The sequence below is a fragment of the Paenibacillus kobensis NBRC 15729 genome, assembly GCF_004000825.1.
Lineage (GTDB): Bacteria > Bacillota > Bacilli > Paenibacillales > Paenibacillaceae > Paenibacillus_T > Paenibacillus_T kobensis.
Genome location: NZ_BILZ01000001.1, coordinates 57,672 through 173,014, shown reverse-complemented (window position 1 = coordinate 173,014; position 115,343 = coordinate 57,672). Strand labels below are relative to the sequence as shown.

Genomic DNA, 115,343 nt, shown 5'->3' with positions numbered 1-115,343 from the left:
ACCGACATGAACCCCATCCTAATCAAGCCGACTCGGGATATGACTGCTCAAATCGTCGTGCATGGCAGGCCGCACCAAGAGATGAGCGCTAGGCGGTATCGCGAAGAGTATTTGCCCCTGGCTGCTGACATCGTGAAGGATGCACTCGAACGGCTCCGCGCGCAATTCGATATCGTCGCGATTGAAGGGGCAGGCAGTCCCGCCGAGATCAACCTCAAAGACCGGGATATCGTCAATATGCGCGTAGCCGGATGGGCGGATGCTCCAGTCATTCTCGTCGCCGATATTGACCGGGGCGGAGTCTTTGCATCCATCGTCGGTACATTGGAGCTTCTCGAAGAGCATGAACGAAACCGGGTCAAAGGCTTTATTATCAACAAGTTCCGCGGCGACATCAGTCTGCTTCAGTCCGGTCTCGATTGGCTGGAGCAGCGCACTGGCATTCCAGTTCTTGGAGTCATCCCGCATATGCCCAAGCTTAACATTGAAGCGGAAGATTCGGTCGTGCTGGAACGGCCGCACAATCCTGTTGAGGCCGACGACAAAGACTTAGATGTAGTCGTTATTCGACTCCCGCGCATATCCAACTTCACTGACTTTGATCCGCTGTCTGCCGAGCCGGATGTCTCGCTTCGCTACGCAGAAAGCGCAGATCAGCTTCAGAAGCCTGACATTATCATATTGCCGGGTTCGAAGAATACGCTCGACGATCTGGCCTTCTTGCAGGAGAATGGCATGACGGAAGCGATTGAACAGCTGGTCGCACACGGCAGCAGGCTCGTCGGCATATGCGGCGGGTATCAGATGCTCGGCCGCAAGCTGAATGATCCGTTACAGGTGGAGTCTGAACGCGGGGAGTCGACCGGACTTGGGTATCTTCCGCTGGAGACGACGTTTTATGCCGATAAACGAACGGAGAGAGTCACCGGTATTGTGCAGTGCGAACATCAAAGCTGGTCAACGTTTAAGGGAACCCCTGTGTCAGGCTATGAGATTCATATGGGGCAGACGAAGAAACTCGAACCGGTCCATTCCTTGTTCTTATTAGGTGATCGCGAAGACGGCGCCGTTACGGACGACGGACGGATATGGGGGACGTACGTGCACGGCATTTTTCATAATGATGAATTTCGTAGAAGCTGGCTGGATACCGTCCGCGTTAGTAAAGGACTGCAGCCGATCCATACGGTTTTGCCGTTTAGTGCGCAACAAGCTGAAGCGTTTGATAAGCTGGCAGACCACGTTAGGGCTTATCTGAATATGGAAAGGCTCTACGAGATTATAGGAATTGAAAGGCGGAGTATGGAGTCCGAACGGAACTTTCATCCACCATCTGATTGATCTAGAAGTCTAGGAGGTATCGAATTGAAACACAGAAGGTCTTGGAGCACCGCATTGTTGGTTATAGGTTTAACACTCTATCTGGCCGTTAACGAGCCGCAAACCGCCTATGCGATGCACATCATGGAAGGGTTTCTGCCTTGGGGCTGGGCGCTTTTCTGGTGGATATTATTTGTGCCGTTCTTCATCTTCGGGCTGCGTGCATTAATCCGAATCACCAAGGAAACCCCGGAGCTTAAAATCATGCTGGGCCTAGCCGGCGCCTTCACCTTCGTCTTATCGGCACTGAAGATCCCGTCCGTGACAGGGAGCAGCTCGCATCCGACGGGAACCGGCCTTGGAGCAGTAATGTTCGGTCCGCTGCCCATGAGCGTTCTCGGTTCCATCGTGCTTCTATTCCAAGCAGTGCTGCTCGCTCACGGCGGTCTGACGACTTTGGGCGCCAACGCTTTCTCCATGGCCGTAGCGGGTCCAATTATCGGCTACGCCGTGTATAAAGGGATGATGAAATCGACCAGGAAGCAAAAGCTGTCCATCTTTGCAGCCGCGGCTTTGGCGGATTTGTCCACATACGTCATCACCTCGCTTCAATTAGCATTAGCGTTCCCGGCTGAACATGGCGGAGTCCTCGCTTCTTTCGCCAAATTCGGCGGCATCTTTGCCGTCACGCAAATCCCGTTAGCGATAAGCGAAGGCTTGCTCACGGTTCTGATCTGGAACTGGATGCAAGCCCACAACTCGGAAGAGTTGTCCGTTCTGCAGCGCAGAATGAAAGGAGCGAAACAATCATGACCACCCGGAGCAAAAACCTATTGCTGCTCTTTGCCGTGATCGTGCTGGCCGTTACGCCATTGCTCTTCGTTAATGGCGAATTCGGCGGGGCAGACGACGCGGCGGAACAGGCGATTGCAACGTTGAAACCGTCCTATAAACCTTGGAGTTCTTCGTTATTCGAGCTGCCATCCGAAACCGAAAGCATGTTGTTCGCCCTGCAAGCCGCACTTGGCGCAGGATTTATCGGCTATGCGATTGGATGGTTTAAAGGTAAATCCGTGAAAAACAAAAACAATGATTAAACTTATTGACTCTCTTTCGTATAAGAACAGGCTTAGAACAGTTGCTCCCATGTGGAAATTTTCATTCGCAGCTGCTTTGTTTGCCCTTTCCTATCTGTCGCACGCCTATATTCAGCTTGTCATCATGAGCTGGATGTTCGTATGGACCGTTATTTATGCCCGAATACCCGTGAAATCCTATATCGTATTGCTTGCGGTTCCTTGTTTATTCTATGCGGCAAGCCTTCCGGCAATCGTCCTTGAGATTGAGCCTGCCTATTCCGCCTATGCAACATCAGACTCCGTGCTATTCACGGCATCCCGCTGGGCGGTCACCGTTAGCGATACAAATGTAATTAAAGCCGTTCACTTATTCGTACGGGTAACTGCATGCATGTCTTGCCTGATGTTCATTACGCTGACGATCCCTGTCACGGAACTGCTCCAAGTGTTTAAGAAGCTGCGCATGCCTGCACTCGTGCTTGAACTGATGTTGATCATGTACCGTTTTCTATTCTTGCTGATGGATACCGCGTCGAGGATGTATGCTGCTCAGTTGGCACGCGGGGGACATTCGAGCTTTCGAAGCAAGCTGAAGGACATGTCGGTGCTGATCGTACGGCTGTTCGACAGAACGATGCACCGCTATAGAGGAGTATCTAACGGATTAATCGCCAGAGGATTTACAGATGACATCCTTATGCCTCCTTATACTGCGCTTCCAATGCCTCTTCGGTATAAGCGTGAGGGGTACATAGGCATAGTCATTTTGACCGTTGTTGAAATATGCACTCGATGGAGGGGACTGGCATGAGACCGATTCTGGAGGCGCGGGATGTAAGCTTCAGCTATCCAGGCAGCACGAATGAAGCCCTCCGCGGACTTACCATGAATATACCGGCCGGGAGGAAAACAGCGATATGCGGACATAATGGTTCCGGTAAATCCACGTTTTTTCTCCATGCCGTTGGCATTCACAAACCGGCAAGCGGAGAGATGCGGTGGAACGGCGTTCCTGTTGCTTATCGCTCCAATGATCTGAAGACGCTTCGGCAACGCATCGGCCTGGTGTTTCAAGATCCGGAGCATCAACTCATCTTAACTACGCCGTATGAGGATATCTCGTACGGTCTTCGGAATGCAGGCTTGCAAGAGCAAGAGATTCGCGACCGGACCCAGAACATGCTGCGTGCGATGGATATTGCCCAACTGGCAGACACACCGATTCACCAATTAAGCTTAGGGCAAAAGAAGCGTGTCGCTCTTGCTGGCGTAATGGCCCTTGAGCCTGAACTGCTTCTGCTGGACGAGCCAACCGCATACTTGGACCGGACATCCGAACAGAAGCTGATCGGAGAATTGGACCGAATTCATGCGAACGGCGTAACGGTCGCGATGGCTACGCATGATATGAATCTAGCTTACGCATGGGCGGATTGGATTCTCGTGATGGATCGGGGGCAGTGCGTAATGGAAGGGACGCCAGAAGAGATATTTATAGAGAAAGACCAGCTGATAACATTAGGAATGGAGCTTCCGCTGCTGCTTGAGATTTGGAATTCACTTCCGCAGGTCATTCGAAGAGAAGCTTCTCCTCCTCGAAGCCTTGCGGAATTTAAGGCATATATGAACCAATATCAACCGGCTATTCTGGCCTGAACAGGTATAGTCGATAAGGGGGGGAGACCATGGCGACGTGGGATCTTTCGAGAACCAAGCATCATGTATTGATTTGTAATGGAGGAAGCTGCTTGCGTCAAAATGGGGATGAAGTCACGTTAGCTATACGTGCGGAAATCAAATTACAGGGAGCTGATCATTTCATTCATACGACGAGGACGAAATGTAACGGCCGTTGTGAGGACGCCTGTGTCGTCACCGTCTATCCGGAAGGAATTTGGTATAGGAATATGACACCCGAAAGCGGTAAACGGCTTATAAGGGAACACCTTCTGAAGGATAAACCTCTTCATGAACAAATGACCTATTCCTTTCAACTCAATCGGTTTATCCCCACCGGGAACGGTGCTAAAGGAGTTCTGCGAAGATCAGACGAATGCTGACGCTTTGCTGTGCAATAATAGATGATCCGTCGAGAAAGGCCGTGCGATAGCGGCCTTTTTGTTTTAACGTTATACTTAATTTTAGATTGCGATTTGAAGGGAGTCTTGCCGATTATGGAACTAGGAATCCAAGGGAAACGAGCCATTATTACCGGAGGCAGTAAAGGGATCGGCTTCGCGACGGCCATGCTGCTTGCAGCCGAAGGCGCTCAGGTCGCTCTTATCGCCAGGAATGAGGTTGCGCTGCAGGAAGCTGCGAGACGGATCGCGGAGAAGACGGGCATCGAACCGTTGATCGTTGCAGCAGACGTATCCGTCGAACAAGAAGTGCAGCGTGCTGCTGCGGCAGTTGCCGAGAGATTCGGCGGCATCGATATTCTGGTGAACAATGCAGGCACTTCAGCTGCGAAGCCATTCGATCAGGTGGACACGCCGGCCTGGACTGCGGATTTGGATTTGAAGCTCTACGGCGCGGTACATTTTGCTCGTGCAGCTTTGCCATATATGCGTCAAGCGGGCGGAGGCGCCATCGTCAATGTAACAGCCGTTGGCGGTAAGACGCCATCAGGCTCATCGCTGCCGACCTCGGTCAGCCGTGCAGCCGGGCTTGCATTGACGAAGGCGATGAGCAAGGATCTGGCGTCGGATGGGATCCGGGTTAATGCCGTCTGCATCGGACTGATTAGAAGCGATCAGATCGAGCGGATGTGGCAGGCGACTGCGCCTCATTTGACTTGGGAAGAATTCGCGGCGGACCCAAGACATGATATACCGCTAGGCAGAATAGGACGCGCGGAAGAAGCGGCGAACGTGATCGCGTTCCTCATATCGGAAGCCGCGTCTTATGTGACCGGTACGGCAATTAATATCGATGGCGGCAAAGCGTCTGTTCTATAACCGGGTATGAGTAAACCAATGCTGGCCGATTATGCATTTGAGAACGCGTAATTACGGACGAATGACAGCTTATTCATGCAATTTGGAGGCTCACTCATGATCTTGGAAGTCATTGCTACTTGCATGGACGATGCGTTGACGGCGGAAGCGAATGGAGCGGACCGTCTGGAGCTCATTACGGCCATAACGGAAGGCGGCTTAACACCTGGAATCGGACTAGTCGAACAGGCCGTACGTACTGTCCGGATTCCGGTATTTGTCATGGTGCGTCCGCATAGCCGTTCATTCGTCTATACAGAACAGGATATCGAGACCATGGCTCTGGAAATAAAGACCATTGTGCAAGCGGGAGCAGCTGGCATCGTGCTGGGCGCTTTAACGCCGGCAGGGAAGATTGACGAGGCGGCGCTGGAGCGGCTGCTGCCGCTTACGGGCGGCTTGCAAGTGACGTTCCACCGCGCATTTGATGAGCTCACAGACCAGCGTGAAGGGCTCCGCACCCTGATGAAGTATCCCCAAATTACACGCGTGCTGACTTCTGCCGGTCCACGGCCGGCAATGGAGTCGGCGCTGGAGATGGCAGGACTCGTCGCCGAAGCTAGCCGCAATGGCCAACTGACGATATTGGCGGGCAGCGGCCTGACAACGGAAGGCATCACCGGTTTTATTCGGAAGACCGGAGTACAGGAAGTGCATTTCGGGTCGGCTGTTCGTTATAACCATTCGAATCTGTCGCCGATCGATCCGTCAGCGCTTCGGAAGCTTGCGGACAGCGTCCATCAACTGCGATAGCAGGTGATTGGAATCAACTGTTCCTCATAGGAGAATTGTGTCATGGCCAATATTCAAGATATCGCCAAACGCGCCGGCGTATCGGTATCGACTGTCTCAAGGGTGTTGAATCAGCATCCTTATGTATCTGAACGGAAGCAAGCCGCAGTGCATCAAGCGATTAGCGAATTGGATTATACGCCTAACCGTTCTGCGATCGATCTGATTCGTAAGGAAACGAGAAGTATCGGTGTGATTATACCCTATAATAACAATCAAGCCTTCGATCAATTGCTTCATGGTGTGCTGAACCGCTCAGTAGAACGTGATTACACCGTGACGGTTCTGCCTACGAAGTACGACTCGAACAAAGAGCTCCATTGCCTTACTATGTTGAAGAATAAACAACTGGATGCCCTCATTCTTACCTCTCGTTCGAACAATTGGAATGCGATTATTCCCTATGCCAAATACGGGACAATCGTCGCATGCGAGTTCACCGACCATCCTGAGATCGGCTGTGCTTACATTGACCGATATGGATCATTCGTTGAGACGTTCCAATTGTTAAAGGACAAAGGGCATACACGGGTTGCCTTTACGACAGCAAGAGGAGAAGAGAGCAATAGTACGCAGTTGATTATCCGAGCCTACCAACAACTATTTGGCGATTTGCCTGCGGAATACCCTATTAGGGACTGTTACAGCATGGATGACGGGATTAGAGCAGCACAACAATTGCTTCATGGGGATGAAAAGCCTACGGCCATATATGCGAACGGCGATGAAGTTGCGGCAGGTATCTATCGATATGCGAAGAGAATAGGGCTGAGAGTGCCTGAGGATCTGGCCATTATTGGCCAAGAGAATCAACCCGTTGGAATCGGATTAGGATTATCTACGGTTGATCACCAATTGGTGAAGGTTGGCGAACATGCTTTTGATCTTGCAATCGGGAAGTCAAAAGATAAGGTCGAAATTCCTTATCAAATTATTTTGCGCCAATCTGATTAATTAGCTATTGACCTGAAATGGATTTCATACTTTAGCATTCCATTAGAAGCTTATCTTTAAGGATGCTAAGGGAGGATTTCCATGTATACTTCTTTTATTTTTGATATCGACGGCACGTTAATCAACACAGAGCAAGCGATATTGGAATCATTGCAGCAAATGTTGAAAGCAAATTATGACCGGGAAATGACCCCGCATGATCTCACGTTTGTGCTTGGAATTCCAGGAGCAGTATCTTTGCGCAAGCTCGGTATCGAAGAACACGATATCGATCATGCCATCCATTGCTGGGATGAGCATATGAAGGAGTACCAATCGGCTATCCATGTTTTCGACGGTATTCAGCAGTTGCTTATCGGTTTGAGGAATCCATCGATTATGACAGGTGTCGTGACGTCCAAAACGAAGGAACAATTTCACAATGAATTCGTTCCATTCGGTCTTGCTCAAGATCTGCAATACGTTGTATGCGCGGATGATACGAAGCTGCATAAGCCCAATCCGGAGCCTATGCTCAAGTTCCTTGAGCTTTCAGGCGCACAGACCAGCTCATCTTTATATATTGGCGATTCCATTTATGACTTTGAATGTGCCCGGAGCGCTGGTGTAGATTTTGGATTGGCATTATGGGGGTGCAAGCAGCCTGATGCGATTCCGGCTAAGTATAAATTTGAGCATCCGAAAGATATCCTTAACCTGTTAAATCTCGGTTAGTCCCTACAGGCTAACCAAGTTAAGAAGCAAAAAGCCGCATTCATTGCGGCTTTTTGCATTTAAGCACGCCAGATGTGCTTAAAATCGATCCAGCCGAGAGTATTAATCCGTACGCCTTTCAACGAAGGATGGTAATCGGTATTGAAGCGGGTGTGGAGCATGAATAAGACCTGGTGCTCTGCTCGTAGTTTCGCTTCAATCTCCGTATAGATCGCCATTCGATCCGCCGATTTCGCACAAGCGAGTGCATCATCCAATCTGTTCCGTATCCAGACCACATGCTCCGGCGATACCATGCAACTCAAGAAGCTGTCTTCCTGTTCCAAGCTCTCGATCAGACTCACTTCATCCTCCGGGAATACCAGCGCATGATACACGGCATCAATCTCGCTCTGGATGCGGTACAGTTTATCGGCTGATTCGATTCGAATCTGCAATTGAATGCCATATTCCATACAGCGCCGCTGAATCCATTGGACATCCTCTTGGTGTCCCACAAGCGAACATAACGTAACAGGAGATTGATCGAAACCGTACTGAGTTATCAAATGCCGCAGTTCCTCATCGGAACTTGCTTCATCCACTTCGGCGGAACCAGCCGCAGAAGGAAAAAAGCCGTTAGCCGGCGAATACCGATGGCCTCCCAGCTCCCGAATCATTCGGTTCCGGTCAATCAACCGATCCACAATAGAGCGGAACTGTTCCGACTTATGCAGTCCGTTCCGCTGCATGTTCCAGCTCAGCATACTGGTGCAGACGTTGTTCGACTCGATCTTAATCCAGCCATTGTCTTCCGACAGATCCGGCAGATCCGGTTGATTAGGATCGCTAATCAACTGCTTCCAGCGCGCCGCATCAGCCTTAAGCACATCATGCTGCGGCACTTGAACAATCTCAACACGGTCGAGGAGAGGACGGGTATGATAATAGGCGGCGTTGGCCTCAAGCAGCAATTTGCCCTCAGCCCGTTCTTCAATCTTGAATGGACCCGTGCCGATGGGATGCTTCCAGAACTGTTCCTCGGTTTGCCCGCGCAGTCCGGAAGGCAAGATGGACATCAAGACCGAGCAGGCAAACTTGATAAACAGCCAGTTCGACTTAGCGAAGTGAAACCGCACAACCCGCTCCGACACCGCTTCAATCCTGCTAAGTGACCGCACAATCCAGCTGTTCTGCTTCCCGCTTCGAAGACGTTGGATCGTGTATACCACATCAGCGGCGGTCAGTTCCGTTCCGTCATGGAACAGCACGCTTTTCCTCAGATGAAAAGTCCACATTGTGGCGTCCTCATTACACTCCCACTCATGAGCGATGGCCGGCAGGATTCGGCCTGTATTCTCCTCCAGTACGACCAGCCTGTCCCATACCTGCTGGATCAAGTGAGCATCGAATGAGAAAATCACTTCCGCCGGATCCAAAGTCACCATCGGCTTCTTGATCGGGAGGCGCAGGACATCCGCAAGTGTCCCTTGCTGCTTGTGAAAACCGAAGGTACCGTTCATCCACTCCATAAATTTCTCGCTCGCAGCCGTTCCTTCACCAAAGGTTTGAAGCAGATAGAACGCTTTATTATACTCACCGTCTTCGGCATACGCCCGTGACAGGTCCAGGAGCAAAGCTTCCCGGTCTTCCCGGAATGTAATGCGCGAGCGGTTGCCTCTGCCTCTCCCAGCTTTCCATTCGATGTAGCCTTTCTCCGTTAATTTGCGAAGGATGAGCTTAGCATTTCGTTCCGTGCAGTAAAGCGCATCAGACACTTGTTCCAATGCAGCCTCAACCGTTGCTCCAGCTCCAAGCTCACCCGCAAACCGTTGATAAAGCGTCAAATATCGTTCGACTTCTAACATCTTTTATGGTTCACCTCGCATAAAAGGGGAAATCTGTTGTGACTATTCTACACTTTTTACTCCTTTGTTACACTTGCATAATAGAGTTAACCAATAGGGGAAATCTTCACCTGCAAAGGAGAGGGAACGATGCTCTACCAAGATCATTATACCGCCGAACAACTGCACCGATTGCGCCAAGATGAGCTCAATCGCGCAATCCGCTTAGGATTGTATGTCAAACATGACGATAACTCGGCAAAACCGCACCGTAGAAAATCAATTCTTCATAAGCTGTTACACCTGATGAAGGGTCTGAATAAAGGAAACAGCCGAGGCCCTTACAACTGAACCGTGCACTCAAGCTTAGCCGTGAAGCTGACTGTGAAAGTCCAAGAGGCAGCCGCCTGGCGGGAATGGTATAGGAGTAAACTGGTGGAGGGCCCCGGACGGCTAATGAACCGTTCAATACGCCGTTTCGGGAGAGACTGTGGAGTGAGCACCATCAAAAACAAGAAGAACCTGGACAATTGTCTCAGGTTCTTCTTCGTTGTACTTAGATGGACATCATGATATAATCAGATCGCATCTAAATTTTATGTAAGAATGCATAGTAAGTTCATCATATAATTGAATTGTAACACGCTTAAGAAACGTATGTCAACTGCTTTTTCTTATACTCATAGCGAGGAGAGATATGGAATGAGTACGTTCGTTCTCGGTTTTCAAGATATCAACAAGACACAGCTTCCGCTCATTGGCGGGAAAGGGATCCATTTAGCTGAATTATCGAGCATTCCAGGGATCCAAGTACCCGAGGGATTCGCTGTGACAACTGCAGCGTTTCAAGCAGCGCTCGAACACAACGAATCGTATCATGCTCTATTGGATCAGCTAGCCATTCTGAAAGCAGACGATAGAGAACAAATTGGTGAAATCAGCCGGAAGATTCGACAAGTCATTACGGAGGCGCAAATTCCTTCTGATGTTGTCAATGAAGTGACCCGTTCGATCTTACGGATCGGCGAGGAGCATGCCTATGCGGTGCGTTCCAGCGCGACAGCTGAAGACTTGCCTCACGCTTCTTTTGCCGGCCAACATGACACCTATTTAAATATTAAAGGCACAGCAGCTATCTTACAGCATGTCAGCAAATGTTGGGCCTCGCTATTTACGGACCGCGCGGTAATCTACCGTATACAAAATGGTTTTGACCACCGTCAAGTTTATCTATCCGTCATCATTCAAAGGATGGTATTCCCGCAAGCTTCGGGTATTTTATTTACCGTTGATCCCGTCACCTCCAACCGGAAAGTGCTCTCCATCGATGCCAGTTATGGACTTGGAGAAGCGCTCGTCTCTGGCTTGGTAAACGCAGATCATTATAAAGTTCAAGAAGGAACCGTGGTCGATAAGCGAATTGCAGTCAAACGAATGGCGATCTATGGATTGCCAGAGGGCGGAACTGAGACTCGTCAACTCGATCCGGATCAACAACTGCAACAGACACTTGATGAGCCGCAAATTGTAGAGCTCGCACGAATCGGGAGACAGATTGAAGCCTATTTCGGCTGTCCGCAAGATATTGAATGGTGCCTGGTTGATCATACCTTCTTCATCGTCCAAAGCAGACCGATCACCACGCTATTCCCGATCCCGGAAGCGAATGATCAGCTTAATCACGTCTATTTGTCGGTCGGGCATCAACAGATGATGACCGATCCTATTTCCCCGTTGGGGTTGTCATTCTATCTGTTAGTGACTCCAGCACCGATGAAGAAAGCTGGCGGAAGGTTATTCGCGGATTGCTCGCATCTGCTGTCTTCGCCTTCCCGCAGAGAAATGTTAGTGGGTAGATGGGGCCAATCCGATCTGCTGACAAGAGACGCTCTTCAGACCCTCATTGACAGAGAGTATATTCCGACGGTACCGGATGATACCACAACAGCAAATCCCATCAGGAACAATAGCGATGTGGCACAAGTTGAGGACAATCCGACTATCGTTAAGGATTTGATTAAGAGCAATCAAGCATCGATCGAAGAGTTGAAACGGAACATCCAGACGAAATCCGGAACGGATGTATTTCAATTTATATTAGAAGATATTCAGCGATTGAAACAGCAATTATTTAACCCGCTCAGCTCGAAAGTCATTCAGACGGCGATGAACGCTACATTGTGGATGAATGAGAAAATAAACCAGTTGTTAGGCGAGCCCAACGCAGCCGATACGCTGTCTCTATCCGTACCCCACAATATTACTTCGGAGATGGGTCTGGCGCTTATGGAGGTTGCGGATGTGATTCGACCATATCCAGAGATCATCGATTATTTACAACATGTTCAAGACGATCATTTTATTGATGAACTGGTGAAGTTCGAAGGCGGCGGGGAAGTTCAAGAAGCTATCACGTCTTACCTGAATAAGTATGGAATGCGATGTGCTGGAGAAATCGACATTGCGACCACTCGTTGGAGTGAAAAACCCGATACTCTAATCCCATTAATTATTAATAACATTAAACACTTTGAGCCTCATGCAGGACAACGCAAATTCGAGCAAGCAAAGCAGCAAGCTCGGGACAAAGAACAAGAACTATTGGGACGGTTGAAGCAATTGCCGGACGGAGAAAGCAAAGCACAAGAGACCGAGCGAATGATACGCACCATCCGGGATTTTATCGGTTATCGTGAGTATCCCAAATACGGTATGATGAGCCGTTACTACATCTATAAACAAGCATTGTTGAGAGAAGCTGAAAAATTGGTGCGAGCAGGCATCATTCAGGAGCAAGAAGATATTTTCTATCTCTCATTCGATGAGTTTCACGAAGTCGTTCGCACAGCAAACTTAGATTATCAGATGATCAACGAACGCCGAGAGGCTTACCGACATTATGAAAAATTATCGCCGCCGCGTGTCATGACGTCGGATGGGGAAATCATTACTGGGGCGTACAGACGAGATCATCTGCCCGCTGACGCCATTGTCGGTCTACCTGTGTCTTCCGGTACGGTAGAAGGACGGGCGCGTGTCATCATCAAGATGGAGGATGCCATTCTGGAGGAGGGAGATATCCTCGTCACCACGTTTACGGACCCAGGCTGGACACCGTTGTTCGTCTCCATCAAAGGGCTGGTTACCGAGGTTGGCGGTCTGATGACCCATGGCGCCGTCATTGCACGCGAATATGGATTGCCGGCTGTTGTCGGGGTAGAGAACGCCACCAAGCGGATCCAAGATGGACAGCGAATCCGCGTACACGGAACAGAAGGATACATTGAATTGTTATCCTGACGGAATAAGTTTAATCGTATTAAATACAGCAATAGATATAAAAAATGGTTGAGCAGCAGCAGCACCTCTGTTCAACCATTTTTACTTCAAGCGTTTGGGATAGCCCCTTATTTAATGTGGTAAATGGATTAGTTCATTACAATTGACTTCTTAATCGCTTGCATGGCTGCATCACCCGTAATGCCGAGACGCCAGATGGCGATGCCTTTCAGACCGTACCGTTTGGCAAGTCCAATCTTGTTATTGACCGATTGCGCATTCTCGCTGCCCATCGAAATGCCTAGCACCAGCTTCGATTCCGGCACTTGCTTCAGCGCAAGCTGGATCGCTTCATCGACATATTTCATCGGCTCAGGAGCATCCGTATAAGTCTTGTAATCATAAGCCATAACGATGATTTCGTCCGCATATGAAGCAAGCGTCTTATAATCGTACCCTCGGAAAGAACTGTTCAACGGGTGAAGGGCTAGCGACAGCGTCAGGTTCGCAGCTTCGGCGCGCTGATCCAATTTCTGAACGAATTGATTGAACGACTGCTGAGCTTCTTTATAATCGCCGGTAAGACCTAGCCCTTCAAAGTCGAGTGTTATGCCGGTAAACTGGTTATCGGTCGCGAGCGTAACAAGCTCATCGATGGTATTGTCTTGCATAACCGAATCGTGCAGCATCTTCGTCAATTCGCCGCGTCCGTCCATCGCTGCAGCCATCAAGCTCGCTTGGCCGCCGGATTCCACTTTATTCAGAACGATCGATTCCGGTGTAACGTCGCCGGCCGGCTTCGGCCAGAAGAAGTCTTTGCCGTTCAGGATCAGATAGCCGGTCGAAGGATCGAGTCTCGTCCAGCCGAACGATACGGCATCGAATTTCGACACAAGATCGACCTCGCTGTATGAACTCGTTGCATAGAATGCTTCCGTATACATTGGCTCTATAGGGGATGTAATGGAGACGGTCTGCGTTGTACCGTTCCAGCCGACACCTGCACCGAACTGCGTGCTGAAGAAGCTGAGCGGTACGAAGAGGGTGCCGTTCTTAAGTACGGGTGCAACGTTCAGCAGCGTCGTCTGCCCGTTAACTTTCGCTTTCTTGTCTCCGGTGCGGAGGATAACTTCGGTCGTAGAGTCATCGCGCGTCTTCGTAGCTGTTAACGTCTGGGTGGCATTCGACCAATCGATTTGAATGTTGATCGCCTTGGCAATGGCCCGGAACGGAACCATCGTCGTGCCTTGGGTAACGAATGGCGCTACCGGGAACGGAAGCGGATACCCGTCAAGCATGATAGTGACCGGTTTAGGCAATGCCGCCGCAGAGGATATAGACACTTCATCTGTTAAACCAGACAATAAGATCAGTGCCGTACAGGCTGTGGTCATGATTGATTTGCGTGTAAAAACCAATGTTTCATCTCCTTATGCCATAGAGTTCAAGATTTGAAATAATGGCGTATCTAGTAACTTTTTCATCATAACGAATTTGCAGCACGGAAAGTTGCAGCATTGTAAGAAAGTAGTTAGTCATATCGTAATTTATCAGTGCGATAACGGTGTGATAAACGTTATTTAAGTGATTGGATGATAAATGATTGAGAAAGCGTTATCAATTATCAAATCAGCTAATATGCCCGCGATTCCTGCGAACGGTATTAGTTCAGGACAAAGGATACAACAAATTCGATCCACGTGAGCATACGTGTGTGCAGAAGCGGTATTTATACATGATAAAGTTGATTAGATCGATGAAGCATATATAGTTAAGGTATTGATTGATGTATCAAAGTGTAATAATTTGGGAAACATTTATAATGAGATAATGAATTAACCAGATGATAATAAATGATCTGAATTGTGCCGTAGAATAAATTAAATTTGGGATAAGATAAATATGGTTACCAAACATCAAAGCTCGAATAAAGCTCATATCGTTAAGATCGATTAAATGATCTTGATGGTACGAGCTTTTTAGTTTGAAACATTAGATAAAACAAGACCGAGAAAGACAATGAAGAAGACTAAAAAAGCATGATCAGACTTCTAACTATATAACTATTTCACAAAACCCGTATTTTATACATATGTCTATATAATAGCTTAACCGATATAGCTCTATTTTGGTGTTATTATAATATAAGTTCGTTTTCGGACAAGAACCCTTCAATAAGAAATTGCTCCACTTGCGGCATATTCGCTATATGTTCTAGTGAAATTCCACTCGTTTAGGGATAATCATTAGGCTGCTCATGTGATAGACTCCTCTCCTTAAGGAATTACCATATTTCAATGATGATATTCCGATAAGAGCGATGATTCTGTTATTGACTCCTATTCTGGGCGTACATTGAAAGAACCATTTATATAATCATACACTAATATAACTATTTACTTATATAACTGAGCGTGTATAATACAAAGTGACCAAGAAAAGTCTATTCCATGGAAAGGAGTGTATTGCTATGCCAACCATTGATGAAGTGTCTGATTCCCTGAAGTTGCTCTCTGATAAGACCAGATTAACCATCATGGCCTTATTACGGCATAAAGAAATGTGTGTGTGCGATATCGTCGACTTATTAAATACGACTCAACCGAACATTAGTCAACATCTAAAGAAGTTAAGAACAGGCGGTCTTATCAATGAGACTCGCCGCAGTCAATGGATTTATTATTCGTTGAATGTTGACGACAAGCCCTATTTGAAGCAAGTGATTGACCAACTCCCTTCTATGCAAGATCAAATCAATGAATTGAAGTCTCAAGGCTGTAATTAACTACAGGAGGTTCTATGCTGGCACTAGCATCAATTATCTTTCTTGTCACATTAGTTTTTGTTATCTGGCAGCCAAAAGGACTGAATATCGGGTGGTCCGCAATAGGCGGCGCAATAATCGCTCTAATCTTCGGTGTTGTTGATTTTCAAGACGTTTGGGACGTAACCCAGATTGTATGGAACGCCACACTTGCTTTTGTAGCCGTCATATTAATATCTCTAATCCTCGATGAGATTGGGTTCTTCGAATGGTCGGCGCTTCATATGGCTCGCTTCGCTAAAGGTAACGGAAATCTGATGTTCATTTACGTTATCTTGTTGGGAGCCGCAGTCGCCGCATTCTTCGCGAATGACGGAGCTGCTCTCATACTAACGCCGATCGTTCTCGCAATGGTTCGCGCCCTTAAGTTTGATGAACGCATGATTTTGCCCTTTATTATGGCGAGCGGATTTATCTCTGATACGGCCTCCCTTCCACTGGTCGTAAGTAATCTGGTTAACATTGTGTCCTCAGACTTCTTTGGAGTTGGATTTGCAGAGTACGCTAGTCGCATGCTCGTCCCTACCCTATTTTCGATCGCAGCGAGCCTGCTTGTCCTCTTCCTCTTCTACCGTAGAAGCATCCCGAAGCTGTATGACCTTCAGCAATTGAAGAAGCCGGCCGAAGCAATTAAGGACTCGCGACTATTCAAAATCTCATGGATTATCCTTGCGATCTTGCTGGCAGCATATCTAAGCAGTGAATTCATAGATGTTCCTGTGTCGATCATCGCCGGTGCAGCAGCTATTGTCTTCTTGCTTCTCGCTAGACGCAGCCAGGAAATCCACACCTGGAAGCTGGTTAAAGGTGCTCCATGGGCTGTTGTAGTCTTCTCGATTGGTATGTATGTGGTTGTATACGGACTTCGTAACGTAGGGCTGACGGATGAGCTCGGTGCTGTGTTCGAATGGGTTGGCGATCAAGGTCTGTTCGTAGCGACAGTAGGTACTGGCTTTATTGCTGCAATACTCTCCTCGATCATGAACAACATGCCAACGGTTATGATCAATGCTTTGGCCATTCAAGATACGAACCCGACCGGTATCATTCGGGAAGCGTACATTTATGCTAATGTAATCGGGTCAGATTTAGGTCCGAAAATAACACCGATCGGTTCGTTGGCAACACTGCTCTGGCTTCATGTTTTATCAAGTAAAGGCGTGAAGATCTCTTGGGGCGCCTATTTCAAGACCGGTATTATTTTGACCGTTCCTGTACTCTTCATTACTCTAACTGGGTTGTACCTGTGGCTAAAGGTTGTAGGTTAATTCCGACACTGATCAATTTCATGTAAAGGGGACTTTCAAATGAGTAACAAACCACTTATTTATTTTCTGTGCACGGGCAATTCCTGCCGTAGTCAAATTGCCGATGGTTTTATGAACGAACTCGGTGGAGATCGTTACGAAGTAAAAAGCGCAGGTCTTGAGGCACACGGATTGAATCCGCGCGCTGTTCAAGTAATGAAAGAAGCTGGCGTAGATATTAGCAATAACAGCTCTGACGTCATTGACCCAGAAGTCCTGAACCGTTCGACTTATGTGATTACGCTTTGTGGACATGCCGACGAGCACTGCCCTGTCATAACGAATCCTAATATAATCAAGTGGCACTGGGGATTCGATGATCCAGCAAAAGCAACGGGTACAGAGGAAGAGATTATGGCTCAGTTTAGAAATGTACGTGAAGCTATTAAATCACGTATTGAGCTATTCCTGAAGGATGGCGAATAGATATGGCAACATCGGTTAAGCGGATGCATGTTGCGGTTAACTGTACTGATTTGGACAAGTCACTCTCTTTTTATCGGAGTTTCTTTGGCGAGGAACCAACAAAAGTTAAAGATAATTACGCTAAATTCGAGCTCGATAATCCTGCCCTTCATTTCTCGCTCAATGTTCGGCCATTCGAGAAAAATGGTGTATTAAACCACCTTGGCTTCCAGGTTGATAATACCGAGGACGTACTTGCAATGGGCGAACGCCTTCGCCAGTCTGGCTTGCTGCTTATCGATGAGATGAACACGACTTGTTGTTATGCAGTTCAGGATAAAGTATGGGTGTATGATCCGGACGGCAATGCGTGGGAGATCTTCTTCACCAAAGAAGATTCGGAGTTCGAGTCTGCAGGAGAAACGCGTGATCTCTCCTTATGCTGCGCCCCTCCCTCTGCACCAGTTCAAATTACATTTACGAATTTCAAGAAGAAAATCTAGGAGGAATACTGTTGGAGAAAAACTATCATGACCTTTATGAAGGTAAGATCTTTATGGGTGCAGCTGCTGATGTAGAAGCGATGGAAAAGAACGAAGGTATCGATGTTATCGTAGACTTGCGTGGAGAAGCAGTTGAATGCGCGTATCCAGAGTCCACTGCAAGATGGGTTCAAATCGCTCTTGGAGACAACTCTCCTGAGAACCAGCACCTTTTGTTCAAGCAAGCAATCGATGAGGTTGCAGAAGCCTACAGGAGTGGCAAGAAAGTGGCATTTCATTGCGGCGGCGGAAAAGGCCGTACTGGAACTGTCGCAGCCGGCACTCTTCTAGTCTTAGGGCTTGCACAAGATATTGATGATGCAGAATTAAAGGCGAAACAGATTCGGTCAGTTATTGATATCAAGCCAGTTCAGAAAGAAGCACTGATAAGGATTTTCGAGTAACGAAATCGTGAAAATAGCCCTTGGATTGATTAGTCTTAGATCAATCCAAGGGCTATTGTTCATACTGACTACATCTTCAATTCCTTGATTATAGATGTGTAAGATAGCTTCTAAATCAAAAGAAGATGCGGACCTTAGAGTAACCTCATACACGCATATTACCTCCCTCATGTTGTTTTTATAGAACGCACAATAGTACTTGATGCTTTGTTCAAGCCTAATATAAATCGAAATGTTGGTCCGTGGCTATGTGACGATAACGGTCCAGCAAAATAAAGCCCCCTAATACTGCTCTCGAAATGATGATTGAGTTTCGGGAATTCTGCATGCCCTTCTTCTCTATAGATTTTTTCCTTCAAACTATGATGAAGGAACGACAGCTTCTCGAGATCCAATTTAAAACCTGAGGCTACAATGACATGATCAACTGTGATCTGTTGTCCATCTGATAGCTGGAGCTGTATTTTCTCATCCACAATCGTTAAATGCTTAACGCTCGTGTTATTTATTTGAGGAACCTTACCTTCTACATATGGTCTTAGAAAGCGAGCGATTGGGACGGTCTCCGCAGCGATCTGCCACAGCTTCCTTTTCAATGAACGAGGAAGTTTGTAAAATACATTACCGATACCCCTAAGCACCACTTCCTGAGTCCGGTTTCCGCCATAAACAGGCGCTCTTCTACGATAGATCAGCTTTGTATTCGCATTGGCTTCGTAAAGTAGCGCAGCTGCCTCCCAGGCGCTCTGTCCACTCCCTACGACAATGACATCTTTCCCTCGAAACGCTTCAAAGCTGGTGTGACCTAATGTGTGCGATACCAATGAACGAGGTAAACCTCTAAATATCGATGGCATGTATTGAAAATCTTTTATTCCCGTGGCAATAACGATGTTTTTAGCTTGGAGCCGTTGGCCATTTGAAGTTGCGATCGCGTAATGATCCACATTGAAATTTAGCTCCTCGACAATCTCAGGTGTAAATTCGACCCCGGATTTTTCTGCGAACCAAAACGCATACTGAACAAATACGGTTCTAGGCAGTGGCGATTCAAGTTTGGTACCGGTCTCTTTGGCGTATTGTTGTATCGTCCATTTGTTCTTCGGATCTGAAAAGCTCACTAAATCGTGAGGCGTTCGGATAAACATATTTTGGGGCATCTGATTCCTCCAGAAGTCCATTGGAAAACCCATTAGTTTATAAGAAAGTCCATGTGCCACCGCATGTGCAGCGACGGATATTCCATATGGTCCTGCCCCAATGATGACGACATCCAACATAGGATAACCTCCTAATCAAATAAATGGCTTGGGTCGATTATACAATAACATTTGCAATTTGCAAGTTTTGATGTTATAACTGAATCAGGAGGTCATGACTATGGAGAACGTACGGAACATGTTTCAACTTCTATCACGAAACTTCGGTTTATTGAATGAACAGTGCTGCGACAACTGCTGCGGCCAAGACATTTCACTTGTGCAGAGTCATATCCTATACGAGATCAATCGGCAGCACCACCCTTCTATGCAAGAAATTGCTGGCGCCTTAGGTATGGATATTACGACCTTCAGCAGACAAGTCAAAACCCTTGTAGACAAAGGTCTCGTAAAGAAAACACCACATCCGGCAGACAACCGTATTAATATTTTGTCACTCACTCCGGAAGGCTTAGGGATTGAAAATAACATTAACGTTACTGTAAATGCACAACTTAATGGCGTTCTCTCCACTATGTCTGAGTTCGAAAGAGAAACTGTAATTCGATCGATCAAGTTATTGAACGATTCTATGCAGAAATCGGCATCTTGTTGTATACCTCCAAAATAATGGAGGTTTACCTTTAGATCATTACTTGTAATTTGCAAATTTAAGACTGTCCAAGAAATAGCAATGTATACTAAGGAGGAAAATGATATGTCGAATACATTGCCAACTGCAATCATTGGTGGCGGCCCTGTAGGATTGGCTGCTGCAGCTCAGCTTGTAAAAAGAAACATGCCATTTGTGCTTTTTGAAAGAGGCGCTCATATTGGAGCTTCTGTACTAAGCTGGGAGCATGTACGGATGTTCTCTCCTTGGGAGTTCAATGTCGATTCAGCTGCTAAGGATCTCTTATTGGAAACAGGTTGGATTGCACCAGAGCAAGATCAAATGCCCACAGGTAAAGAACTTGTACAATTATACTTAGAACCATTATCTCAGTTAGAGCAAATCAAGTCATTTATACATCTTGAATCAACCGTTAAAGCCATTTATCGTAAGGGTTTCGATAAAATGAAGACAGCTGGTCGCAATACGGCACCATTCATGATCGAATATGAGACACAAGGACAAAAGCTTCATGTTGAAGCCTCTGCTATTATTGATGCAACTGGAACTTGGTTAACCCCTAACCCGATGAGTGCCAGCGGAAACTTTGCTGATGGTGAAAAAGAACATGCTGATCACATTTTGTATGGTATACCTGATATTTTGGAATCGAATAAAGCTCGTTATGCTGGTAAAAATATTGTAGTGGTGGGCAGCGGACACTCCGCAATCCAATCACTTACACTATTGCATGAACTAAAGCTGCAAGTTCCAGAAACGACCATCCATTGGGTGCTTAGAAAGAAAAACGTATCTGAAGCATTTGGCGGCGGTGAAAACGACGGCTTGCCAGCACGCGGAGTGCTTGGTTCACGGGCCAATCAATTCGTTCAAAATGGGAACGTGTTGGTCCACACACCGTTCCTCATTGCTCAGATTAAGGCAGATGAGGAACGCTCAACGCTTTCTCTTCTAGGTACTAAGGATAGCCAGGACTATTCGATTGATAAGATCGATGAGGTTATTGTAGCAACAGGTGCAAGACCAGATTTCACTTTCCTTCGGGAATTGAGGTATTCAGCGGATTCAGCTATTGAGTCCGTTCCACAATTAGCGGATCTGATTGATCCTAATCTTCATAGTTGCGGTACCGTTCGGCCGCACGGCGAAGCTGAGCTTCGTCAACCGGAAAAGAACTTTTATATCGTCGGATCGAAGAGTTATGGTCGTGCCCCTACCTTCCTGCTTGCGACTGGGTACGAACAGGTAAGAAGTGTCGTTGCTGCTTTAGCAGGTGATTATGAGGCTGCACGCGAAGTGAGACTTAATCTTCCGGAAACCGGTGTGTGTTCGGCTCCCAAATCATTGTTAGGCGAAAATGAAGCTGCTAGTTGCTGTACACCAAAACCAAAGAAACTTACATTCAAACCGATTACAGTAACGACTGCTAGCGACTGTTGTGGTAGCCCCCAGAATGATAAGGAGCCTTCCTGCTGCGACTCTTCTAAATGAATGTACAAATAAAGGACTAAGATTGACACGAACAAGCCTCCGAATCCGTCAAGGCGATTAGGCGTCAATTTTCAAAAATGGATCAAGGCGTATTTAACACCTTGATCCATCCATTCCATCCTTCAACAAGTCGGCTCAAGTTCTTGTCATCGCCAAATGACAAGAACTTGAGCCGATAAATGAAAAAGCCTGCGATTTCCGCGGACTTCATTCGGTCAATGTTCTTGTCACCCGACACTCTTGGTCATTTGTGATTTTTATAATTTAGTCAAACTCTGCAGTATCAATTACATCTGACTGAGTATACTGGAACATATAGTTTTGAATAAGAAGCTCGACTTCACCATCCGTCCCCGGTTGACCAAATTGCATTTTGTCGGATTCCTTATTAAAAACAAGCATCAACTTTCTCTCCGGTCGGACAAGATGATAAGAATCCATTATGTAGTTTCCAGGAAAGTCTTTATCTTGTTCGTAAGTAACCATAATTTCGTTACCGTAGACTTCATCATCGATGGAATAATATATGAATTTTCCACTAAGTTTTAGTTTCCCATTGAACCCTATATATAAGGACATTATCTCGTTATTCTCCGGATAATGGCTAATCTGATAGGTTGTAACTGGCAAATCACCAATTATATCCCCCACCTTAATTAATTCAACCTTCGAAGTACTTGCTGACAGACTTGATCTGCTAATATCCATCGCTTCCAGCAAATCGGGAATGCTTGCCGCTTCGTAGCCCTTCTTCCAAAAAACGAGCATTGCTCTATGAAGCACCGCTTCTTTATCAAACTCTATATAGCGTCCCATGGTTCTCTCTCCGTTTCCGTGGGTACAGTATATACTTTTTTGGAACGAGCCGTAGGGATGCTTTCCCATACGGCTCTCTTGTACGCGCGCTTCACGATTTAACCAAATTATCTGGTGATGATTTAAGGATAATATATCCTTGTACTATCGAAATAATTAAATGAAGTAATAGTCCAATCATTAGCCTTCTTAGTCATCTCAGCTTCAATTCCGTAGCTATAGTTATATTCGCCAACAAGCCCATCTGAATGAAAGACCGCTTTAAATTTAGTAAGACTTTTGTTCCATTGAATATACTCTGACTCTGGAAGACCTAATTCTACGTTATTTTTATGAAATTGAATCCATTGTGTCTTCTTGGACATCGCATTTGTTGCAAGAGTCAATGCTTGATTATCTGTCAATGGACGAGCATAAACCGTAATGTGCTCAGAATTTCCTGTCAATGTAGTTGTATCCCATTTGAGATGATCGTTCGGATAGAAGAAGTTATTTAAAGCTTTAAATTGTACATACACCGCGTCTTTTCTCAACAATACTCCATTACCAACAGTGGCATTAAAAGTCTTCCCGCCTCTAGTTAGTGAAGCAGTTTTTGTCTTCTGATTCCAATTTATTTTCACTTCAAGATATTTATCAAGTTGTTCATCGTAACTGAATAGATTATTGTTCACCATACTACGGAGAGGGGCATATAATCTACCCCCAGAAAGCAAACCATTTACTCCGCCATATGCATCATATTCATCATTTGCTGCATGAGAACTCATTGGACCCAACATTAAAGCGCCACTAATTACACTTAAACATACTAATGCTGCTTTCTTCATTCCTACCTCCATAATTTTACAATTAATTTTGCAGTCACAGCAGATGCGGATAAGCTTACCTCAAGCCAAAAGCCAGACATCTTATTCTTTTAGATAGTCCTTCTCTCAACATGATGAGACTCTCGTCTAATCCATGGGATTCATTATACAGGTTTAAAAAACAGTTAAAAGTGAATAATGCAGTCAATTGGTTTCACCTTTTTTATTGTGCCGACTTTGTTTATAATGATCATCTCTCATTATCACACAATATCAGCTTGCTATTACAAATTGTTTGAAGAGGTTAACTTGTTATGAAGCTACTCGATTATTATGAAAAGCTGCGTGACCGATTCGGCACTATCGCTGATTTTCAAGCCTTCCCGGTATTAATGGAAGAGATTGCGGAAACGCTCGATTGCACCCGCCGAAATACGGCGCTCGTCCTTCAGCGAATGTCGGCCGAGCATCTCATTGAGTGGAGACCCGGTAGAGGCCGCGGGAATCAATCTGAGCTCAAATTTCTCTTGGCAAGACAAGAGCTGACTGAGCGCAAGATTCATGAGTTGATTGGAAACGAAAGCATTCAAGAAGCCTGGCAGTTAATCGCCTCTCTGGATGAGATCCAGCAACAGGAATTTATGAGAGGGATTAACCTCCAATTTGGTATCCAATCCAATGAAGAGGAACTCGATATATTAAGGCTCCCTTACTCTCGACAGGTCTCTGTACTTGATCCTGCACAGGTGTTGCGCAGCTCGGATGTGAACTGGCTCAGGCAACTGATGAACAAGCTTATCGGGTATTCGACCAAGGAGAAAAGATTGGTTCCGAGTCTCGCGCATCATTGGGAGTCTGATGCAACCTTCAAGAAATGGACGTTTCATCTGCGCAAAGGGGTTCGATTTCATGACGGCCATCTCCTCTCCCCCTGCGATGTCATCCATTCGTTTAAGCGTTTGCTCTCCCGCTTTCCCTCTGATTGGATGTATGGCTACTTAGCAAATATTTATGAATCCAGCAAGTACAGCGTCACTTTTGAGCTTACAGAATCGATTGCCGCATTTCCTAATATAGTCAGTACAGATCGCTGTTATATTGTTCCAAACGGCTGGGACGGTGAGCATTCCCACATGCCTAACGGAACTGGACCTTTCCGAATCGTGAAGAACAATTCTTCGATGATAGTCTTAGAAGCCCATGAACATTATTTCGAGGGTCGCCCGCATTTAGATCGTATTGAGATGTGGATATGGCCGAATTATAAAGGATCAACTCTGGAAACGGCTTCGAAGCAGAATGTGGATATGCTGTACTACGATCCGCAAGCGAATGAAGCAACAGTTAACCAAGAATTGACTACACTACAGGAGCTTGAGCAAGGATGTAACTACCTGATCTTCAATCAAATCAAACCGGGGCCTCTGCAGGATATTCGGCTGCGGGAGGCGATTCATTTAAGCCTCGACCGGTGGGGAATGATCGGCAGATGGAATGGAACTCGGCTGATGCCAGCTAAGGGATTTATCTTCACAGAGGAGAATGAGAGCGAAATGCAGCGTGGGAAAGCATCTTACAATCCTACCAAAGCAAAAGAGCTTTTAGCCGCATCCTCTTATAAAGGTGAAGCTTTACAGCTATATACGTATGATAATCCCTATAATAGAGAAAACGCCAAGTGGATACAAAGCTCTTGTGAAGGATTGGGTATTCAAGTCGATATTCAAATCGTTCCTGTAGAGCAATTAGTTGAGACAGCCGTCATGATACAGGCCGACATGATCTCGGTTGGAGAAGTACTTGGCGAGCAGCCTGATATTACGCTGATAGAAACATTTCGTGCTGACAGCAGCTTGATTAGGAATTGTCTCCCGCCCAAGTGGAAACAAACTATAGATACTCGGATAATGGCTTGTTTGCACGCCTCCAGTCAATCGGAACGTCTTTCCATTCTTCGAGAGCTTCAAGATGAGCTTCAAGAGGAGTATTACCTGCTTTTCCTGCATCATCATATGCGAGCGGTCAGCCATCAAAATTCGCTAAACGGCATCAGCATGAATGTCTGGGGCGAAGTAGACTACAAGGAAATATGGCGCCGCCCGAAGGTTTAATTCATGCTTGATTTCCGTCAGCAAGTTCCCAAGCATGACACTTTTTCGGTTCTATGATTGTCATCCTACAGAATTATTCCCTCACCTTTCACTTACAAAAAGCCATCATTCAATTTTTGAATGATGGCTTTTTGTAATATAGCGCGGCTCACAATATACGTTTTCGTCCCTATTCGGCAACCAATATAAGTGCTTGTCTATTGCTTTTTACAAGAACTTACATCGCTTCTTCCTGTTACAAAATTGCACTTCCGCTCAGGCAGTGGTTTGAATCGGTATATATTTATTTTACTCCATTATTTCGTTATTGTTCATCTGAATTCATCCCTTCTCCATTTGGTATTGATGGTTTACTATCCTGCCCGACGCAACCGGCTGCCGAAAGCAATCACCGCAGTATTAACGGGATGGATTCGCAAGTGGCGGAAGTTTGTCCATCCAGTTCTCATAAAGGGCTTCATCCACCATGTCTTTGTCATTATAATAGTCTTTGTAGGTCTGTAAGTACTCATTATCGGCTGAAATATTGTTCAGGCTATAGTCTTCTAGCCATTTCCTTCCATCCTCTATTCGGTTCAATAGCAGGTAAGCAGAAAGAAGCGAATCCAGCCGCCTCTCATTCGGCTCCTGTTTGAAGGCAAGCTGGCGATTATCCAGCTCATCCTCCCAGTACTGTTGCGTCAATACCGTACTCACCTCGTAATGGCCGGACTGCCAGACATACACGGCGTTGAGCGCAGGGAACAAAGGCATTTGACCATAGGACAGGAAGCCGACCAACACGGGATTTCCTTTGGCTTGAGCAAAATTGAGTTCGACATTGTCTTGTACGGTTACTTTCATCTCTCCTTCGACCTCTTCAATAAGGATCGAAGAAGGATCAGGGCGATTGTCTACGAGGTCAAAAAGAAATGTGGCGTGGTCATTGTAAACGATACCTGTTGACCAGGACTCTCCATCAGTTTGCCCGCCAGCCCCACCTTCGAATGTGATCCCTCGCTCCAGACTGTCAAAAACAATATCGTCCTGTTTCATAATGGCAAAACGGGAGTAGTCGAACTCTCCCTCGTTCCAATATAGGACGGAGAAATTTTGACCATCTAGTTCAAAGACATCCTTATGGATTGGCTTCTCTTGGGTTCTTTTAGGTTCTATTTTCGAGTCAATTGTCGTAGTGTTGTTAGATGTGTCCAATAACTTCGGTTCAGAACCAGGACTATTGGTATAAGGCACATTACCGGTTACTTTTTCTGCTTCCGGTTGGACACCCGAATTGGAATCTTCCGTCGCAGGTCCAACGGACGCCTGTATTTCGCTGGTATTGGGGTGACTATTTATCGTATTTTTCACACCTGCTTCATCATTCGAACATGCAGCTAGAATACCAAGCAAAACTAACGAAATAGCAAACCTTAGAATGCGTACTTTCATGAGGGATCCCCTTTTTTTGCTATGTAACATTTTTACAAATACTATAGCACTTCTATTCCAAGAAAGCCGCAATTTATTCGGCTTACAATGTTACTATGTTCTTGTCACCCACATTTAGCGCAATGAAAAAGAAGCAGCAGCCGCGGCAAACTGCTTCCTTGGGCATTCAACTATCGTTCTCCTTTAGCTAGAAATTAGCTTCAACGTCAGGTCGCACAGAATCACCCATTTCCTTAATTGAACAAACGTTCCTCGTTTAGCCTAATCTCCTATGATCGTCCACTTTACCAATTCCAGGTGTACCTCATCTCCCTAAATCCCACATCCCATATTCTCGCATTCCCCTCCAGGGTGATCGTGAGCTCATTGGCCCCTTGAAGATAAATGGAGGACATACCCGGTTCATCGCTCGGATCTTCTGCGGACGTAGACAGATACTCCTGACCATCGGCGGAGATGCTTAGACTCCCATAAGCATCCTCCTGATTGGGAATCCCAAAATTCAAGAAGAGATACAGCTCTTTTTTGCCTAACGTATATGTGTACGTCACCGTATGTTGGCCTTCGGTGCTATATGCATTATACTGGGGCTCTACGTTTTGTCCGCCAATTTGGAAGCTGTCTAGCTTTGTTCCCGCCGATGGATTTATACCACTGTTTTTCAGCTCGTTTAACGCAACGAAGGGGCCTAGTTCTTTAGTGAACGCTTTGTCGATGATCCCGAAGCTTCCCCAAATCCCGATCATCAGGACTATGGCAGAGATGCACGTAGCAACTATGTTTCTCCAGACTTTTTTTGTACGAAATCCGAATCTAAACGCCCCGAATCCGACTGCTGCCCCCAATGAGTTTTGAATAACGTCGTTCATATCGAAGCTACCGAGCAAAGTGAGCGCCTGAACGGTCTCAAGTACAAGGATACACATGATAAAAAGGATCATGTATCGAAAGAAGCTTGTTCGATACAACAACGGGATCATGATGCCGAAAGGGATAAAGGCGGCGATGTTCCCAAGAGCCCAAGCATCCATCAGCGTAGGATGTAGAAGATCCGATAGATCTGGGAGCCTGAAAAAACCATCCGGTAAAAATAGAAAGGTATACCCTGTCATCCGATCTGTGGTTTCTACTCTGCCGAAAGCAAGAAACATAAAATAAAAAATCAAGACCGTATAGCACAGGGTTATAACCAAAATAACTTTGCGGTGCTTGGTATTCATTATATTCTCCTTTATACGCTTTACGGATACGATGAAGTTTTGTACGAGATTCGTTGAGGAGCATTACAAGGTGCATGGCACCTATGCGTTCGTGTGGGGATGGTGGTTTCCAAGACAGCTTTCCCTTCACGAATTCCGAATCGGCGCGCTTGAATACGAAATGATCGTGAAGGAAGACAAGAAGTTAATCAATATCCATATCCCCGCTGATGCGGATATGAGGCGCGAGAGCTTGCGGAAGTCCTATGAAGACGCTAAGGTATTCTTCGCAAAATATTACCCGGAGTACGGACAGTCCGATATGGTGTGCGATTCCTGGTTGCTTTCCCCTGTCCTTGCTGAGCTGCTGTCGGAAAACACGAATATCGTCCGCTTTCAGAAGACGTTCGACTTGATCCGAGTTGATGAAACAAATGACGGCGCAATCAGATGGGTTTATGGAAGAACGGATCTTCCCGTACACGATCTTCCGGAACGTACATCCCTGCAGAAAAAAATCAAAGCCCGCCTGTTGGAAGGCGGTTGCATCGGCGCTGCCTACGGAAAACTTCTGGAAGACCCTTGGAAGAACTCGTCTCATGACCGCAGTTAACGTTATAAGTTCTTGTCAGGTATTCCACGTTACAACTCCAAACTTCGTATCCATTTCCGAACCCGACTTACTTGACCGGCCCCATCCAGGTTGAAATCGTCCTCTGCTGGTGCGGCAACGGCGGTTTCAACTTCCCGTTATCGATCAAATGTTTTAAAATATAAGCGACCAGCCGGCCGCCGCCGGTATTGCCTCTCACCATGTAAGCAAGTTGCGGCTCCAAATGCTTTGGCTGATTTTGCAGGAACAGCTTGAGCATTTTATCGTAGAGCTTGCCGACAGCAGGCGCATACAGAGCGGACAAATCTGGCATTGCCTTGTTCAACCGATCCAACGTTTGCGGAGAGTCGATCCAAACCGCATTGAATTTGTACCCCTCCTCCGTCTTGCGGATGTACCCCTTCTCCAGCAGGAACGAATATTGCTCGCTGTTCTCTTCGTTGTCGGGCAGTTCCCCTTGTTGGAACGCATGACAAATCTCGACATTCCGGTATTCCAGGAAACGCCAATCCCCCTGGCGGTCGCTCCAGTACGTATTGAACTGCCACAAGTACAGGGGAGTGTCTTCGACGTAGCGGAGCGACGGACCGAAGGTGACGTAACTACCCATATCAAATCCCGGATCGGCATTGCGGCTCCGGTTCAACGCCGCATAGGCAATATACTGCCCTCCGTCCTTTCGCATTGGTGCGACCGCATCGAAGTTGTCGCCCGCCGGCATGCTCCGCCAAGATTGCTCCTCGACGTTCTTGGGCAGCAAGGTCCAGAGCAGGAAGTTATAGTCGCCGTCTGGAACGTACACTCCGCTATCTTCGACTTGCCGGCGCACTTTCATTAACGCGTCGAAATGAACATCGGCCACTTCGGCGGCGCAATCTTGCCAGAATCGATGACCGGCTACGACCAACTCGAAGAGGTCCCAGACGATGGTATTGCTTTGATATTTGCCGGGAGAGGTTTCGACGAGAAAATTGTAATCGGCCAGGTGATGGACTTCGCCTTCCAGCAAAGACGGCGGCATTCCAAGCTCCTCCGCGATTTGATGTACGGTACGCGCCTTGTGATAAGCCGCGTAAACGATATTTTGCGCCAAGGCGCGTCCAAGAAAATCGTTGGTTTCGCCCAGTCTGCCGGCCGAACCGGAATGGCCCATTTCCCCCATGCTGACCGGATTAACACTCAAAGTTCCTGTTGCACGCATACGTTTCATCCCTTTCCTTAACTCCTTTTTGGCCTCGCTCAAATGCCACTTCACCGTGTTGACAGGAATGTTCAGAGCAATCGCGACATCGCCGATTTTAAGCTCGTCGTAGTAATGCATGACCACGATCCGGCGATGGATGTCGGACAGAAACGCGACTTCCCGGCGCAGCTCGCGGTAAGCTTCGGTTACCAGCAGTCTGTCAAGCGGCTCCCGGGAAGTGGTGGCCGACAGTTCGGACATGCCGTTGATTTCGATCGCTTGGGGAGCGTGCGCACGCTTTTTCAACCAATTCACCCAAGTGTATCGGGCAACCGTCCAAACATAGGCCTCCAGGTTCCGAATGTCCCGCTTCCCTGAGAAGGATTTCAACAACTGCAGCATAATCTCCTGAGCCAGATCCTCCGCCTCCGCCCGCTGCTTAACCCGGTTCAACGCAAAACCGAAAATCGGTTTGACATAGCTCCGAATCGCTTCGGCCGCTTCTTTTCCGTTCTGCCCTATCGAATCCATCATTCGCCTCCGCAATCGACTCTGTAATTCCTGACAATTATATAGTGTGCCTAGCGGAATAAAGGTTGGGATATTTTCAAAAAAAAATGGACGTCCTACAGTAACCGGTACGAACTTTATCTTGGGTACTAGCTAGGTATCTGTAATCTCTACTGCCGCGTCTATACTTACTTCGAAGCCTGTATTTTCGTCTTACCAATGGCAGGAGGAGTACGAAACCACTTGGCTCTCCTCTTGTGCGAAGTCTTACGGAATCGTCGAAAGTTAGGTAGTCTTGCCATGATGTCTCCTCCTGATGCGCTATCATACCAAACTTGATTTAATGAACAACCTTATCTTGGATTCTTGTACAAGCTCCGCAGCAGCTGAACGGTTTTCAGTAGCCAGTAAATTTAGATATATTGCAAAGACCAATCATTTCGTTTGTTTCTTTTAATACAACCGCCCAAAGTCCGCACAATGCATCACCAACTTAGAGCCGCTATAATCACGTCTTTTAATGAAACAATGTTCTTGTCACCCGATATCGAACCTTACCCCTCTAATTTCCAGGTTCCTCAGCCCCATCATGCTCCTTGCTTCCAAATTGTTTCAGCAATACATGCACTTCACTTTTTGATTTGGCGTTCATTAAGCTGGTTCTGAGTTCATTTGCCCCTCGAAACCCACGGACATAGATTTTGAAGAAACGGGTAAGCGCACTAAACGAACGTGGTTCCTCTGCTGAGTATTGATCATGCAGATCCAGATGGAGCCGCAGCAAATCAAGCAATTCCGCACTGCTGTGCTCCTTCGGCTCTGTCTCAAATGCATATGGATTTTGAAAAATACCGCGTCCAATCATAATACCGTCGACACCGTATTTCTCAGCAAGCTGCTGGCCAGTCTGACGGTCAGGGATATCCCCGTTAATGGTCAGTAGTGTATCTGGTGCCACCTCATCACGAAGCTTCTTAATCTCCGGAATCAGTTCCCAATGAGCTTTTACTTTGCTCATTTCCTCTCTTGTCCGAAGATGAATGGACAGATTAACAATGTCTTGTTTCAAAATATGGGTTAACCAGTCACGCCATTCGTCTAGGTCACTAAAACCGAGCCTTGTTTTTACACTGACAGGTAGTCCTCCTGCTTTGGCAGCTTGGATGATATCCGCTGCGATTTCGGGACGGCAGATCAGGCCGCTGCCCTTTCCATTCTCTGCGACATTCGCCACTGGACAACCCATATTAATATCGATGCCTTTGAATCCTTCTTTCGCCATGCCGATGCTCATTTCACGGAAAAATTCCGGCTTATCTCCCCAGATATGTGCGACAATGGGCTGTTCATCTGGGGTAAAAGTCAAGCGCCCACGTACACTTTTGTTCCCCTCTGGGTGACAATAACTCTCCGTATTCGCAAACTCCGTAAAATACACATCCGGTCTGCCTGCTTCACTTACCACATGGCGAAACACAACATCTGTCACATCTTCCATGGGTGCTAGTACAAAAAAAGGTCGTGGTAACTCGCGCCAAAAGTTTTCTTTCATCATAAAAACCCCTCTATACCTACCAGAACAATCGTTGTCCTTAGAATAGTAAAATACTTGCTGTCAGTGGAACATTGTTCAAACACCATCACAGGTTTACAACATACATTCCATAAAGTAAACGTCTTTATTATAAACTGAATAACGTCATGATGGGTATGTCCCCTTCATAACGTCAACAATGTTTCGTAATTAAACAGGTTTTTATTATTCTTGTCACTGATCGGGAATGTTATCAAGTTCTGGCCATTTGATTTTGACAAGAACTTGATAACATAAAACAAAAAAGCCGCATATTATACGGCTTCATTTGATCGATAACTTTCCGGCGATAAGCTTCCATAAATTCTCGTCGTGCTATTATTGTAGAGACCTCACTATTTTGCAAGGCGATAAACTGCTGCATCTCCCGAATGGGCATCCCCATCGCTCGAAAGTAACTTAAAACTTGAAACCATGCGATATCGGACTCTGAATACAGACGATTAGCTCAACAAATTACAGGTCGGCCCCGGCTACTTGTCGGCAATCGGACAATGTTCTTGTCACCAATCGGGAATCGGCTCAAGTTCTTGTCATCGGAAAATGACAAGAACTTGAGCCGATAAATAAAAAAGATTAATATAGATTCGCATGCTAGGTGAGTACATTTAAGCTGCATTCCAGTAGCGTTTTCACACTATTGCGGAACTGATTTTGTAAATTTTACAATGATCCATACTACTCCACATATCGCTGCGGACATGAATGATGCGACGAATAAAGCACCTCCAGCATGGATAAGCAATAATGGAATCCAAGCGATACTCAGCATGCGGTGAACACTTCGCATCCACACGTTTCGAACCTGTTTAATCAGGATTCCATAGCCCCCGATGGCTAGCAGAACGGCAAATGCCGCAAGTCCGATGAACGTCTCCGGTTTGAGCGCCGAGAACAATAAGAAGTAGGCTCCGTGTACAACAATAGCCGCAACAGTCAGGTACCCTGCAAGCTCGTGAATAGAGCGAACCCATCTGCTAAGCTTCCGAATAAAGAAAGAAGACGACTTTCGTAAATATTTGAAACGAAGCCACAAAAAACTGGCCGCGCCGCAAAAAACAGCAACCCTGCCGAAGTTATTAAACAGCTCCGCTGTCGGAGTACGCCCCGTTCTAACGTGTGGAACAAAATAAGAGTAAATCAATAAGCCTAATGCTATCCCTATAACAAGAACTGCTGGAATCCAAATTAATTTACTTTTGGACATTTTATTGCCTCCTTTTCATAGGCTGATCGTTACGAAAGATCAACTGTACTGATATCATGATAACAATCCACTATAAACTGGAAGGTGAAAAGATCTAAACGATTTCTAAACAAAGAAAAACCATGCCACCGGTAATACAACGGGAGCATGGTTTCGCTTGTTCCAATACGTATGCTTCTACCCCTTTGCTTCTACCCTCTGTCCATTACAGGTTTAGCCGATAGCCAGCACCCCAGACAGTTTCAATCATTCTTGGTTTCGAGGGATCTTCCTCGATTTTCTCCCGAATGCGGTTGATGTGAACAGTCACCGTGGCGCTGTCTCCGCCATAATCATATCCCCAAATCTTTTCAAAAAGATGGTCTTTGGAGAAAACGATGTTCGGGTTCGTGGCAAGGAACTTCAACAGCTCAAACTCCCGGTTTGGAAATTTGATTTCCTGTCCGTCACGATATACCTTCCAGCTCCGGGTCATAATTCTCAGGTTGCCAATATGGATTGCGCTTTCTTCCGAATTTCGAGAGGATGCATGAGTAAGACGGTCATAACGACTCAAATGAGACTTGACCCTGGCCACCAATTCCGCAGGGTCGAAAGGCTTTGCAATATAGTCATCCGCTCCTAAGCCAAGCCCGCGGATTTTATCAATGGATTCCGTTTTGGCCGTCACCATGAGAATCGGAATATCAATCTGATTACGAATTTCACGACAAATATCATAGCCGCTGCTTCCGGGAAGCATAAGGTCTAAAATAATAAGGTCATAGCTTCCCTCTAAGATGGTTTTCACTACCTTGCTGCCGTCTGCCACAATTTCTATTTCAAAGCCGTTAATTTCCAGGTAATCCCTTTCCAGACTGGCGATTTCGGCATCGTCTTCGGCAATCAATATTTTCGTCATGTTCTTCCGCCTTTCACCGAGGGCAAAGTGATCGTAAATTTCAACCCCTGATCGTTCTCGACGACAACAGTTCCGCCCTGCGCCTCAATAATGTATTTCACGATATACAGCCCAAGACCGGTTCCATCGCTGTTTTTGGTGTTTCTTGATTCATCTCCGCGATAAAACTGCTCAAACAAGTGAGGCAGCTTCTCCGGTGATACGCCGTTTCCGTTATCTGCAAAGCGAAGAACTACATTTTCATTTGCCTGTGTAACCGTAAGAGAGAGCTTTAACGATTCTGCACCTGCATATCGCAGTGCGTTCTCAACGAGATTAGCTAGCACCTGTCTCATTTGCTCTGTGTCGATCCGTACCCAATGACTGCCGTCGGATTTCTCAAACATGATTGAAGCATTCTTCTGCTTCAAATCATCCTGAATATCCAAAGCATATTTCTCAGCGAACTTGCCCATGTCTGTATCTATCGGAAAGAAAGGCAGATTACCTGTTTCCAGCTTCGAGAAGTAGAATAATCGTTGCAGCAGCACGTCCATATCGCAGGCCTTATTGTATGCTATCGATAGATATTCTTTTTGCTTTTCTTGTGTGTTTGCGATTCCGTCCTGCAAGCCCTTTATATACCCTTTGACAGAGGTGAGTGGTGTTCTCAAATCGTGAGAAATGCCGGAGATCATATCTGTACGAGCTTTTTCGTATGTGGAGTTTTTACCCTGTTCGTTTCTGAGATGAGCCTGCATCTGATTGAAGGAAGTGCATACGGATTCAAATTCATCTTCTCCCGCATAGACAATGGGGGTTGAGAGATCGCCTTCTTCGATGCGCTTAGCACTTTCGGTCAACTTATTGATCGGCGTCATGATGCGCCTGACGAGTCGCGTGGTAAACAACTGACTGATAAACAAAAGGACAGCAATAGCTGCAAGTCCCACAAGCAGGAAGGTAATCAGGAAACTGTCAAACCGGCTCCGGTCTGCACCAAACCATTGGGTATGAATGCTGCTCGTAGTTGCACTCACAAGATAGGCTTCATCTCCGATAGAAATGAGTGTTCCAATCGCCGTCACGCCATCCTCATAAAACACGCTTGTCTGATCGGCGCTCAATTGGAGCTTTTGCAGATAGGATGCAATTTTGGGGTACTTCACATTGGAGTAAACTAATGTATTACCCTGTTCCACATAAAGTTGATAATCATAGTCTGCCAGAGCGGCACTAAGCGCAGTCCAATCGGGAACGGCGCCTTGTTGTTGCTCCAAAACAGACTTAACCCTGAAGATGTTACCGTCAAGTTGAGTGTTTTTATTGAACTCCACCTGGTTCGCCCAAATCGTTCCACCGCCTATTGCAAGCAACACCAACAAAGTTGACAGCACCATCAGAGTATTAGAAATAAATAGTCGTTTTCCCACTTTCATCGCGGCACCTCAAAAGAATTGCATGAAAAGTCATTTCAACGATTCCCATAGAAAAAATTAGTTTCTTAAGTTAGATAATAATCGTAAATTATAAACTGAAAAGTAGGATTTTCTAAACATATGCTAAACATTCTGCTAACCGAGAGACGGTTACCAAACGCCTCAACGCTGCGGTTAATCAGATTCTCGCCGGGTAGACATTGCAGCCATTGCATTTAAGGCGTTCTCAAAATAGCTAAATACTTCATCTGCAATTCCCAGAAACTCTTCAACAAGTACATTACTATCTAAGTAACAAGCATACAGATAATCAACTAAGGCGGAGTCAATCTCACAATAGTTTAATATGGCATTCTTCATCTTAATAATGTCATCTTGCCATACACCTGTATCTTCTAAAACCAAAGAGTATAATGCACGAATTAATCTCTTAGAGTACCCTTTAATATATCTAGTTTTCATTGTGTTATGACTAGCATTAGAAAGTAAACGATGTATACGATCTACTTCCTCCTTGGTCTCTGTATTTAAGGCTATAATGAACTCTGGAGAAATGATTATGGGTGGTACTTTTTCACCAGCGTCATGACCATATACGCAAACACAAATTATCTTAACCCAAAAACCCCACTCATTTGATTTACTTAATACATCGTCAATCGAGCAAATTATCGTATCAATCTTAGTCACTACCGGATATTCTTCCAAAAGCCTATCTTTAATATTTGTCAATCTTTCGTAATCAATATCTTTGGGATTTACACATACAATAGTAAAGTCTGCATCTGACTTAAAAGGTATAGCAGTTCCTTTTGGAATCGAGCCACACATATAAATGCTATGAATCTTACCTTTAAATTCAGTAAGTATATTATTTATATACTTATCAACAAAATCCTTATATTCACTTTGTATTACAATTCTATTTATAACTTTTTCTAATATCATATAGACTTCTCCTAAATTAAGAACTTCTTTCGGCTTACGTTCTGTTATTCACGAGCCCGAGAGGCTATTTCTCCGATAACCGTCTTATTTACGAATTTCAATAATAATTCCATATTAAGCAAATTGACGACCTTCGTAAATACATAACATTAGGCTTAGAGAACTTAGGTTACACTGAGTTATCCATAAAATAAAAAATCCGCTCAAATGGCGGATTCTCATGGATATATGTTCTTGTCCTCTTACAAATTGTCGGAGGAGTTTTACTCTTGTCGATTGACATTGATTCTAATTTACGGCTTTCAGCTCATTGATTTTTCATTTTATCCAGCGTTTCCAGGTATAGGACTTGAAGAAATTTCTTGATATTGACTTTGCGCTTTTCCTGTGGGCATTTCTCGTCGATTTCTCGCATCTTGAGACGCACGTCTTCGAAGTCGAAATAAAGCGGCGCGTAACGCTCGAACTTCGGGTGACTGTAATCCGTGAGCCCGATGCTCGCCAAGTTGGATAAAGCGGCGATGACGGTCCGTCGAACGCGCTGCTCGAGCGCTTTCCCTTCCTTCTCAATATCGCCGCCTTCTGGCTTGCTCGTCCGGGCTCCGACCTCGTATAACGCTTTCAGTGGTGGAAAGCCCACGCCCTGATGCCGCCCAATCAGCCATGACATCATCTCAATGATGTCATGGCTTCCGCTCTCCCCGATGATGCCCATATCCATTAAGATCATACGCATGATTTCTTTGGCATCGTGCTTCTTTCGCGTGCCCGCGGGCTCCGAGCTCAAGTCATCTAGCTTCGCGATCGACTGTTTGATTTCCTTCAGATAACGGGCCATTCGCCACTGCTCGCTTACTTTACCAAGCACGGCTTTGACTTCCACCCGATTAATCGGCTTCTGGATATAAAATTCAATTCCCGCTTGATACGCTTTGCTGATCATTTCTTTATTCTCGACCTGTGAGATCATGACATACTTGCCCTCGTACCCTTCCTGTTTCAGCCGCGTGATCGTTTTAATTCCGTCCTGGTCCGGCATCAATAGATCAATGAGCACGACATCGGGGTTCTCGTCCAGTACAAGCAGCTTCCCTTCAACGCCGCCCGACGCCATTCCGAGCACCTCGCCGACGCCGCTTTTCTCGATAATCGTCTGCAGCATACGCCTGCTTACCGCATCGTCGTCGACAATACAGAACGATAGCATTGCGCCTACACTCCCTTCTTCAACTTAACGGTCGGAAAAGCCGCGGCAAACGTGGTATCCCGCCCTGGTTCGATCAGGAGGAGTCTGCCGGTGAACGAGCCGACGATATCGCGAACATGCGAGAGGCCGATGCCGGTCGCAGCGACGCCTTCCTGATTGAATTTGGTCGTAAACCCGGGCTCGAACACCATATCCTTATCTTGTTCGTCGATCCCCGTCCCCGTATCGCTGACGATAAACAAGGTTTCTCCTTCTCGTTCGCGTACGTGGATGCGTATTGTTCCAAGCCGCTCGATCGCTTCGACCGAGTTGGCCGCCAAATTGTTAAGCACGGTAATAAGCGGTATGTAGTGGGCGGTCAGGTAATCGATGCCGACGTCCTTCTCGATCAGTACCTCTTTCTTCAGCATCCGGCTGTATTCGCCGTTCGACTTAACCACAAGTTCCACGATCTCCGCTAAGGTCATTTCCGAGGCGCTCTCCAGGTCGACCAGCTTCATCAGTCCAGCCAGGATTCGCTGCGAATCCTTCTTCACCTCGTGAATCTGCTGGGTAATCTCGAGAACGGACCGGCTGTAGTCGTTCAGCCCTTCTTTGCTCAGAAGACCGTACAGATCGTGGCTCTTCGCGGTAATCTGTTCGATTACATCCATCGATTTGCGCAAATAGAAGACCTCGCCATAGAGCCCGCTGCCGACATTGATCATTTGTTCGATCCGTTTTTGCTGTTCGGCGTGAACGCTTCGCATTTGGTGCACGGCAATGCTGCTGTAGATGCCCGTCGTAAAATAGCTGCGCACCACGGCGATGACCGAAATCAGCATCCACTGATTGGTTTGAAAATGCGGCAGTCCGAAAGCGACGCTGCGCATCAGCAGCTCCGCTTCATTGGAGACAACGTCGATCAGCGACACGCACGCGCCGAGAATAAGCGGATTCAATTGATGCAATCTGCGTTGAATGAGGGCCATTCCGGCCCCGAAGACGATGTAATAGAGCATTGCGGAGAAGTGCGTCTTCACGCTGTCGAGAAGATAGAACGTGCCGGCCGAGGCGGCTCCGTCAAAAGATACCCGAAACAGCAGCACCGCCGCGCCTGTGGCGATCCCTGTCCGCCAATAATGCAGATGGCTCATCAACAGAAGCAGGAACAGAAAGGCGCTACTGCCAAGACCGATGCGAAAAACCTCGCCGATGAACGGGTTGATCTTGAATTCCCCGGCAACCGCTACGACGATGGAGACGACGGTTATTTGCATGCTTTCGGATTTGGACCACTTTTGTATGACTATAGGAATGACTCCCATCGGGATCTAAAGTCCGAGGATGCTTAGCCCCATTTATTCTCCAGGCGCCTAGCCGCAAGCGACAGCGCGTAATTGACCGCGAAATACAAGACGGCCACAAGCGCAAGAATCGGAAGGGTATAATTGAAATTTTGCGCGATGACGATCTTCGAATTGTGCATCAGCTCAGGCAGGGATATGACGATGGCTAGCGACGTGTCCTTGAGCAAGGAGATGAATTGGCTCACGATCGGCGGCACCATGCGCCTCAGTCCCTGCGGGAGCACGATATGCCAAACCGTCTGCGTATAAGTGAGACCCGACGAACGGGCGGCTTCCACCTGGCCTCTCGGGATGGAGCTTAGTCCGCTGCGCACGATTTCCGAGATCATGGCGGCTTCGAATACCGCCAGACCGACGATGGCCGAGCTCATGACCCCCAGCTTGAGACCGACGTCCGGCATCGCGAAATAGGTGAAAAACAAGATCAACAGCAGCGGTAAATTGCGGATAAACTCGACGATCACTCCGAGGATGCGGGATACGACCGGAATTCTCATATAACGCAGCGTTCCGGTGATGCTGCCCAGCACGAAACTCAACACGATCGCGACGAAAGCAACCCAGAGCGTGATGCCGAAGCCTTTCATGACGAAGATGAGATTATGGTAAGAGAAAGCGCCAGCGATGTCCATCCGCCGATCCTCCTAATCGTTATTAGCGAATCTTGCGTTTCACGGTGTTCCTGTTGCATAACGGCATTTCTATCCGTTCTTGGCCAACCTTCGTTCGAGCTGCAGCGCCGCAAAGCTTAAAGGAAGGGTCAGAACGAGATACAGCGCCGCGACGAAAATATAGGTGTCAAAGGTGGCGTACGTCTTGCTGGCCACCTGATCGCCATAATACATCAAGTCGAATCCGGCGAAGACGCCGAGAATCGACGAGTTTTTCACGAGGTTTATGAATTGGTTGCTGAGCGGCGGAATGACGATTTTAATCGCCTGTGGAAGCACGACATGCCGCATCGTCTGCATGTACGTCAATCCCGACGCTCTGGCCGCCTCCGTCTGTCCGGACGGAATGCTCATGATGCCCGCCCGAATTGCTTCGGCAACGAAGGAGGCGGTATATACCATAAGTCCGACCGTGCCGCAGACGAATCCGCTTAACGTCACTCCGAGCGAAGGCAACCCGTAATAAAACACAAAAACGACCAGCAGCAGCGGTATATTCCGAACGAACTCGACGTAAGCCGTCCCGATCCACCGCAAAGGCTTGACGGACGAAATACGGAATACGGCGATGATCGTCCCAAGAGCGAAGCTGCCGAGTAAAGCAATGACGCTCGCCCAGATCGTGTTGCTAAACCCTTTCATATAGATTCCGAAATAGTCCATAAAAATCGATATGTCCGGCATGCTGACCCCTCCCGCTATTCCCGATATGCAGAAGATGGGTGGCGCTTGGCCACCCATCCATTGTTCGTAGATCACTATTCCCCTTTGCCGATCCATTTCTCGTAAATCTTGTCGTATTCGCCGCTGTCGTGCAGCTTCTTCAATCCTTCGTTGACGCTGTTCAGAAGATCGGTTGCGCCTTTCTTGATCGCGATGCCGTACGGCTCGTCGGTGAACGGCTCTCCGACAACCTCGTAGTTCGGGTCCTGAACGGCCATGCCGTACAAAATCGCGTTGTCGGTCGTCAGCGTGTCGCCCTGACCGGCTTTGAGCGCGTTAAACGCGTCCTGGTAGTTATCAAACTCTAGGATGGTCGCGTCCGGCACCTTCGCCTTGATGTTGTCGACCGAGGTCGAGCCTTTCACGGCCAATACTTTCGTGCCTTTCTTGATGTCATTAATACTCTTGATCGGACTACCTTTCTTCACCAGAAGGGACTGGCCCGCCTTGAAGTACACGTCGGAGAAATCGACTTCTTTCTTGCGCTCCTCCGTAATCGTCATCGTGGCGACGATCATATCGATATCATTGTTGTTCAACATCGGAATGCGCGTTTTGGATGTGACTTCCTTAAGCTCGATCTTGGTGTCGTCGCCGAGAATCTCCTTGGCGAGTGCCTTGGCGATGTCGACGTCGAAGCCTTCGACGTTGCCGCTTGCCGGATCCTTCAGGCCGAACAACTTCGTGTCGTACTTGACGCCAACGACGAGTTTCCCTCTGCTCTTGATGCCGCTCAGCGCCGAACCGGCTTTGGACGGTGAATCTCCGTTCGCGTCGTTGCCTTCCCCTCCTTCTTTGCTGCTGCATCCAGTCAATAATGCCGTGGCAAGAAACGCAAGTACAATGCCAAGCGTCATCCAACTTCTTTTCTTCATAACTTAAAACCCCTCTCCGTTATGGAATTGCATGATTTTGGCAACATGTTCCGATCGCGCGCAAAGCCGTTAATGGCGCAGAACGCGATTAAGAAACAAACGCGCCCTTTCTTCCCGAGGCTGCTCGAAGAATTCTTCCGGCGGAGAGATTTCGACAATTTGCCCTTTGTCCATAAAGACGACGCGGTTCGCCACTTCCCGCGCGAAACCCATCTCGTGCGTTACGACGACCATCGTCATCCCTTCATGCGCCAAGGTCTTCATGACGTCCAGCACTTCACCTACCATTTCCGGATCAAGTGCGGAGGTCGGCTCATCGAAGAGCATGATCTTCGGCTTCATGGCCAGCGCCCTGGCGATGGCTACGCGCTGTTGTTGTCCGCCGGACAGCTGCGAAGGAAACGAGCCAGCCTTGTCCGCGATGCCGACTTTCTCTAAATACATCCTGGCCGTATCCACCGCCTGCGGCTTCTGCACACCGAGCGCCTTCATTGGAGCGAGCGTAATATTGTCGATCACTTTCATATGGGGATAGAGATTGAAGTGCTGGAACACCATGCCGATTTCCCGCCGCAGCTTGTTGATGTCGGCTTTCTTATCGGTGACGTCGACTTCGTTGACGGTCAGACGGCCGCTCGTAATAGCCTCCAACCGGTTGATGCAGCGGAGGAGGGTACTTTTCCCCGATCCGGAAGGCCCGACCACAACGACGACTTCACCCTGCGCGATTCGAAGACCGATGCCTTTAAGCACATGAAAATCGCCATAATGCTTCTCCACTTGCTGAAATTCAATCAACGCAATCCCCCCTTTCCGTTGCCCTGCACCTCTCTGATGGACAAGATGTGTTAGGTTAGGTTAGATAACATACGTTGTAGACAACTATATTGAAAACTTACGCAATCCTAACGAATCCGACATTAAGTTCATGATTTTTTTTACAAACGAGTGCTCAGTACTCTGGCGATATTGGTTACGAGCGCAGAAGGGTCTGCAACTGTAGCTTCTTCGGATCAAGCATATGCGGAAGGGAATCTCACTGTGGCTTCGTGCTGAAGGCAATTCTAATGTGCATGCAACAGAGCAGACGAATGATTCTGAAGAAGCGTAGCTGGATAAGCGTTTTAGTGGCGGGCGCACTCGCGATTTTCTGGTTGCTTGTCGTCAACGAAGAGACTTCAAGGTGGGAGCTGTTTGACGCTTACTTCTAAATGATGGATTAATGTATCAGGTGAGCTATAAGATAAGAGGTTGTCGCTAAAGAGTTTCCTCAAAAGCTTAGTGGTTCTAGAAACCGAAATGAAAAATATCCGTGCAGGGAGTGGGCCCTCTGCACGGATATGATGAATAGGCAAAATGTTCTTGTGGGGTTTTTGGGGAAATAGATCCCGAATTGGGTTAATTCATTCATCTGTCAAAACGATCTATTCTTTAACACGGAATTTTGTGATCAAATCATCTTTAATTTTATTAGCTTTATCCTTGTAATGTGAATTATCCTTTTCAGAGGGATCATTACCGTCAATACCGAACTCATGCCACTCTCACCCTAATAAGTGAATAGATTTACAAATGTGAACCTCCACTGGCATCAATCAATTGCCCGGTTACCCAACGGCTGTCGGAAGAAGCTAGAAAAACAGCTATATCAGCAACATCCTCTGGTTGCCCCCATCTTCCAAAGATAGAAAAATCAGCACCATATTTTTGTGAGGCAGGATCTTGCAGCATTGTGGCATTCATATCCGTGGCAACGAATCCTGGTAGTATGGCATTAATCGTAATTCCACGTGAGCCGAGTTGGTTGGACAAAGCGAGTGTTAGTGTGTTGATTGCCCCCTTGGTCATACTGTATGCAGGAATAGCGGGCAACGAAATTCTTGTTATAGAGGACGACAAGTTAATAATTCGACCTTCATCTCGTAAACGTGGCAAAGCTTGTTGAGTCAGGAAAAATGGCATTTTTACATTTATTTTCATGATTTCTTCATACGCCTCTTCCGTAGTATCCTCAATTGGGGCTACGAGGGCGATCCCTGCGTTGTTCACTAGTATATCGAAGTGAGTATCACCAGTACGCTCTTTCAACAATTCATCCAATGATCTATAAAGCGTCTGTATGCTTTCTAAAGAACCAAGTTTCGTACCAATCGTGAATGCAGTCCCTCCATTCTGCTCAATATCTTGTACTACGTCTTCTGCAGCTGCTCGATTCGTGCCATAATGAACAGCTACTAATGCTCCTTCTTGCGCTAAACGCGTCGCGATGGCACGTCCAATCCCCCGGCTTGCGCCTGTAACCAAAGCAATTTTACCGTTTAATCTATTCATAATTTTAATCTCCTCCTTTGTTAAATGCGGTACACGATAGTTATAACACAAGGTGAATTTTGAAATGTTGCACTCAAATTCATTGAACCCAAAATACGGACCAATAAAGGAATTATCATCCCATGGAGGGGAGCCAATGTGATCGGGCGGAATAGCAAACCGAACTGCCTTCGGCCAGCACCGTCGCAGACGGCGCATTCTCTCGCGTGTGCTTTCGTACTCGTCTCAAAACCGCGGCTAACAATATTATGTTCTTGTCCCTATTCGGCAAACGATATAAGTTCTTGTCAAATGGCGGCACCACTTCTTTCCCCGCTATGTCGGATGACAAGAGCGGAATAATAAGCAGTTACCTCAATTTTGGTCTAGCCGCCTCCAGTCATTACTGCGTAGAAACAGAGCAAATCAACTTGAAACGCCCTTCCATTGCCGTATGGCATGGAAGGGCGTTTCATTTCGTCTTTATCGGGATCTCCTCTTCCGGCGATGGAACACGAACCATCCTGCAACACCTAACCCAATCGCCAACAACGCGCTGAGCAAGATAATATACGACAGGTGAACTAGTCTTTCACTCAATGTGAGTAACCTCCTTACACCAACTGTTGCCTATAGGATGAATCTATAGAGCAAAATTATACGGCCAGATCGCGCAAGATCAAATAATTCTTGCAACTACTAAACAACAAATCTAATTACCTTGTAATTTCAATGGTAATTGATTTCCGTTATGCAGCGGTGAGAGTCGCCAACTGCAATCGGGTGGATTACGAAAATCGCTAACCTTCGCACAGCTCTTCTGCCAGTGACAGAGTTATTCTTTGAACGCCTCCTTGATTCAATTACTAATCATGTATTTCGGCTAACGCTATAAGTTCTTGTCATTGACTTTGGACAAGAACTTATAGCGTTAAAACAAAAAATGCCGCAACTATGCGGCATTCAATCGATTGTGGTTCTTGACGTAGATCACTAACCCAATGCTATTTCCTTAAAACTCGATTTATACAATAAACCAATAGTAAGAATAACGAATATATTATGATCGTATAAATGGCATTAGTCGTGTTCGTATGTAACTGATCGCCCAGTAAAGTAAATGTCATCATTGTAGGAACTTTGCCCAAGACTGTCGCTAGTGTGAAAGTAATGAATTTGATTTGGCTTATTGCTGAATATATATTTACAACCTGAGCCGGAATAATGGGAATGAGACGAGCGAATAACACTGCCCAAAACGCATTGGCTTCGAACATAGTGGTAAAACGATCAACTTTGTGATTTCGCGTAATCACTCTTCTTGCCGACCCGAATAATGCGTTACGGAATATGATAAACATGATCAGAGCGGCACAAGTTGATGCCAGGATATTGATAACGCCACCAGTAAGATAACCAAACTTCGCCCCAAGAGCTCCAGCAATTAACCCATATGGAACAACAGGGAACAATGCAAGGAACGTTGCAATTAAAAAAATCACCACAATATTAGTGGAGTCTCTTAGTTGAATCCAATTCATTAACTGCTCTTTATTCATAAGAATAAACAAAATAGCTATCCCATAAATGATGATTGGCAACCACTTCTTCACGTCTTCCTCCTTAGATGTCCCTATGCCTAACAAAGCAGCCCATGTAAGAATGAGCTGCTCATTTCCTGTATCTTTAAACAAACGAATGACATCGTAACTTTACTTTGCAGACAGTTCGCTTTCTGTCACCCATTTATGGTTTTTAACCGGAGCTCCCCCCGTTGTCGGCGTGTAATCTATCACGTAAGCGATTGTATGTTGAGCCGTATCAATCGTTGCTTTAGCGCCATTCATGCCCTCCATATGGTCAGCCATTAGAGTCACTTCATAGCCTGTGGCAAAGGGGGTACTACCCGCATCCATAATTTCCTCATGAACAACCCACTTATGATTTGTAACTTTCTCCCCACCAGTTGTCGGAACGTACGAAACGGTATAAACCGTAGTATCATATGCTCCAACGATGGTTGCAATCGCATCTTTCATGCCAGGCATATGATCGTCGAGTATGACTGCCTGACTCCCAACTTTATATTTTGGATTATCTGCTTCTTTAAGACCAGCTGGAAGCTTATCTGAAGATGAATGTTCCATGTCCATTCCTGAATGGTTCATATTTCCTTGTTGATTATGGTTTGCAGCTTGGCCTTGATCCGAACTATTTCCGCTGCCGCAAGCACTTAAAGCAATAGCCAGAATCACAGTGGTGCTAAATAAAGCTATCTTCTTTCTCATTTCATTAACCCCTTCCAAAGGTGATGATTTACCTCTGAATTCATTCTAATAAGAGGTTGTGTAGATCTTGTGAGAAAGATCACTATTTAGGCAATCGAAACTCAACCAATGTACCTTTGCTTGGTTGACTGCGAATGTCGATTGTGCCACCATGTGCTACAATTAGCTTTTTTACAATCGTTAATCCAATTCCACTACCCCCGGACTTCCGGTCACGGGACTTGTCCGTACGGTAAAAGCGTTCAAAAACAAATGCGAGTTCTTTTTCATGAATTCCGATTCCGCTATCTGATACTGAAATGAATACCGACTGTCCTTGCTCCGTTACCGCTACTCTAACTTCTCCGCCCTTCGGTGTGAATTTCAAGGAATTACTGAGTAAATTGACCATGATCTGGCCAAATCTCAGCTTATCTAATGGTACATGAACGATTCCGTCTATTTGGAAATGAAGCCGAACTCCTTTTTTTTCATATGCTGCTTTACTTGCTTCAATATGGTGATTCACGATGAAATTAATGTTCTCCTCTTTAATATTAAGTTTAAAGTCCGGAGACTCCACTTCGGTCAATTGTTCCAAATCGCCAACTAAAAATCGAAGCCGTTCAATCTCTTCATAGCAAGACTCCAACCGCTTCGGCGTTGGCTCCCAAATCCCCTCGATCATCGCTTCCATATGGCTTTTAAGCGTTGTAAGCGGCGTTCTTAATTCATGAGCTACATCGGCGGTCATGGTTTTACGCAACTGTTCCTGAAGCAGCAACTGCTCGGCTAAATCGTTCAGGGAATGACCAAGGTCAGCCAATTCATCTTTGCCGCTTACTTCCATACGGGAAGAAAGTTCACCTTTTGCCATCCGTTCAGCAACACTTCTCATCTGAATAAGTGGTGCTGTTATCCGCTTTGCCACAAAGAGACTTATAACGACCGCAAGAACAATTCCAAGTATTGCTGTCCATAGAACCGATTGAAGTAGAGCTTGTTCGAAATGCGTATCAAATGCTGGTGATGGAGACACATTCATATCTTGAGATTGATGCTTATACATGGATAGGTGGTAATGGGTCTCAATGATAAACGTAATCGTAGATATGAGGAGGACCCCTGAAGCAATGCCAATAAATGCAATGGCAATTCGAGCGTATAACCCCTTCATGCGGAGTCACCGCCAGCAAAGCGATAACCCACAGCAAAAACGGTAATCACATACTGAGGATTTTTAGAATCAGACTCTATCTTATATCTAAGGTTTTTGACATGTTGATCAATTGCGCGCGCATCCCCTTCAAAATCAAATCCAAGCACTTTTTCAACAAGCTCTTCCCGCGAAAAAGTTCTGCCTGGGTGTCGGGCAAATGTGTGCAACAATTTATATTCATTTGGTGTAAGTGCAACGGGCCTGCCGGCTTTTATAACCTCATGTTTTAAAGGATTGAGAGTTAGATCCCCATTATTAAAAAAAATGGTTTCAGCAAGTAAGGTGTCGTCATGTGCTCTGCGTAAATTTGCCTTTACTCTTGCTATTAACTCACGCGTGCTAAACGGTTTTAATACATAATCATCTGCTCCGAGAGATAGTCCTTGCACACGATCGTCCTCCGTTACTTTGGCGGTTAACATGATAATCGGTATCGTAGAGAACTGCCGAATCGACTTGCACACATCCTCTCCCGACAAATCTGGAAGCATGAGATCCAGAATAACAAGATCAATATTGCCGCCGCGCACCAAATCAAGAGCTTTATTTCCCGTATCCGCTTCAATCGTTTGAAATCCATCATTTTGTAAATAGGACACAACGACCTCGCGAATCTTTTCTTCGTCGTCCACCATAAGAATGGTCTTCATAAAAACCCCCGGTTAATATTAACTGGCTACCGCATTGCGTAATACTTTACTTCTTTTAATCGTTCCTCTTCCATCTCCACATACAATTGCTTGAAGTTTGTAAGTTCAATTTTAGCATTTTCCCCCATTATCGTCCCGAGGAGTGCAAGCTGCTCAGGTTTAAAAATGGTCCCTCCGACCTCAAAGCCAAGACTTCCACAATATATAATACCCCCTCGGGGTATTTCAAGAAGAAAATTCGCATTTCCTTTAGCTACATAAGTTCTACATAGTTATCGATTAAAATGATCGAGTAGATCGTTAGAGGAGGAATGGAAGAGAGTGAAAAAACGAAAAACGATTTCCGTTTGGACGTTTAACAATTCGGTTCCAGGACCAGAAATTCGTGTAAAACAAGGAAATACGGTCAAAATTAAGTTAAGAAATGAGCTCTCGGAGCCAATCTCCATTCACTGGCACGGTGTTCCGGTCCCAAATGCGATGGACGGAATTCCCGGAGTAACGCAGAATGCGGTTCAGCCTGGCCAGACATTCACATATGAATTCAAAGCAGATGTCCCAGGCACTTACTGGTACCATTCTCATCAGGACAGTGTAAACCAGTTAGACCGCGGTCTCTATGGAACATTCATCGTAGAAGCGCAAGACGAAATCAAAGCAGATCGTGATTATTCCTTGGTTTTAGATGAATGGATCAGCAACGGAATGGTTATGTCCGGAATGGACCATGGCGGAATGGACATGGGTGATGATATGAGTATGTATGATTTGTTCACGATAAACGGAAAGTCTGGTTCGCTAGTGGACAAACTTGCCGTGAAACAAGGTGAGAAAGTCCGCATCCGTCTTATAAATGCAGGGTATCTGTCGCATCAGATTCACCTTCATGGTCATGAATTCAAGATAATAGCAACTGACGGTCAGCCAATTAACAATCCTGCCGTGTTGAAAGATAATATCATCACGATTGCTCCAGGTGAACGCTACGATATTGAATTTGAAGCAAATAATCCTGGACAATGGTTGCTTGAAGATCACTTGCAGAATAAAGCTTCGTCTGGCATGAGAGCGACCATTGTATACGAGGGCTCTGAGGTCGGAACCGATAAATCGAATTATACAGAGAAACTCCCTGCTGTAGATCTAACTCGTTATGGAGAAGCCGGTAAGGCTGCTTTTACTTTGGATCAAAAGTACGATGTCGAATATTCGATGGACTTAAATACTGAAACGATAAATAATAAAACCGTCTATACGATCAACGGAAAAACATTTCCAGATACAGGATCGCTTCAAGTAAAAAAAGGAGATATGGTCAAAGTCCAACTTATCAATAATTCCAAAACGGAAGACCATCCGATGCATCTTCACGGCCACTTTTTTCAGGTACTCAGCAAAAATGGCTCCCAGCTCAAAGGATCACCGCTTATGAAAGATACTTTGAATCTGAAGCCAGGAGATGAATATGTGGTTGCTTTCGAAGCGAATAATGAGGGAAACTGGATGTTCCACTGTCACGATCTCCATCATGCCTCTGCAGGAATGGTGACTGAACTAAGTTATTCGGATTATAAAACCGATTTCATTGCAGACCCGAACGCCGGAAATATGCCAGAATAATAACGTATCAGTAAAGGGAGCGGAATAATCCGCTCCCCTTCTCATGGCGTTACAACATAACGATCTTACACCGGCAGCTTTGTTACGTTGCTATTCAACCTATTGATTCCCGTCCCGTTAGCACGATTCGCTAATACTCCCTGCCCTGCTTCCTAACAGGGATGTTTACTCTTGAGGGAAAGCGCTCATGTCCATATAGGCAATTTCCCACAGATGTCCGTCCAAATCCTCGATGCTTCTCACGTACATAAAGCCATGGTCCGCCGGTTCCTTGTACTGTTTCCCCCCCGCAGCTAGCGCCTTGTCCGCCAGTTCGTCCGCTTGGGCTCTGCTGTTAGCGGAGAGCGCGATAATCCCAGTAGCGGCGCTAACAGCATCAGCTATTGGTTTGTTGACGAATGTCTGGAAGTACGACTCAGTCAGTAGCTGAACACACGTGTTGTCATTGATCACTAGGCATGCCGAATTTTCATCAGAGAACTGGGGGTTGAACTCAAAGCCGATACTGCTGAAAAATTCCTTTGTCCGGTTCAAGTCTCTCACTGGCAGGTTTACGAACGTGTGAGTTGATTGATACGCCATTTTGGCCACCTCATCCTATATTATTTATAATCCGTTTAGAGTTTTTTTCCAAGCGCTCAATCTCTATACTAAATTACTTGGAGACCGAACTATTGGCTCCTGTCTTACGAATACCTTTGAGCGCATCACGCTTCAGGAATAAGAGGAGGAGCACTACGATCAAGATCGCGAATGGAACCATGGCATCCCCCACAAGGCCTGCGGTGAGGTTCGTCACGGTCGCACCGATCAAGATAGCGATCATGACAATGATCGATGCTACTGCTGCCTTACGGCTGCGATAGCCGGCGATAAGAACCAGCCCTGCCAGCGCTTCGAAAACGCCGACGATGTAGATCAACGCGGCTGGCGTACCCAGAATGTCGGTGAATAACTCCTTGATTTGGTCGCTACTCGAGAATATCTTCGATGCTCCTGCAAACAGAAAGTCTAACGCAACTAAACCTTGCAAAATGCGTACTATCCATTTCATTAGTCAAACACTCCTTTAACTACCATTTGTTTTTTTGTCTGAAATAGTTTGCCGTTTAATTTCGTCGGCGTCATTAGTATCATTCATAAATTCGATATGGAAAAACCCCCAACCGCACATGTCGGTCAAAATGGAACTTAGTGTTCTTCCATGATCGGACAACGAATATTCGACTTTTAGAGGGATCGTCTGGAACACTTGCCGATCGATCAGTTCGTCTTTCTCCATTTCACGGAGCTGATTGGTAAGCATGCCTTGTGTAATCTCAGGAAGCTTGCGTCTCAATTCACCGAAACGTTTGGTTCCCTCTTTCATCAAAATAAATAGTATCAACGGTTTCCATTTTCCACCTATAACTTGCAATGTGGTCACTATTCCCTGTGTCCGATACGATTGATTTCTATCCGAATCCAAGAGTTCAACTCCTTACTACGCAAATTACGAATCTCTTACCCCTACTTTACCAAATTATACCGAATCTCATAAGTGCTATTTTTTTACGTACTTAGTATGGTAAAACGTACTACTCCATAATGTATCAACACATAACCGTACTTCTTCCACGGCTAACGATATACGTTCTTGTCCCTATTCGGCAAACGATATACGTTCTTGTCAACCTACAACAATCTAACCTAATCCAAAAAAGCCCGCACTTTAAAGCGGACTTCATTCGGATAATATATTTGTCATCTGACATCGGATAAGAACTTCTATCGTTTAAATAAAACACCTCGCAACTATGCCGCATTTGTAGCCACTAGACATCTTGCGTACTGCTTTTTGTGTTGTTTATCCAGTCCTATTCATCTGAGTTATCAGCAGCGTCACCACATACTTGCGCGCATCCGCTGTCAACAGTTGCAGCCGGGCTTGCTCGACCGTATCGGCCGTATCGCCGCGTGTGAAAGTTACAGCCGAGCCATCCAAATCCTCGCTGATGCCCACGATCCGATAACCATCGATCAGCGTTTGGTCAATCGCACGCTTCTCTTCGAGGAACGCTGCGTACGCGCTCATGGGCCAACACTCCCTGTCGTCTCCGCCGCTTTCGGCGGAACGTTCGCGGTTTGGCCGAATCGGCTGCGCCGCAAGTACTGCCCGCTGCCCGGTGTGCCTACGAATTGTTTGTCACGGACGACGAATTCGCCACGCACAAGCACCGTCACTGGCTCTCCGGTTACGACCATTCCCTCGAATGCGTTATAGTCTACCCGCATATGATGCGTCTCCGCGGATATTGTACGCTGCGCGTACGGATCGAAGATGACAAGGTCTGCGTCGCTGCCGACGGCGATCGTCCCTTTCTTCGGGAACAGCCCGAAGAGCTTCGCACTGGTGGTCGATATGATGTCGACGAATTGGTTCACGGTTAAGCGTCCCTTCGCTACGCCCTCCGAGTAGAGCAGACTGAACCGGTCTTCAATCGTCGGTCCGCCGTTGGGGATTTTGGAGAAATCGCCAAGTCCCAGTTCCTTCTGCCCTTTGAAGTCGAATGAACACTGATCCGACCCTACGGCTTGCAGCGAGCCGTTCCACAGCGCATCCCACAGGACGGCCTGATGACGCTTCTCCCGCAATGGAGGAGACCAGACGTACTTCGCTCCTTCGAAGTTCGGCCTCTCTAGATAAGACACATCCAGTGTCAAATATTGCGGGCATGTCTCACCATATACCCGTAAGCCTCTGCGCCTGGCTTCCGCAATCTTCTCTACCGCCTCAGCGCAAGTGACATGGACGACATAGAGCTGTGAATCCGCCAGCTCTGTCAAGCTGACCGCTCGTCCCGTCGCCTCGCCTTCCAGTACGGACGGGCGCGTGAGCGCGTGATAGATCGGATCGGTGTTGCCTTCCTCCAGCGCTTTGTCGATCAGATAGGCAATCACATCGCCGTTCTCAGCGTGTACCATGACCAGCGCACCTTGCTGGCGCGCAAGCTGAAGCGTGCGAAGCAGGGTGCCGTCATCCGCCTGAAGCACATTCTTGTACGCCATGAACACCTTGAGCGAGGTGATGCCTTCTTCTTCTATGATTTGCGGCAGCTCCAGCAGCACATTGTCGTTCACTTCGCCGACCATAAGATGAAAGCCATAATCGATCACGGCTTTGCCGGAAGCCTTGGCGTGCCACGCCGCCACGGATTCGTTCAGCGGCACGCCCTTGGTTGTAAGACAAAAATCGATGATCGTCGTCGTGCCGCCGAACGCCGCAGCGATCGTACCGCTCTCGAAGTCATCCCGCGTCACGGTGCCGCCGAACGGCATATCCAAATGCGTGTGCGGATCAACGCCGCCAGGGAACAAATAGCAGCCGTCAGCATCGATTACTTCAGCGTCATCATCCGAAAGTTCGGCACCGATGCTGGCAATGATGCCATTCTCGATCAGAATATCGCCTTTGTAGCTGTCCGTTGCAGTGACGACCGTACCGTTCTTTATCAGCTTCCTCATCGCTTACCTCGCCTCCATTCCCGCTTTGCCGGCATTCAGATTCGCCATCGTACGCATTCGATCATTCCAGCTCATAGGCGCTCCGGCCGGTTCCGCCTCAACCATCTCAATTGCGCCATCAACCGGACAAACGATCGAACACAAGTTACAGCCGACGCAATCCTCTTCGCGCACCTGCAGATAAGGGCCGCTCTCACTCGTCAGTCGATCAATGCACTGATGCGACGTATCCTCGCAGGCGATATAGCACTTGTTGCAGTTGATGCACGTCTCCGTATTAATGCGAGCCACAACGCGGTAATTTAGATCCAGGTCGCCCCATTTGGAGTAGCGCGGAACCGCCTTGCCGACCAGTTCCTTTACAGAGGCAATCCCCTTATTGTCCAAGTAATGATTCAGTCCATCGATCATTTCCTCCACAATTCGGAAGCCGTGGTGCATCGCTGCCGTGCATATTTGTACCGCGCTGGCTCCCATCAACATGAACTCTGCGGCATCCTGCCAGGTCGCAATACCGCCAATTCCGGAGATGGGAACGCCGATATCCGAATGACGGGCGCATTCCGCGACCATATTGAGCGCAATTGGTTTCACCGCAGGTCCGCAGTAACCGCCATGCGCGCCTTTACCCGCAACATGGGGAATGGTCTGCCACGAGTCCAGATCGACCCCGGCCAGCGAGTTGATCGTGTTAATCATGCTGATCGCATCTGCGCCTCCCAATACGGCATGACGGGCGGTCACCGTGATGTCTGTAATATTCGGCGTCAGCTTAACGATGACCGGCGTACTTGCTGCCTCCTTCGCCCACATCGTCTGCATCTCCACCAGATCGGGCTGCTGGCCCGAGGCTGAGCCCATTCCCCGTTCCGCCATTCCATGCGGACAACCGAAATTGAGCTCCAGCCCGTCGACTCCGACATCCTCCACCCGCTTGACGATCTCATGCCACTTCTCCCGCTTAGGCTCGACCATCAAGGATACAACAAGCGCATGGTTCGGAAATTTCTTCTTCGTTTCATAAATTTCTTTCAGGTTGACCTCCAGAGGCCGGTCGGTAATTAATTCGATATTGTTAAAGCCAGCGACGCGCTGTCCGCCGAAGTGCACCGCCGCGAATCGCGAGGAGGTATTGATGATCGGTTCTCCGAGTGTCTTCCATACGGCGCCGCCCCACCCTGCCTCGAAAGCGCGCTGCACCTGATAGCCGGTGTTGGTCGGCGGGGCAGAAGCCAACCAGAACGGATTCGGCGCTTCAATGCCTGCTAAGCTAACGCGTAAGTCAGCCATGCTTCCAACCCCTTTGCTTTCTTATTCAGAAAGAAGCTTGATCTAGGTAAAGTCTGCCTACATCGCCGCATCCTCGTGCACTTCGACCACATCAGCCGCCGCTTCCGCTTCTGAATCCAGCAATTGCGTGAAGAAGAGAGAGATGGCCTGCGCCGTACGCTTGCCCTGCTCAGCTGCAGAGACGACCATCGCTTCGCCTTGACCGGCTCCGAACACAATATCTCCACAAGCGTAAACCTTCGGATTGCTCGTTCGAAAGGTTGAGCGGTCAATGGTCACTACCCCTCGATCATGCGTCAAGCCGAGCTTCTCAATCAGTGCAACACGCCGTTTCTGGCCAATCGCTGTCACGACCGCATCGACAGGAATACGGAACTCTGATCCTTCGATTGGAATCGGCATCCTGCGGCCATCTGTACCTGCTTCGGACAGCTGCATCCGCACACATTCCAAATGCGTGACCCGGCCTTGTTCATCGCCAATGATTCGCACTGGATTGGTCAGCCAGTTGAATTCAATGCCATCCTGCTTGGCGAATTCAAATTCGAACGCATAGGCCGTCATCTCTGCCTTCGTCCGCCTATACACAATCCGGACGTGCTCCGCGCCGAGCCGGACCGAACAGGTGGCCGCATCAATGGCTGTGTTGCCCGCGCCGATGACGGCAACGCGCGCTCCTGCCAGTTCCGGATAGGAATGCGTGTCCGATTTGGTGGACTCGACAAGACGGATTGCGTCGTATACCCCTTCCAGCTGCTCGCCCTCAATACCAAGAGGAGGCACATCGCCCATCCCAGCAGAGAGTACGACGACATCGTATTGCTGCAGCAGTTGCTCCACCGGGAGGTCATCTCCGACCTTCACGCTGGTTCGGATATCGACGCCAAGTCTTGCGACCTGCTCGACCTCCCATAAAGAGATCGACTGCGGCAGTCTGAACGAGACGATGCCGTGCGTATCCAGTCCTCCCGCCAGCGGTTTCGCCTCATAGACCGTTACGGCGAAGCCGTCTCGCGCCAGCTCTCTGGCCGCGGACAGCCCGGCTGGGCCGCCGCCGATGACCGCGACGCGGCGGCCGTTCGCTGCGCCAGGTTGAAACAGCGGGCGGCCATCTGCAATCGCCCAATCCGTCGCATATCTCTGCAGCTTGCCGATCATGATCGGTGTGGAAGCATGATTCAGCACGCACGCGCCTTCGCACAGCACCTCGGTTGGACAGACGCGCGCGCAGGTGGCGCCAACCGGATTGGCGTCCATAATCGTAGTTGCCGCTCCTTTGAGATTGTCGGTTGCAATCCGTTTAATGAAGGAAGGGATGTTAATGCCCGTTGGGCAAGCGCGGATGCAAGGCGCATCGTAGCAATACAGACAGCGGTTCGACTCCTCGATTGCGGCTTTGTGCGTCAATCCACATTCAACCTCTGCAAAATTACGGGCGATCAGCTCTGGGTCCAGCATGCCATTCGAAGTTCGTCGTTCCATCCATTGATCCCTCCCATACGGATATGTAGCCGCGTTGGTCAAGCGGAGTCGTTAAGCGCAGCTGGAGAGCCTGCCGAGCATAGCCGCAGAACGGTCCGGTACAGCAGCTCGCAGCCAAGCGCGATATCTGCCTGCGAGGAGAACTCCTTCGGATTGTGGCTAATCCCTTCACGACATCGGACGAATATCATCCCGTAATCGCAGTAGTTGGACATCGCCAGCGAATCGTGGAATGGGCCGCTCATCAGCTCTGGCAGCGTCAGCGCAAGTTCGGCGGCCGAATCGCGAATGGCGCTTTTTATCCGCTCAGCGCAATATCGCGGCTCGCTGTTCGTATCCACTCGAATCTCGTACGTGAGCCCATTATCATCCGCTGCTTCATCGATAAGCAGCCGCAGCTCTCGCTCCAGTCTGTCACGCCGGGCGAGATCGATATCGCGCAGGTCGATGGTGAAGCGTACATGCTCGGGGATTATATTCCGTGAATCCGGAAAAACCTGCAAGGAACCGACCGTTCCGACCGTTGGCGCCTGCGGGTCACGGCTAGCCAATTGTTGCAGACCCGTAATAATCCGTGCCGCCCCGGCAAGCGCATCCCGGCGCATCGGCATCGGCACCGATCCGGCATGACCGGCGAAGCCGTAGAGATCGACCGTCCACCAGATCGGACCTGCGATTCCCGTCACAAGTCCCACTGGCGCGCCGAGCGCTTCCAGGACCGGGCCCTGCTCGATATGCAGCTCCAAGAATGCGCCTACCTTGCCCGGTGGGTAGACCGACTCCGCGAATCGGGCGGGATCGCCGCCGAAGGCGATCAGTGCCTCCAGCCGAGTGATTCCTTCCTTGTCCGTGCGAGCTAATTCCCCTTCCTCCAGCTGATTCAGTATTCCGCGAACGCCGAACAGCCCCTTATTAAACCGACAGCCCTCTTCATCGCAAAAGGCTGCTACCTCAATGGGAACAGCAGGCGTTATTCCCTGCTCGCGCATCGTCTGAAATGCCTCAAGCGCTCCGATAACGCCAATGATGCCGTCGAAGCGGCCGGCATAGGGCTGCGTGTCGATATGCGAGCCCATCATGACTGCCGGCGCAGCTGGGTCAGCACCCTCGAAGCGGCCGATCAAATTACCGAATGCATCGATCCGGGCCGTAAGGCCGGCCTCCTCCATCCATCCTTTCACAAGCAGAACCGCCTGCAAATCTTCCGGGGAAAGCGCCAGCCTGCGCACACCGGTTTCGCTGATTTTCCCAATCTCGGCAAGTGCCATAATCCGTGCTTCCATGCGCTGAGAATGAATCATGAGTGCTTCCACACCTATCCCTCCCAACCTAAATTGGCTCGATTCTATTCGCATAATGACATTGACACGAAGAGATTCATCTATCCAGCTTCGTGCGCCATCACCTGCATGATCGTCTCCACGATGAACGCTGCATCGTTATCGGTACACGACAGCGGAGGGCTGATCGTGAGCACATTGTTGAAGCCAGCTACCGTGTCGCCATTCTTGCCAATGATGAGACCCGAACGCTTGCAGGCGCCGATAATTCGCTTCACGATATCGACCCCTGCCGGCTCCTTCGTCCCTTGATCAGCAACCAGTTCTATGCCAAGCAGGAAGCCGAAGCTTCGGATGTCTCCGACGAGCGGATGGCTTCGCAAAGGCTCCAACGCATTTCGAAGCCGCGCACCGAGCTCGAAGCTTCGCTCCACCAGACGTTCTCGCTCCATCAGCTTCAGGTTGGCCAAAGCCAGCGCGCACCCCGCTGGATTGCCGCCGAAGGTGTTCACATGGCGCAGATGGCTATACATTTCAGGGTCCTTGAACGCTTCATAAATCTCCTTGCGCACAGCCGTTGCTGCCAGCGGCAAATAGCCGCTCGTCAGTCCTTTAGCCATTGTAATAATATCCGGCTTCACGCCATAATTCTGATGCCCGAACTTATAACCGGATCGTCCGAAGCCGCAGATGACCTCGTCGATGATGAGCAGCACGCCGTGTTTGCGGCAAATGGCCTCGACGCGCGGCAGGTAAGCATCGTCCGGAACGATGACGCCGCCGCCCGTTATGGCCGGCTCCATAATGACACCAGCGATCGATTCCTTCCCTTCCCATACGATCGTCCGCTCAATCTCGTCGGCACATTGCCGGTTGAATGCTTCTATGCTAATGCCCTCCGGGCGGCGGTAGCTGTCCGGAGGAGAGACATGCAGGAAACCGCTGGCCAGCGGTTCATACTTGTATTTGCGCTGCGCCTGACCGGTCGCCGCCAACGCGCCGAGCGAGCTGCCGTGATAAGCACGGTAGCGCGAAATGAACTTAAAGCGGTTGTGCTCGCCAATCTGCTCCTGGTATTGTCGGGCGATTTTGAAGGCGACCTCATTCGCTTCCGAGCCGCTGTTGGAGAAGAACACCACGTATTCGCCTTCGAGCCATTCGCTGAGCTTCTCCGCTAGTTCAATTGCCGGCCGATGGCTCTGGGTCAGCGGATAATAGGGCAGCGTAGCGAGCTGCTGATAAGCCGCCTCCGCCAGCTCCCGCCGACCGTAGCCGACATTGACGCACCACAGGCCGGACATCCCATCGAGGTACCGATTGCCCTCGCTGTCCGTAATCCAAGCCCCTTGTGCTTCTGTTACAATCATCGGCCGGTCATGCTCGCTGTAGGGAGACATGCTGTGCCACAAATACTGGCGGTCTTTATCGGCCAGCGCCTTCGTATCGGTATCATCTACGCCGGGCATAACGGCTCAGCTCCTCTGCGGTTAGGAATAACGGGCAGTGATCATTTTCTTACGCGTATAAAATTCGACGCCGTCGCGGCCGTTGGCATGCAGATCGCCATAGAAGGATTGTTTGTATCCGGAGAACGGGAAGAACGCCATCGGAGCAGGGACGCCGAGATTGACGCCGAGCATCCCTGCGTTGATCTCTTCCCGGAAGGTGCGAATCGCTCGCGCGCTGTCCGTATAGAGACAGGCACCGTTGGCGAAAACCGACTGATTGGCAATGGCGATGGCTTCCTCTAAACTTTTCACCCGTACAACAGCAAGCACAGGGGCGAAAATTTCATCATTCCAGATCGTCATCCCCGGCTTCACCCGATCGAAGATCGTCGGCCCGACGAAGTAACCTGCATTCCCTGCCGTTGCCGCATCAAGCCGGCCGTCTCGAACGAGCTCAGCCTGCTCCGCCACACCTAGTTCGATATAACGGAGCGTTCGCGCCTTGTTCGACGCCCGGATGACCGGCCCAAGGAATACGCCCTCCTCCAGCCCGTTCCCGATCGTAATAACGTCGGCCGCTTCCACCAGCTTCGCAACAAGCGTATCCGCAATTTCATTCACTACCGCTACGACCGAGCAGGCCATACAACGCTCTCCGGCGGAGCCGAAGGCGGCAGCCGTAATATTGCGTACCGCATTGTCCAGATCGGCATCGGCGAGCACGATGGAATGATTTTTGGCCCCTGCGAGCGCTTGCACTCGTTTGCCGTGTGAGGTGCCGGTCTTGTACACATATTCCGCCACGGGCTGAGAACCAACGAAGGAGATCGCCTGTACATCGGGATGTTCCAGTATCGCGTTCACGACGGCATGCGCCCCATGCACGACAGTGAGCACTCCCGGCGGGAAGCCGGATTCAATGAACAGCTCCGCCAATCGGCCTGCCAACAGCGGGGTACGCTCAGATGGTTTAAGCACGAACGTGTTGCCGCAGGCAATGGCAAGCGGGAACATCCAGCACGGCACCATCATCGGAAAATTAAAAGGTGTAATACCTGCTACTACGCCGAGCGGATAGCGGTACATGCCGGATTCAATGCCCGAGGCGATGTCCGGCAGCTGGCTTCCCATCAATAGTGTCGGCGCACCTGCGGCAAATTCGACGCATTCAATCCCCCGTTGGACCTCGCCGAGCGCCTCCTCCAAGTTTTTGCCGTTCTCTCTCGTAATGAGAGCGGCGAGCTCTTCGATATGCTCAGAGAGAAGCTGCTGATACCGGAACAGATAGCGCGCTCGCTTCGGCGCGGCGACCTTGCGCCACTCTCCGAACGCCCGCGCCGCCGCCGCCACCGCCTCATCTAGTTCGTCCGCCGTCGACAAAGGCACTTGTGCGATGATCTCTCCTGTCGCCGGATTATACACATCCTCATACACCGAGTCGCGGGATTCCACCCATACGCCTCCGATCATATTGCGCAGCTTCACCGGTTGTTCGGTCAGCGCCATCGCAGTCTCTCCTTTCGCATCCCCATTCTTGCCAGATCCGGGCGGCGCCTCTGACGTTTAACAAAGGACACCTCTCCCGAATCGCGCTAGTTGTCTACTTTAACTTATGTCGGATAAAGCGCCTACTTGCCCGCCATCTCAACTATCTCTGTTGTATAGGCCTTGGTAAGATCGGCCGGCTTCTTGATAACGCCGAATTGCAGGGCGATATCCGCCGTTTGCTTAAATTTCGCTTCGTCGATGACGCCAAGCTTGGCAAGGTCGAAGCCTTCCGGTGCGACGAGCTTGGCGACCTCCTTCATCATTGTCACTTGGTGATCGCGCGTCGTTGATCCTTCCTCCGCGACCTTCATGACACTGTCGACAGCCGCATCTGGATCTGCGATCGCATCCTTCCAGCCTTTAAGCGATGCACGGACAAATTTCACCGCCGTCTCCTTGTTAGCTGCCAGCCAATCTTGGTTCGCGAACAAATTGTCCTCCAACATCGCAACGCCTTCCTTATTCATGTCGATGATCGATAGCTCTTCTGCCTTAATGCCCTGCTCCAGCACGACCGGATATTCGTTATAGGTCATCGCGGATGCTGCATCCAGCTGCCCGCCCAGAAATTGGTCCATCGTAAAGCCCTGTTTGACGAAGGAGAGATCCTTGTTCGGATCAAGTTTATACTTGTCGAACAGCGCGAGTATCTCAAACTCGTTGCCGCCCATCCAGTTGCCGACTTTCTTGCCCGCAAGGTCCGCAGGGGTCGCGATTCCCGCTGACTTCTTGGACACGAGCACTAGACCGCTTTGCTGATACACCTGTGCAATTTCGACGATCGGAAGCCCTGCCTCCTGGCTTGCCAGCAGGCTGGCGACCCAATCAACTCCGATATCCGCAGCGCCATTCGCTACTTGCTGCTCTGGCACGATATCCGGTCCGCCAGGCACGATTTTCACTTCAAGTCCCTCGTCTGCGTAATAGCCTTTGTCCTGCGCTAAGTAATAGCCGGCGAATTGGGCCTGCGGTACCCACTTCAGCTGCAGCTTCACCTTTACCAGATCTGCTGCTTTGCCGCCCTCGTCGTCTTCCTTGCTAGTGTCATTATCTCCACAGGCTGCAAGCAGTCCAAGGAGCGCTATCATGCTCCACGCCAGTATGATCCTCTGCAAGTTTCCTCTTCTCTTCTCCATCTCCTACCCTCTCCTTATCGACGGCAATTGTACCTCGCAGTTCCCTGGGGGGACCCGCTGGATTCTATATAAACCGTACCTCGGACTAATCCCGCTGCGATGGATGCCAGCGTAACGCCAGACGCTCTAGTGATTCAACGAGCAGATAGAACAGAACGCCTGCGGCAGCGGCAATGACGATGCAGGACCAGCCGAGCGGCATACGGGTGATCTTAATCGAGTTGGAGAGCAGATAACCAAGTCCCTTCGAGGAGAAGAAAAATTCACCGACGATAGCGCCGATCATGCTTGCGGTCGTGCCGATCTTGAACGAAGCAGCAATATAGGGGAGGCTCGCGGGAAGACGCAGATACAGGAACACCTCTCGTTTCCTCGCGGCATAGCTGTGCATTAAATCGATAGCAAGCGGGTCGATGCTGCGCATCCCCTTATGCGCGCTGATTGCCATGACTGCCATCGTGCCGATCGCCACAACAGCTGAGCGCGAACCGATGCCGCCGCCGAACCACAAGTTCATAATGGGCGCAAGCGCCACAATCGGAACGGCGTTCAACGCAGCCGCAAGCACGATGCCCGGTGCGCCCCATCTTGGCCATGCGGTTGCTGCCAGTGCGACCGCCAATCCAGCTGCCGCACCAGCCAGCAGGCCAATCACAGCTTCCGTCAGTGTATACGCCGCATAATCGAGCAGCAGCGCAGCGTTGTCGCTTATCGCTGAGGCGATGGCCGACGGCAGCGGAAGCTGATAGGTGTGCAGGCCCAGCAGCCGGTGCAACGCCTCCAACTGCCAGAGTGTCAGCAGCAACACGAAAGCTAGCAGTGGAATAGCCATACGTTGGGCAGCCGAGGCTGATCCATGCAGCCAACCGCGATTGTTGGAGGATTGAAGCGGCTGCCGTGCAGGGGGCGTCTCGTACACGATTCGTGCCGGTTGTTCGGATTCGCCAGCGGATGGCAGCTCCATCAGGTTCCTCCCCCTTTTATGCGAAATTCAGGCTGCCACGGCGTGAGCAGACGCTCAGCTGCGCTGATTATGCCGTACGCAAGTATGCCAAGCATTGCGCCAAGCACAACCGTGGACCAGAACAAGTACACATGAGACGGGCCATAATAGAGATTGCGGAGCATAATGACGCCTACTCCGTGCTGTGCCCCCATCAGCTCTACCAGAATCGCACCGGTTACAGCAAGCGGTGCGGCGATTTTTAATCCGGTGAACAAGCCTGGCAGCGCGGCCGGGATACGGAGCTTCCAATAGCACGCAACAGATCCGGCGCCATAAGCATGCATCAAAGCCAATGCTGACGGAGAGATGCTGCGGAGCCCGCGAAGCATATTGAGCGCGACTGGGAAGAAGGTGATATAGCCTGCGATCAGCATACGAGCGGCAGCTTCATCGCGGACGATCCCATATAGAATTGGCGCAAGTCCCAGGATGGGGATCATTTGAGAGGCAATCGCATATGGGAAGGCCAGTTGCTCCATCCAGCGGGACATACTCATGAACAACGCTAGCGCGGCCCCTGCCAGACCGCCCAGCGCGAACCCGATCCCTGCGTTAGCGAAGGTCGTTCGCCCTTCCCGCCATAGCGAAGGCCAATAATCGATGAAAGCCTCCAACACCCGGTGGAGATAAGGAAGCCTCGATTGTGCCAATGGAACATGTGCCGACACAAGAAGCCATGAGGTCAATTCCCATATCGTCACCCCAGCAAGCAGCCAGACGACGATCGGAAGTGAATCGGCCGCCTTCCGAACGCGGATTGATTTCCTTATGCTGTCCTCCATCCGCTCACCTTCCTTCGAAACTATCGCGGATTTGGGCAATGAGCCGGAAGTACATTTCGCTCCCTCTCACGTCAGCCGTTCGGGGTCTTGGGAGCGTAATGTCAACGACTGCCGAGAGACGGCCCGGATGCGGCGAGAGGACGAATACCCGGTCGGATAGGAACACCGCTTCGGGGATGCTATGCGTGACGAAGACGACGGTGCTGCCCACCTTGCTCCAGATCGACAGCAGCTCCTCGTTCAGTCGCTCCCGCGCGAATTCATCCAGCGCCGAGAACGGTTCATCCATGAGCAGAATTTCCGGCTCCATAGACAGCGCCCTCGCAATGGCGACCCGCTGCTGCATGCCGCCGGATAGCTGCCACGGATAATGGTCAGTGAACTTCGAGAGCCCGACCAGTTCGAGCAGCTCATCAGCGCGGCTTTTGCGCAGCGGCTTGGGCATGCCCGCAAGTTCTAGCGGAAGCATGACATTGTGACGTACCTTACGCCAATCGTACAGGGTGGGATGCTGGAAGACGATGCCATACTTACGTGCAAGACGCGCTTCTCTGGCTGTGCCGCCCGCGACCGTTATCGTCCCGCTCGTCGGCTGAATGAGATCTGCCATCAGACGGAGGAGCGTTGTTTTACCGCAGCCCGACGGACCTAGCAGCGAGACGAACTCTCCCTTCTGAATCTGGAGACCTACCTCCTGCAGGGCCAGATCTTCCGAGGATGCCTGATATCGCATGCTGACATTGGTAAGCTCGATCTCTGATTGAATCACCGAGTCCGGGATTGTAGATACGACTGCCATCAGCACCCCTCCTACGCCGCATTAGTTTAATCAGCCTAATATTCAATTGTTTCAATAAGTACGATCTTACCGTTAGGTTGCGATTTAGAAATCCGGATGGATAGACGGGATGTGGAAGAATAGGTTGTTTTCTTGTGCGTGGAGTCAAGCATTGTTCAAGCATATATATATCGGCATCGATTTTATGTATGACAACAAGCTCTACTGCAATGCCGTCCTGCATATTATGGTAGGTGCCTGATAGGCGAGTTCCCAATTTGATCGGTTGGCCTTATTCCGATTTTTGTTATTTCTGAAGGTCGAATGCTAGTATATCTGCACGCTTAGTTCTTCCATATGAATCTCGGATTAATCGTCAAGAAGCCTCGTCGAATCATCCGTAAGACCAATTAAAACGCTTCGTTTGTCGTTTGGATTGGGAGTGCGGCACACTTGTCTTAGTTCTGCGCAACGCTGAATCCACTCTAGACAAGCAAGAGGTGTAATTTGGAGGCGTTCGGCCAATTCTCTAATATAGCCAACTACTCATAGACATGTTTTGGTAATCGTCCTTACATTCTCCCTACCCCCTCGTGATGAAGTCCCACTCTCTCCCTCATTGATATTAAAAACTATGTCATGTTTCATTACATAAGTCAACTTATATCCTTCGATTACAGTAGAAATAGATACTTTGTGTTAGTTATTATTACACATCGATCATTGACTTTGGACCATCGAAGCAATTGACGTGTTTGAGAAATATGGATTTATGCTACTATCGCCGTCGGAAAATAAAAACTCAAGAATTCCCCCTGATTTTTGTCTAACCTCATGATGAGTCCAATGCTCAGCGAAATACGCGCTCACCTGCTTTAAATCGTCTATTAACTGCGAGATCGTGGGATCTCCAGCATATCTGTCGCAAATACCTTTGAATAAGGCAACAGCATATGGTGAGCGCTCCTCCCAATTGGCAATTCGGGTTCGAAAGGTCTGGTTCGCAAACCACTGCCAGAGCATATTCCTTTCCCTATCAGGCAACGTAGAGAAATCGACAAAATAGTCGCAAGCCGCTGTATTCCACGCAAGAACATCTGCTCTATTGTTGACTACCATAGCCGGATAAGTGATGTCGTCGATTATTTTCTTCAAACCGGAGTAATCGTTTGACTTCCAGCAGACGCAGACGTGCCGGGTATAGCCGGAAGGCAGTCCGACGTTGTCGGGAGTGAGCCTAGTACGGCAAGATTTTATGAAGTCTCCTAGAGCTTTCAACCGATGCCCATCTGTACCCATCCGCTTCGATTCCTCCTTCAGCCATTAGCCTGTTACTTTTGGCACCATGTATCAGAACGTCTCAGGTGGCATACTAAATTTCGAACATTATTTATTAACGAAAGGAAGATTTCAATGTTAATCAACATCGCTCTTTGTTTTTTGGCCGGGGTGTTTGGTGCTAATTCTATTCCACACTTTGTAAAGGGCATAACCAAAGAATCCTATCCTTGCGTCTTTGGAAACTCGTCTCTTCCGAATCTTGTGGCAGGATGGGCAGGTCTTAACGTCACAGTCTTACTCGTATTCCTTGCAGATGTTAAGCAGTACCCCATTCCCACATGGATCTCCGGATCACTAGGCGTCCTTCTGATCGGTCTTTTTCATGCTAAAATAGGCGCATTCGGGAAAAGGGATATACAATCATTAGATTTTTCATAGAAATAAAAAACTCTGATACTTCTCCGACCCTATATCTCGAGCTAGCTATCTCCAAAACGTCTATCGAATACGTTTATGCAGCTCAGGGTTGACTTCTTATCTGCTAGAAGGTAGAATTTCGAACAAAAAGCAACATAGGAGGAGACGAGAACCATGTTGTACGAATTGCGGATTTATCATATTCACCCAGGCAAGATGAAGGCGATCCAGGATCGGTTCCGGGACCATGTCCTTGCTTTGTTCGCGAAGCACGGCATGAATGTGACGCAGTTCTGGGAAGACTGGGACGAAGCCGAGAATCGGCTATATTATCTCGTCGAGCATGAAGACATGGAGACCCGCAACCTGAACTACGACCGCTTCCGCAGCGATCCGGAGTGGTTAACGATCAGGCAGGTATCGGAGCTTGACGGTCCGCTAGTGGCAAAGCTGGAAAGCCTGTTCATGAAGAATGCTGCCTTCTTCACGGCCAAGTCATGAATGAAGCCCTATTCAACGTGACCGATCTATATCGAACCGCAGCGGGAAACGCCGCATGCAAAGAGCTCGCAGCGTTCCGGCTCTTTTTCCGAAGGTCGGCTCCGCAATTAATCGCGACAAGCCGATGCAGGCGATGCCAGACGTCGCCTTGCCTCTAGCGCACAATCAGGATGTAAGATATCGGTTCAATCTTAATGGTCCCCTACCTGCTACAACGCCCACATCTCTTACCTGGCTCACTTTCAAGATTATGGTTGGTCACCTAGTTGGGTGAAAGACGGGCTGCCCGTCGGCACCGGCGCAGATGGAATATCCTATGGCAATGGATTTATCGTTCAAAATCGTCGTATGGAAGCCATTCGTATCGTTCTTCAGAATATGGAAGGCGTGCATGTCGAATATCGTGCCAACGTTGAAGGTATTGGATGGCAAAAATTAGGTGCGCGACGGAGCCGTTGCAGGTACGACAGGTCAATCACGTAAACTTATCTCGCTACAAATCCGCCTTGTCTATGATTAATCTCTAATTCATGCAGACAGCCTTAGCCTGGTAATCTCACCGGACTAAGGCTGTTTAGTTGCATGCCCGAAGTGGATCAGAGCTCTTGCGGTTCTTCATTGACGAGTCCGTTATACCTCTTGTCATGATCTTACGTAGCTCTCCTTTCCTGTTGGATTGATAGATTAATTCGGGGTTTAGATACAGTGGAATGTCGTCTTGAAAATTTATTTTACAATGATGTGGCTTTTTACCTCCCTTCGGTGTCTAATGAATTGTAAGTTCAGGAGGAGGTACTACAGGTGTCACGAGCTCAGGACAAAACGAAAATCCCTGTTCTTCCGGAGGAACAGGAGCAACTTCAGCATTTCGAAGCCGTCTATGATCAATATCGAGAGCGAATTCGAAATTATATCGCAGTAAAGACAAATTCGGCAGCAGCCGATGATTTAACTCAACAAGCTTTCTTAAAAGCAATGGAAAACTTTCGCTTATTTAATCATAACTCCAGTTTATTTACTTGGATATTCAAAATCGCGCAAAATATTGTAAAGAACGAGTATCGTACGAGATCACGAAATAAAGAAATAGTGCACGAAGATATCGATTTTCAGTCCCAATCGATTTCCCTCGATATAGCTAGATCTATCGATATCCGTATTGATATTACTGCTGCATTAGCTCAATTGAATGAATTAGACCAGCAAATCATATCATTGCGCTTTTTTGTTGACTGCACTTTATTGGAAATATCCAAAATCATCGGAATGCCTGAAAGCGCGGTAAAGAATAGACTTTACCGTGCCTTAAACAAACTAAAGAAAGAATTAAAAGAATGGGGTGACATTACAATCATGTCTATCAAAGAACTGATATTGATTGTGGATAAAAGCGAGGCGTCCAGTAAGAATGATGGTATGAACAAGGTATACCATGACTTATTTGAAGAGCTGAAAAACAATGTAGATCGAATTCTTGCAACCTATCGTCATCGGCCTTCTCAGAAAATCGCTATCGAAATCTATCCCGATCTGTCCACTTTTCATCAAGCAATAGGCGAACCAGATGCGCCTGATTGGTTCATGGGTACCTATGAACACAACAAAATTAAGATCGTATCCCCACTAAACCCAGGCCCTGAACATACGTATAAATCGGTTCTACGACACACTATAGGCTTGTTTACGATGTGGTTAGTGAAAGATATCAATCCGTTGGCACCGAAATGGCTTACTCATGGACTCAGCGGACATGAAGCCAAACAAATGTCAGAAGATTATATCCAGTACAGCACCTCAGAAGCGATTCGAAATGATGCCGTCCCTAGCTTTCAAGCATTAACTGATGATACTTGGGATTTTGAGAAGATAGGAGGATATGGATTCTCGAATTTGATTGTAGAATACCTCCTCCATACTTTCAGTTCAGATGCGCTCAACAAATTCATACGCAATGCCACTGATTTTCAGGGCGCATTTCAATTATCAGAAGCTGAGCTGCACGCGAAGTGGGTGCAATATTTAAAATCTAGGCCAAGTTAAATTCTATTGTTGATGTTTGACCTTAGGCTACTTGAAAGGCATGGTTCCGGTATTGCACTGGGCTCATGCCTTTCAATTTGGCCTTAATGCTCCGTGTTGCCGTCGGTTTACGATATATGTTCTTGTCATCCTACACATAGGGTATATCCATCCAAATATCGTTGCATAGTCGATAAGACATCTGCTCTAAAGTCTCGCTTAAAACCAGCCAGACCATTCTTCTCAACGAGGTTCAATAGTTCTACAGGGTAGCTTGCCGACAACTTACACCCGATAATAATAGATGCCTGAGCATGGAAGATGTTCATCACATCGCTCTTCGTTAACTTACTATTTTCACAGATTAGAGATGTCATTTCCATCATTTTTGAGTACAGATCTGTTTTCATCTTCAAGAGCAATTCAGCATCAATGTTTTTTTCTAACACAGCCGAGCGCATTGCTTCTAAGCGAATATATAACGGCTTTTGATCTACGAGTTCATTAAGTTCAGTCATAATAAGACGTTTAAAGTCACCGAAACTTTTTACTGGTGTCTCACTTATCAGTTCTGTAAGACGTACAAGCCTTTTTTCATACTCCCTACAGAGCAGGTTAAAAAATAATGCTTCCTTTGTATTAAAGTAGACGAACAAAATACCTTTCGACACATTCATCTCTTTAGCTATATCAGACATTTTAATCTGATTGTACTCTGTTGATATAAACATCTTCGCTGCTTGATCAAGAATCGCCTGAACTTTCAAGGCTTTTGCTTCATCCGTCATGGCACGTTTTGCCATACATCTTCCTCCAACTCAATCCAAGGGTCATACTGATGCAGCAAGTGCGGATATCTCCTCGGACTCTAAAACTTCCAAACTCGGTCCCTCTCTTCGCGCGGCTAAGATCATCGCTTGAGCCACTTTCCGACTCTTGATTGCTTTGTATCTAGCAAACGGCCCGATCATTAGAGCGCCGAACAATCGAAAAATAACTATTGCTGCACGTTCACCAGGACGCTTATCTGTACGGTCACCGAACATGAGAGAAGGCTTCAGCACAACAAGACGTGAGAGCCTAAGGAGAGCCAGATCCCGTTCTGTTTCTCCCTTTACTCGGTTGTAGAACATTCTCGACCGATCAGACGAGCCCATAGCTGATACGATTATAAAGCTTGCTGCACCATTTTGGCGAGCCACCCGTCCTAGCGACAAAGGATAGTCATGGTCGACGCGGCGAAACGCTTCCTGACTGCCCGCTTGCTTAATCGTCGTTCCGAGCGAACAGAAGACGTCCGCGCCCTTAAATAACTCCCCCTCCACGTCCTTCTCCATGCGGTCAAACACAATGTGGCGCTCTTCCAACCTAGGATGAGACAATCCGATCTCTCGACGCACAAGTACAACTACGCGATTGTACGCGGGATGATTCAGCAGCATGTTTACGAGTTCTCGTCCGACGAGTCCCGTCGCACCTGCCACGATAGCTGTGGCACCTTGGTGTTTTATCATAAAATAGTCCTCCGTAGCATCGAGTGCTTCTAACTGAATCGTTTGATGATTTTGTCGAACATACGATCACTAAATATAGTTTTTAGAAATACCATTGGCTTCGCACCAAAACCAATCAGATATCGTGTCTTCGGTCTTTTGACGGATACAGCTTTACCAATACAGCGAGCTATGACTTCTGGCTTTGTGAGAAGAGTTCCGGTGTAAGTCTTAACCATATTATCAGCCGACTTATTTGCTACTTGCTCATATGCACCGTCAACAGATACCTTCCGAAGATTCTCAGCGGCAATAATTCCCCAATCAGTTGCGATTCCACCTGGCTCCACTACGATGACATCTATGCCAAACGGCTCGACTTCCAATCGAAGACAATCAGAGAATCCTTCAACGGCAAACTTGGTTGCGTGGTACCACCCGCCAAAAGATGTCCACACCTTTCCACCCATGGATGAAACATTAACTATTTTACCGAATCGGTTTTTTCTCATACTTGGTAATACAAGCTGGGTCATACGAGCAAGTCCAAAAAGGTTAACTTCTACTTGGCGTCTAGCCTCTTCCATCGGAACATTCTCTACCGCTCCGAACGAACCGTAGCCTGCATTGTTGACGAGAATATCAATTTGTCCTTCCTTCTCAAGAATTTCATTCACACAATTCACCATAGACATTTCATTTGTTACATCCAAAGAAACTGTGTGTATTCCTCGATCGGAAAGATCCTCCATCTTTTCCGTCCGCCTAGCAGCGCCGTAAACGATAAAGCCTCTATTTTTCAAATCGATTGCAGTCTCTTTTCCAATACCTGCAGAAGCTCCTGTAATAAGTGCAACTTTTTTTCTCATGTTTGTTCCTCCGTATATAATTGACCTAAAGTCAATTATAAGTGACCCATGGTCAATTGTAAAGGAACACACTTACTTACTTTGATGGCCACCTGTGGGCTATTAACTACATGAACATGGATGCGGCACAGGATTAAGGTTAACGGAGAGCACGCTCGTACTAGGGTTCAAAGACGCCGGGCAACTCCCCCGGCGTCTTCTTCAATTTTCTTGGTTCAATCATTTTCATGACTTGTATATCCTGTAGCTTTTGACCGACAGACCTACTTTTGCAACATCAAGCCATCTCTTCCTTGTTCGCATCAAGATTGCGCTTCCGCCCAGGCAGTGCCATTCCCACGAAGAGCCCAGCCAGCGATAGTACACCAGATGCAAGGATCGCCGGGGCAAATCCATTGGTGAACAATTGAGCGGAGGTGTAATCGCCGTTCGCAGCGAATACGATGGCTAGAACCGCAATACCGAACACGCTCCCAAGCTGACGAAGCATATTGAATATGCCGGACGCTTTGCCGATTTCGATCGGTGCGACTGATCCGATCACAACACTCATCGTTGACGTCTGCGCCATCGACAAACCACAACCGCTGATGATCATCGGCGCGATGAGGGCTCCATAAGGGGTGCCCGGCGCTGCAATTATCCCCATCCACAACATGCCGAGCGTATGCATGAAGAGCCCATAGACAACTAGTCGCTTCTCTCCTAGCCGGTTGACCAGTTTACCGACGACCGGCGCGATAACAAAAGCGATTGAGGTCCATGGCAGCATTCTCAGACCTGTGCCTAACGGGCTATAGCCCTGCCCGACCTGCAAGTATTGAGCTATGAAGAACAAGGCACTAATCAACGAAGTATATAGCAGAAAGTTCGCTGCGTTGCCCATAGAAAAAGAACGAGAACGAAACATTCGCAATGGCAGCATGGGATGAAGAGCGCGGAGCTCCCAGCCGACAAACAGCAGTATGCAGATAAGGCCCATTGCTACCGGCAGCAAGACTTCATAGTTGTACCAAGTCTCGCCTCCTCCGATTCGAATCATTCCCCATACCAGTCCAAGTACACCGCAGGTCAACAGTAGAAGCCCTTTGATATCCAGCGCAATATTCGGCCCATGGCTCTCACTGATTCGACTCCATAATGCCGTTAACAATAAGATTCCGATCGGTACATTCAGCCAGAATATCCATGGCCATGCAATCCCTTCGGTGACGGCGCTGCCTATTACGGGTCCTGCGAGAACGGCCAACCCTATGATGCCGCTGAATTGTCCCATTGCCTTCGCCCGTTGCTCAGGCGGGAATGCAGCGCTTAGGAGAGAGACGGACAACGGCATGATTAACGCGGCTCCGACGCCTTGAATGGCCCTGAAGGCGATCAGCCACCCTAGACTTCCAGACATGGCACAAGCAGCAGATGCAGTCGTAAACACGCCGATGCCCACCGCAAACACAAGACGTCTTCCGAACCGGTCACCAAGAGCCGAGGCGGTCATTAAGAGCACGGCAAAGCAGAGGATATAAGCGTTGACGATCCATTCTAGCATCTCCAGCGAAGCGTCAAGCTCCCGCTTCATGGTACTCAATGACGTGGATACGACCGACGTATCTAGTACGACCATAAACGCTGCGATTGAACTAAGGAGCAGGACCCACCCGCTCCTTGTTTTGCTATTCCCTTTTCCCAAAATTAAAGCCCCCTTTTATGCGTACTCCAATATAAGTCGGTTGAGCAGAGGCGATTTCGACATTGGATGAAAAAAAGTATCGCTTTTTCCTCTATGCAAGCGATCTCAACTTCAATTTGCAACCTGTTGCTGAGCTATGCTTCCGCTTCACTAAATTGTCTATGAAACTCGTATTCGTTCGGATTCAATTCGGCATCATATCCACCCTGTAGGTGAAGGGTCACGACTTTTTGATCGGATGGTATCATATACTCTACGCATCTTTTTGTGGGATAATTTGGTTTAAGTGGGAGTAAGGTCCGAACCCGAATAAGAATAAGGAGGCGAATTCTAGTGAGAAAAGTATCGGTACACAGTCTGCTCATGTTCATGCTCGTAATCTGTTTGTCGTTGGGCGGCACCGCAGTCGCATTTGCCAGCGGAGCGACGGATTTTGTGAATCCGCGCGGCACTGCGGCTAGCCCGGCTGGGCTAGGGGAAATCGAAGATATCGTATTCAACCATTCCGGCGACCCGCTCACGCATTTCAAGCTCGTCTATCAGAATGCAGCAACCGGCCAGATCATTCATAGCACGGGACTCATCGCTACGGTACAGGGGGGAGGATATGTCCTGTATGATGTACCAACTGCAGAGTATAATCTGCTCCCTCTCGGCACGACAATCAAACTTACCGTTAAAACGTATGCTTATCAAGCTGCCACAGGCAGCTACACCTACCTCGATGATGCTGTCACCTATATCGTAAAGCAGCCGTAAATCTCCGCACAGCAGCGGGAAATTTGCAGCAAGGACCCTCCCCTTTCGTTTAACCATTGATCATACGATAGACCTGCAGCATCGCTGCAGGTCTATCGTCGTTCTATAAATTACAGGTCGGCTGCTTGTCGAAAAGCCCGCGATCTCCGCGGACTTCAGGGTTTAACACTTTAAGATCTTTAATGGACCGATGAATTCCCAGATCGGCTGTCGTCTATATAAACGAAGGCATAAAAGAATACAAACTAATTTGATGAAGAGGTGTTTTGAAAATGGCATTAACGTCCGCATTCACGAGCTTCAACCTGCCTGTAAAAAACGTAGAACAATCGAGAGCGTTCTTCACCGGACTCGGATTTGAGCTCAACCCGCAATTCCCTGATAATGAGAATTCAGTAGCCATCGTGATCGGCGACAACCTGCAGATCATGCTGATCAATCAAGCATTCTTTAATACGCTCACGGATAAGGAATCCGTCGATACGAGCAAGTATGCACAGATGACGATCGCATTGGCCTTCGAGAGCCGGGAAAAGGTCGATGTAATCGTGAATACTGCAGTCTCCTTGGGCGGGAAATTGCACGCTGAACCTGAAGATCATGGGTTCATATATCACTGGGGCTTCGTGGACTTGGATGGCCATCTATGGGCGATTAACTGCATGAACATGGATGCGGCACAGGGTTAAGGCTAACGGAGAGCACGCTCGTACTAGGATTCAATAAATAAGACGCCGGGCATCTTCACCAGCGTCTTATTCGCGATGATTTATTATTCCTTTGGAAATTTAGCGAGATGATTGGCATAGTTGGTTTCCTATATTCTATTAATTAAGTAAGGAGAGATTAATATTTCAAAGCGTGGTACAGGTTCCGTTTTTATTTTAATTGCTGCTCTATTGTACATCGCAAAATACATTAGTGCCGCCATCTATGGATCAAGCATGGAAACTTGGTCTACTGAGTTATTTAAAGCCTTGTTATCAAGCGTTGGAGATCGTCTTGTTACACTAAGTGTTCTTGCATTAATTCTTGGTCTTGGTTATTTGATATGGGCTGAGACAGAAGAAATAATGGATAAGAAAAGAAAAAACTCATGATGAATTAATAATTGATGACCATGTATTCCACATAGCAGCTTTCCCAGTCTTACTGCGGTAAGCTGCTTTCCTTTTCTGTCAACTAACTCTACGAACGATAGTTGAATTATCACTTCACTTCCTAATGTTCATACGATTTGGCCGTTATACCAGAGTATCATTGTCCACATGAGTGAGAATGTTGATAAGCTTACCGAACGGGTCGCGGACATAGAATCGTCGAACGCCCCAAGGCTCATCAACAGGCCCATATTCTATCGGAAAACCATATCGCTTCATGCCCTCTAATGCAGCATCGACATCATCGACTTCAATCGATAGATCAGGCGTAGCCGTTTCTGAGCCGCCCTGTGAGGCGAAACTTATTTGAATACTCATCTCCTCGTTTAAACCATAAGTTCTGATCCAACCATGATCCATCATTAATTCTAGGCCGAGCACATCTTGGTAGAAGCATTTGGCTGCCGTGATATCCTTCGTATTAATATTGGCAACGATTCGTTTGACCTTCATTACACACCTCCTAGACTTAAACAGACTATAGACCGCTAATGGATTCCTTAGCCCACACTTCTTTCCAGGTCCTGCCACCATATATCCCTCTGTGGAGATAGAGGAATCTGATCCAGATAGACCGCTTCGCCGATTCTAGGTATATGGTATGGAACGCCCTGCTCTTCAGCTGCAGCCGACAACCTTCTTGGAGGTTCATTCCAATCATGCAGCGCCAAAGCGAACCCTCCCCAGTGTACGGGCAGCAGAACTCCTCCTTGAACGTCTCGATGCGCTTGTACCGTCTCCTCCGGAAGCATATGTACCCCGCTCCACCGCTTGTCATATTGCCCGACTTCCATATATTGCCCGCATTCCATAAAGGCCAGTTCGAACGGTCCGTGCTGACGGCCTATTCGCTTAAAGTGAGGACCGTATCCCCCGTCCCCGCTGTAGAAGAGACTTCTCTTCTCTGTCTTGATGACCCACGAGCACCATAGGGTGGAATTCTGATCGAACAGCCCTCTTCCCGAGAAATGTCTCGCCGGCGTGCAAGTGAAGCGAATACCCTGAACGATCCGTTCTTCTCCCCAATCCAGCTCAATGACGGAATCGGACGACGCCCCTCTTGTCCGGATTCTCTTGCCGACTCCGAGCGGAACGAGGAAAATGCCTGCTTTCGGAATAAGCTTGCGGATAGAGGAAGAATCCAGATGATCGTGATGATCGTGCGACAGAACAACGATATCGATCGGAGGAAGTTCCTCGATTGTAAAAGGCAGCTTGACGCTGAATCTGCGATTGCGGGAGAAAGGAAGCGGCGACGGGTTCTTGCCAAGCATCGGATCAAGCAGGATCGTTATGCCTCCAATCTGCAGCAAGGAAGCCGAATGACCGAACCACAAGATCTTGTCCTTTCCGTCGCTTAGCGTGCCGCGCTGAAGGGGGACGATAGGAAGCGGCTGCTTCGGCCTTCTCTGGGTCTTAGCGGATAGGAATTCACGAAGCATGGCTACAAGGTCTCCTGCCGAGAATTTCACGATCACTGGGATTTCGTTCTGGAATTTGCCGTTCTTGTCCCGCCTAGATCGGTTCCAATCGTCCATCTGTTTTCTCCTCATATTCATTTTGCGCGAATTTAATGTGAAATGGCAGCCGTTCTCTTGGTTTCACCTTTGACCTTTTGCCTTCGTTTATCCGAGAAGTAAGCGATGATAATGCCTGGAATAAGCAAGAAACTAACCAGATGAAAAGTTGAGCTAAATCCCTTTGCCATATACGATCGTATTTCAGCATGGATAGTTGGCCACAACTGATTAATCTGTTCTCGATTAAGATCAAAAGCGGCTTTTACCGTTTCCTGCTCTTCACTTGGTGCTTGAAGAAGTGCTTCAGTTTCACGTTGATCGACCTGTTCCATAACTTTCTCTAATGTCATCTGTCGCTGAGCGTTTCCTTCTTGCAGCGATTCACTGTCCATGGATTGAACACTTGCAATCATTCCGTCTTTCACAGATGCATCAAGTGCGGAAGCTTGAATCGTTAGTATAACTTTGTCACGCGCAGTTGAAAGTTCGTTCTTCATATTACTGCTCAGCATCGTAGCTAATAAAGCGACACCGATTACCATCCCGAGTGTACGAGCCACATTGGTAACTCCTGACACGATGCCAAGCTTGTCGGCAGGAATGTTATTAACAGCTGAACCAAACAGCGGCACAACCGATATACCAAGCCCTGCACCTAACAGAGAAAGCCGCCACAGTGCATCCAAGCGAGTCGAATCCGCATCAAGGCTGCCAAACAAATAAACCGCTGCGGTGATCAAGGTCAAACCGAGACTTGCCAAAAAGCGGCCGCCTACTTTTGCAGACATCGGCCCGGAAACGACCGAAAATACCGTTGCAGTCAGAGAACTTGCAATAATCGTCATTCCCCCTTCAAGGACAGACATATCACGTAAACTCGTTAAGTAAAAGGCGATTAGAAAACTTCCAGCAGCGGTTCCAATCGAAGTAAATAATAGTGCAGTGGAAGAAGCGTTGAAGGTTGAAATGCGCATCAATGACAAGGGGAGCATCGGATCTTTGGATCTTCTTTCAACAACTATAAACAATGTAAGTGATAGTAATGATCCTGCGAATAACGATAAGACGTAGAAGGAACTCCAACCATAATCCGATGTCTCTATTAATCCTAATGTAAAGCAGAAAATGGCGGCCGAAATCGTTAACATCCCAGCAAAATCCATGTTTTTGCTAGCGGTCTTGTCGTAAGACTCTGTTAATAAAATGTAAGAAAAGACAAACGAAACGAGAGCAATCGGAAGATTTACGAAATATACAGACTGCCAACTGAAGTATTCGGTCAAAATCCCACCTAGTGCTGGCCCGCTTGCACTAGCCACACCCGCAATTGCTCCCCAAATCCCTAGAACAGCGCCATGTTTTTCTTTCGGAAATAATTGAATGGCCAGCGGAATGGTGACCGGTACAATAATGGCCGCACTTAAGCCCTGCAACACACGGAACATAATGAGTAAATCAAGTGTTGATGCGATTCCGCACAAAAAAGAAGTTAACGTAAACAAAATGAGCCCAATAAGAAAAAGCTTTTTACGGCCAAATTGATCCGCTATGCGCGAAGCTGTTAACATCAACACCGCAAATGCTATATTGTAACCATTCATGATCCAACTAATATCACTCACATCACGATTAAAGTATTCAGCCGTTTTCGGCAATGCAATATTCACAATCGTCGTATCCAGCAGTGCGATAAAATACCCAAGGATAATTCCAATAAATGTGAGAATCGTTCTACCCCTACTCATATTGTTCACTCGCCGCCACCTCCCTCAGATAAATTAAATTTGTGTTTCGCCCCTAGTAAGCGATTCAAGAAATCTTCCATCGCAGCAAGAACCTCTGGATCGAAAATACCCGTTCGCAGACTGCCGTCGTCAAAAATGCAGTCAAATGCCGCGACGATCATAAAAGCGGTTTGCTTTGGGAATTCCACATTGAACAAGCCAGCCTCAACACCTTCTTCGATAACAGATTGAACAAGAGGCCTAATCTCGTTATTACATCGGATTTCAAACAAATGATTCAGCACTAGTCTTTGATCTTGATGGATGTAACGCATGAGGTCGCTATTCCATCCTTCAAAATAAATAAAAGATTGGGCCATCTGTTCCAATTTATGAACTGCATCGATTTGACTGTTACCTGCAATCATTTCCATTACGTGAATAAGGCGATCGGAGTAACGCTGAAGGACGTGATCCACTAACTCATCTTTCGATTTGAAATAATGATAAAACGTTCCTTTTGCAATGCCCATTCGTTGCACAACATCCTGAACCGTTGTATTGTCGAAACCTTTCTCCAGAAACAGACGTTCAGCCGTTTCTATAATTTCGTTAAGTCCTTCGTCACGTGTCCTGACCACCAATCATCACATCTCTTTCTAATTTTTTTTAATTATAGTTGACCGACCGTCAGTCGGTCAATAAAATTCTAAAAACTAGTTGTAATGTAAACACTAACCTATTCATTCCAACATTTGATTCGCTCCTCATTTACTCAACGCAGTATTCACCATAATACGACAAAATTACTATTTCTACGTGATACAAACTAGTATAATTAGGAGATAAGCTGTATGACACCGTTACTACGGTGCAGCTCATATTCAGCCTAGCTATCATTAATTGGAGGTTTTGCTAGTGGCTTATAGTATGTTTGTGGAATTGTCGATCGAAAACTACAATGCCGATGTCACGATCCGAAATGTGAAGGTAGAATGGGGTAAGCTCTATAAATTCGGCAATAAAGACCATGAGATTCCGGTCAATGAAATGGAAGGAACTGTAGTTAAAGCAGGCACTAACATGTGGTTCTGCGCTTGCGGCCGCGACTGGTCGCCGTCCGGTCCTCAAGGCAGCTTCGAACTGTTCGATTCTGATAACAATTGGATAGCGACTTACACCTGGGACTGCCCATTGGGCGAACATTACAACAAGTCCGAGCTTAAGAAAAACAACGACTCCCACTTCCGCTTCGATTTCTATTCTGGAAATCATAATTATTATGGCGAAGTCAGGCACTATGGAACGGCTATCGGACGAGCACATATTCGGATTTGGGATAGCAGCAAGCCGCCTTATTCACGCAGAAAGTATTAATACATACGCCATAGAAGCATCTGCTTAAGTGTCAATGAACCAAAAAAAGGCAACCGAATATATGTTCGGCTGCCTTTGTTTTTATCTTTGGACTCGTATGGTAACCTCCTTACTATTGTTCAAATTACTCATCCTTTTCACCCCCAAGCTTCTATACTTAGCTCATTATTGATGGCCGCAGCAACAAAGGCGCCCATCGAGGCAGCAGCAATGGCCTGATGCATTCGCGATGCTGCATCCCCAGCGCTATAGACACCAGGAACGTTCGTTTTGCCGAAGTCATCGACTACGACAGCGCCCCATTCCGTAATGGAACATCCGATCATTCGCGGCAAGTCCGATCCCGTAATCAGCTCCGGTTTGAAAAATATCCCCGTGCATGGGACGATCGTCCCGTCTGCAAGAACGACTTGCTGCACGATCCCGTCGCTGGAGTCAATGTTCCTGATCGGAGAGTCGAACAGGGGCACTTGATGCCGTCGGAGCTCCTTCCGCTCAGTATCAGTCAGTTCATCAGGTCCATTCGTGCAGACGGTAAAGCGGTCCGTCCATCCGGATATGAGTGCAGCAAAATGCAAAAGCTCAGCTCCCCTCCTAATGATGACAAGCGGCTGATCCCTTAACTCCCAACCGTCGCAATACGGACAAACAAAAGCGCTTTTTCCATATACGTCCTTCAGTCCTGGAATATCGAGCGGCTCATCTTTCATGCCAACAGCAAACAGAACTTTTTTGCTTGCAAAAGTTTGTCCTTGCACAGTCTCAATCTGAAACTGGCCGTCAGTTCCCGTGATCGCCACCACGGTGTCCGCTACGAATGATACGGAGGGATAGTTACTAATTTCTTCTTTCGCAATTCGCCTAAACTCATGCGGAGTAATTTTGTCGCGGGTAAGAAATCCGTGAACCTCACGAGTTACCGCGTTGCGTGGACGTCCTTCATCGATGATCGTTACCTTTTTTCTTGCCCTCCCGAGCACCAAGGCGGCGTTCAATCCACCCGGTCCGCCTCCAATAATGGTCACATCTAAAAGTTCATTTTCCATTCTCATAATATCTAAAATCTCCTCCGTAATGGATCTATATTATCCATAATTAAAGCACAAGAAGTGTATCACTTCTTGTCTTCCTTATGGGTCCAACGCTTGAAAGCTTCATCCAATACCGACTGGATCGTGTGCCCCCGTAAATATTGGTACAGTTGCTGTTCCGCACCATACATAACCTTTTCGATCAAACATACGTTCTCATTCAGACGTTTCTGATCCGGCTGCACAGCCGCCTCTTCCGCTAAGAATTGATGCTGCCGCGAGCTCGTATTCGAGCATTCGTATAGCTGCTGTCTACCTTCAATCACTTGAATGACATCAAGGAACGTAATCTGATCCGCCGACCTTGCAAGTTCGTAGCCGCCATTCACCCCTGTCACAGCACGTACGATTCCATCCTGCCTCAGTTTGGACATGATTTTGGATAAATAGCTTTCGGAAACGCCAAGTGCCCCGGCTAATTCCTTTATCCCGACGTTATTGCAACGCTCCGAGTTTCCCAGATGAACTAGAGCATGCAGGGCATAATCTGTGCTTTTGGAGAATTGCAAATTTCTCTCCTCCCTTCTTAGTATTATAATCATTATAGACCTTTGATGTCCATGATAGAGGATTCAGTTTCAAATTGCGTTGGGGCATCAAGTTTAACGGATGATAACCATACTGTACGCATCATTATGCTCCTTTCGTCTTGCAAGAACTGCAGCTGCATCCAGTTGACATACAAGAAGTGCCACCTGCTTTTCGTCTTTGATAAATCAAGATGGCCGCAACGATGAATAGAAGCGCGACACCTGCCATAACAATCGGATTCAAAAAGATGGAGGATAGTCCTATAACAGCTAGACCTCCAATCAGCGGCAGCGTGCAGCACAAAGCGCATGCTCCTAATAGTCCCAAACCAACGAGCCAACTCCCTTTTTTCATTTACATCACCTTCCAGCAAAGTTATAATGCAATCATAAAACTTAAAGTTAGCTTTAAGTCAAGGGGGTGTATCTATGGCCGGACTGAGTATTGGTCAGCTCGCGGCAAAGGCAAATATTAACGCCTCTACACTGCGTTATTATGAATCCGTTGGTCTTCTCCCTGCTCCTGAGCGTAAAAATGGTCAACGCCGATATGACGAAGGGCTATTAGAGCGCATTAATTTTATTAAAATCGCTCAACAAACAGGATTCAGTATTCAGGAAATCACGATTCTGTTTGAAGGATTTGAACCAAGCGATTCTTTATCGGATCGTTGGGAGCTGATGGCTAAGCAAAAACGGTCCGAACTTGAAGAACGGAAGAGACAGCTGAATTCGATGATACAGATCCTGGACAGTGGCTTAAGCTGTAAATGCCTTACTTGGTCGGAATGCAAGGATAAAATAGAAAACGAAGGCTCGTGCTAGAGGTGACGGAATGATGGATGAAACTGTTCACCTCTAGATCAACAATTAATGTGAGAAAATAAAAAAGTCCGCGTATTCCGCGGACTCCAACAGAGAGTTCATTCTATTTATTCCTTTTTCGAATCGAGTTCATGCCAAACACTGCTATAACTAAACATAATACCAACACTGCAATTGCAATAATTGTACTGGTACTCATCGAGAATGAAGAGGATGACGAACTAATTATGGTTTCGGAAGAATCGTTCTGATCCGCGGTTGGAACTTCCGTATTATTACTCACTGAATCTCCTGTCTCATCTGTCTCATTAGTCATGTCACCAGTAACTTCAGATCCGCCTGTCTGCTCGGTATTGGCTGCATTCTCCTGAGAAGGTCGAGTGTCTTCTGATGGCTCTTGTTCAGGTGTTGGAGCTATCTCCGGCTCAGGCACTGCAACGGTGAAGGAGTATGTATCCTTTATCGCGTGACCATCTTCCCCTATAATGCGCCATTCAACCGAATAGCGGCCATTCTCAAGCGGCTGTTCGAACGACCCCGTCATGGAATCTTTATCTGTCTCTACTTTTACCCCTACTTCTGTCCCCTGTTCGTCCGTTACTTTAATGGTACTGATCGATTCAATCTTAGTACCGAATGTCAAACGAATTTCAGTAACGGGCTTACCCACTTTCTCCGATTCATCTGGGGACGCGCTCAGGAGTCCCGTATGCGCCAATACAGACGCTGGAAACAACATCATGATGAACATCATAATTGATAAAAACAAAGACGCTTTTTTCAAAATATCGCAGCTCCTTCTACCTATATGGTTTATCGTATCATTCGTGTGTTTGGATGGCATGACTCGAAAGAGCTATATCGTTCACATAAACCCAAGTGTTTCCGGGGAAAATTAGAACTCTGTTTCACATTAGAAAAGATTGACACTACCTTTATCTTCGGCATATCATATGAACATATACTCATATGTTAGTGTTGGATTGGAGCAGTGATACGATGCGGATCGAACACCGGGTGAAAGGATTGTCCTGTCCGAATTGTACGAATGAGCTCGAGCAGGAAATCAGAAAGCTTGAGCACGGGGATACGGCGAGACTAAGCTATAACTCCGGCAAGTTACTGGTGGATGAAAATGTCGATCTTGAGAAAGTCAAACGCATTTTAAAATCAGACGGAGCCACTTTGGAGCCTCGCTCATCACAGGCACGTAATAATACGGATTCAAACGAGCATGATCACAACCATGATCATGATCATAGTCATAATGACGGTCATGATCACGACCACGGAAGCGGAAGCACGAAAAAAATGATCGGGTTATTGGCCGTCTCTACCCTTCTGTATTTCTTGGCCATGCTATCGCAAGGATCCTTATCGGCGGCCGTTTCCATCTCCCTATACGCGGTTGCTTCGATTCTAAGCGGTTACTCCACCTTCTGGCGGGGTTTGAAGAACCTTGCAAAGTTCAAATTTAATATCGATACCTTGATGACGATCGCCCTTGTTGGAGCGGCCACGATCGGGGATTGGAAGGAAGCGACACTTGTCGCTATCTTATTCGGTCTCAACGAACTGCTCGAAGGCATAGGAATGGACAAAGCCCGCAGGTCAATGGAGACGTTGCTGCAAGCTGCTCCTAAAGAAGCCGTAAAGGTAGACAATGGCATCGAGACGATAGTCCCTATTGCCAGCCTGAAGGTTAGCGATACCGTTATCGTTAGACCTGGTGAGAAGATTCCTTCGGATGGTACGGTCACGAGCGGCAAGAGTTCTGTGAACGAAGCCGCTATTACTGGAGAATCATTGCCCGTGGAGAAAGCAAGCGGCGAGCCGGTATTCGGCGGAAGCATCAATAACGAAGGCGTTCTGCATATCCGCATCGACAAAGCGTATGAGGACTCCTCGTTGGCCAAGATTCTTCATCTGGTACAAGAAGCGCAGGAAACCAAAACACCAACGGAATTGTTCATTAACAAGTTTTCAAAATATTACACGCCGCTCATTATCGTCGTCGCCATTCTGGTCATCCTCATCCCTCCTCTTCTTCTAGGAGGCGATTGGCAAGAATGGCTCTATCAAGGCTTAGCTGTTCTTATCGTTGGCTGCCCTTGCGCGTTGATTCTGTCCTCCCCGATCGCGATCGTTGCTGGAATCACCCGTAATGCGCGGAACGGAATTTTGGTCAAAGGCGGGGTTTTCCTCGAACAACTTGGACGATTGGACACCCTTGCTTTCGACAAAACCGGAACATTGACTAAAGGTGAGCCCCATGTGGAGAAAACAGTCGTCTACGATGAAGTGAGATTCTACTCCATCGCAGGCGCGATCGAGAAGGCTTCGGAACATCCGCTCGCTAAAGCCGTGATGAAGGAAATCAGTCGGCTTGGAATCACATCCAGTGAAGCCGATGAGATCGAGACGATATCCGGCCAAGGAATTACAGCCGTGTGCGATGGACGTAAGTACTGGCTTGGCAATGAGAAGAGCATCTCTCATATTCCTTTTACCGATGAAATTCGATCTGCTGTTCAAAGTCTAAAAGATGAAGGTCTGACTCTTGTCCTATTGGCTGATGAAAGCGAAGTTCTGGGGATGTTCGGAATCGCGGACGAGATTCGGGAGGAAAGCGCGCAGGTCATCGGTGAGCTGCATCGCAGCGGCATCCGTCGTACCGTCATGCTGACAGGAGATCATCAGAAGACGGCCGAGAAAGTTGCAAGAGCGGTTGGCGTAAGCGAAAGTTACGGCAGCCTCCTACCTGAGGACAAAGTGGCAAAGGTTAAAGAGCTGGCCGTGCGCGGAACGGTCGGTATGATCGGGGACGGCATCAATGACGCACCTGCACTGGCCTCTTCTCAACTCGGCATCGCCATGGGCAAAGGAACCGATAGCGCCATCGAGACCGCCGATATTGTGCTTATGCAGGATCATCTTGGCAAGCTGCCGACCGCCATTCGGATCGCGCGCCGCGTTAATCGCGTAATTCGTTTCAATATCGGAGTGGCGCTAGGTCTTAAGCTGATCGCGTTATTGTTGACAATCCCTGGTTGGCTAACGCTTTGGATCGCAATCCTCTCTGACATGGGAGCTACAATCTTCGTGACTTTGGTAAGCCTGACGATCTTAATTCAAAAGTGTTCCTAATCAATGAAACCCCTGGCATTCTTAGCATGCCAGGGGTTTTCTATCCAACCATTAGATACTTAGTGCATGAAGTAGCGGCTCAACCGATTAAGCTTCGCTTGGATACTTAAGTCCCCACGGCTGCCGGATCCGGTCTAGCGTCTCCATAATTCGAACCGTTTCGTCGACAGTCATGATTGGGCTCTCCTTGCGGCCCCCACGTAGACACTCCATTGCCTCGATCGCCTGGTAGAAGTGGCCGGACGGCTCGATCTCGTGCTTGAATACGACCGGCTCATTCCCGTTCACATGCAGCGTCGCATCCTTGGCGAACAGGAATCTCGGAATTTCGATTCGCCCCTTCGTGCCGTAGATGACAGCCTCGTTGGTCATAGACACTCGTACCGAGCCATGCAGGCTTGCGGAGCGGCCGCCACCGTATTCGAACAACAGCGAGAACTGCTCGTCTACGCCAGTCTCACCAATCGATACAGTGCTCGCGATATTGGAAGGCTGCTCACCGCCGTACACCATCGATGCGAACGACACCGGGTAGATACCGGCGTCGAGCAGCGTGCCGCCGCCCTTTTCCTTGTTCAGCAACCGGCCTTCGGGATTCCAACCCGCGTCGAAGCCAAACTCAGCCTTCACGATGCGCACATCGCCGATTGCTCCGCTGTCCAGCCACTCCCGCACCTTGACGATCGCGGGCAGATACCGCGTCCACATCGCTTCCATCAGGAATAGGCCCTTCTCGCGGGCCAACTCCGCAATCTCTCTAGCCTCAGCAGCGTTGATTGTGAACGGCTTCTCACAGAGCACGGACTTGCCGCCGCGCAGCAGCGTAAGCGCGTTCTCTTTGTGGATCGTGTGCAGCGTGCCGACATAGACAATCTCGACGTCCGGATCGGCCGCGAGCTCTTCGCAGCTGCCATATGCGCGCGGGATGCCGAATTTCTCGGCAAATGCTTGCGCCTTGTCGAGCGAGCGTCCCGCGACGGCGACGAGTTCTGCGCCCGGCGCGTGCGGCAGCTCCGTAGCGAAGTTGTCCGAGATGCCTCCCGGACCCATGATGCCCCATTTCACAATGCGTTGTTCCGCCATGATGAATTCCCCTTTACCTCTCAGATAACTCTACCTTAACCGATTTGAAGGCGCTTGCAAACCGTAATAATTTGATGTTCAACTATATTCGTTATGACACAATGGATAATTCCATAAATATTTCAGCATTATCATTATCATTGTATTTGGGTATTTCATAAAAGCCAAAACTTCGAAACACTGACACTGCTTTATAAGATTGTTTCTCAGTGTCCAACCTCAGCTTTAATAATCCAACTTCCGTCGGTTTTTAAGAGTTACAAACTTCAGTTGCCGTTTTCATCGTCTGAACCATAAGGTATTCTTTCTTCACAATCTCTTCGAGTTGATGTTTGCTTTTTACGATTGCTTGGTCATGATTAGTTACAATCATTTTAATAACGGTAGTTCTATAAATTTCCCATAAATGACTTAGTTCCAAACTTTGTCCTGCTAACTCTTGATAGAGATTTGGATGAGACGACTTATCTTCTAGGAACTTAAAAAGCATGTTATTCTTCTTATGATTCTGTGCAAAGGAACTGCTTCTCAAAGCAAATATGCTAGTCTCTTTCAAAGGACCTACGATTTCTTCGAAATCCTCTACATAATCGGTCAACGCTTTTAGTCCTAACTGATAATGAAGACCATATTGCTCAAGATAAAAGACTGTGTCATCCAATAAATTGCTTCTCAGTTCTGAGATTAACGAATTCTCAACTGTAAAGTCATGGTTAAAATTCCTTATCGATCTTTCATCTACAGAAACCATAATGAATCTAACTTTTTTGCCGCTGTGAATAAGATATTGGGCAGACTCCATCATGACTTCAAGCGGAGTTTGATAATCGTGCATTCGCCCTGGAGATAAGCAATCTTCAATTACGGTGAATGCCTCCCCACTCGCACATTTCCCATGAATAAAGGTCGGATGGATAAAATGTATTTTTCCCGCTTCTCTTCCACTGGAATAAAAAAAGCGGTCCACATCGAGAAAGACATATCGCTTCTTGTCTAAGGCTCCTCGAATCATCTCACCCAGGCAAGGGATATCCGATTGCTCAAGAAGCTGATCCTCAAAGCGAAGATAATGATAGAGTTGATCGGTGTTATACTGAACCTTCGGCAGCATTAATCCTTGATGAAGCAAGCTTTCTAAATTGTCTTCAGGGAATTTCTGATTGATGATTTTTTTCCAGTACTGCGTTTTAAAAGTCAAAGGCAGCTTCTTGAAAGAGGAATCATGACGAATGAGAATCGACATCAAGTTATTATTGACACAATCAAGCCATATGTCATTAAAAGGCATAATCCGATTGGTAGGTGTCACAAGGTCAACTCCCTATGTTGAACTCACTTATTAGGTTGACAGCCAGCTCACGTCATTCAACATACCGTCGCGACGCACAATAACTTCCTTCGGAAGCGCATGAGACAGAAAATGAACATTGCCGCAGGTCAATCCGTATGCCCCCATATGGGGAAACGCAATCCAATCACCCGGCTCTAAGGCGGGAAGCTTGACGCTGCCTTGCAGCACATCTGCGGGGGTGCATAGTTTACCGCAAACCTGGTAGGATATCCGACCTTCTCCTTCGCCGGATTCGTACAGCTTGCGCTCCCCTGCTTTCCATAGTTGAAGAGGCAGTGGCTGCTTGAAGCTCCGACCCATCATGCTGGAGAAAGCTCGATGGTGGGTTCCCCCATCGACGATGGCGAAAGCTTTGCCTTTGGAGACCTTTGTGTACAGCACTTTAACCGCATAAATCCCCATCGTTGCGGCAATCCGCCGCCCTGATTCTACGAAAACCATTTCCAATCCCAGATCCCGGTTACGCTCCAGCTCCTCGGCCAGATACGCCCCGAAAGCATCGACAGGAAACGGTTCATCGCCTTCGAACATAGGGACGCCGAAACCGCCGCCCAATCCTAAGCACCGAAGCTGCAGACCGAATTGGTCCCGCACCTGCCGTGTGAGATCGAACATCATGGGAACGCTCTCCCGATAAAAGTCGAGATGAAAATTTTGCGTGCCTTGGTACGTATGCAATCCGATCAGTTGGAGCCCTTCAAGGTTAATGGCGGTTTGCACCGCCTCATTCATTTCACTGTCGTCGATGCCGAACTGGGAGGCAAGTCCGACCGATGACATACGCGAGCCTTTGGCACCGATAGACAAATTGACCCTTAATGTTATAGGAGCAGTCATGCCAAGCGCAAGAGCTTGATCGTGAATGACGAATAGCTCTGGGATGGACTCCACATTAATCGCGTAGATCCCATGGCGGAGCACATGATGAATCTCGTCCGCGCTTTTGCCAGGCCCGGTAAACACGATGCTGTACGGATTTACCCCGATAGAGCGGGCGATCTCATATTCCCCAACCGATGCGACTTCGATCGGAGAACCCCAGCCGTGTATGAGACGACATACCTCCGGATTGGGGTTGACTTTCATGGAATAATATAACGTTACGTCCCTTGGTAAGGAGTCTCGCAGTGAAAAATAATCGGAGGCCAGCTTCTTTTCGTCATACACATAAACAGGTGATCCAAACTGCTCGGTTGATTCCAGCCAAAAGGGCTGGCCCGCTTCCTGCCGATGAGACGGGCGTTGTGAAACCATAGTCATACGACAGCTCCTCTCCATTCCATGATCGCTTCCTCCAGTCCTCGACGGGCACGCTTCTCCGCTTCATCGTCCACGCCCCAGCTCAGAGTCGAGACCCTGCAAGATCGGGGGCGGTCCGCCGATTCCCCATCATGGTGGAAGCCATATAGGAATGCCCCGCCTTGTTCGGCAGAGATTCTGATCGATTTCACCTTTTCAGCAAATTCTGTGAATCTGGCTCCAGGTTGAAGCTTGAAATCATAGGATTGAGTCTCCAATCTAGCAAATCCGCGTTCGAGCAGGTGCTTACGAATCTTTAGCAAATATGTGACCATGGTTAGACGGGCGTTGATCTCGATAACCGGTATTAAGGTTCCGTCTTCATCCAGTATGGAGTCTACCCCGATGAACCCCCGGTAGCCTCGGGTATGCAAAGATTTACCCAACTGCTGCAACCGTTCGGAATAAGCCGCAATCAAGGGTTCGGGCAATTCCGGGTTCAGACGGCTCCCCCTGTATACTCCTGCATCCGTAATCCTCTGTTCGGTCATAGCCAGAATCTCGCAATTCGTTCCCCCCAGCCAAAGCTGCGCCGTCAGATGGCGCTCGACTTGATGCCAGCGTTCCACCGTTACGACCGGTTGCGAAGCTCCCCGAGAGATCTGCCTCTGGAAATATCCGAGCAGCATCTCCAAATCCGAGCCTCGATGGATATGGAACAGCGCTTTGCCGGAAGAACCGTAAGCCGTTTTAACAACCAGCCGTGCTCCGGGATGCCGTCCCTCTAGTTCTGCGCAGGCATGGCGGACCGCGTCAAGTCCCTCACAAATCGTACCGTCACTGACTGGAAGTCCGATTTCTTCACATAATTTACGCGTTGCGATCTTGCTGTTCAGCTCCACGGACAATCGAGCCGGCGGGCCGATCCACCTTCCTCCGTTTTCCTTGAGAAACTGCTCCTCCCCCTCGTCCATCAAATACGGAACTGCAATCCGGTTGCGAAACTCCTCCGTATATTCAGACGGTGCGCCGATAGCGACCCTGGGTATGGTTATCTTCTCTTCTTCCAAATAAGATAGGAATTCAGGATCCGGAGCCTCTTTCAGTAGAACCAGATCATTCCGGTCAGCCAAATAAATTTGATATAAATCCATTTGCGAAACGAGCCGGTCTCGGGACGCATTGCTAATTTGGGGTAAGCGAATATCTTGAGCGGCTTTACCTTGCTCCCAATTAATATTGGAGTACCAGAGCTTCGGTGCACTCATACCTGTCAGATGCTCCATATAAGGTGCGCTATTCATTAGCCCGTCGCCTCCGCTTTCTCCAGCTTGAGCTCGGCCTCCAGCCCTTTAAGCCAGCCAAGCTCCGACTTTAAGATTTCAAATGGCATGGCCCCGAACCATTCCAGAGACGCCGAGGCTTCGAGATGGTCCAAGATAAGGCGTTTCATAATGGCTTGGCAGTCCATTTCTCCATCGGCCAAGCGTACGATCCCTCTGCGGCTGCCGCTCGGAGAATAAATATTGTCAGGTGAGAATACTTCGCGCCATTGCAAGGATTCCACATTCTTCAGATGGAAATTTACGATCCATGGCTTCAAGCGTTCGTAGGCAACAAGGGGATCAGCACCCGATTCCCAAATGTGAAGAAAGTCCAAATTCAGCTTCAAAGCAGGATGGTCGGTTTGTCTCAACAGCCGAAGGGTGGAATCTAAGCCGTCGGCAGCGGTTCCCGGATGAGTCTCAACCACCGTATAGACCTCTTCCCTCTCTGCTAAGGCGCATAGGGTGTTCAGACGTCCGGTATAACGACTCCATTCCTCCTCATCAAGACATTCACTGCTCAGGTTTCCGGCGAAAATCCTCAGCTTATTCGTATGAAACGCTTTGGCAGCCTGAACGGTTTCCTGCCATTCCTTAAGCAGAACCTCCATGGGGAGATCCCCCATGAGAGGGATGTAATCGCTCAGCATGTTGATTTCGAGCCCGCAGCTAGACATTTCGTCCAACATGCCTCCCAATTCCTTTCCTCGTTGACGAAGCAAACCCTTGGCATGCACGCCCCACAGTTCTACACCGTTGAAGCCCGTATCAAGTGCAAAATGGAGCAGTTCCTGAAACGATACCAACTCGTGCCTGAATGAGATCGTGCATAGATTATACCTCAATCAGATCACCGCCAATTCCATTCATCCAGACCAGAAATTGAAGCTCCGCATCCTGAACTTCCCGCAGCCTGGCAAGAGCCGAGCTTAGCAGCGATTCGGTTCCAATGTTCTTGCGGTACTTCACGAGCAAGAAATTCAGTGTCGTCCATTGCTTCAAGATCCCGCTGATTCGGTTCGTCCCTTCCAGCACCTGCCCCTTGTCCATCACGCCCAGCTGGACGAAGCTATTCCATATGGAAGATCGAAGCTTGGTTATGGAAGCAATAGCGATCGAGTTCTGACTCAACCAGTTCGAGGTCTGTTCCGGGCTTAATGCAAGAGATCCCTGCAAATCATGGGCAAAGCTGTCTAGTGCGGCGGTACCCGAACTGTATTGAGAACGGACATACATCTCATAGTTTCGCTTGGATGCATATGCGAAAATATCACGCTTGTCGGGAGACTCGAACAGCTTCTGGTCTTGATCCGGCTGAAGCTCGTAGTACAAGATTTCCTCCTCTTCGGGTTCCGCCGATGCCCGTAAAAGCTCTTCTTCGGTTATGAATCCGTCGAAATCGACAATCGGATCGAAAACTCTGAAAGCGTTACGCGCTTCATCGAAGCTATCTGCGAGAATATAGTGATCGAATCCGCTCTCCGCCATGCTCAGCATATTGGGAGGGAAAAAATCCAGGTCAGCCGGGCGGCATTTCACAACCGCACGATTCCCTGACTGAACAGAATGCTTTAGCAGATCAGGTCCAGTACCCTTGTAAACCAAATGAATGCCGTACAAGAAGGGAAGGCTCTTGTTCAACCGTACATGCTGGCTCGCCGTAATAATACGCGAAACATAATTGACATTCCAATAATCCAGCAGGAACAGACCAGGATCGGCCCCTGACCGGTATAAGTGGGTCATGATGCAGGAAGCTGCACATTCCATCGCTGCCAGCTTCATCATTTCCGGCTTGGCATTCGGTATGCCCGTTTGAGTCATGCTCATTCTCCTTCTTCATTTGGGGAAATACGGCAAACAAAGGACGGTATTTTGCCGCTGACGGGATCGGCTTCGATTCGGGCTACGGTTTCTATTGACAATTCCACCGGCTTGCCTGCCGCTTGGTGAAGAAACGCGGACAGCTTGGACCGCACGTCCTCGAACTCGTTCGGTGAGGCTTCAGTCGCCAGCCGGGCGGAAAAGGATGTGTAAGTATTCTGCACGATCTGAAATTGGCGAACTCCCTTGGCTTCAGCAAGCTCCCAAAAAAACTTATCCAAATACCGGAAGACGGCGGAATGTACCTGCGCTTCAGGCAACCGGATCTGGGAAGTTCGAACGGGAAGCAGATGAAGAAGGAGACGGCCGGATTCGTGATCCCTGCGAATACTTCCGATATCCCCGGTACGGTAACGGACATAAGGCAGACTCTTTATGATCAGCGAGGTGACCAGCACTTCACCGAACTCCCCCTCCCCTGCATGGAGCCCGGAGGCCGAATCGATGATCTCCACATATACAGCGGACTCATCGATTTCCAGCTGGCCGCTGCTGTTGGCGAACGCGATACACCAGAGCTCTTCCAAACCGTAATAGTCTACGCACGGTACGCGGAACACGTCCTCGATCCGTTCTTTCTGGGGGCCGTGCAGCGTCTCGCCCCAGTTCTGGGTAAACAGGAGGGAAGAGGGTAGCGAACATCCTTCGTCACGCATATATTCGGCTAAAGCGTAGAGAGCGGAAGCCCTCCCTTGGATAAAATGAGGATTCTCCCTGATCATCAGTTCCGCATAATGCCTAAGGGACTTTGGATCCGCCAGCAAACGGTTGCTCAACAGCAGCATCCGATGCTTGGACGGCAGCCCCCACTTTTTTCTATGCTTATAAAGGGTCAGCGAGAGTTTCCATTTCTCCTCCGGGGTTTTGACGCAGCGGAATGGCACCCCGGTGCTTCCCGATGTGAACGATTCGAGCACCCGTCCCGCGCCGGGATGCTCGAAGAGAGCGCGGTTGGCTGTGATCAAGTGTTTGTCTGTAATCGGAAGTTGATGGAAATCAAAGTCCTTATAAGGGTTATAAAATGGGTACGTGCGGCACAATTCGTCGGCCAGCTCTTGTAAATGGCCCGAGGCGACTCTCATGAAGCCGCCTTGTGTTCGACAAAGTTCAATACGGCCTGAACGCTTCGGAACGATTCCGGCAGGATGTCGTCCACATCCAGCTCAAAACCGAATGCATCCTCCAGGTCAGACAGCAGCTCCAGCATTTGAATGGAATCGATTCCCAGATCATCTACCAGAGCACTGTACAGCTCGACCTCGCTTACTGGCCTCTTGGCCACAGCAGCTATCGTTTCTCTCACCTTTAAGAACATCTCTTCACGCTCGATGGACATGATCTTCCTCCTTCACCATGGATTTCAAGGCTTTGCGATCCAGCTTTCCGCTAGCTGTTCGGGGCAAAGCCGTAACGAATCGGAATTCTCTGGGACGCAAGGCCGAGGATAGCCGTTTCACGCACCAAGCATGCAGTTCTGAGTCGCTGACAGGCTCTGTGGAAGTTTCGGATACCACCACGGCAATCAGACGATGTCCCCATTGAAGGTCTTCTACGGCTGATACAGCAACATCCACCACCCCAGGCAAGCTTAATATGACGCTTTCGACCGCTTCCGGATGTACCGTGTGCCCTCCGACAAGGAGAGCATTATCGGTTCGCCCGGTCAAGTGCAAATATCCGTCCTCGTCCAGGTACCCGGTATCCCGGGTATGTAGGCCGAGAGGCCCTAGTACCTCGCTTGTGCGATCCGGATCGTCATAATAGCCGATCATCACATTGGGTCCCCGAACGACCACCTCTCCACTCTCCCCGGTTGCAACCTCCCTTCCGTCCTGGACGATGGCCAGTTCGACGCCGTTTAGGGGTATCCCGGCGGATTGCGGTTTCGTCCTCAACTGAGCGTAAGGCAAATACGAGACACGCGGGGATGCCTCGGTCAATCCATAGGAGGGCATCAGCCGCACGTGAGGCAGACGGTCAGCCAGACGAAGCAGCATGCCGGCAGGCATCGGGCCGCCGACAATGAGCAAGTGCCGGAGCGGCAACAGATCCTCCGCCACCCATTTGGCAGAATGGATTAAAGGCAGGATCGCAGACGGTACGGTGCATAAGAAGGTTACCTTGTTCGAACGGACACACCGGATCATCTCGAAGGGATGCACGAAGCCGCCGCTCAGAATAAGATTGGCTCCGCAAGCCATGGCTGCAAACCATTCCCCTACAATGGTCGAGCAATATCCCAGTGACTTCGAGAGCAGAACAGTGTCCTCGTCGCACAGAGACGTGTAGTGCAAGATCCCGTTCACATTGGACAGCATGTTGCGGTCGCTCAGCATGATGCCCTTCGGCTCTCCCGTCGAACCCGAGGAGAGGAATATCATGCGAGTGGCCTCTGGCGGTGTATACCGACGTACCGGTCGTGGAGCGGTTCCGATTCCTCTAATCGGTCCGCTTGCCATACCCGCATATAAGTAAAATGGCAGCTCTTCCCCCTGCATGTTCCATTCCTCGAGGGTTGGAAGCTTGTCCTCCGATACGAACACCGCTTCGGGTTCAAATTTACGGATGAGTCGAAGCACGTCTGGGCCTGGCATGTAGCTGTGGATGGGGAGCGGTATGCCTCCCGCCAATAGGACGGCTCCGATGACAGCCAGACATTCCGGTGTCGGGGCCATCCAGACGGCCCCAATGAATTTCGGACGCAGCCGCTCCTGCTTGAGCCGTTCAGCGAGAAGGTCCATGCGGGTGCCCCATTCCGCATAGCTTATCCAATCGGATTCACCGTTTCGCGCGGCGTAAGTAATTCCACGGTCGTGCCTCCGTGCACGATGGAACAATTCCCGGAGGGTGCTAATGTCATTCATGCTGAAACCACCTCGATCTTTACATAGGGAGTATGACATCGGAACCGTTTAAACGTGTGCACGATTATTCCTCCCAGCAAAATGATGAATAAGCGGCTTCACCCTGCGCATCCATTCCTCCATGCAAGCGGGCGCCTGCCAATCTAGGACCGACAGAGGCGATTCATTCAAACAACCTGTCGCTTCCAATAAGCTGCAATGATAAATTTCGTTCAGAGTTCTCATAGGAGATTCCAGCAAGGAGGTCTCCTCCGCCTTACCCCCTATCTGTCCGAGGGGAGCATTCAGGAGCATCCTGATCTGCGGCATGATGGTTCGATAGTCGTAATTGATAGCGTTGCGCCGTGCCCCTTGCGAGAGATTGCCGTGAAGCTTCTCATCAAGCAAAATCTCGGTGCAGCTGTGAACCAGCCCGTCCAGATCAATCTTCGGATGTTCATTGAACCAATCCACTTGGACGAAGGAACCATCCTCACCGTCGACAAGCAGCTCTCGAAAGCCGTCCCAATTGGTGCAGACCACAGGAAGACCGTACGCTTTCGCTTCCAAGAGGTTGAAGCCGAACGTCTCTCCCGGATCCGTGGAGAGGTTGACCAGAAGCTTGGATTCCCGAAACAGGCGGTCTTTCTCGCTCCCATGGACGGGACCCGTAAACTCAACGGCTTGCTCCAGTCTATATTCTGCCACGATGGCTTCAAGCCGTTCTTTATATCGCTCCGCTTCCAGCAGAGTCCCCGTATATTCTCCAGCAATAGTCAATACAGCGTCCGGAACACGCTGCTTTAAGACCGCCATAGCCTCTATGAGCACATGAATGTTCTTTACCTCTTCCAGTCGCCCGATGGATAGCAGACGGTTACCGGCAAGCGGTCGAACCGGTTCCGCAGCCTGCATGGTGTCGATGCAAAGCGGGATCTTATGGGCATAAGCATACCGGGGTGAGACATTAACCAGTGCCTGTCTGCATGACTCTGTACTGACAAGCAGCACATCCTGTTCTGTGATCCAAGGTGCACAGGACAGCCAAGTTGTTAGCCAACGGGCGGAAGCGACGGAATGGGCAATAACCATGAACCGAAGCGGGAGCTTGGCGTAGCTTCGAACCAGCATCAAGTAAGGCATGAAATATGGAGCGTTCACATAAAGCGTATCGATTCCGTATTCCTCACATAATCGGGCCAGCCGCTCCGATGCTTGCGGAAGCGAAGACATCGGCTGCTTGGAGAACTGGCGAAGCGAACCTCCGAAGATCTTGGCCAAGCGTACCGGCGGAATGCGGACCAGCTCCGTATATTCGGCCAGATACCCCGTCCATTGATCATCAATCACCCGTTCGTTCAACCGAGGGGAATGGCCATTGAAGCAGCCCACCCTAGGTTTACGCTCCGTTGGCAAATCGGGGTTTCCATCGACGATAGACATCGATCAGTTCCTCCTTCAGCTGCTGCTCCGTCCTGTGCAGCTGCTCCACCTTATCCACTAGCAGTCCGATTTCCCCGTTACGACCCGGCATGGACGTACGGATCGCCAGGAACGCGAGTGCACCCCACATTCTGATGAATCCTTCCAACCGCTCCAGGTACAGCTCGGCACTTTGAGTAAGCGCTTCCGAGAAATATTGATAAAGCAGCCCGTAACTGTATTTGCGTTTGGATAGAATGCCCAATTGGGCAAATGCATCCTTCAAGGACCCGGGCGGATAAATATCGGGCGACTCCACCGTCTGCATAACCCTCCGCCTCACCATTCCGGTTAGCGATCGTTCACCCGGATCGGTCTCTATCGTTTCCTCGAAGATTTTCGCTACCTCACTACTATCCGGCGCATGGAGCCACTCGGGATGAAGCAGCAAGCCCCCGCCCAACTCATTGCTAAGAAAGGCATCTTGCACCTGGCTCATGGCCACTAACCCTTCCCATCCGAAATAGCGATCATATACCACGAATTGATCGCCCCGGATTCCGTGTACGATGACAAAATGGGGCTGATGCATGGTTTGAAATGTTCTTTTTTGATAAGGCATATGAAACAGGTCGAGCTGTACCAGAACAGGTAGATCCTGATTACGCCGCAGGACCTCCAGAAACATCTTCAAATTGTCGAGCTTCCCGTTCCTGTAGTCATACCACTCCACGGCCCCTTCCCCGTACAGGCGGGTGAACAGCCTCAAATATTCGGACGGCATGATGTCTGCTGAGTAATAGGACAGCTTGCCTTCCTCCGTTACGCTGAATGGCGCGTCCCAAGCACCGATATAGAGCGGACGTTCATCCCATCCGGCTTGCTCCAGGCCATAACCGAGTCCGTTAAGAAAGCAATGGGCTTGTTTCACGTTAAACCTCGGTTATAGCGGCCCTTTTGGCCAAAATGCGTTGTGAAATCACGCGCGCGGTGGCGAAGTTTTCCTGCAGAAGCTCGTCGTCCTCGAAGAAAATGTCGTATTGCTGTTCAATTTGTATCATCAGGTTGACCAGCAGTACCGAATCCACGCCTGCGTCCTCCAGCGAAGAGTCCCCATTCAATTCCTCCGCCAGCTCCGGTCTAGAGGTCAAATCAGCCACCCGCTCAATCACGAATTGTACGATATCCAGTTCATTCACGTTAACCACCATATCCTTTCTACGATCTCATGATTTGTCTTGCTTAGACGATGTGCTCCCCCTGCAGGGCGTGGATGAAATCGACTATAGAACCGACCGTTAGGAAGACGGCAGGATCCATCTCCTCTTCGGGCACGGTTACGTTGAACACCTCTTCGATGTATACCACCAATTGGAGGACCATGATCGAATCAACGTTTAAGTCTTCGTACAGCCGATCTTCCACTTTAATGATGTCCGGGAGAGAAAGCTCCAATTGTTCACTCATGATCTGCCTCAGTTGAGATACCGTTTGTTCCTTATTCATCAGTTACCATACTCCTCTTCTACCAATTGTTTTCGCATAACCTTCCCTGTACTCGTCTTCGGAATGTCCTCCGTAAAAGCAATAAAGCCCGGAACTTTATATGCAGGCAGAAACCGCGTGCACCACCTCTTCACCTCCTCCTGAGACAAGTTATCGCCCTTCCGAACGATTCGGGCTTTGACCGCTTCCCCCCAGACGGGATGCGGAGCCTTGTGCACGACAGCTTCCTGAACGCCATCCAACCGCCGGATGACATCCTCCACCTCGGAGGGAGCAACCTTCAGTCCTGATACATTAATGAGATCGTCCATCCTGCACTGAACATGAAGCCTGCCGTCGGACCAATATCCCATATCCCCGGTATGAATCCGGGCTCCGCCTGTGGCGATGATGATTTCATCCGGCTGATCCCGAGTACCGGCTCGTTCAATTGCCATATGCTCCAGAAGCAACCCGGTATCCGTAGGACCGGAGGGACGGTCGCCAATCGAGATGCAGCCCGCTTCAGAGCACCCGTATTGCTGGATCACCTCCACCCCTGAATCGACGAGCCTGTCCAGCAGTCCTGAAGACATTGGGGAACCGGAAGTGACCATCTTTCTAAGAAGCACTTTCTCTCTCATCAAGCTGAGCAGAATTTGATAGAGGAAGGGCACCGCATACACCACATGGCGATCATGATGCTGCATAAGATGAAGAACGAACTTCGGGTTCTTGTCCGTCACGATAACCGGCTCTACCCCGCGCTGTAGAGCGGAAAGCGTGCCTGCGATTAATCCGAAGGAATGGGATACGGGCACCAGAATGATCGGTCTGTCCTCCCCGCTGCAGGGCAGCATCTTGTTGTAGGCTTCGATTTCCATTTGAACATGAGACCAAGACCGTTCAACTAGCTTAGGTGCGCCGGTCGTGCCGGAGCTGAATTGAAGCAGGGACGGCTCCCCGTTTATTCGGTCCGGGCTTGAGTGTAGAGGGTGAAAGACGGCGCCGCCTCCTGCGTCGGTCAGCATCCCCATGCAGCCTGCGTCTTCGGCCTGACGAATCGCCGTTTCAATCGGAGTATCGCCGTTAATTAGAAGCACCGAACCATCATTCCTAATAATCAGCTCCGTGGCGGCCAGAATATTCAACGGTTCCTTCATGCATACAGCAATCCGCCGTTCCTTCCAGACGGAGGAACCCCTTAATGCGTATATCGCGTTTATTCGGCGTTCCAGCTCCTGCCGGTCATAATGTTCTTTATTAACAATGAACATGGGGTCTCCTTTCCTGTAGTGTTTTTAGTGTTCCGATGACCGTTATTCAAAGGCTTACCGATTCCGAAAAAACATCTTACTTTCTCATAAAAAACGGCCCTCTGGATTTCAAGACACGAATTACATCGTTGTCATTTGCTTTTTTTTCGCTATATAACGATCATTTTCCTTCTGTGTCAGTAAATATAAACTCGCTAATTCACTAATCGGAAATGTAAGATATATTCTTCATTGGGCTCTCTTGCAACGGAAAATACCATCTTATCTGCCGATTTGATACGCGATCTGCACAAAAATAGCCCACTGGGGTTTCCCAGCAGGCTGAACGGAATATAACAATAAATTTTGAACTTTTGTAGCGAATATTTCTCCTCCGTTTCCCAGCGGGGCCAAGTCCTCTCCATTAACCGTATCCGCTGTCAGGTTACATTCCGGATAATGTCCTTTAGTTCAATCAGAGTCTTGATTCGATATCTTGCCTGTGAGAAGTCATGTGTTTTTGTGAAATCGTTATGGACAATAGCACAATCGATACCTGCTGCCACGGCTGAGTTCAACCCTCTGTTTGAATCCTCTACAACCAGCGTCTCTTCTTTGGCAGCTCCAAAGCGATTTAGGCCATTCAAGTATGGTTCCGGGTGCGGCTTGGAGTGCTCGTAGTCTTCCCGGACAAGAACAAAGTCCATGAATTGTATAATATTACGATTTTCATGGATGATTTCAAAATCCGCACGTTTTGCAGTCGTCACGATGGCCATGCGGGCATACTTTGACAGTTCGGCTAGGGTTTCGACTACGCCTTCAATCTCTATAGCTTCTGTTCTTAGATATTCCTGATAATAGACGTTGCGAACTTCTCGCTGCTTGCTGAGGGTCAGTTCATCTATACCTGCCGCCCTTGCTTGGGACCAGGTGCCCATTGACCGGGTCATGTCGCGGAGGTACTGATCTTTATCCAAAGTAAATCCAATGTCAGCCAGAGCGCGTTCTCCCGCTTTGTAATACCAGAATTCAGTATCAACCAGAACACCATCATGATCGAAGAGTATGTACTTTTTCATTGTTTCGTTCTCCTTTGCATCGCCCATGATAATCAGTCCTCTTGGCTAGTTGCCATATCAAATATCGAAATACCTATTCACCTAATTATATCACTAGACTTCATATCAATTTCCACTTTTTCACAAAAACAGCCCGCCGGGGATTCCCAGCAGGCTGAACGTAATAATACATTAAATTTTGAACATGCCCATTAATGGCATAATCGACTTCACCATATTAAGTCCGAATTGAAAAGTCGGTAACATCTGTTTAAAAGATCCGAAAGGACCGCTCTGCTGACCTCCGCCTGCAGGACCTGAAGGACCTTCCGAATCTCCTTGTTGTTGAACTCCCGCTCCAGTAAAACCTGACGGCCCGGATAACATCGGCTTAAATAAACCTGCTGCCATGGGACCAAAAGAATTGAGCGCACCGATTCCCCCGATCAAGGAACTCAGCAGTCCCGATACTTGGACTTCCGGTGTCTTCGAACGATTAGTAAGGTTTACTCTCCCACAACTTCTGGTTTCGGAAAGGATGAGCTGATGGTTATGAATGGCTTGAACCGTTCCAACATAACAGTTACCGTCATTTAACAGCACGCATACGGGCTGCCCGATGCAACGGTAAGCTTTTTTGACCGCAACCATTCTACCCTCAGGTTTTCTTTTGTTAGGAGCTTTCCTGGATGCCATCGTGTTACCTCTCTTCTCAATTAGAAGTCGTGTCAATCACAATTAAATACAGAAGAAAGGCAAAATGAATAGCGAAGCAAGAATGGCAAATGGAAAAAAGAAGCCACAGCCTCCACCCCAACCGCCATAACCGCCACCGTAACCGTCATAATAACTGGACAGTCTAGCTTGATGCATAGAGCGTATTTGTTTTTTAGAATCTTTGCCGTTCTGAGCAGAAGATATAGTGATAGGCATGCTGTCAAAAGTACAATCCTCCAGCATTAACCTGCCATCTCCTACACCCTTTATCGTTCCGATAAAATGCCTTCCGTCATACGTAACCCCGCTCACCCTCCGTCCGATGTACGGATAGACCGTATGATGGGAAATTGGAAACACTTCCTGCATAACTTCATTCCTCCCAACCTGCAGCTTGGATATTCTAGATTATGAGAAAATCTGCTATAAGGACTGTACGATTGTCTTCTATATAGAAAAAATCGAGAGCGATGAAAGGTGTAGTCATGGCTGAAGTTATGCATAAGATATCGGAAGAGGAAGAGGTGCAATGGCGATGGATTATCATACATTATTGGCCCGGCTCGGCGAAGGAAGCGCGCATCCAGGCGGTTTCCAAGCGACTAAGGATTTAATTGGACAAATCGGCTTTCCGCGCGGTTCAGAAGTACTGGAGGTTGGATGCGGAACAGGCCGGACTGCGTGTTATTTAGCCAGTTTAGGCTGTAACGTGACAGCAATAGAACGGAACAAGGATATGATTCAAAAAGCGACTCACCGTGCGAAGACAAGCGGACTTCCCGTCCGCATCGTCCAGGCGGATGCCGCCTCCATGCCCTTTGCGGATGAGACGTTTGATGCCGTGTTTACGGAGTCGGTTACGGCATTTACCCAAGGAAGCACCGCGATACGCGAATACTGGCGAGTGCTGAAACCAAAAGGCGTCCTCTACGATCGCGAACTGGCCTTTGCTATTAAATTATCCCCGGTGCAAAAGAAAAAGCTCCAGTCGTTTTACGGACTGCAGCATATGCTAACCGCTTCAGAGTGGCTGAAGCTGATAAGCAAATCAAAGTTTCATCATTACTCGGCCTCACCTTTTACGCTAATAAAACAACCGGCCAACGATAATGACCCTCTTCGGGTAATCGATCACGAGCTATTCACGAAACCAGATGCCGTTGGCATGATGATGAAAAATGAACGCCTGATGAGCAGCTTCTCAAAAGTGATGGGCAGTATTGTTATTACGGCGTGGAAAGAGTGAATGAAGATGCTGTGTATCTACTCTTCTCTTTTTGCTTATTGATCCGTATGAACTTCAGTCATTTCAAAAGCACGATTCGTTTTTCTTGATTCATCCGCTGCATTAAGCAGGATGTCTGCTACTGCGACAGCATTTCGAATATTACGGAGCACGAACACTGGCAAATCGGCATCAGTAGAAATGACCGTAATATCGCCAATGCCCCAAATACGCTCCCACAAATTTCGTTTAGTAGAACCATCACGAATTCTGTACAATCTAATTTCCTTTCTCTTGCGGGTCAAAACCCCAGACTCCATAATAATTCTAGTGTTAGAAACGGTGTACTTAGTAAATGACGGGAGGCCGTAATTGAATGGCTTGCCTGACCATAAAATTCTCTCTTCCATATGATCACCTTACCTCCATGGTCTCTTCTCTCCTTACTGTTAATCAAACTGTATGTCTGGTTTCAGCAGTTAATACTCGATTAATCCAAGGTAACATACGTCGTTGATAAGAAGTAAATAACGAAATGGCTCCATCATAAAAAACAAATAAGCCGCATTAAATGCGGCTTCTTAATGATACGATATTCTTGTTACCCGACATTAAACTCGCTGTTTATAACTACAGCTGTTATTTTTTGCTGCCAGATAGCAATAAACATTATCCTAATTATCGGTATTTTGTAAAACTATAGTCAACATTCCCGTCCAATAACGTAGGTCCAGTTACTCTCATCGTTAAATCCTTATCTTCAATAAATCTCACTTCAATGGGCAACGATTGAACGTGAAACAAGTTGTATGATATTGGATTTAGTTTTGATCTTGTCCATACTTGAGGCAGCCCATCAATAATTAAATATTCGGATTCAATTTGTATGGAGCAGTCTGAGAGCCCCTCTTGATGTGCAATGTATGTTCCGACTAGATGTTTATAGTTTTGTTCACCTTTCTTCCCATCATGTTCTTGCTGTATATCCAGGAAGTCCAGCACCTTTTCTCCATACAATGACCAATTTCCTTCAGAATTTTCGATGGAGATTCTAGAACAATGGAGGTTACGGAATATCTCATCGGTAATTCTGCGATATTCTTCCCAATACGAAACCATGCCTTCAAATCCATTTAACCCAAGTCTTTGACCATAAATAGATTGAGTGGACGCACGAATAAAATTCTCCTCAGTATTACCACCTCTTCGTACGCATATCTTCTTAAGTGCAGCGCCAACGTCTTCCTGATAAAAATATATGAGTTGTGGATTTAATGGCGTGATAATTTGTTCAACATCCATTACATACCTAAGAATGTCTTGTTCCGGTACATCAAAGGGGAATAAACTCCAAGTCAAGTAACCAAGTAAACAACTGTCAACAATAATGATTTCAGAAGAGGATTGAATTGAACTCACAAATTCTTTCCACTTTATTAATGCCTTTTTCATGATATCGCGATAGTTACCACTCGTTAATTCATCAACCACTTGTTGCATTGAGTTATAATCATCGTAAATGTAAACGGGATGTCCTTTCTCTTCCTCATACCACCATTTATGGTGATACCCTCTTGAGTTCAAAACTTGAGAAATGAACTGTGCAGTCGTTGACTTTCCTGAACCAGGAATACCCTCTACCATTATTAATTTGGTGTTTACCATCGGCGACCTTCTCTCGACATCTCATTAGCACTCTGCATCTAAGAGTGCTAAGATTCCTTTTCTTAAGGATAACACGGTCAGCTTATTGGTCAAGAAAATAATGGATCTCTATTAAGTGAAACTGCCTGCCGTTGTAAATTCTTGTGCAGGTCCTTTATTATCTTACCTTCTTATTTCAGTGGGATTATCATTTAAGTATTCTTTGATGGTTTTTCTCCAAAAAATCTGGGCCGGAATATTCCAATCAAACTGACTTACTCTCCATTTACCTGTAAACAAATTAAATGCTTTTTTTGCCGCTTCTCTACCAATATTCTGTCTTCTATACTTCCTAAGTATAAAAAAATGATTCAAGAATATAACGTTTTCTTCAATCAACTTTCTGATTACAACGAAGCCCACTAGTATTCCTTTAAATCTAATAAAATAAAGGTGGAAGTTAGCATCTTCGAACCAATTTCTAGAATCAAAATTAACAACATACAAACCGTTCTCATTAATATCGCTTCCACTCAATTCAGACAAATCATACGCAGCCAATTCAACAAGATTATTTAATATACTTAATTCATTTTCATCTATACTTTCTAATGTTACTGCCACGTAATCACTTCCTAAAATGAATTTTGACGTTACTTGTCCGTTACTTCAACGAACAACGGCACCCGATCGTACTGCCGGGTGCCGTCATGTCACATTGAGCTATAGTCACCCGTTAGTGTAATCGGCTGTTGTCGGATGTAGTCAGCGTCTCGTGGCTCTTTCTCATCAGAATACCCGCCAAAAGATAACAAAATGAAGTAACTAAAAATAACTTAAAAATACTAGGCGTCATAGCTAGGTAGAGGCTTAAAGGTAATGACCAAAAAAATGCGATGAGCAGGATGAAACGTTTCTTAACAAACGTGCCTATTACTGCAACAAATGCTGGAGTTAAAAGAAATGCTCCCGTTCTTATCAGAACATCATTACTTGGTGAAGCAGAATTATAGGGGTTATTGAAGTTTAGAATAAGCCATAGCACTATCGTTCCTAGAGATGAAAGGACGCTAAAATATCCCCAATATTTCACCTTATTCCTCCTAAGGAACAGTATTTTTATATATCATAATATACCACATATTGGAAGTGTCATTAATCCATTGATTTCACCAGATCTACCATCATTTCCCTAACTCAGGTTACTTGAAGACTTGCATGGTGTATAGGTTATTTCAGGGCTTAATAATTGCTTCCAGAGCTTCTGAGGCTATAGTCTTGGCTGTCTCCTTACCATGTTCAGTACTTTCCACAATGGTCTGCAGCGCTTTCTTCGCGATCTCTAGCCGTTCGGCTAAACGGTCAGCAATTTGTGCGATTTCGATGGTAAAATCGTCTGTTAACTCGCCATTATTTATTATAACAACCGCAGTAAATTCGAATCTATTCTTAATCTCATTCATCTCCTTTAGGTTGGTGAATAAATGTATCCTTAAGTTCCACCGCGATATCTAAGCGATCGATTGGACGATTTAAGAATGATTCAAGCCGATTCTTAACATCAAACCAATCCTCATCAATGACACTATACATCACATAGTCTAATCCATAATATTTTTTTCTTAGTACTCCTTCCTTCTTCGCTCCTAATCGTTCAATAGCTTTTTGCGAACGGCTATGAGTTGTTGTCGTAATGATTTCAACACGTACCGCTTTCCATTCTTCAAATGCATATTTTAGTAACAAATACTTACACTCGGTGTTTACGGCTGTTCTCCACACTTCAGGAGAATACCATGTCCATCCGATGTTCAAGTTCTTGTGCGCAGACGAAATCCTTAAATATCGGGTCATGCCAACCGTTCTATTAAGTGTTTTATCATAAACAACAAAAGGGAATTCTTCTCCGTTTTCCCTTCCTAAAATTGCGGTGCGTATGAAGTTCTGCATTTCATTTAAACTTTGGATTTTGCACGGGAGATTTTCCCATATTTGAGGAGATTGTGAACAATGAAATAAGGAATCTGCGTGTCCCAACTCAAGTGGGATTAATGATATTCTTTCACCTTCTAATTGAACGAAACTCATTACCTACGCTCCTTCCGAATAATGGTAGTTAACTATTCATTTCTTTGTATGTCCCCAATACCTGCATTGCCGCCACCGCACTATACTGCCCGTTAGTTGAGCGAAGGCAGCCGATCGGCCGGTTGACTTCTTTTGTGGTGGAGCTAATGTTCTCCGTTAGGAGCATATAGAACTATCCATAATAACTACAAAGCTCTTTGAAAATTAAGCTTGCATTCTTGCGTTGTCGTAGTAACGTAATCCATATAATTGACAGAACCGTTGAAGTTCAAATAAGCTTCATAACGCAAACGAATTGCAGGTAAAGTAATGAAATCTAGAACATTTTCCTTTGGCACCCATTTACAATCGCTCGTTTCATCAGAAGTAGTTAGTTCTCCGCCAACAACTCTGCACACGAAATCAAACATGACCTTCGTAGGAACATCCGTCACACCGTCATACCACTTATGGACCGCTGTATTGGATATTACATTAACTAAATGACTAACGGTCGCGTCGATTCCACTTTCTTCTTTAATTTCACGAAGCACGCCATCAATTAGAGATGGAAAGATACCTCAACCGCTGTATGACGATCCCAATGAGCAAGTAAAGCCGGGCCATCTTCATATTCAAAATCATAAAGTGTCTTTTTCCAGAAGTCTCTCCCTTTCTCAGGCACAACCTTCAACCATTGGCCCTCTTGCCGGACAGATAGCGGGGGATTAAGCCATACTCCCTCTTCCCATTTCATTCGATTTCTTTTTTGCTCTGTCATACACATAGCCTCCGTATATATGGTGATTCGATTCTAGGAAACACCAACGCTTCTTTTATCTAACTTCCTAAAAGCAGAGTATTCCCGATTGGATCTAATAAAATCTAGTATCCTGTTGGCGCATTCGTGTGGTCGCATGGTTTCAGTATTGACTTCGATGTCATACTCCTTAAGGGAATAAACCTTATCATACTGTGAGACGGCTAATCCGCTCTCTCTGTCTCCCCTTAGTTGCTCTCTTCGAATAAGTTCCTCTTTCGAGCAAGTTACTCCTACCAAGAGTACAGGATGGCCGTTTAATAAATCCAGAAACGCATTAAACCTCTCGTCAGTATCATTGACTGTATCTACAACTAGATTCATCCCCATTGCAGACATATATTTAATAGTGGAATAAAATATAGTAACCAATGGATCGATAATGATATCGTTCGAAACTTGGATATCTTCTCCATCGACACTTGCACATTTGGTGTTCAAAATAATAATCATCGAGTATCGTTCAGATAACGTTAGCGAGCATAGTAATATTCTGCCATATCTATCGTATTCGTGTCATGATTAAGCAATCCTGCTCGTTCATAAAAGGTGTTACTGGATTATATATTGTTACATGGATATGTTCTTGTCCTTCTACAATAAATGAAAAAGCCCGCGTTTTCCGCGGACTTCATCTTCATTCAGCAGTTGTTCTTGTCACTCGATAGTTGTTATTCGTTTCTTCGTCACTGGACTCGTTTATTAAATGCAGCAGCTTCCGTCTTCCAGCTGGCACGCTTGTTGCTTCTCTTGTTCTCCGTCGCCGGCCGCTGCCGCAGCAATTTCGGTAAGGGCAGAGCCGCCCGCATCTTGAGATACAGGAAGCGCGTCTTCACTGTGCTGCTGAAGCTTCAAGTCGATGTGAGGACCAACCGTATTCAGCAGTTTACAATGCTCCCTGGTTTCTTGAAGCAGCTTCACGCGCGTCTCGCAGTCCACTTCGGCGGAGAAGGTTAATGTAAATACAACGCTAACGACTTTCCCTTTGCTATTAACAGTGTCTTCAGCGATAACTTGAGTCACCGCTTGAGGATAACCATATCCGCGCGCCCGGTGGTTAAGCGAACCGCCGACGCACCCGGACAGTGCGATGAGCCACAACTCCCCTGCCCTGAACCCGGCATCTTCCCCGCCTTGTTCAACTCCGCGATCCAGTACTACACTGTGCGTTCTTGCGACAGCCAATTGCTTGGAATCCGATAAAACCGTAAGTTTGCTCTTCACTTTGTTGCCCTCCTCAAGGTTTTGGTAAATGCAATGCCGATACGTCCCTCCTGCTGTAATCAACCCTTATAGCTGTCCCGCCAACGCAGAAGCTTTTTCTCCAAAAATTTCACTAATGAATCGGTAGCCGTTCCGACTGCGGCGAAGATGATAATACCGACAAAGACGACGGAAGTCTGATTGAATTGCCGTGCATCCATAATCAGATAGCCGACCCCTTCGCTCGAACCCATCAGTTCAGCGACAACGAGGCCCAGCCAAGCAACACCCAGCGACAAGCGCAAGCCGAGCAGGACGTTCGGCAGCGCCGATGGAATGACCAGACGGGTGATTTGCTTCCATCTGCTGAACTCCAGGACCCGTGCGACGTCGAACAGCTTCGCGTCCGAGTTCCGGATACCGAGAAACGTATTGACGTACAGCGGGAAAAAGGCGCCTTTTGCGATAAGAAGTATTTTCGAGAGCTCGCCAAAACCGAACCAGAGAATGAACAACGGCGTGATGGCGAGATGCGGGATCATGCGCAGCATCTGGATCGATGGATCGACCGTTTGCTCGACGCGGCGAAGAAGACCGGATGCCATCCCGAACAGTAAGCCAAGCCCTCCTCCGAGCAGGAAACCGATGGCAGCCCGCTGTACGCTGATTTTTAAATGCTTGAACAAATCCCCGGACTTCGCCAAATCGACGAACGACGATCCGATGGCATACGGTGTCGGCAACAGGTTCTTCGAGATCAGATCCATATTCCCGGCGACTTGCCAACCGATCAGTACGACGACAGGCAGAATGAGTCCGATGAGCCAGTTGCTCCACTTGCTTTGTGTTTTTTTGCGAGGCTTGTATGCCGGTTGTCGCGCTGCCGGTATAGCCGCTTGTGCTTCTTCCTGTGCCGCAATCGGCCGGGCAATGGTTTTGGTTGTGTTCATTTGATGCCCCTCCTTCAAGTTAAATGCCTTGATTCTCTCTTCAATAGATCTCTCTTCAATAGAAAAGAGACTTCCCCCCGCCAATTCGTACTTCGTACTGTCGGCTTAAAGAAGTCTCTGGTGATCCAGTAGACGATGTTTTTTAGTTGTCGCTGGCAATCGCCGCCGATATCTTCTGCGAGCACCTTAGCGGTAAGCTTACGATCGGTCCGACGGATCAGTTTAACCTGTTTTTTACTCTTATTTGCATCCTATCATTCCCTTTTCCGTCATGTCAAGAAGTATTCCTACTTGATTTATCGGATTTAAAATGGTACAGTAATTTCCAATCAAGCAAGCCGATTGGACCACCAAAGGCCCCTTGATCTCGGAGTTAGTCCGAAGATCATGGGATCTTTCTGTATCCGACTCCGCTTTCGATTCATCCACAATATGATTAGGGGGAACCAATGCATGAGTAAAGAGACGAATCAAATGCATCTCGGCGCTTTCCTGTTCAACGTCGGTCACCATGTCGCGGCATGGCGGCTGCCGGAAACAGAACCGGAACGCATCATGGATGCGGAGCTGTACCTACAATGCGCGCAGATCGCGGAGCGAGGCAAATTCGATATGCTGTTTCTCGCCGATACGTTGGCCGTCTTCGACCGAAATGGCACACAGCTCAAACATAACGTAGCCATACGGCCGGAGCCGATCACGCTCCTCTCCTACTTATCCGGCGTTACAAGCCATATCGGCCTGACGGCAACGGTCTCGACGACTTACCATGATCCATACAACCTCGCGAGAGAATTTGCCACGCTTGATCATTTGAGCGGCGGCCGCGCCGCCTGGAATGTTGTCACGTCCAGCCGCAACGAGGAAGCCGCCAATTTCAGCAAAGACGATCACCCGGAACATAACAACCGGTACGAGCGTGCACGTGAATTCGTCGAAGCCGCCTCCAAGCTGTGGGACAGCTGGGAAGATGACGCGATTATAGGTGACCGCGAAGCCGGTTTATTCGCAGACTCCGACAAAGTGCATGAAATTCATCACAAAGGTGAGTTTTTCGCTGTGAAGGGCCCGCTTAATTTGCCGCGTTCTCCGCAAGGCCGTCCAGTCATCATCCAAGCCGGCTCCTCGGAAACCGGCAAGCGGCTTGCCGCGGAAACGGCCGAAGTTATTTTTACCGCATGGCAGACGCTTGAAGAAGCGCAGCAATTTTATCGCAGCGTAAAATCGCAGCTGGCCGACTTCGGCAGATCCGAAGACTCGCTCAAGATTATGCCTGGCATTCTGCCGATCATCGGCTCTACGGAAGAAGAAGCGAAGCGCAAGGAAGCCGAAATTCAAGAGCTCGTCCTTCCGGAAATCGGCTTAGCGATGCTGGCAGGGTCGCTGAACGTCGACTTGTCAGGCTATCCGCTCGATGGACCGCTGCCAGAGCTTCCCGAATTAACACAGATCAATGGGAACAAAAGCAGATTCCAGCTTGTAGCCGATATGGCTCGTCGCGAAGGGCTTACGATCCGCCAATTAATGTATCGAGTGACGGGAGCTCGCGGACACCGTACCTATGCCGGAACGCCAGAGCAGATAGCGGATCAGCTCGAAGAATGGTTCACGAATGGCGCGGCAGACGGCTTCAACATTATGGCGCCTTTCTTGCCGGGAGGTCTCGAATTATTCGTCGAACACGTCGTGCCTATTCTGCAGCGGCGCGGATTGTACCGAACGGAATATACGGGCAGCACGCTTCGCGATCATCTCGGCCTCGCCCGGCCAATCAGCAGATACAGCGTATCTGCGTCCATTTAATTAGAAGGAGTGGTATACATGTCAGCATCTCAACGACAGATTCGGCTCGGCGCGTTCGTCTTCGGCGTCGGTCATCATATTGCGGCGTGGCGGCATCCGAATACGAATACCGGCGGCTTGCTTACGTTCGACTTTTATAAACATTTCGCACGGACTGCCGAACGGGGCAAGTTCGATATGGTGTTCATCGAAGATATCCCTTCGCTGAATGAGCCGCATGACACGGCCGTGCGGCATACGGTTCCTGTGCGTGCAGAGCCTCTTACCCTATTGTCGGCGATTGCTTCCGTAACTGAACGGATCGGACTTGTCGGTACCGCCTCGACCACCTACAATGAGCCCTTCCATGTTGCTCGCAAGTTCGCGTCTCTCGATCACCTGAGCAAGGGCCGCGCCGCTTGGAACGTCGTCACGACAGGTATGGAGGCAGCAAGCCTCAACTTCGGCAAAGACCATCACCTCGCACATAAGCTGCGTTATGAACGGGCGGATGAATTTGTCAGTGTCGTTACGTCGCTGTGGGATAGCTGGGAGCCGGATGCGCTAATCATCGACAAAAGCTCGGGCATCTTCGCGGATTCAAGCAAGGTACATCCGATCCGCCATCAAGGCGAGCACTTCTCGGTGCGGGGACCGCTCAGCGTCCCTCATACGCCGCAAGGCAGACCGGTCATCGTACAGGCAGGCTCATCGGATACCGGACAAGAGTTCGCCGCCCGCACAGCCGAGGTCGTGTTCACCGCTTGGCAGACGCTGGAGGAAGCGCAGCAGTTCTACCGCAGCTTGAAGGGACGCATGCCGAAATATGGACGCTCCCCCCACTCGCTGCTCGTTATGCCAGGCATCCTGCCCATTATCGGTTCAACCGAGCAGGAAGCGCGGGAAGCCGAGCAATATTTGCAGGATTTGGTACTTCCAGAGGTTGGGCTGAGCATGGTTTCGAGAACGCTCCGCGTCGATTTGAGCCAATATTCCTTAGACGAACTCGTACCTGATCTTCCGGATGCGGTCGATATCAACGGCGGCAAAAGCCGCTATCAGCTTCTTGTCGACATGGCAAGACGGGAGAAACTGACGATTCGTCAGCTCATCGCAAGAGTTACAGGCGCTCGCGGTCATCACACATTTGCCGGAACGCCTGAGCAAATCGCGGATCATCTAGAAGAATGGTTCCTGAATTACGGCTGCGACGGCTTCAATATTATGCCGCCGATCCTGCCGAGCGGTCTCGAGCAATTTGTCGAGCACGTCATTCCGATCCTTCAGCGGCGCGGCTTGTTCCGCACCGAATACGAGGGGCATACGCTGCGCGATAATCTCGGTCTCGAAGTGCCGATCCATCCTCGCTCCGCTTCTCGCGCAGCAGCCGAAGAGCAAGTTACATCCAGCTAAACACTGTCATTCTTATTAATAAACATTGGGGGATTAACTATGAAAACCAAATTGTATCGTAATCGAATTGTTGCGCTTCTTCTTATATCCGTATTGACGTTCGTTATTGCCGCATGCGGCAAATCCGAGGACAAAGGAACGTCCGAAAGTACGAAGCCGGCTTCCTCGTCGTCGTCTGCTACAGAAGAATCGTCGAAGCCGAAAGAAGAAGTCACCATCAACATCGGCGTCCAAGGAAAAACCGGCATTTTACCATACGCTCGTTCGAAAGGGCTGTTCGAGAAGGCGCTCGCGAAAGACAATATTAAAGTGACGTGGAACGAATTCGCAAGCGGACCGCCTCATTTCGAAGCGATCGCGGCTGGCCGCATCGACTTTGGTTCTGTAGGCGGCACCCCGGTTATTTCCGGTCAAGTCGGCGACGTCGGGTTCAAGGCCGTTGCGGTAACTAGCGATGGCCGTAAAGGAAATATGATCATCGTACCGAAGGATTCGCCGATCAAGGAGCTCAAGGATCTGAAAGGCAAGAAAGTCGGTGTTGCCAAAGGAAGCAGCGCCTACAACTTCCTCTATATGGCGATCGATAAAGCGGGACTAACAGGCGACGATGTGAAAGTTATTCAACTCCAGCCCGACGAAGCGAGACCGGCTCTCGATTCGGGTGCGATCGACGCATGGTCGATCTGGGAGCCATATGCGACGGTTGCCGAACATCAAACCGGAGCTACAGTTCTCGTATCCGGTGAAGATCTGAACATCAATGCTCCCGGCTTCCTGATCGCCCGTACAAAGTTCCTTGATCAGCATCCGGATGCTGCCGTTGCGTTCTTGAAAGCCTATGAGGAAGTACGGCTTTATTACAGTACCCATATCGATGAAGTAGCTGGTGATCTGGCAGATGCGGCTAAGCTGGAGAAAGAAGTACTGGCTGAAGTCATGCATCGCACCGAACCGCTATTGTCCCCGATTACGCCAGAATTTGCGAAGGCGCATCAGGAGCAAGCCGACTTCCTCTTTAAAGTAGGCGCGATCAACAAACAGCTCGATACGTCGAAGGTGCTCGACAGCAAGTACGTAGAGCAGGCGCTTGCGGAATTGAAGGAAGGCAAGTAGCAGCACCTAATCATGAAGAAAAACAAAAGACAACGGACAATGCGCCGTTGTCTTTGTTTTTCTTCACTCTCCGTTAACAAGTAACAATAATGATAGAAAGCCGTTCCTTATTATGCCTATGGCCGGGTTACTTCACCTTTATAATAGCAGTAGAGGTAGTAAGTGGAGCCCCCAGTTGCATATGTATAATAATTAAGAGTTCCGGTATATCCATCGGCGTCCGAATACGCATAGGTACTCGGACAATAAACATTCATCCGTCCTCCGACCACTCGCATCACATCAACATACTTTGAATCAGCAGCGAATGCCGTAACGGAGGAGCTCAGTGCCATGGTTAGCACAGCAAGAATAAATAATCCCCGTTTCATTGCTTTCATAATAATCCCTCCAAATATTACTATTATATGAATTAATTGCAAAAGGAGTATATCACACATATTGGAGGTCACTCAATAGAACGTTAGGCCTACTGGTTAACGATTCCTGATAAGATCCCCGTCGATATGGCCCCGAACAATAAAAGTCTGACGGACTTCCAACGAATAACGATAAAATAGCCCGCGATATCCGCGAGCTGATTCGAACTATGCACTTGTCATATGAAATGGGTGAACCGCTCTCTCAATATCATGCGCAGCTCATCGGGAATCCGGTCATACACGACCCCTTTCCCCAGAAACAGAAGCCAATCCGCATAATAAGCCAGTTCCTCAGCATCGGTCACGTCCAGCTGAACATTAAAAATCCCGCTTGACTGAAACATCCCAGTAAAAGACAAACTAATCCCCGGCGGGTGCATGCGCTTAAAGCGCTGAATCCCTGTCGCATCAAGCTTCACAACAAGATTGGATTCACGTGCACGAAGACGTTTTTTGTTTAAAATCTCTTGCTCCGTCAGCTTCATCGCCTGCTCGGAAATGGCCGAATCCCTTAGCATCACAACAGGCAAATAACGAAACTCATCCGCATCGAAATCATAGACCTCTACGAGCCATTGAGCGTTTGAGTTAAAAATATGCAGCAGATAAACGTCCATCAACTGCGGCCACCCAATGCTATGCTCATAAGTCACTCGCAAATGCTTATCACGCACTGCAAGCGATATCAATTGATTCAGCTCTGGAGGCGCCGAGTCATCTAGCTCTAACAGATTCGGATTGGCAGGATTCGTATTTTCGAAAAGTAAAATATGATTCAGCTCGATCAGCTCGTCCTGCTGTGTTTGCGACGCGATGCCGATGAGCTTCTCCGTGATGGATCGGCGATTGTGCAGATAAGGCAGCTGCGAATTTTTCGAGGCGATAAAGCTGATAAAAATAGCCTTCAGCTCATCTGGCGTGAATCGGGCTGCGGGGAGATAATGATTCTGCAAGACATGATAGCCCCCACCCCGCCCAAGCTCGGTCGTCAGCGGAAAACCCATGGCCTGAATCTCGTTAATGTCGCGGATCGCCGTCGCGCGGGATATTTTGAACTCCCTCTGGATCTCAGCAATCGTAAAATGCGCACGGTTATTAATGTAACGCATGATTAGGTTCACTCGTTCTGTTTTCTTCATGGTTTATATTGTAGCAAAAGTGAAGCAAGAACAAAATGTCGGGATTGGCGGCTTATCCTTTTTACCTGATTGATCTTCGATAAAGGTATCAAATTTTGATACATTCGGCCAATAGAATCAATCTTGTAAAAACTAAATCGCCAAGGGAGAGAACAATATGTCTAACTACTCCATCCAAACCATCTCGAAAAGCTACAAAATGACTGCTTTCGGTGTTACTTTTGAGGACTTCAACGACTGGGCAGGTAATGCAGCAAAAACTGCGGCAAAAAAAGCCGAAATCAGCGAAAACGGCAAGCTTGCTGAACTTCTCGCACTGGCTGACGGGCAAGAGTATCAAATCAACTACATCATCGACGGGAAGCCTTGGCGCGGTTTCGGCGTAATGGGTGAGTTCGGCGTGGATACCGCTGTCGTCATCGAGTTCCTTGCTGGGGACTACCTTGTCGTGCCTGGCACAGGCGCTGACAAGGACCGCCTTGCAGATGAAATCACAGGCAAAGTTTTCGGCGGCATGCTGCAAGAAATTACAGACTACAAGTACGTTGGACCCGGCAACGCAACATTCGTCAAATCTACTGAAAACGGTGAATTCTACGGCGAAATGTGGCTTCGGGTGAAAAAAGTCGAAGGTTAACCGCTTCTGTATTTTACAGAGCTTGATGAAAGGAGCACTTACATGGCAGCTTACACGCTTGAATACAAAAAATCATTCACATTGACCGCTTATGGTTTTTCAATCCAATCGAATTTTCAAGATATGCCGGCTCTGCAAAAGGAGAAATCCGAGTTTTGGGGCAAACTCAAGGCTGACGGACGTTTCTCCAAGCTTAAAGACGCCGCGAAAGACGAACGTGAATGGTCCGTTAACGAGGTATATCAAGGCAAACCGTGGAATTATTTCGCAGTAGAAGCTGGCAAAACTGTAGCGGACGCAACGCGCATGATCGAGTTTCCGGAGAGCGAATATATTGTGGTCGCAGGAAACGGCGATAAGGAAACATTGTTCGATCAACTGACGTACCTTGCTTTTGGTGAAGTCTTGTCTCAAATTACCGAGTATGCGTACATCGGCGGTCCAAACGCGACTTATCGCAAAGATAATGGCGATGGCACTTTCTACGGCGAATTTTGGGTGCCTGTTGTTAAAAAATGACGCAACAAGAGCCGCATGACATGCGGCTCTTCATGTTATGTTCTGTCGCCCGGCAAGAAATCAGTATCATTTCACGCTTCTCATTTCTTCCCATTTTCCACAAGATGATCTACCGCTGCCTGCTCAATTGCCAGTCCTTCCGTGTAACGCTCCATAAACAAGGAAAAGCCATCCACATCTGCGCTGTCCGGATAAACCGCTTGTCCTTCTGCATCTTTGAACACTTTAGCGGTAAGGTAATCTGCCAAGCAATCGTCCTGCTCCTTATTCATCATATAGGATGCCAGAACGGCCATTCCCCATGCACCGCCCTCACCAGCCGTAGACATGACCGATACGGGAATATTCAGTGCTGCGGCACACATTTTCTGACCGACTAGCGGTGTTTTGAACAATCCGCCATGCGCCATAATATGGTCAATCGTCACCTGCTCCTTCAGTGTCAAAATATCCATCCCTAGTCTTAATGCAGCAAACGCGCTAAACAGATGCACTCTCATAAAGTTAGCCAGATTGAAGCGGCTTTCTGGAGAACGAACGAACAGCGGACGACCTTGTGCTAACCCGGTAATGTTCTCGCCTGAATAGTAGCCGTAGCTCAGCAAGCCGCCGCCATCAGCGTCTGCTTCCAGCGCTTTGTTGAACAGGACGCTGAATAACTGGTTCATATCGGGTTTCTGCCCCATTGATTC

At 48.1% G+C, this 115,343-nt stretch carries 119 protein-coding genes and 1 pseudogene (2 of these 120 cut by a window edge); 39 read left to right on the top strand and 81 right to left on the bottom strand.

What is annotated here, in order from left to right; all coding sequences use genetic code 11:
* From PKO01S_RS00835 to PKO01S_RS00790, 10 genes are all read left to right on the top strand, one after another.
* Positions 1–1,341 carry the 3' portion of a cobyric acid synthase gene (locus tag PKO01S_RS00835; protein WP_127529379.1) on the top strand. The gene continues 219 nt to the left of window position 1, outside the view, so 1,341 of the gene's 1,560 nt are visible here — the last part of the coding sequence; the start codon falls outside the window, past its left edge; the stop codon is at positions 1,339–1,341.
* Between the two features lie 24 nt (positions 1,342–1,365).
* Positions 1,366–2,133, top strand: coding sequence for an energy-coupling factor ABC transporter permease (locus PKO01S_RS00830; RefSeq protein WP_127529378.1), 768 nt, complete (start codon positions 1,366–1,368; stop codon positions 2,131–2,133).
* Complete coding sequence (locus PKO01S_RS00825; protein ID WP_127529377.1) at positions 2,130–2,417, top strand: energy-coupling factor ABC transporter substrate-binding protein; 288 nt, start codon at positions 2,130–2,132, stop codon at positions 2,415–2,417. Before PKO01S_RS00830 ends, PKO01S_RS00825 begins: the two co-directional genes overlap by 4 nt.
* Positions 2,410–3,210 carry a cobalt ECF transporter T component CbiQ gene (cbiQ, locus tag PKO01S_RS00820; RefSeq protein ID WP_127529376.1) on the top strand — a complete coding sequence of 267 codons (801 nt, stop codon included), beginning with the start codon at positions 2,410–2,412 and terminating at the stop codon, positions 3,208–3,210. Before PKO01S_RS00825 ends, cbiQ begins: the two co-directional genes overlap by 8 nt.
* Complete coding sequence (locus PKO01S_RS00815; protein ID WP_127529375.1) at positions 3,207–4,055, top strand: energy-coupling factor ABC transporter ATP-binding protein; 849 nt, start codon at positions 3,207–3,209, stop codon at positions 4,053–4,055. Before cbiQ ends, PKO01S_RS00815 begins: the two co-directional genes overlap by 4 nt.
* A gap of 29 nt (positions 4,056–4,084) precedes the next feature.
* Positions 4,085–4,459 (top strand): (2Fe-2S) ferredoxin domain-containing protein, encoded by a 375-nt coding sequence (locus tag PKO01S_RS00810; protein WP_127529374.1) that lies wholly within the window; start codon positions 4,085–4,087, stop codon positions 4,457–4,459.
* 114 nt (positions 4,460–4,573) lie between these two features.
* Positions 4,574–5,356: an SDR family NAD(P)-dependent oxidoreductase gene (locus tag PKO01S_RS00805; RefSeq protein ID WP_127529373.1), complete on the top strand. Its 783-nt coding sequence runs from the start codon at positions 4,574–4,576 to the stop codon at positions 5,354–5,356.
* A gap of 96 nt (positions 5,357–5,452) precedes the next feature.
* On the top strand, positions 5,453–6,148 hold the full coding sequence (locus tag PKO01S_RS00800; protein ID WP_127529372.1) for a copper homeostasis protein CutC: 696 nt from the start codon (positions 5,453–5,455) through the stop codon (positions 6,146–6,148).
* Between the two features lie 42 nt (positions 6,149–6,190).
* Positions 6,191–7,141 carry a LacI family DNA-binding transcriptional regulator gene (locus PKO01S_RS00795; protein ID WP_127529371.1) on the top strand — a complete coding sequence of 317 codons (951 nt, stop codon included), beginning with the start codon at positions 6,191–6,193 and terminating at the stop codon, positions 7,139–7,141.
* A gap of 81 nt (positions 7,142–7,222) precedes the next feature.
* Complete coding sequence (locus PKO01S_RS00790) at positions 7,223–7,855, top strand: HAD family hydrolase (RefSeq protein ID WP_127529370.1); 633 nt, start codon at positions 7,223–7,225, stop codon at positions 7,853–7,855.
* A gap of 59 nt (positions 7,856–7,914) precedes the next feature.
* Here the strand turns inward: PKO01S_RS00790 and PKO01S_RS00785 are convergent, their stop codons facing one another.
* A complete protein-coding gene (locus tag PKO01S_RS00785; protein WP_127529369.1) occupies positions 7,915–9,702 on the bottom strand; it encodes an SgrR family transcriptional regulator in 1,788 nt (595 codons plus the stop codon).
* Positions 9,703–9,831: 129 nt separating this feature from the next.
* Here PKO01S_RS00785 and PKO01S_RS00780 point away from each other — a divergent pair, with 129 nt between their 5' ends.
* Both PKO01S_RS00780 and ppsA read left to right on the top strand, forming a co-directional pair.
* Entirely contained in the window at positions 9,832–10,032 is a 201-nt protein-coding gene (locus PKO01S_RS00780; protein ID WP_127529368.1) for a hypothetical protein, read from the top strand.
* A gap of 351 nt (positions 10,033–10,383) precedes the next feature.
* Complete coding sequence (gene ppsA / locus PKO01S_RS00775) at positions 10,384–12,981, top strand: phosphoenolpyruvate synthase (RefSeq protein ID WP_127529546.1); 2,598 nt, start codon at positions 10,384–10,386, stop codon at positions 12,979–12,981.
* Positions 12,982–13,109: 128 nt separating this feature from the next.
* Here ppsA and PKO01S_RS00770 read toward each other — a convergent pair whose 3' ends face one another.
* On the bottom strand, positions 13,110–14,378 hold the full coding sequence (locus tag PKO01S_RS00770) for a stalk domain-containing protein (RefSeq protein ID WP_246070389.1): 1,269 nt from the start codon (positions 14,376–14,378) through the stop codon (positions 13,110–13,112).
* 1,052 nt (positions 14,379–15,430) lie between these two features.
* On the opposite strand from PKO01S_RS00770, the gene PKO01S_RS00765 reads away from it, so the two are divergent.
* From PKO01S_RS00765 to PKO01S_RS00745, 5 genes are read left to right on the top strand one after another with little or no spacing between them, the layout of a single operon-like run.
* A complete protein-coding gene (locus tag PKO01S_RS00765; RefSeq protein ID WP_127529367.1) occupies positions 15,431–15,745 on the top strand; it encodes an ArsR/SmtB family transcription factor in 315 nt (104 codons plus the stop codon).
* A 14-nt stretch (positions 15,746–15,759) separates the two neighbouring features.
* Entirely contained in the window at positions 15,760–17,052 is a 1,293-nt protein-coding gene (locus tag PKO01S_RS00760) for an arsenic transporter (RefSeq protein WP_127529366.1), read from the top strand.
* Positions 17,053–17,091: 39 nt separating this feature from the next.
* Complete coding sequence (arsC, locus tag PKO01S_RS00755; RefSeq protein WP_127529365.1) at positions 17,092–17,517, top strand: arsenate reductase (thioredoxin); 426 nt, start codon at positions 17,092–17,094, stop codon at positions 17,515–17,517.
* Between the two features lie 2 nt (positions 17,518–17,519).
* Positions 17,520–17,999, top strand: a complete 480-nt coding sequence (locus tag PKO01S_RS00750; RefSeq protein ID WP_127529364.1) for an ArsI/CadI family heavy metal resistance metalloenzyme — start codon at positions 17,520–17,522, stop codon at positions 17,997–17,999.
* An 11-nt stretch (positions 18,000–18,010) separates the two neighbouring features.
* Positions 18,011–18,442, top strand: coding sequence for a protein-tyrosine phosphatase family protein (locus PKO01S_RS00745; RefSeq protein ID WP_127529363.1), 432 nt, complete (start codon positions 18,011–18,013; stop codon positions 18,440–18,442).
* 167 nt (positions 18,443–18,609) lie between these two features.
* Here the strand turns inward: PKO01S_RS00745 and PKO01S_RS00740 are convergent, their stop codons facing one another.
* Positions 18,610–19,722, bottom strand: coding sequence for an NAD(P)-binding domain-containing protein (locus tag PKO01S_RS00740; protein WP_127529362.1), 1,113 nt, complete (start codon positions 19,720–19,722; stop codon positions 18,610–18,612).
* Between the two features lie 100 nt (positions 19,723–19,822).
* Between PKO01S_RS00740 and PKO01S_RS00735 the strand changes: the two genes are divergently transcribed.
* Positions 19,823–20,272: a MarR family winged helix-turn-helix transcriptional regulator gene (locus tag PKO01S_RS00735; RefSeq protein ID WP_127529361.1), complete on the top strand. Its 450-nt coding sequence runs from the start codon at positions 19,823–19,825 to the stop codon at positions 20,270–20,272.
* A gap of 87 nt (positions 20,273–20,359) precedes the next feature.
* Entirely contained in the window at positions 20,360–21,766 is a 1,407-nt protein-coding gene (locus tag PKO01S_RS00730; protein ID WP_127529360.1) for an NAD(P)-binding domain-containing protein, read from the top strand.
* Positions 21,767–22,030: 264 nt separating this feature from the next.
* Here the strand turns inward: PKO01S_RS00730 and PKO01S_RS00725 are convergent, their stop codons facing one another.
* Together PKO01S_RS00725 and PKO01S_RS00720 are read right to left on the bottom strand one after the other, a co-directional pair.
* Positions 22,031–22,582: a hypothetical protein gene (locus PKO01S_RS00725; protein ID WP_127529359.1), complete on the bottom strand. Its 552-nt coding sequence runs from the start codon at positions 22,580–22,582 to the stop codon at positions 22,031–22,033.
* A gap of 122 nt (positions 22,583–22,704) precedes the next feature.
* Positions 22,705–23,412 (bottom strand): hypothetical protein, encoded by a 708-nt coding sequence (locus tag PKO01S_RS00720; RefSeq protein ID WP_127529358.1) that lies wholly within the window; start codon positions 23,410–23,412, stop codon positions 22,705–22,707.
* A 293-nt stretch (positions 23,413–23,705) separates the two neighbouring features.
* On the opposite strand from PKO01S_RS00720, the gene PKO01S_RS00715 reads away from it, so the two are divergent.
* Positions 23,706–25,502 (top strand): ABC transporter substrate-binding protein, encoded by a 1,797-nt coding sequence (locus PKO01S_RS00715; protein ID WP_127529357.1) that lies wholly within the window; start codon positions 23,706–23,708, stop codon positions 25,500–25,502.
* A gap of 399 nt (positions 25,503–25,901) precedes the next feature.
* Here PKO01S_RS00715 and PKO01S_RS00710 read toward each other — a convergent pair whose 3' ends face one another.
* Positions 25,902–26,933, bottom strand: a complete 1,032-nt coding sequence (locus PKO01S_RS00710; RefSeq protein WP_127529356.1) for a hypothetical protein — start codon at positions 26,931–26,933, stop codon at positions 25,902–25,904.
* Between the two features lie 284 nt (positions 26,934–27,217).
* A complete protein-coding gene (locus PKO01S_RS00705; RefSeq protein WP_174818529.1) occupies positions 27,218–28,153 on the bottom strand; it encodes a VanZ family protein in 936 nt (311 codons plus the stop codon).
* A 31-nt stretch (positions 28,154–28,184) separates the two neighbouring features.
* On the opposite strand from PKO01S_RS00705, the gene PKO01S_RS00700 reads away from it, so the two are divergent.
* Positions 28,185–28,745, top strand: coding sequence for an acyltransferase domain-containing protein (locus PKO01S_RS00700; RefSeq protein WP_164779418.1), 561 nt, complete (start codon positions 28,185–28,187; stop codon positions 28,743–28,745).
* A gap of 67 nt (positions 28,746–28,812) precedes the next feature.
* Here PKO01S_RS00700 and PKO01S_RS00695 read toward each other — a convergent pair whose 3' ends face one another.
* From PKO01S_RS00695 to PKO01S_RS00635, 12 genes are all read right to left on the bottom strand, one after another.
* Entirely contained in the window at positions 28,813–30,459 is a 1,647-nt protein-coding gene (locus tag PKO01S_RS00695; RefSeq protein WP_164779405.1) for an RNA polymerase sigma factor, read from the bottom strand.
* Between the two features lie 541 nt (positions 30,460–31,000).
* On the bottom strand, positions 31,001–31,990 hold the full coding sequence (locus PKO01S_RS00690) for a tRNA dihydrouridine synthase (protein WP_127529544.1): 990 nt from the start codon (positions 31,988–31,990) through the stop codon (positions 31,001–31,003).
* A gap of 679 nt (positions 31,991–32,669) precedes the next feature.
* Positions 32,670–33,239 carry a hypothetical protein gene (locus PKO01S_RS00680; RefSeq protein ID WP_127529352.1) on the bottom strand — a complete coding sequence of 190 codons (570 nt, stop codon included), beginning with the start codon at positions 33,237–33,239 and terminating at the stop codon, positions 32,670–32,672.
* Positions 33,240–33,444: 205 nt separating this feature from the next.
* Positions 33,445–34,140, bottom strand: coding sequence for a response regulator transcription factor (locus PKO01S_RS00675; protein ID WP_127529351.1), 696 nt, complete (start codon positions 34,138–34,140; stop codon positions 33,445–33,447).
* Positions 34,137–35,558 carry a sensor histidine kinase gene (locus PKO01S_RS00670; protein WP_127529350.1) on the bottom strand — a complete coding sequence of 474 codons (1,422 nt, stop codon included), beginning with the start codon at positions 35,556–35,558 and terminating at the stop codon, positions 34,137–34,139. The genes PKO01S_RS00675 and PKO01S_RS00670 overlap by 4 nt, the downstream gene beginning before the upstream one ends.
* A gap of 174 nt (positions 35,559–35,732) precedes the next feature.
* Positions 35,733–36,506, bottom strand: coding sequence for a nucleotidyltransferase domain-containing protein (locus PKO01S_RS00665; RefSeq protein WP_127529349.1), 774 nt, complete (start codon positions 36,504–36,506; stop codon positions 35,733–35,735).
* A gap of 307 nt (positions 36,507–36,813) precedes the next feature.
* The gene (locus PKO01S_RS00660; protein ID WP_127529348.1) at positions 36,814–37,713 is read right to left on the bottom strand and encodes a response regulator; all 900 of its coding nucleotides are present in this window, start codon (positions 37,711–37,713) and stop codon (positions 36,814–36,816) included.
* Positions 37,714–37,718: 5 nt separating this feature from the next.
* Entirely contained in the window at positions 37,719–39,020 is a 1,302-nt protein-coding gene (locus PKO01S_RS00655; protein ID WP_127529347.1) for an ATP-binding protein, read from the bottom strand.
* Between the two features lie 23 nt (positions 39,021–39,043).
* The gene (locus PKO01S_RS00650; RefSeq protein ID WP_127529346.1) at positions 39,044–39,694 is read right to left on the bottom strand and encodes an amino acid ABC transporter permease; all 651 of its coding nucleotides are present in this window, start codon (positions 39,692–39,694) and stop codon (positions 39,044–39,046) included.
* Positions 39,695–39,763: 69 nt separating this feature from the next.
* Positions 39,764–40,417 carry an amino acid ABC transporter permease gene (locus PKO01S_RS00645; RefSeq protein ID WP_127529345.1) on the bottom strand — a complete coding sequence of 218 codons (654 nt, stop codon included), beginning with the start codon at positions 40,415–40,417 and terminating at the stop codon, positions 39,764–39,766.
* A 74-nt stretch (positions 40,418–40,491) separates the two neighbouring features.
* Positions 40,492–41,331: a glutamate ABC transporter substrate-binding protein gene (locus tag PKO01S_RS00640; protein ID WP_127529344.1), complete on the bottom strand. Its 840-nt coding sequence runs from the start codon at positions 41,329–41,331 to the stop codon at positions 40,492–40,494.
* A gap of 69 nt (positions 41,332–41,400) precedes the next feature.
* Positions 41,401–42,129, bottom strand: a complete 729-nt coding sequence (locus tag PKO01S_RS00635) for an amino acid ABC transporter ATP-binding protein (protein ID WP_127529343.1) — start codon at positions 42,127–42,129, stop codon at positions 41,401–41,403.
* A gap of 269 nt (positions 42,130–42,398) precedes the next feature.
* On the opposite strand from PKO01S_RS00635, the gene PKO01S_RS28620 reads away from it, so the two are divergent.
* A complete protein-coding gene (locus tag PKO01S_RS28620; protein ID WP_164779404.1) occupies positions 42,399–42,542 on the top strand; it encodes a hypothetical protein in 144 nt (47 codons plus the stop codon).
* 355 nt (positions 42,543–42,897) lie between these two features.
* Here PKO01S_RS28620 and PKO01S_RS00630 read toward each other — a convergent pair whose 3' ends face one another.
* The 5 genes from PKO01S_RS00630 to PKO01S_RS00610 all read right to left on the bottom strand — a co-directional run bounded on the left by PKO01S_RS00630 (position 42,898) and on the right by PKO01S_RS00610 (position 47,777).
* Complete coding sequence (locus PKO01S_RS00630) at positions 42,898–43,662, bottom strand: SDR family oxidoreductase (protein ID WP_127529342.1); 765 nt, start codon at positions 43,660–43,662, stop codon at positions 42,898–42,900.
* A 983-nt stretch (positions 43,663–44,645) separates the two neighbouring features.
* On the bottom strand, positions 44,646–45,254 hold the full coding sequence (locus PKO01S_RS00625; RefSeq protein ID WP_127529341.1) for a TVP38/TMEM64 family protein: 609 nt from the start codon (positions 45,252–45,254) through the stop codon (positions 44,646–44,648).
* A 99-nt stretch (positions 45,255–45,353) separates the two neighbouring features.
* Positions 45,354–45,929, bottom strand: a complete 576-nt coding sequence (locus PKO01S_RS00620) for a YdhK family protein (RefSeq protein ID WP_127529340.1) — start codon at positions 45,927–45,929, stop codon at positions 45,354–45,356.
* A gap of 82 nt (positions 45,930–46,011) precedes the next feature.
* On the bottom strand, positions 46,012–47,085 hold the full coding sequence (locus tag PKO01S_RS00615; RefSeq protein WP_127529339.1) for a sensor histidine kinase: 1,074 nt from the start codon (positions 47,083–47,085) through the stop codon (positions 46,012–46,014).
* A complete protein-coding gene (locus PKO01S_RS00610; protein ID WP_127529338.1) occupies positions 47,082–47,777 on the bottom strand; it encodes a response regulator transcription factor in 696 nt (231 codons plus the stop codon). The genes PKO01S_RS00615 and PKO01S_RS00610 overlap by 4 nt, the downstream gene beginning before the upstream one ends.
* Before the next feature lie 303 nt (positions 47,778–48,080).
* Between PKO01S_RS00610 and PKO01S_RS00605 the strand changes: the two are divergent.
* Positions 48,081–49,397, top strand: a pseudogene (locus tag PKO01S_RS00605) (multicopper oxidase family protein); the annotation flags it as partial.
* Between the two features lie 165 nt (positions 49,398–49,562).
* Here PKO01S_RS00605 and PKO01S_RS00600 read toward each other — a convergent pair.
* From PKO01S_RS00600 to PKO01S_RS00530, 15 genes are all read right to left on the bottom strand, one after another.
* Entirely contained in the window at positions 49,563–49,979 is a 417-nt protein-coding gene (locus tag PKO01S_RS00600) for a VOC family protein (RefSeq protein WP_127529336.1), read from the bottom strand.
* A gap of 73 nt (positions 49,980–50,052) precedes the next feature.
* Positions 50,053–50,451, bottom strand: a complete 399-nt coding sequence (locus PKO01S_RS00595) for a DoxX family protein (protein WP_127529335.1) — start codon at positions 50,449–50,451, stop codon at positions 50,053–50,055.
* Positions 50,452–50,466: 15 nt separating this feature from the next.
* Positions 50,467–50,865 carry a winged helix-turn-helix transcriptional regulator gene (locus PKO01S_RS00590; protein ID WP_127529334.1) on the bottom strand — a complete coding sequence of 133 codons (399 nt, stop codon included), beginning with the start codon at positions 50,863–50,865 and terminating at the stop codon, positions 50,467–50,469.
* Positions 50,866–51,243: 378 nt separating this feature from the next.
* Positions 51,244–51,471, bottom strand: a complete 228-nt coding sequence (locus tag PKO01S_RS00585; protein ID WP_127529333.1) for a hypothetical protein — start codon at positions 51,469–51,471, stop codon at positions 51,244–51,246.
* A complete protein-coding gene (hydA, locus tag PKO01S_RS00580; RefSeq protein ID WP_127529332.1) occupies positions 51,468–52,901 on the bottom strand; it encodes a dihydropyrimidinase in 1,434 nt (477 codons plus the stop codon). The genes PKO01S_RS00585 and hydA overlap by 4 nt, the downstream gene beginning before the upstream one ends.
* A gap of 3 nt (positions 52,902–52,904) precedes the next feature.
* A complete protein-coding gene (preA, locus tag PKO01S_RS00575) occupies positions 52,905–54,191 on the bottom strand; it encodes an NAD-dependent dihydropyrimidine dehydrogenase subunit PreA (protein ID WP_127529331.1) in 1,287 nt (428 codons plus the stop codon).
* A gap of 57 nt (positions 54,192–54,248) precedes the next feature.
* The gene (locus tag PKO01S_RS00570) at positions 54,249–55,673 is read right to left on the bottom strand and encodes an NAD(P)-dependent oxidoreductase (protein WP_246070387.1); all 1,425 of its coding nucleotides are present in this window, start codon (positions 55,671–55,673) and stop codon (positions 54,249–54,251) included.
* 38 nt (positions 55,674–55,711) lie between these two features.
* Positions 55,712–57,028 carry a M20 family metallo-hydrolase gene (locus PKO01S_RS00565; protein WP_127529330.1) on the bottom strand — a complete coding sequence of 439 codons (1,317 nt, stop codon included), beginning with the start codon at positions 57,026–57,028 and terminating at the stop codon, positions 55,712–55,714.
* A 26-nt stretch (positions 57,029–57,054) separates the two neighbouring features.
* Entirely contained in the window at positions 57,055–58,419 is a 1,365-nt protein-coding gene (locus PKO01S_RS00560) for an aspartate aminotransferase family protein (RefSeq protein WP_127529329.1), read from the bottom strand.
* Positions 58,420–58,440: 21 nt separating this feature from the next.
* The gene (locus tag PKO01S_RS00555) at positions 58,441–59,907 is read right to left on the bottom strand and encodes a CoA-acylating methylmalonate-semialdehyde dehydrogenase (RefSeq protein WP_127529328.1); all 1,467 of its coding nucleotides are present in this window, start codon (positions 59,905–59,907) and stop codon (positions 58,441–58,443) included.
* Positions 59,908–60,029: 122 nt separating this feature from the next.
* On the bottom strand, positions 60,030–61,085 hold the full coding sequence (locus PKO01S_RS00550; protein WP_127529327.1) for an ABC transporter substrate-binding protein: 1,056 nt from the start codon (positions 61,083–61,085) through the stop codon (positions 60,030–60,032).
* Positions 61,086–61,170: 85 nt separating this feature from the next.
* The gene (locus PKO01S_RS00545) at positions 61,171–62,049 is read right to left on the bottom strand and encodes an ABC transporter permease (protein ID WP_127529326.1); all 879 of its coding nucleotides are present in this window, start codon (positions 62,047–62,049) and stop codon (positions 61,171–61,173) included.
* Positions 62,049–62,873, bottom strand: coding sequence for an ABC transporter permease (locus tag PKO01S_RS00540; protein ID WP_127529325.1), 825 nt, complete (start codon positions 62,871–62,873; stop codon positions 62,049–62,051). Before PKO01S_RS00540 ends, PKO01S_RS00545 begins: the two co-directional genes overlap by 1 nt.
* A 4-nt stretch (positions 62,874–62,877) precedes the next feature.
* Positions 62,878–63,672 (bottom strand): ABC transporter ATP-binding protein, encoded by a 795-nt coding sequence (locus PKO01S_RS00535; RefSeq protein WP_174818528.1) that lies wholly within the window; start codon positions 63,670–63,672, stop codon positions 62,878–62,880.
* Between the two features lie 699 nt (positions 63,673–64,371).
* Complete coding sequence (locus PKO01S_RS00530) at positions 64,372–64,950, bottom strand: MmyB family transcriptional regulator (RefSeq protein ID WP_127529324.1); 579 nt, start codon at positions 64,948–64,950, stop codon at positions 64,372–64,374.
* Positions 64,951–65,064: 114 nt separating this feature from the next.
* Between PKO01S_RS00530 and PKO01S_RS28615 the strand changes: the two genes are divergently transcribed.
* From PKO01S_RS28615 to PKO01S_RS00510, 5 genes are all read left to right on the top strand, one after another.
* The gene (locus tag PKO01S_RS28615; protein WP_164779403.1) at positions 65,065–65,370 is read left to right on the top strand and encodes a hypothetical protein; all 306 of its coding nucleotides are present in this window, start codon (positions 65,065–65,067) and stop codon (positions 65,368–65,370) included.
* A 153-nt stretch (positions 65,371–65,523) separates the two neighbouring features.
* The gene (locus PKO01S_RS00525; protein ID WP_127529323.1) at positions 65,524–65,850 is read left to right on the top strand and encodes an NIPSNAP family protein; all 327 of its coding nucleotides are present in this window, start codon (positions 65,524–65,526) and stop codon (positions 65,848–65,850) included.
* A 316-nt stretch (positions 65,851–66,166) separates the two neighbouring features.
* Positions 66,167–66,289, top strand: coding sequence for a hypothetical protein (locus PKO01S_RS29575; protein WP_281278820.1), 123 nt, complete (start codon positions 66,167–66,169; stop codon positions 66,287–66,289).
* Positions 66,290–66,370, top strand: a complete 81-nt coding sequence (locus PKO01S_RS29705) for a hypothetical protein (RefSeq protein ID WP_127529540.1) — start codon at positions 66,290–66,292, stop codon at positions 66,368–66,370. It begins immediately after the preceding gene.
* Positions 66,371–66,651: 281 nt separating this feature from the next.
* Positions 66,652–67,890, top strand: coding sequence for an RNA polymerase sigma factor (locus tag PKO01S_RS00510; RefSeq protein WP_127529322.1), 1,239 nt, complete (start codon positions 66,652–66,654; stop codon positions 67,888–67,890).
* Between the two features lie 22 nt (positions 67,891–67,912).
* Here the strand turns inward: PKO01S_RS00510 and PKO01S_RS29700 are convergent, their stop codons facing one another.
* The 5 genes from PKO01S_RS29700 to PKO01S_RS00490 all read right to left on the bottom strand — a co-directional run bounded on the left by PKO01S_RS29700 (position 67,913) and on the right by PKO01S_RS00490 (position 71,918).
* A complete protein-coding gene (locus PKO01S_RS29700) occupies positions 67,913–67,978 on the bottom strand; it encodes an IS3 family transposase (RefSeq protein ID WP_407669607.1) in 66 nt (21 codons plus the stop codon).
* 37 nt (positions 67,979–68,015) lie between these two features.
* Complete coding sequence (locus PKO01S_RS00505) at positions 68,016–68,672, bottom strand: TetR family transcriptional regulator (RefSeq protein ID WP_127529321.1); 657 nt, start codon at positions 68,670–68,672, stop codon at positions 68,016–68,018.
* Between the two features lie 27 nt (positions 68,673–68,699).
* Positions 68,700–69,383, bottom strand: a complete 684-nt coding sequence (locus PKO01S_RS00500; RefSeq protein ID WP_127529320.1) for an NAD(P)H-binding protein — start codon at positions 69,381–69,383, stop codon at positions 68,700–68,702.
* A gap of 29 nt (positions 69,384–69,412) precedes the next feature.
* The gene (locus PKO01S_RS00495) at positions 69,413–70,231 is read right to left on the bottom strand and encodes an oxidoreductase (protein ID WP_127529319.1); all 819 of its coding nucleotides are present in this window, start codon (positions 70,229–70,231) and stop codon (positions 69,413–69,415) included.
* Between the two features lie 277 nt (positions 70,232–70,508).
* The gene (locus PKO01S_RS00490; protein WP_218031440.1) at positions 70,509–71,918 is read right to left on the bottom strand and encodes an MFS transporter; all 1,410 of its coding nucleotides are present in this window, start codon (positions 71,916–71,918) and stop codon (positions 70,509–70,511) included.
* Between the two features lie 333 nt (positions 71,919–72,251).
* Between PKO01S_RS00490 and PKO01S_RS00485 the strand changes: the two genes are divergently transcribed.
* Positions 72,252–72,677: a hypothetical protein gene (locus PKO01S_RS00485; RefSeq protein ID WP_127529318.1), complete on the top strand. Its 426-nt coding sequence runs from the start codon at positions 72,252–72,254 to the stop codon at positions 72,675–72,677.
* A 272-nt stretch (positions 72,678–72,949) separates the two neighbouring features.
* Entirely contained in the window at positions 72,950–73,366 is a 417-nt protein-coding gene (locus PKO01S_RS00480; RefSeq protein WP_127529317.1) for a VOC family protein, read from the top strand.
* Positions 73,367–73,921: 555 nt separating this feature from the next.
* Here the strand turns inward: PKO01S_RS00480 and PKO01S_RS00470 are convergent.
* Genes PKO01S_RS00470 through PKO01S_RS00455 form a run of 4 tightly spaced genes read right to left on the bottom strand, consistent with a single transcriptional unit; the run spans position 73,922 to position 77,722 of the window.
* Positions 73,922–74,290: a VOC family protein gene (locus PKO01S_RS00470; protein ID WP_127529316.1), complete on the bottom strand. Its 369-nt coding sequence runs from the start codon at positions 74,288–74,290 to the stop codon at positions 73,922–73,924.
* A gap of 47 nt (positions 74,291–74,337) precedes the next feature.
* Complete coding sequence (locus PKO01S_RS00465; RefSeq protein ID WP_127529315.1) at positions 74,338–75,375, bottom strand: MBL fold metallo-hydrolase; 1,038 nt, start codon at positions 75,373–75,375, stop codon at positions 74,338–74,340.
* Positions 75,376–75,407: 32 nt separating this feature from the next.
* The gene (locus tag PKO01S_RS00460) at positions 75,408–77,102 is read right to left on the bottom strand and encodes an MFS transporter (RefSeq protein WP_246070406.1); all 1,695 of its coding nucleotides are present in this window, start codon (positions 77,100–77,102) and stop codon (positions 75,408–75,410) included.
* Positions 77,103–77,107: 5 nt separating this feature from the next.
* Entirely contained in the window at positions 77,108–77,722 is a 615-nt protein-coding gene (locus PKO01S_RS00455) for a TetR/AcrR family transcriptional regulator (protein WP_246070405.1), read from the bottom strand.
* A 277-nt stretch (positions 77,723–77,999) separates the two neighbouring features.
* Between PKO01S_RS00455 and PKO01S_RS00450 the strand changes: the two genes are divergently transcribed.
* Positions 78,000–78,458: an aegerolysin family protein gene (locus PKO01S_RS00450; protein ID WP_127529312.1), complete on the top strand. Its 459-nt coding sequence runs from the start codon at positions 78,000–78,002 to the stop codon at positions 78,456–78,458.
* 137 nt (positions 78,459–78,595) lie between these two features.
* Here PKO01S_RS00450 and PKO01S_RS00445 read toward each other — a convergent pair whose 3' ends face one another.
* Positions 78,596–79,504 (bottom strand): NAD(P)/FAD-dependent oxidoreductase, encoded by a 909-nt coding sequence (locus PKO01S_RS00445; protein WP_127529537.1) that lies wholly within the window; start codon positions 79,502–79,504, stop codon positions 78,596–78,598.
* A 68-nt stretch (positions 79,505–79,572) separates the two neighbouring features.
* Positions 79,573–80,058 (bottom strand): RrF2 family transcriptional regulator, encoded by a 486-nt coding sequence (locus PKO01S_RS00440; protein WP_127529311.1) that lies wholly within the window; start codon positions 80,056–80,058, stop codon positions 79,573–79,575.
* Positions 80,059–80,508: 450 nt separating this feature from the next.
* Here PKO01S_RS00440 and PKO01S_RS00435 point away from each other — a divergent pair, with 450 nt between their 5' ends.
* Positions 80,509–80,904 carry a MerR family transcriptional regulator gene (locus PKO01S_RS00435; protein ID WP_127529310.1) on the top strand — a complete coding sequence of 132 codons (396 nt, stop codon included), beginning with the start codon at positions 80,509–80,511 and terminating at the stop codon, positions 80,902–80,904.
* 103 nt (positions 80,905–81,007) lie between these two features.
* Here PKO01S_RS00435 and PKO01S_RS00430 read toward each other — a convergent pair whose 3' ends face one another.
* Positions 81,008–81,688 carry a copper resistance CopC family protein gene (locus tag PKO01S_RS00430; RefSeq protein ID WP_164779401.1) on the bottom strand — a complete coding sequence of 227 codons (681 nt, stop codon included), beginning with the start codon at positions 81,686–81,688 and terminating at the stop codon, positions 81,008–81,010.
* Positions 81,689–81,903: 215 nt separating this feature from the next.
* Between PKO01S_RS00430 and PKO01S_RS00425 the strand changes: the two genes are divergently transcribed.
* On the top strand, positions 81,904–84,051 hold the full coding sequence (locus tag PKO01S_RS00425) for a heavy metal translocating P-type ATPase (protein WP_127529308.1): 2,148 nt from the start codon (positions 81,904–81,906) through the stop codon (positions 84,049–84,051).
* 87 nt (positions 84,052–84,138) lie between these two features.
* Here the strand turns inward: PKO01S_RS00425 and PKO01S_RS00420 are convergent, their stop codons facing one another.
* The 17 genes from PKO01S_RS00420 to PKO01S_RS00340 form a co-directional block, all read right to left on the bottom strand.
* On the bottom strand, positions 84,139–85,134 hold the full coding sequence (locus PKO01S_RS00420; protein WP_127529307.1) for a Gfo/Idh/MocA family protein: 996 nt from the start codon (positions 85,132–85,134) through the stop codon (positions 84,139–84,141).
* Positions 85,135–85,384: 250 nt separating this feature from the next.
* Positions 85,385–86,443, bottom strand: coding sequence for a hypothetical protein (locus tag PKO01S_RS00415; protein WP_127529306.1), 1,059 nt, complete (start codon positions 86,441–86,443; stop codon positions 85,385–85,387).
* Between the two features lie 30 nt (positions 86,444–86,473).
* Positions 86,474–87,745 (bottom strand): type III PLP-dependent enzyme domain-containing protein, encoded by a 1,272-nt coding sequence (locus tag PKO01S_RS00410; protein ID WP_164779400.1) that lies wholly within the window; start codon positions 87,743–87,745, stop codon positions 86,474–86,476.
* The gene (locus PKO01S_RS00405) at positions 87,742–89,028 is read right to left on the bottom strand and encodes an ATP-grasp domain-containing protein (RefSeq protein WP_127529304.1); all 1,287 of its coding nucleotides are present in this window, start codon (positions 89,026–89,028) and stop codon (positions 87,742–87,744) included. Before PKO01S_RS00405 ends, PKO01S_RS00410 begins: the two co-directional genes overlap by 4 nt.
* The gene (locus PKO01S_RS00400; RefSeq protein WP_127529303.1) at positions 89,028–89,894 is read right to left on the bottom strand and encodes a sugar phosphate isomerase/epimerase family protein; all 867 of its coding nucleotides are present in this window, start codon (positions 89,892–89,894) and stop codon (positions 89,028–89,030) included. The genes PKO01S_RS00405 and PKO01S_RS00400 overlap by 1 nt, the downstream gene beginning before the upstream one ends.
* A complete protein-coding gene (locus PKO01S_RS00395) occupies positions 89,884–90,873 on the bottom strand; it encodes a hypothetical protein (protein ID WP_127529302.1) in 990 nt (329 codons plus the stop codon). Before PKO01S_RS00395 ends, PKO01S_RS00400 begins: the two co-directional genes overlap by 11 nt.
* A 2-nt stretch (positions 90,874–90,875) precedes the next feature.
* A complete protein-coding gene (locus tag PKO01S_RS00390) occupies positions 90,876–92,015 on the bottom strand; it encodes a phenylacetate--CoA ligase family protein (protein WP_127529301.1) in 1,140 nt (379 codons plus the stop codon).
* Complete coding sequence (locus tag PKO01S_RS00385) at positions 92,012–92,269, bottom strand: acyl carrier protein (protein WP_127529300.1); 258 nt, start codon at positions 92,267–92,269, stop codon at positions 92,012–92,014. The genes PKO01S_RS00390 and PKO01S_RS00385 overlap by 4 nt, the downstream gene beginning before the upstream one ends.
* Positions 92,253–93,797 carry a class I adenylate-forming enzyme family protein gene (locus PKO01S_RS00380; protein WP_164779399.1) on the bottom strand — a complete coding sequence of 515 codons (1,545 nt, stop codon included), beginning with the start codon at positions 93,795–93,797 and terminating at the stop codon, positions 92,253–92,255. The genes PKO01S_RS00385 and PKO01S_RS00380 overlap by 17 nt, the downstream gene beginning before the upstream one ends.
* A gap of 48 nt (positions 93,798–93,845) precedes the next feature.
* The gene (locus PKO01S_RS00375; protein ID WP_127529298.1) at positions 93,846–95,219 is read right to left on the bottom strand and encodes a glycosyltransferase family 4 protein; all 1,374 of its coding nucleotides are present in this window, start codon (positions 95,217–95,219) and stop codon (positions 93,846–93,848) included.
* On the bottom strand, positions 95,176–96,129 hold the full coding sequence (locus PKO01S_RS00370; protein WP_127529297.1) for a DUF6005 family protein: 954 nt from the start codon (positions 96,127–96,129) through the stop codon (positions 95,176–95,178). The genes PKO01S_RS00375 and PKO01S_RS00370 overlap by 44 nt, the downstream gene beginning before the upstream one ends.
* A 1-nt stretch (position 96,130) precedes the next feature.
* Complete coding sequence (locus tag PKO01S_RS00365) at positions 96,131–96,397, bottom strand: acyl carrier protein (RefSeq protein ID WP_164779398.1); 267 nt, start codon at positions 96,395–96,397, stop codon at positions 96,131–96,133.
* A 43-nt stretch (positions 96,398–96,440) separates the two neighbouring features.
* Positions 96,441–96,704 (bottom strand): phosphopantetheine-binding protein, encoded by a 264-nt coding sequence (locus PKO01S_RS00360; RefSeq protein ID WP_127529295.1) that lies wholly within the window; start codon positions 96,702–96,704, stop codon positions 96,441–96,443.
* Complete coding sequence (locus PKO01S_RS00355; RefSeq protein ID WP_127529294.1) at positions 96,704–97,960, bottom strand: AMP-binding protein; 1,257 nt, start codon at positions 97,958–97,960, stop codon at positions 96,704–96,706. Before PKO01S_RS00355 ends, PKO01S_RS00360 begins: the two co-directional genes overlap by 1 nt.
* A gap of 419 nt (positions 97,961–98,379) precedes the next feature.
* The gene (locus PKO01S_RS00350; protein WP_246070386.1) at positions 98,380–99,048 is read right to left on the bottom strand and encodes an HAD family hydrolase; all 669 of its coding nucleotides are present in this window, start codon (positions 99,046–99,048) and stop codon (positions 98,380–98,382) included.
* Between the two features lie 144 nt (positions 99,049–99,192).
* Complete coding sequence (locus PKO01S_RS00345) at positions 99,193–99,696, bottom strand: hypothetical protein (protein ID WP_127529293.1); 504 nt, start codon at positions 99,694–99,696, stop codon at positions 99,193–99,195.
* Between the two features lie 42 nt (positions 99,697–99,738).
* On the bottom strand, positions 99,739–100,086 hold the full coding sequence (locus tag PKO01S_RS00340; protein ID WP_127529292.1) for an LSm family protein: 348 nt from the start codon (positions 100,084–100,086) through the stop codon (positions 99,739–99,741).
* A 160-nt stretch (positions 100,087–100,246) separates the two neighbouring features.
* Here PKO01S_RS00340 and PKO01S_RS00335 point away from each other — a divergent pair, with 160 nt between their 5' ends.
* Positions 100,247–100,963: a class I SAM-dependent methyltransferase gene (locus tag PKO01S_RS00335; protein WP_246070384.1), complete on the top strand. Its 717-nt coding sequence runs from the start codon at positions 100,247–100,249 to the stop codon at positions 100,961–100,963.
* A gap of 35 nt (positions 100,964–100,998) precedes the next feature.
* Here the strand turns inward: PKO01S_RS00335 and PKO01S_RS00330 are convergent, their stop codons facing one another.
* The 10 genes from PKO01S_RS00330 to PKO01S_RS00280 form a co-directional block, all read right to left on the bottom strand.
* Entirely contained in the window at positions 100,999–101,352 is a 354-nt protein-coding gene (locus tag PKO01S_RS00330) for a PH domain-containing protein (RefSeq protein WP_127529291.1), read from the bottom strand.
* Positions 101,353–101,620: 268 nt separating this feature from the next.
* Positions 101,621–102,607, bottom strand: a complete 987-nt coding sequence (locus tag PKO01S_RS00325) for a P-loop NTPase family protein (protein ID WP_127529290.1) — start codon at positions 102,605–102,607, stop codon at positions 101,621–101,623.
* A 162-nt stretch (positions 102,608–102,769) separates the two neighbouring features.
* The gene (locus tag PKO01S_RS00320) at positions 102,770–103,210 is read right to left on the bottom strand and encodes a GNAT family N-acetyltransferase (protein ID WP_164779397.1); all 441 of its coding nucleotides are present in this window, start codon (positions 103,208–103,210) and stop codon (positions 102,770–102,772) included.
* A gap of 112 nt (positions 103,211–103,322) precedes the next feature.
* Positions 103,323–103,679 (bottom strand): hypothetical protein, encoded by a 357-nt coding sequence (locus PKO01S_RS00315; protein ID WP_127529288.1) that lies wholly within the window; start codon positions 103,677–103,679, stop codon positions 103,323–103,325.
* Between the two features lie 362 nt (positions 103,680–104,041).
* Entirely contained in the window at positions 104,042–104,674 is a 633-nt protein-coding gene (locus PKO01S_RS00305) for a GNAT family N-acetyltransferase (protein ID WP_127529287.1), read from the bottom strand.
* A 185-nt stretch (positions 104,675–104,859) separates the two neighbouring features.
* Positions 104,860–105,207 carry an NUDIX hydrolase gene (locus tag PKO01S_RS00300; RefSeq protein ID WP_246070383.1) on the bottom strand — a complete coding sequence of 116 codons (348 nt, stop codon included), beginning with the start codon at positions 105,205–105,207 and terminating at the stop codon, positions 104,860–104,862.
* An 8-nt stretch (positions 105,208–105,215) separates the two neighbouring features.
* Complete coding sequence (locus tag PKO01S_RS00295) at positions 105,216–105,434, bottom strand: DUF1349 domain-containing protein (RefSeq protein WP_127529286.1); 219 nt, start codon at positions 105,432–105,434, stop codon at positions 105,216–105,218.
* 33 nt (positions 105,435–105,467) lie between these two features.
* The gene (locus PKO01S_RS00290) at positions 105,468–105,926 is read right to left on the bottom strand and encodes a phosphotransferase-like protein (protein ID WP_127529285.1); all 459 of its coding nucleotides are present in this window, start codon (positions 105,924–105,926) and stop codon (positions 105,468–105,470) included.
* Positions 105,927–106,175: 249 nt separating this feature from the next.
* On the bottom strand, positions 106,176–106,697 hold the full coding sequence (locus PKO01S_RS00285) for an OsmC family protein (protein ID WP_164779396.1): 522 nt from the start codon (positions 106,695–106,697) through the stop codon (positions 106,176–106,178).
* Between the two features lie 59 nt (positions 106,698–106,756).
* On the bottom strand, positions 106,757–107,626 hold the full coding sequence (locus PKO01S_RS00280; protein WP_127529283.1) for an ABC transporter permease: 870 nt from the start codon (positions 107,624–107,626) through the stop codon (positions 106,757–106,759).
* A 453-nt stretch (positions 107,627–108,079) separates the two neighbouring features.
* Between PKO01S_RS00280 and PKO01S_RS00275 the strand changes: the two genes are divergently transcribed.
* The 3 genes from PKO01S_RS00275 to PKO01S_RS00265 are packed head-to-tail and all read left to right on the top strand — an operon-like array spanning position 108,080 to position 111,934.
* Entirely contained in the window at positions 108,080–109,429 is a 1,350-nt protein-coding gene (locus PKO01S_RS00275; RefSeq protein ID WP_127529282.1) for an LLM class flavin-dependent oxidoreductase, read from the top strand.
* A gap of 18 nt (positions 109,430–109,447) precedes the next feature.
* On the top strand, positions 109,448–110,821 hold the full coding sequence (locus PKO01S_RS00270; RefSeq protein WP_127529281.1) for an LLM class flavin-dependent oxidoreductase: 1,374 nt from the start codon (positions 109,448–109,450) through the stop codon (positions 110,819–110,821).
* Between the two features lie 39 nt (positions 110,822–110,860).
* A complete protein-coding gene (locus PKO01S_RS00265) occupies positions 110,861–111,934 on the top strand; it encodes an aliphatic sulfonate ABC transporter substrate-binding protein (protein WP_127529280.1) in 1,074 nt (357 codons plus the stop codon).
* A 116-nt stretch (positions 111,935–112,050) separates the two neighbouring features.
* On the opposite strand, the gene PKO01S_RS00260 is transcribed toward PKO01S_RS00265, so the two are convergent.
* Positions 112,051–112,314 carry a hypothetical protein gene (locus PKO01S_RS00260; RefSeq protein WP_127529279.1) on the bottom strand — a complete coding sequence of 88 codons (264 nt, stop codon included), beginning with the start codon at positions 112,312–112,314 and terminating at the stop codon, positions 112,051–112,053.
* A 218-nt stretch (positions 112,315–112,532) separates the two neighbouring features.
* Complete coding sequence (locus tag PKO01S_RS00255) at positions 112,533–113,495, bottom strand: helix-turn-helix transcriptional regulator (RefSeq protein WP_281278819.1); 963 nt, start codon at positions 113,493–113,495, stop codon at positions 112,533–112,535.
* A gap of 157 nt (positions 113,496–113,652) precedes the next feature.
* Here PKO01S_RS00255 and PKO01S_RS00250 point away from each other — a divergent pair, with 157 nt between their 5' ends.
* Together PKO01S_RS00250 and PKO01S_RS00245 are read left to right on the top strand one after the other, a co-directional pair.
* Positions 113,653–114,132, top strand: coding sequence for a hypothetical protein (locus tag PKO01S_RS00250; RefSeq protein ID WP_127529277.1), 480 nt, complete (start codon positions 113,653–113,655; stop codon positions 114,130–114,132).
* Between the two features lie 42 nt (positions 114,133–114,174).
* Positions 114,175–114,651 carry a GyrI-like domain-containing protein gene (locus tag PKO01S_RS00245; protein ID WP_127529276.1) on the top strand — a complete coding sequence of 159 codons (477 nt, stop codon included), beginning with the start codon at positions 114,175–114,177 and terminating at the stop codon, positions 114,649–114,651.
* A gap of 80 nt (positions 114,652–114,731) precedes the next feature.
* Here PKO01S_RS00245 and PKO01S_RS00240 read toward each other — a convergent pair whose 3' ends face one another.
* Positions 114,732–115,343, bottom strand: partial view of a xylulokinase gene (locus tag PKO01S_RS00240; RefSeq protein ID WP_127529275.1) — the final stretch only. The gene runs 1,002 nt beyond the window's last position; the window shows 612 of its 1,614 coding nt (coding positions 1,003–1,614); its start codon lies off the right edge, out of view; the stop codon is at positions 114,732–114,734.

Bases quoted from the DNA above. Each gene is read 5' to 3' on its own strand.
- PKO01S_RS00825 (WP_127529377.1), top strand. From the start codon at position 2,130: ATGACCACCCGGAGCAAAAACCTATTGCTGCTCTTTGCCGTGATCGTG.
- cbiQ (WP_127529376.1), top strand. From the start codon at position 2,410: ATGATTAAACTTATTGACTCTCTTTCGTATAAGAACAGGCTTAGAACA.
- PKO01S_RS00815 (WP_127529375.1), top strand. From the start codon at position 3,207: ATGAGACCGATTCTGGAGGCGCGGGATGTAAGCTTCAGCTATCCAGGC.
- PKO01S_RS00810 (WP_127529374.1), top strand. From the start codon at position 4,085: ATGGCGACGTGGGATCTTTCGAGAACCAAGCATCATGTATTGATTTGT.
- PKO01S_RS00805 (WP_127529373.1), top strand. From the start codon at position 4,574: ATGGAACTAGGAATCCAAGGGAAACGAGCCATTATTACCGGAGGCAGT.
- PKO01S_RS00800 (WP_127529372.1), top strand. From the start codon at position 5,453: ATGATCTTGGAAGTCATTGCTACTTGCATGGACGATGCGTTGACGGCG.
- PKO01S_RS00795 (WP_127529371.1), top strand. From the start codon at position 6,191: ATGGCCAATATTCAAGATATCGCCAAACGCGCCGGCGTATCGGTATCG.
- PKO01S_RS00790 (WP_127529370.1), top strand. From the start codon at position 7,223: ATGTATACTTCTTTTATTTTTGATATCGACGGCACGTTAATCAACACA.
- PKO01S_RS00785 (WP_127529369.1), bottom strand. From the start codon at position 9,702: ATGTTAGAAGTCGAACGATATTTGACGCTTTATCAACGGTTTGCGGGT.
- PKO01S_RS00780 (WP_127529368.1), top strand. From the start codon at position 9,832: ATGCTCTACCAAGATCATTATACCGCCGAACAACTGCACCGATTGCGC.
- ppsA (WP_127529546.1), top strand. From the start codon at position 10,384: ATGAGTACGTTCGTTCTCGGTTTTCAAGATATCAACAAGACACAGCTT.
- PKO01S_RS00765 (WP_127529367.1), top strand. From the start codon at position 15,431: ATGCCAACCATTGATGAAGTGTCTGATTCCCTGAAGTTGCTCTCTGAT.
- PKO01S_RS00760 (WP_127529366.1), top strand. From the start codon at position 15,760: ATGCTGGCACTAGCATCAATTATCTTTCTTGTCACATTAGTTTTTGTT.
- arsC (WP_127529365.1), top strand. From the start codon at position 17,092: ATGAGTAACAAACCACTTATTTATTTTCTGTGCACGGGCAATTCCTGC.
- PKO01S_RS00750 (WP_127529364.1), top strand. From the start codon at position 17,520: ATGGCAACATCGGTTAAGCGGATGCATGTTGCGGTTAACTGTACTGAT.
- PKO01S_RS00740 (WP_127529362.1), bottom strand. From the start codon at position 19,722: ATGTTGGATGTCGTCATCATTGGGGCAGGACCATATGGAATATCCGTC.
- PKO01S_RS00735 (WP_127529361.1), top strand. From the start codon at position 19,823: ATGGAGAACGTACGGAACATGTTTCAACTTCTATCACGAAACTTCGGT.
- PKO01S_RS00730 (WP_127529360.1), top strand. From the start codon at position 20,360: ATGTCGAATACATTGCCAACTGCAATCATTGGTGGCGGCCCTGTAGGA.
- PKO01S_RS00725 (WP_127529359.1), bottom strand. From the start codon at position 22,582: ATGGGACGCTATATAGAGTTTGATAAAGAAGCGGTGCTTCATAGAGCA.
- PKO01S_RS00720 (WP_127529358.1), bottom strand. From the start codon at position 23,412: ATGAAGAAAGCAGCATTAGTATGTTTAAGTGTAATTAGTGGCGCTTTA.
- PKO01S_RS00715 (WP_127529357.1), top strand. From the start codon at position 23,706: ATGAAGCTACTCGATTATTATGAAAAGCTGCGTGACCGATTCGGCACT.
- PKO01S_RS00710 (WP_127529356.1), bottom strand. From the start codon at position 26,933: ATGAAAGTACGCATTCTAAGGTTTGCTATTTCGTTAGTTTTGCTTGGT.
- PKO01S_RS00705 (WP_174818529.1), bottom strand. From the start codon at position 28,153: ATGAATACCAAGCACCGCAAAGTTATTTTGGTTATAACCCTGTGCTAT.
- PKO01S_RS00700 (WP_164779418.1), top strand. From the start codon at position 28,185: ATGAAGTTTTGTACGAGATTCGTTGAGGAGCATTACAAGGTGCATGGC.
- PKO01S_RS00695 (WP_164779405.1), bottom strand. From the start codon at position 30,459: ATGGATTCGATAGGGCAGAACGGAAAAGAAGCGGCCGAAGCGATTCGG.
- PKO01S_RS00690 (WP_127529544.1), bottom strand. From the start codon at position 31,990: ATGAAAGAAAACTTTTGGCGCGAGTTACCACGACCTTTTTTTGTACTA.
- PKO01S_RS00680 (WP_127529352.1), bottom strand. From the start codon at position 33,239: ATGTCCAAAAGTAAATTAATTTGGATTCCAGCAGTTCTTGTTATAGGG.
- PKO01S_RS00675 (WP_127529351.1), bottom strand. From the start codon at position 34,140: ATGACGAAAATATTGATTGCCGAAGACGATGCCGAAATCGCCAGTCTG.
- PKO01S_RS00670 (WP_127529350.1), bottom strand. From the start codon at position 35,558: ATGAAAGTGGGAAAACGACTATTTATTTCTAATACTCTGATGGTGCTG.
- PKO01S_RS00665 (WP_127529349.1), bottom strand. From the start codon at position 36,506: ATGATATTAGAAAAAGTTATAAATAGAATTGTAATACAAAGTGAATAT.
- PKO01S_RS00660 (WP_127529348.1), bottom strand. From the start codon at position 37,713: ATGCTATCGTTCTGTATTGTCGACGACGATGCGGTAAGCAGGCGTATG.
- PKO01S_RS00655 (WP_127529347.1), bottom strand. From the start codon at position 39,020: ATGGGAGTCATTCCTATAGTCATACAAAAGTGGTCCAAATCCGAAAGC.
- PKO01S_RS00650 (WP_127529346.1), bottom strand. From the start codon at position 39,694: ATGGACATCGCTGGCGCTTTCTCTTACCATAATCTCATCTTCGTCATG.
- PKO01S_RS00645 (WP_127529345.1), bottom strand. From the start codon at position 40,417: ATGCCGGACATATCGATTTTTATGGACTATTTCGGAATCTATATGAAA.
- PKO01S_RS00640 (WP_127529344.1), bottom strand. From the start codon at position 41,331: ATGAAGAAAAGAAGTTGGATGACGCTTGGCATTGTACTTGCGTTTCTT.
- PKO01S_RS28620 (WP_164779404.1), top strand. From the start codon at position 42,399: ATGTGCATGCAACAGAGCAGACGAATGATTCTGAAGAAGCGTAGCTGG.
- PKO01S_RS00630 (WP_127529342.1), bottom strand. From the start codon at position 43,662: ATGAATAGATTAAACGGTAAAATTGCTTTGGTTACAGGCGCAAGCCGG.
- PKO01S_RS00620 (WP_127529340.1), bottom strand. From the start codon at position 45,929: ATGAGAAAGAAGATAGCTTTATTTAGCACCACTGTGATTCTGGCTATT.
- PKO01S_RS00615 (WP_127529339.1), bottom strand. From the start codon at position 47,085: ATGAAGGGGTTATACGCTCGAATTGCCATTGCATTTATTGGCATTGCT.
- PKO01S_RS00610 (WP_127529338.1), bottom strand. From the start codon at position 47,777: ATGAAGACCATTCTTATGGTGGACGACGAAGAAAAGATTCGCGAGGTC.
- PKO01S_RS00600 (WP_127529336.1), bottom strand. From the start codon at position 49,979: ATGGCGTATCAATCAACTCACACGTTCGTAAACCTGCCAGTGAGAGAC.
- PKO01S_RS00595 (WP_127529335.1), bottom strand. From the start codon at position 50,451: ATGAAATGGATAGTACGCATTTTGCAAGGTTTAGTTGCGTTAGACTTT.
- PKO01S_RS00585 (WP_127529333.1), bottom strand. From the start codon at position 51,471: ATGAGCGCGTACGCAGCGTTCCTCGAAGAGAAGCGTGCGATTGACCAA.
- hydA (WP_127529332.1), bottom strand. From the start codon at position 52,901: ATGAGGAAGCTGATAAAGAACGGTACGGTCGTCACTGCAACGGACAGC.
- preA (WP_127529331.1), bottom strand. From the start codon at position 54,191: ATGGCTGACTTACGCGTTAGCTTAGCAGGCATTGAAGCGCCGAATCCG.
- PKO01S_RS00570 (WP_246070387.1), bottom strand. From the start codon at position 55,673: ATGGAACGACGAACTTCGAATGGCATGCTGGACCCAGAGCTGATCGCC.
- PKO01S_RS00565 (WP_127529330.1), bottom strand. From the start codon at position 57,028: ATGCGAATAGAATCGAGCCAATTTAGGTTGGGAGGGATAGGTGTGGAA.
- PKO01S_RS00560 (WP_127529329.1), bottom strand. From the start codon at position 58,419: ATGCCCGGCGTAGATGATACCGATACGAAGGCGCTGGCCGATAAAGAC.
- PKO01S_RS00555 (WP_127529328.1), bottom strand. From the start codon at position 59,907: ATGGCGCTGACCGAACAACCGGTGAAGCTGCGCAATATGATCGGAGGC.
- PKO01S_RS00550 (WP_127529327.1), bottom strand. From the start codon at position 61,085: ATGGAGAAGAGAAGAGGAAACTTGCAGAGGATCATACTGGCGTGGAGC.
- PKO01S_RS00545 (WP_127529326.1), bottom strand. From the start codon at position 62,049: ATGGAGCTGCCATCCGCTGGCGAATCCGAACAACCGGCACGAATCGTG.
- PKO01S_RS00540 (WP_127529325.1), bottom strand. From the start codon at position 62,873: ATGGAGGACAGCATAAGGAAATCAATCCGCGTTCGGAAGGCGGCCGAT.
- PKO01S_RS00535 (WP_174818528.1), bottom strand. From the start codon at position 63,672: ATGGCAGTCGTATCTACAATCCCGGACTCGGTGATTCAATCAGAGATC.
- PKO01S_RS00530 (WP_127529324.1), bottom strand. From the start codon at position 64,950: ATGGGTACAGATGGGCATCGGTTGAAAGCTCTAGGAGACTTCATAAAA.
- PKO01S_RS28615 (WP_164779403.1), top strand. From the start codon at position 65,065: ATGTTAATCAACATCGCTCTTTGTTTTTTGGCCGGGGTGTTTGGTGCT.
- PKO01S_RS00525 (WP_127529323.1), top strand. From the start codon at position 65,524: ATGTTGTACGAATTGCGGATTTATCATATTCACCCAGGCAAGATGAAG.
- PKO01S_RS29575 (WP_281278820.1), top strand. From the start codon at position 66,167: ATGGCAATGGATTTATCGTTCAAAATCGTCGTATGGAAGCCATTCGTA.
- PKO01S_RS00505 (WP_127529321.1), bottom strand. From the start codon at position 68,672: ATGGCAAAACGTGCCATGACGGATGAAGCAAAAGCCTTGAAAGTTCAG.
- PKO01S_RS00500 (WP_127529320.1), bottom strand. From the start codon at position 69,383: ATGATAAAACACCAAGGTGCCACAGCTATCGTGGCAGGTGCGACGGGA.
- PKO01S_RS00495 (WP_127529319.1), bottom strand. From the start codon at position 70,231: ATGAGAAAAAAAGTTGCACTTATTACAGGAGCTTCTGCAGGTATTGGA.
- PKO01S_RS00480 (WP_127529317.1), top strand. From the start codon at position 72,950: ATGGCATTAACGTCCGCATTCACGAGCTTCAACCTGCCTGTAAAAAAC.
- PKO01S_RS00470 (WP_127529316.1), bottom strand. From the start codon at position 74,290: ATGAAGGTCAAACGAATCGTTGCCAATATTAATACGAAGGATATCACG.
- PKO01S_RS00465 (WP_127529315.1), bottom strand. From the start codon at position 75,375: ATGGACGATTGGAACCGATCTAGGCGGGACAAGAACGGCAAATTCCAG.
- PKO01S_RS00460 (WP_246070406.1), bottom strand. From the start codon at position 77,102: ATGAGTAGGGGTAGAACGATTCTCACATTTATTGGAATTATCCTTGGG.
- PKO01S_RS00445 (WP_127529537.1), bottom strand. From the start codon at position 79,504: ATGGAAAATGAACTTTTAGATGTGACCATTATTGGAGGCGGACCGGGT.
- PKO01S_RS00435 (WP_127529310.1), top strand. From the start codon at position 80,509: ATGGCCGGACTGAGTATTGGTCAGCTCGCGGCAAAGGCAAATATTAAC.
- PKO01S_RS00425 (WP_127529308.1), top strand. From the start codon at position 81,904: ATGCGGATCGAACACCGGGTGAAAGGATTGTCCTGTCCGAATTGTACG.
- PKO01S_RS00420 (WP_127529307.1), bottom strand. From the start codon at position 85,134: ATGGCGGAACAACGCATTGTGAAATGGGGCATCATGGGTCCGGGAGGC.
- PKO01S_RS00410 (WP_164779400.1), bottom strand. From the start codon at position 87,745: ATGACTATGGTTTCACAACGCCCGTCTCATCGGCAGGAAGCGGGCCAG.
- PKO01S_RS00405 (WP_127529304.1), bottom strand. From the start codon at position 89,028: ATGAATAGCGCACCTTATATGGAGCATCTGACAGGTATGAGTGCACCG.
- PKO01S_RS00395 (WP_127529302.1), bottom strand. From the start codon at position 90,873: ATGACTCAAACGGGCATACCGAATGCCAAGCCGGAAATGATGAAGCTG.
- PKO01S_RS00390 (WP_127529301.1), bottom strand. From the start codon at position 92,015: ATGAGAGTCGCCTCGGGCCATTTACAAGAGCTGGCCGACGAATTGTGC.
- PKO01S_RS00385 (WP_127529300.1), bottom strand. From the start codon at position 92,269: ATGTCCATCGAGCGTGAAGAGATGTTCTTAAAGGTGAGAGAAACGATA.
- PKO01S_RS00380 (WP_164779399.1), bottom strand. From the start codon at position 93,797: ATGAATGACATTAGCACCCTCCGGGAATTGTTCCATCGTGCACGGAGG.
- PKO01S_RS00375 (WP_127529298.1), bottom strand. From the start codon at position 95,219: ATGTCTATCGTCGATGGAAACCCCGATTTGCCAACGGAGCGTAAACCT.
- PKO01S_RS00360 (WP_127529295.1), bottom strand. From the start codon at position 96,704: ATGAATAAGGAACAAACGGTATCTCAACTGAGGCAGATCATGAGTGAA.
- PKO01S_RS00355 (WP_127529294.1), bottom strand. From the start codon at position 97,960: ATGTTCATTGTTAATAAAGAACATTATGACCGGCAGGAGCTGGAACGC.
- PKO01S_RS00350 (WP_246070386.1), bottom strand. From the start codon at position 99,048: ATGGGCGATGCAAAGGAGAACGAAACAATGAAAAAGTACATACTCTTC.
- PKO01S_RS00345 (WP_127529293.1), bottom strand. From the start codon at position 99,696: ATGGCATCCAGGAAAGCTCCTAACAAAAGAAAACCTGAGGGTAGAATG.
- PKO01S_RS00340 (WP_127529292.1), bottom strand. From the start codon at position 100,086: ATGCAGGAAGTGTTTCCAATTTCCCATCATACGGTCTATCCGTACATC.
- PKO01S_RS00335 (WP_246070384.1), top strand. From the start codon at position 100,247: ATGGCGATGGATTATCATACATTATTGGCCCGGCTCGGCGAAGGAAGC.
- PKO01S_RS00330 (WP_127529291.1), bottom strand. From the start codon at position 101,352: ATGGAAGAGAGAATTTTATGGTCAGGCAAGCCATTCAATTACGGCCTC.
- PKO01S_RS00325 (WP_127529290.1), bottom strand. From the start codon at position 102,607: ATGGTAAACACCAAATTAATAATGGTAGAGGGTATTCCTGGTTCAGGA.
- PKO01S_RS00305 (WP_127529287.1), bottom strand. From the start codon at position 104,674: ATGAGTTTCGTTCAATTAGAAGGTGAAAGAATATCATTAATCCCACTT.
- PKO01S_RS00295 (WP_127529286.1), bottom strand. From the start codon at position 105,434: ATGACAGAGCAAAAAAGAAATCGAATGAAATGGGAAGAGGGAGTATGG.
- PKO01S_RS00290 (WP_127529285.1), bottom strand. From the start codon at position 105,926: ATGATTATTATTTTGAACACCAAATGTGCAAGTGTCGATGGAGAAGAT.
- PKO01S_RS00280 (WP_127529283.1), bottom strand. From the start codon at position 107,626: ATGAACACAACCAAAACCATTGCCCGGCCGATTGCGGCACAGGAAGAA.
- PKO01S_RS00275 (WP_127529282.1), top strand. From the start codon at position 108,080: ATGAGTAAAGAGACGAATCAAATGCATCTCGGCGCTTTCCTGTTCAAC.
- PKO01S_RS00270 (WP_127529281.1), top strand. From the start codon at position 109,448: ATGTCAGCATCTCAACGACAGATTCGGCTCGGCGCGTTCGTCTTCGGC.
- PKO01S_RS00265 (WP_127529280.1), top strand. From the start codon at position 110,861: ATGAAAACCAAATTGTATCGTAATCGAATTGTTGCGCTTCTTCTTATA.
- PKO01S_RS00260 (WP_127529279.1), bottom strand. From the start codon at position 112,314: ATGAAAGCAATGAAACGGGGATTATTTATTCTTGCTGTGCTAACCATG.
- PKO01S_RS00255 (WP_281278819.1), bottom strand. From the start codon at position 113,495: ATGAAGAAAACAGAACGAGTGAACCTAATCATGCGTTACATTAATAAC.
- PKO01S_RS00250 (WP_127529277.1), top strand. From the start codon at position 113,653: ATGTCTAACTACTCCATCCAAACCATCTCGAAAAGCTACAAAATGACT.
- PKO01S_RS00245 (WP_127529276.1), top strand. From the start codon at position 114,175: ATGGCAGCTTACACGCTTGAATACAAAAAATCATTCACATTGACCGCT.